This window comes from Paraburkholderia sp. BL25I1N1 (assembly GCF_003002025.1).
GTDB lineage: Bacteria > Pseudomonadota > Gammaproteobacteria > Burkholderiales > Burkholderiaceae > Paraburkholderia.
Genome location: NZ_PVZB01000026.1, coordinates 1 through 115,343, shown reverse-complemented (window position 1 = coordinate 115,343; position 115,343 = coordinate 1). Strand labels below are relative to the sequence as shown.

The 115,343-nt window shown below is 62.8% G+C and carries 93 protein-coding genes, 1 tRNA gene, 1 pseudogene and 1 riboswitch (1 of these 96 running past the window's edge); of the genes and pseudogenes, 62 read left to right on the top strand and 33 right to left on the bottom strand.

Features of this window, described 5'->3' with window-relative positions:
* A protein-coding gene (locus B0G73_RS31420; RefSeq protein ID WP_106285037.1) for an ABC transporter substrate-binding protein crosses the window boundary here: on the top strand, positions 1 to 102 show its 3' portion. It extends 942 nt beyond the left edge of the window; 102 of the gene's 1,044 nt are visible here — the last part of the coding sequence; its start codon lies beyond the left edge, outside the window; its stop codon occupies positions 100 to 102.
* A gap of 174 nt (positions 103 to 276) precedes the next feature.
* On the opposite strand, the gene B0G73_RS31415 is transcribed toward B0G73_RS31420, so the two are convergent.
* Positions 277 to 1,122, bottom strand: a complete 846-nt coding sequence (locus tag B0G73_RS31415) for a 23S rRNA (adenine(2030)-N(6))-methyltransferase RlmJ (protein ID WP_106285049.1) — start codon at positions 1,120 to 1,122, stop codon at positions 277 to 279.
* A gap of 218 nt (positions 1,123 to 1,340) precedes the next feature.
* Positions 1,341 to 2,312: an aldo/keto reductase gene (locus tag B0G73_RS31410; protein ID WP_106285036.1), complete on the bottom strand. Its 972-nt coding sequence runs from the start codon at positions 2,310 to 2,312 to the stop codon at positions 1,341 to 1,343.
* A 222-nt stretch (positions 2,313 to 2,534) separates the two neighbouring features.
* Here B0G73_RS31410 and B0G73_RS31405 point away from each other — a divergent pair, with 222 nt between their 5' ends.
* Positions 2,535 to 3,332, top strand: a complete 798-nt coding sequence (locus B0G73_RS31405) for a 3-hydroxybutyrate dehydrogenase (protein ID WP_106285035.1) — start codon at positions 2,535 to 2,537, stop codon at positions 3,330 to 3,332.
* A gap of 10 nt (positions 3,333 to 3,342) precedes the next feature.
* The gene (locus B0G73_RS31400) at positions 3,343 to 4,581 is read left to right on the top strand and encodes a patatin-like phospholipase family protein (RefSeq protein WP_106285034.1); all 1,239 of its coding nucleotides are present in this window, start codon (positions 3,343 to 3,345) and stop codon (positions 4,579 to 4,581) included.
* A 216-nt stretch (positions 4,582 to 4,797) separates the two neighbouring features.
* Here B0G73_RS31400 and B0G73_RS31395 read toward each other — a convergent pair whose 3' ends face one another.
* Positions 4,798 to 5,997: an amino acid aminotransferase gene (locus B0G73_RS31395; RefSeq protein ID WP_106285033.1), complete on the bottom strand. Its 1,200-nt coding sequence runs from the start codon at positions 5,995 to 5,997 to the stop codon at positions 4,798 to 4,800.
* A gap of 457 nt (positions 5,998 to 6,454) precedes the next feature.
* On the opposite strand from B0G73_RS31395, the gene uvrB reads away from it, so the two are divergent.
* The 5 genes from uvrB (at position 6,455) to B0G73_RS31370 (ending at position 12,250) form a co-directional block, all read left to right on the top strand.
* A complete protein-coding gene (gene uvrB, locus B0G73_RS31390; RefSeq protein WP_106285032.1) occupies positions 6,455 to 8,548 on the top strand; it encodes an excinuclease ABC subunit UvrB in 2,094 nt (697 codons plus the stop codon).
* Between the two features lie 333 nt (positions 8,549 to 8,881).
* Positions 8,882 to 9,430, top strand: a complete 549-nt coding sequence (locus B0G73_RS31385) for an iron transporter (RefSeq protein WP_106285031.1) — start codon at positions 8,882 to 8,884, stop codon at positions 9,428 to 9,430.
* 163 nt (positions 9,431 to 9,593) lie between these two features.
* Positions 9,594 to 9,926, top strand: coding sequence for a cupredoxin domain-containing protein (locus tag B0G73_RS31380; RefSeq protein WP_106285048.1), 333 nt, complete (start codon positions 9,594 to 9,596; stop codon positions 9,924 to 9,926).
* Positions 9,927 to 10,001: 75 nt separating this feature from the next.
* Positions 10,002 to 10,847: an FTR1 family protein gene (locus B0G73_RS31375; RefSeq protein WP_106285030.1), complete on the top strand. Its 846-nt coding sequence runs from the start codon at positions 10,002 to 10,004 to the stop codon at positions 10,845 to 10,847.
* A complete protein-coding gene (locus tag B0G73_RS31370; RefSeq protein WP_106285029.1) occupies positions 10,844 to 12,250 on the top strand; it encodes a 4Fe-4S binding protein in 1,407 nt (468 codons plus the stop codon). Before B0G73_RS31375 ends, B0G73_RS31370 begins: the two co-directional genes overlap by 4 nt.
* Before the next feature lie 292 nt (positions 12,251 to 12,542).
* On the opposite strand, the gene hemP is transcribed toward B0G73_RS31370, so the two are convergent.
* From hemP to B0G73_RS31350, 4 genes are all read right to left on the bottom strand, one after another.
* The gene (gene hemP / locus B0G73_RS31365) at positions 12,543 to 12,806 is read right to left on the bottom strand and encodes a hemin uptake protein HemP (protein WP_106285028.1); all 264 of its coding nucleotides are present in this window, start codon (positions 12,804 to 12,806) and stop codon (positions 12,543 to 12,545) included.
* 193 nt (positions 12,807 to 12,999) lie between these two features.
* A complete protein-coding gene (locus tag B0G73_RS31360; RefSeq protein WP_106285027.1) occupies positions 13,000 to 13,482 on the bottom strand; it encodes an SRPBCC family protein in 483 nt (160 codons plus the stop codon).
* A gap of 24 nt (positions 13,483 to 13,506) precedes the next feature.
* Positions 13,507 to 13,905, bottom strand: coding sequence for an OsmC family protein (locus B0G73_RS31355; RefSeq protein ID WP_012432434.1), 399 nt, complete (start codon positions 13,903 to 13,905; stop codon positions 13,507 to 13,509).
* 138 nt (positions 13,906 to 14,043) lie between these two features.
* The gene (locus tag B0G73_RS31350) at positions 14,044 to 14,922 is read right to left on the bottom strand and encodes a pirin family protein (RefSeq protein WP_106285026.1); all 879 of its coding nucleotides are present in this window, start codon (positions 14,920 to 14,922) and stop codon (positions 14,044 to 14,046) included.
* Between the two features lie 122 nt (positions 14,923 to 15,044).
* Here B0G73_RS31350 and B0G73_RS31345 point away from each other — a divergent pair, with 122 nt between their 5' ends.
* Positions 15,045 to 16,034, top strand: a complete 990-nt coding sequence (locus B0G73_RS31345; protein WP_106285025.1) for a LysR family transcriptional regulator — start codon at positions 15,045 to 15,047, stop codon at positions 16,032 to 16,034.
* A 353-nt stretch (positions 16,035 to 16,387) separates the two neighbouring features.
* On the opposite strand, the gene B0G73_RS31340 is transcribed toward B0G73_RS31345, so the two are convergent.
* The 9 genes from B0G73_RS31340 to B0G73_RS31300 all read right to left on the bottom strand — a co-directional run bounded on the left by B0G73_RS31340 (position 16,388) and on the right by B0G73_RS31300 (position 24,157).
* On the bottom strand, positions 16,388 to 16,807 hold the full coding sequence (locus tag B0G73_RS31340) for a biopolymer transporter ExbD (protein WP_106285024.1): 420 nt from the start codon (positions 16,805 to 16,807) through the stop codon (positions 16,388 to 16,390).
* Between the two features lie 16 nt (positions 16,808 to 16,823).
* Positions 16,824 to 17,555 carry a MotA/TolQ/ExbB proton channel family protein gene (locus B0G73_RS31335; RefSeq protein ID WP_106285023.1) on the bottom strand — a complete coding sequence of 244 codons (732 nt, stop codon included), beginning with the start codon at positions 17,553 to 17,555 and terminating at the stop codon, positions 16,824 to 16,826.
* A gap of 27 nt (positions 17,556 to 17,582) precedes the next feature.
* A complete protein-coding gene (locus tag B0G73_RS31330; protein ID WP_106285022.1) occupies positions 17,583 to 18,317 on the bottom strand; it encodes an energy transducer TonB in 735 nt (244 codons plus the stop codon).
* Between the two features lie 258 nt (positions 18,318 to 18,575).
* A complete protein-coding gene (locus B0G73_RS31325; protein ID WP_012432441.1) occupies positions 18,576 to 18,812 on the bottom strand; it encodes a bacterioferritin-associated ferredoxin in 237 nt (78 codons plus the stop codon).
* Positions 18,813 to 19,026: 214 nt separating this feature from the next.
* A complete protein-coding gene (gene murI / locus B0G73_RS31320; RefSeq protein WP_106285021.1) occupies positions 19,027 to 19,914 on the bottom strand; it encodes a glutamate racemase in 888 nt (295 codons plus the stop codon).
* Between the two features lie 143 nt (positions 19,915 to 20,057).
* Positions 20,058 to 20,537, bottom strand: a complete 480-nt coding sequence (gene bfr, locus B0G73_RS31315; RefSeq protein ID WP_106285020.1) for a bacterioferritin — start codon at positions 20,535 to 20,537, stop codon at positions 20,058 to 20,060.
* Positions 20,538 to 20,726: 189 nt separating this feature from the next.
* Entirely contained in the window at positions 20,727 to 22,250 is a 1,524-nt protein-coding gene (locus B0G73_RS31310; protein ID WP_106285019.1) for a fumarate hydratase, read from the bottom strand.
* Positions 22,251 to 22,305: 55 nt separating this feature from the next.
* Positions 22,306 to 22,875, bottom strand: coding sequence for a TIGR00645 family protein (locus B0G73_RS31305; RefSeq protein WP_219907300.1), 570 nt, complete (start codon positions 22,873 to 22,875; stop codon positions 22,306 to 22,308).
* A 388-nt stretch (positions 22,876 to 23,263) separates the two neighbouring features.
* The gene (locus tag B0G73_RS31300; RefSeq protein WP_106285017.1) at positions 23,264 to 24,157 is read right to left on the bottom strand and encodes a DMT family transporter; all 894 of its coding nucleotides are present in this window, start codon (positions 24,155 to 24,157) and stop codon (positions 23,264 to 23,266) included.
* 502 nt (positions 24,158 to 24,659) lie between these two features.
* On the opposite strand from B0G73_RS31300, the gene acs reads away from it, so the two are divergent.
* From acs to B0G73_RS31270, 6 genes are all read left to right on the top strand, one after another.
* On the top strand, positions 24,660 to 26,642 hold the full coding sequence (acs, locus tag B0G73_RS31295) for an acetate--CoA ligase (RefSeq protein WP_106285047.1): 1,983 nt from the start codon (positions 24,660 to 24,662) through the stop codon (positions 26,640 to 26,642).
* A 147-nt stretch (positions 26,643 to 26,789) separates the two neighbouring features.
* A complete protein-coding gene (locus tag B0G73_RS31290; RefSeq protein ID WP_106285016.1) occupies positions 26,790 to 27,170 on the top strand; it encodes a DUF4212 domain-containing protein in 381 nt (126 codons plus the stop codon).
* Between the two features lie 4 nt (positions 27,171 to 27,174).
* Entirely contained in the window at positions 27,175 to 29,193 is a 2,019-nt protein-coding gene (locus tag B0G73_RS31285) for a sodium:solute symporter family protein (RefSeq protein ID WP_106285015.1), read from the top strand.
* 60 nt (positions 29,194 to 29,253) lie between these two features.
* A tRNA-Ser gene (locus tag B0G73_RS31280) sits at positions 29,254 to 29,344 on the top strand.
* A 112-nt stretch (positions 29,345 to 29,456) separates the two neighbouring features.
* Positions 29,457 to 30,590: an acyltransferase gene (locus B0G73_RS31275; protein ID WP_106285014.1), complete on the top strand. Its 1,134-nt coding sequence runs from the start codon at positions 29,457 to 29,459 to the stop codon at positions 30,588 to 30,590.
* Positions 30,591 to 30,711: 121 nt separating this feature from the next.
* Positions 30,712 to 31,974, top strand: a complete 1,263-nt coding sequence (locus tag B0G73_RS31270; protein WP_106285013.1) for an MFS transporter — start codon at positions 30,712 to 30,714, stop codon at positions 31,972 to 31,974.
* A gap of 18 nt (positions 31,975 to 31,992) precedes the next feature.
* On the opposite strand, the gene B0G73_RS31265 is transcribed toward B0G73_RS31270, so the two are convergent.
* Positions 31,993 to 32,904, bottom strand: coding sequence for a DMT family transporter (locus tag B0G73_RS31265; RefSeq protein ID WP_106285012.1), 912 nt, complete (start codon positions 32,902 to 32,904; stop codon positions 31,993 to 31,995).
* Between the two features lie 124 nt (positions 32,905 to 33,028).
* Here B0G73_RS31265 and B0G73_RS31260 point away from each other — a divergent pair, with 124 nt between their 5' ends.
* Entirely contained in the window at positions 33,029 to 33,958 is a 930-nt protein-coding gene (locus tag B0G73_RS31260; protein ID WP_106285011.1) for a LysR family transcriptional regulator, read from the top strand.
* A 93-nt stretch (positions 33,959 to 34,051) separates the two neighbouring features.
* Positions 34,052 to 35,143 (top strand): asparaginase, encoded by a 1,092-nt coding sequence (locus B0G73_RS31255; protein ID WP_106285010.1) that lies wholly within the window; start codon positions 34,052 to 34,054, stop codon positions 35,141 to 35,143.
* A 272-nt stretch (positions 35,144 to 35,415) separates the two neighbouring features.
* Here the strand turns inward: B0G73_RS31255 and B0G73_RS31245 are convergent, their stop codons facing one another.
* Positions 35,416 to 36,393, bottom strand: a complete 978-nt coding sequence (locus tag B0G73_RS31245; RefSeq protein ID WP_106285009.1) for a chemotaxis protein — start codon at positions 36,391 to 36,393, stop codon at positions 35,416 to 35,418.
* Between the two features lie 412 nt (positions 36,394 to 36,805).
* Here B0G73_RS31245 and B0G73_RS31240 point away from each other — a divergent pair, with 412 nt between their 5' ends.
* The 3 genes from B0G73_RS31240 (at position 36,806) to B0G73_RS31230 (ending at position 40,404) form a co-directional block, all read left to right on the top strand.
* On the top strand, positions 36,806 to 37,375 hold the full coding sequence (locus tag B0G73_RS31240) for a DUF4142 domain-containing protein (RefSeq protein ID WP_106285008.1): 570 nt from the start codon (positions 36,806 to 36,808) through the stop codon (positions 37,373 to 37,375).
* 169 nt (positions 37,376 to 37,544) lie between these two features.
* Positions 37,545 to 39,269 (top strand): tetratricopeptide repeat protein, encoded by a 1,725-nt coding sequence (locus B0G73_RS31235; protein ID WP_106285007.1) that lies wholly within the window; start codon positions 37,545 to 37,547, stop codon positions 39,267 to 39,269.
* Between the two features lie 109 nt (positions 39,270 to 39,378).
* Positions 39,379 to 40,404, top strand: coding sequence for an aldo/keto reductase (locus B0G73_RS31230; RefSeq protein WP_106285006.1), 1,026 nt, complete (start codon positions 39,379 to 39,381; stop codon positions 40,402 to 40,404).
* Here the strand turns inward: B0G73_RS31230 and B0G73_RS31225 are convergent.
* Together B0G73_RS31225 and B0G73_RS31220 are read right to left on the bottom strand one after the other, a co-directional pair.
* A complete protein-coding gene (locus tag B0G73_RS31225; RefSeq protein ID WP_106285005.1) occupies positions 40,365 to 40,592 on the bottom strand; it encodes a hypothetical protein in 228 nt (75 codons plus the stop codon). The genes B0G73_RS31230 and B0G73_RS31225 overlap by 40 nt on opposite strands.
* A 69-nt stretch (positions 40,593 to 40,661) precedes the next feature.
* Positions 40,662 to 41,399, bottom strand: a complete 738-nt coding sequence (locus B0G73_RS31220) for an SDR family oxidoreductase (RefSeq protein ID WP_374957042.1) — start codon at positions 41,397 to 41,399, stop codon at positions 40,662 to 40,664.
* Between the two features lie 167 nt (positions 41,400 to 41,566).
* On the opposite strand from B0G73_RS31220, the gene B0G73_RS31215 reads away from it, so the two are divergent.
* A complete protein-coding gene (locus tag B0G73_RS31215) occupies positions 41,567 to 42,478 on the top strand; it encodes a LysR family transcriptional regulator (protein ID WP_106285003.1) in 912 nt (303 codons plus the stop codon).
* Here B0G73_RS31215 and B0G73_RS31210 read toward each other — a convergent pair.
* A complete protein-coding gene (locus tag B0G73_RS31210) occupies positions 42,391 to 43,458 on the bottom strand; it encodes a glutathione S-transferase family protein (RefSeq protein WP_258194021.1) in 1,068 nt (355 codons plus the stop codon). The two genes, B0G73_RS31215 and B0G73_RS31210, sit on opposite strands and share 88 nt — an antisense overlap.
* Before the next feature lie 229 nt (positions 43,459 to 43,687).
* Between B0G73_RS31210 and B0G73_RS31205 the strand changes: the two genes are divergently transcribed.
* The 22 genes from B0G73_RS31205 to rfbC all read left to right on the top strand — a co-directional run bounded on the left by B0G73_RS31205 (position 43,688) and on the right by rfbC (position 77,415).
* Positions 43,688 to 44,611, top strand: a complete 924-nt coding sequence (locus B0G73_RS31205; RefSeq protein ID WP_106285002.1) for a LysR family transcriptional regulator — start codon at positions 43,688 to 43,690, stop codon at positions 44,609 to 44,611.
* 126 nt (positions 44,612 to 44,737) lie between these two features.
* A complete protein-coding gene (locus tag B0G73_RS31200; protein WP_106285001.1) occupies positions 44,738 to 45,055 on the top strand; it encodes a single-stranded DNA-binding protein in 318 nt (105 codons plus the stop codon).
* Between the two features lie 235 nt (positions 45,056 to 45,290).
* Entirely contained in the window at positions 45,291 to 46,847 is a 1,557-nt protein-coding gene (locus tag B0G73_RS31190) for an amino acid racemase (protein WP_106285000.1), read from the top strand.
* A 265-nt stretch (positions 46,848 to 47,112) separates the two neighbouring features.
* Positions 47,113 to 53,046 carry an excinuclease ABC subunit UvrA gene (gene uvrA, locus B0G73_RS31185; protein ID WP_106284999.1) on the top strand — a complete coding sequence of 1,978 codons (5,934 nt, stop codon included), beginning with the start codon at positions 47,113 to 47,115 and terminating at the stop codon, positions 53,044 to 53,046.
* Between the two features lie 1,039 nt (positions 53,047 to 54,085).
* The gene (locus B0G73_RS31180; protein WP_106284998.1) at positions 54,086 to 54,754 is read left to right on the top strand and encodes an energy transducer TonB; all 669 of its coding nucleotides are present in this window, start codon (positions 54,086 to 54,088) and stop codon (positions 54,752 to 54,754) included.
* A 76-nt stretch (positions 54,755 to 54,830) separates the two neighbouring features.
* Positions 54,831 to 55,736, top strand: coding sequence for a MotA/TolQ/ExbB proton channel family protein (locus B0G73_RS31175; protein WP_106284997.1), 906 nt, complete (start codon positions 54,831 to 54,833; stop codon positions 55,734 to 55,736).
* A gap of 12 nt (positions 55,737 to 55,748) precedes the next feature.
* Positions 55,749 to 56,171: a biopolymer transporter ExbD gene (locus tag B0G73_RS31170; protein ID WP_012432473.1), complete on the top strand. Its 423-nt coding sequence runs from the start codon at positions 55,749 to 55,751 to the stop codon at positions 56,169 to 56,171.
* Positions 56,172 to 56,318: 147 nt separating this feature from the next.
* Positions 56,319 to 56,747 carry a biopolymer transporter ExbD gene (locus tag B0G73_RS31165; protein ID WP_011487696.1) on the top strand — a complete coding sequence of 143 codons (429 nt, stop codon included), beginning with the start codon at positions 56,319 to 56,321 and terminating at the stop codon, positions 56,745 to 56,747.
* 9 nt (positions 56,748 to 56,756) lie between these two features.
* Positions 56,757 to 57,941 (top strand): lipopolysaccharide assembly protein LapB, encoded by a 1,185-nt coding sequence (locus B0G73_RS31160; RefSeq protein ID WP_106284996.1) that lies wholly within the window; start codon positions 56,757 to 56,759, stop codon positions 57,939 to 57,941.
* Between the two features lie 297 nt (positions 57,942 to 58,238).
* Positions 58,239 to 58,814 (top strand): helix-turn-helix domain-containing protein, encoded by a 576-nt coding sequence (locus B0G73_RS31155; protein ID WP_012432476.1) that lies wholly within the window; start codon positions 58,239 to 58,241, stop codon positions 58,812 to 58,814.
* A 303-nt stretch (positions 58,815 to 59,117) separates the two neighbouring features.
* Positions 59,118 to 61,862: a TonB-dependent siderophore receptor gene (locus B0G73_RS31150; RefSeq protein ID WP_106284995.1), complete on the top strand. Its 2,745-nt coding sequence runs from the start codon at positions 59,118 to 59,120 to the stop codon at positions 61,860 to 61,862.
* Between the two features lie 291 nt (positions 61,863 to 62,153).
* A complete protein-coding gene (locus B0G73_RS31145) occupies positions 62,154 to 64,082 on the top strand; it encodes an extracellular solute-binding protein (protein WP_106284994.1) in 1,929 nt (642 codons plus the stop codon).
* An 8-nt stretch (positions 64,083 to 64,090) separates the two neighbouring features.
* The gene (locus B0G73_RS31140; RefSeq protein ID WP_106284993.1) at positions 64,091 to 65,143 is read left to right on the top strand and encodes a microcin C ABC transporter permease YejB; all 1,053 of its coding nucleotides are present in this window, start codon (positions 64,091 to 64,093) and stop codon (positions 65,141 to 65,143) included.
* The gene (locus B0G73_RS31135) at positions 65,097 to 66,212 is read left to right on the top strand and encodes an ABC transporter permease (protein WP_106284992.1); all 1,116 of its coding nucleotides are present in this window, start codon (positions 65,097 to 65,099) and stop codon (positions 66,210 to 66,212) included. The genes B0G73_RS31140 and B0G73_RS31135 overlap by 47 nt, the downstream gene beginning before the upstream one ends.
* Positions 66,209 to 67,876: an ABC transporter ATP-binding protein gene (locus tag B0G73_RS31130; protein WP_106284991.1), complete on the top strand. Its 1,668-nt coding sequence runs from the start codon at positions 66,209 to 66,211 to the stop codon at positions 67,874 to 67,876. The genes B0G73_RS31135 and B0G73_RS31130 overlap by 4 nt, the downstream gene beginning before the upstream one ends.
* Positions 67,869 to 69,305: a TldD/PmbA family protein gene (locus tag B0G73_RS31125; protein ID WP_106284990.1), complete on the top strand. Its 1,437-nt coding sequence runs from the start codon at positions 67,869 to 67,871 to the stop codon at positions 69,303 to 69,305. The genes B0G73_RS31130 and B0G73_RS31125 overlap by 8 nt, the downstream gene beginning before the upstream one ends.
* Positions 69,305 to 70,666, top strand: a complete 1,362-nt coding sequence (locus tag B0G73_RS31120) for a TldD/PmbA family protein (protein WP_106284989.1) — start codon at positions 69,305 to 69,307, stop codon at positions 70,664 to 70,666. Before B0G73_RS31125 ends, B0G73_RS31120 begins: the two co-directional genes overlap by 1 nt.
* Before the next feature lie 4 nt (positions 70,667 to 70,670).
* Positions 70,671 to 71,252 (top strand): GNAT family N-acetyltransferase, encoded by a 582-nt coding sequence (locus B0G73_RS31115; RefSeq protein ID WP_106284988.1) that lies wholly within the window; start codon positions 70,671 to 70,673, stop codon positions 71,250 to 71,252.
* Between the two features lie 4 nt (positions 71,253 to 71,256).
* Positions 71,257 to 71,805, top strand: coding sequence for a GNAT family N-acetyltransferase (locus B0G73_RS31110; RefSeq protein WP_106284987.1), 549 nt, complete (start codon positions 71,257 to 71,259; stop codon positions 71,803 to 71,805).
* Between the two features lie 13 nt (positions 71,806 to 71,818).
* Positions 71,819 to 75,031 carry a multidrug efflux RND transporter permease subunit gene (locus tag B0G73_RS31105; RefSeq protein WP_106284986.1) on the top strand — a complete coding sequence of 1,071 codons (3,213 nt, stop codon included), beginning with the start codon at positions 71,819 to 71,821 and terminating at the stop codon, positions 75,029 to 75,031.
* Between the two features lie 726 nt (positions 75,032 to 75,757).
* The gene (locus B0G73_RS31100) at positions 75,758 to 76,753 is read left to right on the top strand and encodes a GlxA family transcriptional regulator (RefSeq protein ID WP_106284985.1); all 996 of its coding nucleotides are present in this window, start codon (positions 75,758 to 75,760) and stop codon (positions 76,751 to 76,753) included.
* Positions 76,754 to 76,863: 110 nt separating this feature from the next.
* The gene (gene rfbC, locus B0G73_RS31095; RefSeq protein WP_106284984.1) at positions 76,864 to 77,415 is read left to right on the top strand and encodes a dTDP-4-dehydrorhamnose 3,5-epimerase; all 552 of its coding nucleotides are present in this window, start codon (positions 76,864 to 76,866) and stop codon (positions 77,413 to 77,415) included.
* Positions 77,416 to 77,468: 53 nt separating this feature from the next.
* Here rfbC and B0G73_RS31090 read toward each other — a convergent pair whose 3' ends face one another.
* Entirely contained in the window at positions 77,469 to 78,359 is an 891-nt protein-coding gene (locus tag B0G73_RS31090) for a DMT family transporter (protein WP_106284983.1), read from the bottom strand.
* A gap of 106 nt (positions 78,360 to 78,465) precedes the next feature.
* Between B0G73_RS31090 and B0G73_RS31085 the strand changes: the two genes are divergently transcribed.
* Entirely contained in the window at positions 78,466 to 79,371 is a 906-nt protein-coding gene (locus tag B0G73_RS31085; protein ID WP_106284982.1) for a LysR substrate-binding domain-containing protein, read from the top strand.
* A 104-nt stretch (positions 79,372 to 79,475) separates the two neighbouring features.
* Positions 79,476 to 80,105: a GNAT family N-acetyltransferase gene (locus B0G73_RS31080; protein ID WP_106285046.1), complete on the top strand. Its 630-nt coding sequence runs from the start codon at positions 79,476 to 79,478 to the stop codon at positions 80,103 to 80,105.
* Positions 80,106 to 80,315: 210 nt separating this feature from the next.
* Here B0G73_RS31080 and B0G73_RS31075 read toward each other — a convergent pair whose 3' ends face one another.
* Positions 80,316 to 80,477, bottom strand: coding sequence for a DUF1328 domain-containing protein (locus tag B0G73_RS31075; protein ID WP_007182451.1), 162 nt, complete (start codon positions 80,475 to 80,477; stop codon positions 80,316 to 80,318).
* Positions 80,478 to 80,882: 405 nt separating this feature from the next.
* Positions 80,883 to 81,755: a spherulation-specific family 4 protein gene (locus B0G73_RS31070; protein ID WP_106284981.1), complete on the bottom strand. Its 873-nt coding sequence runs from the start codon at positions 81,753 to 81,755 to the stop codon at positions 80,883 to 80,885.
* A 54-nt stretch (positions 81,756 to 81,809) separates the two neighbouring features.
* Positions 81,810 to 81,889: riboswitch (cyclic di-GMP riboswitch) on the bottom strand.
* Between the two features lie 638 nt (positions 81,890 to 82,527).
* Here B0G73_RS31070 and B0G73_RS31065 point away from each other — a divergent pair.
* The 10 genes from B0G73_RS31065 (at position 82,528) to B0G73_RS31020 (ending at position 97,278) form a co-directional block, all read left to right on the top strand.
* The gene (locus tag B0G73_RS31065; RefSeq protein ID WP_106284980.1) at positions 82,528 to 85,329 is read left to right on the top strand and encodes a sugar ABC transporter; all 2,802 of its coding nucleotides are present in this window, start codon (positions 82,528 to 82,530) and stop codon (positions 85,327 to 85,329) included.
* Positions 85,319 to 89,314, top strand: coding sequence for a tetratricopeptide repeat protein (locus tag B0G73_RS31060; RefSeq protein ID WP_106284979.1), 3,996 nt, complete (start codon positions 85,319 to 85,321; stop codon positions 89,312 to 89,314). Before B0G73_RS31065 ends, B0G73_RS31060 begins: the two co-directional genes overlap by 11 nt.
* Positions 89,315 to 89,351: 37 nt before the next feature.
* On the top strand, positions 89,352 to 89,903 hold the full coding sequence (locus B0G73_RS31055) for a penicillin-binding protein activator LpoB (protein ID WP_106284978.1): 552 nt from the start codon (positions 89,352 to 89,354) through the stop codon (positions 89,901 to 89,903).
* A gap of 90 nt (positions 89,904 to 89,993) precedes the next feature.
* Entirely contained in the window at positions 89,994 to 91,421 is a 1,428-nt protein-coding gene (locus B0G73_RS31050) for a PelD GGDEF domain-containing protein (RefSeq protein WP_106285045.1), read from the top strand.
* Positions 91,414 to 92,424 (top strand): hypothetical protein, encoded by a 1,011-nt coding sequence (locus B0G73_RS31045; RefSeq protein ID WP_106284977.1) that lies wholly within the window; start codon positions 91,414 to 91,416, stop codon positions 92,422 to 92,424. Before B0G73_RS31050 ends, B0G73_RS31045 begins: the two co-directional genes overlap by 8 nt.
* Positions 92,421 to 94,073 carry a GT4 family glycosyltransferase PelF gene (pelF, locus tag B0G73_RS31040; RefSeq protein WP_106284976.1) on the top strand — a complete coding sequence of 551 codons (1,653 nt, stop codon included), beginning with the start codon at positions 92,421 to 92,423 and terminating at the stop codon, positions 94,071 to 94,073. Before B0G73_RS31045 ends, pelF begins: the two co-directional genes overlap by 4 nt.
* Positions 94,073 to 95,446: an exopolysaccharide Pel transporter PelG gene (gene pelG / locus B0G73_RS31035; protein WP_106284975.1), complete on the top strand. Its 1,374-nt coding sequence runs from the start codon at positions 94,073 to 94,075 to the stop codon at positions 95,444 to 95,446. The genes pelF and pelG overlap by 1 nt, the downstream gene beginning before the upstream one ends.
* Before the next feature lie 84 nt (positions 95,447 to 95,530).
* Complete coding sequence (locus tag B0G73_RS31030) at positions 95,531 to 96,460, top strand: endo alpha-1,4 polygalactosaminidase (RefSeq protein ID WP_106284974.1); 930 nt, start codon at positions 95,531 to 95,533, stop codon at positions 96,458 to 96,460.
* Positions 96,461 to 96,709: 249 nt separating this feature from the next.
* On the top strand, positions 96,710 to 97,060 hold the full coding sequence (locus tag B0G73_RS31025; protein WP_106284973.1) for a hypothetical protein: 351 nt from the start codon (positions 96,710 to 96,712) through the stop codon (positions 97,058 to 97,060).
* On the top strand, positions 97,060 to 97,278 hold the full coding sequence (locus B0G73_RS31020) for a hypothetical protein (RefSeq protein ID WP_106284972.1): 219 nt from the start codon (positions 97,060 to 97,062) through the stop codon (positions 97,276 to 97,278). The genes B0G73_RS31025 and B0G73_RS31020 overlap by 1 nt, the downstream gene beginning before the upstream one ends.
* A gap of 263 nt (positions 97,279 to 97,541) precedes the next feature.
* Here the strand turns inward: B0G73_RS31020 and B0G73_RS31015 are convergent, their stop codons facing one another.
* Positions 97,542 to 98,159, bottom strand: a complete 618-nt coding sequence (locus B0G73_RS31015) for a LysE/ArgO family amino acid transporter (RefSeq protein WP_106284971.1) — start codon at positions 98,157 to 98,159, stop codon at positions 97,542 to 97,544.
* A gap of 97 nt (positions 98,160 to 98,256) precedes the next feature.
* Between B0G73_RS31015 and B0G73_RS31010 the strand changes: the two genes are divergently transcribed.
* A complete protein-coding gene (locus tag B0G73_RS31010; protein ID WP_106284970.1) occupies positions 98,257 to 99,150 on the top strand; it encodes a LysR family transcriptional regulator ArgP in 894 nt (297 codons plus the stop codon).
* Positions 99,151 to 99,185: 35 nt separating this feature from the next.
* On the opposite strand, the gene B0G73_RS31005 is transcribed toward B0G73_RS31010, so the two are convergent.
* The 5 genes and pseudogenes from B0G73_RS31005 to B0G73_RS30985 all read right to left on the bottom strand — a co-directional run bounded on the left by B0G73_RS31005 (position 99,186) and on the right by B0G73_RS30985 (position 104,228).
* On the bottom strand, positions 99,186 to 99,812 hold the full coding sequence (locus B0G73_RS31005) for a carbonic anhydrase (RefSeq protein WP_106284969.1): 627 nt from the start codon (positions 99,810 to 99,812) through the stop codon (positions 99,186 to 99,188).
* Between the two features lie 188 nt (positions 99,813 to 100,000).
* Positions 100,001 to 101,416, bottom strand: a complete 1,416-nt coding sequence (locus B0G73_RS31000; protein WP_106284968.1) for a heavy metal sensor histidine kinase — start codon at positions 101,414 to 101,416, stop codon at positions 100,001 to 100,003.
* The gene (gene irlR / locus B0G73_RS30995) at positions 101,413 to 102,096 is read right to left on the bottom strand and encodes a heavy metal response regulator transcription factor IrlR (protein ID WP_106284967.1); all 684 of its coding nucleotides are present in this window, start codon (positions 102,094 to 102,096) and stop codon (positions 101,413 to 101,415) included. Before irlR ends, B0G73_RS31000 begins: the two co-directional genes overlap by 4 nt.
* 21 nt (positions 102,097 to 102,117) lie before the next feature.
* Positions 102,118 to 102,471 carry a hypothetical protein gene (locus B0G73_RS30990; RefSeq protein ID WP_258194016.1) on the bottom strand — a complete coding sequence of 118 codons (354 nt, stop codon included), beginning with the start codon at positions 102,469 to 102,471 and terminating at the stop codon, positions 102,118 to 102,120.
* Between the two features lie 428 nt (positions 102,472 to 102,899).
* Positions 102,900 to 104,228, bottom strand: a pseudogene (locus tag B0G73_RS30985) (NAD(P)/FAD-dependent oxidoreductase).
* 244 nt (positions 104,229 to 104,472) lie between these two features.
* On the opposite strand from B0G73_RS30985, the gene B0G73_RS30980 reads away from it, so the two are divergent.
* From B0G73_RS30980 to B0G73_RS30970, 3 genes are all read left to right on the top strand, one after another.
* On the top strand, positions 104,473 to 105,453 hold the full coding sequence (locus B0G73_RS30980) for a LysR family transcriptional regulator (RefSeq protein WP_106284965.1): 981 nt from the start codon (positions 104,473 to 104,475) through the stop codon (positions 105,451 to 105,453).
* 280 nt (positions 105,454 to 105,733) lie between these two features.
* Complete coding sequence (locus B0G73_RS30975; RefSeq protein WP_106284964.1) at positions 105,734 to 107,320, top strand: cytosine permease; 1,587 nt, start codon at positions 105,734 to 105,736, stop codon at positions 107,318 to 107,320.
* 68 nt (positions 107,321 to 107,388) lie between these two features.
* Positions 107,389 to 108,780 (top strand): FAD-binding oxidoreductase, encoded by a 1,392-nt coding sequence (locus B0G73_RS30970; protein ID WP_106284963.1) that lies wholly within the window; start codon positions 107,389 to 107,391, stop codon positions 108,778 to 108,780.
* A 113-nt stretch (positions 108,781 to 108,893) separates the two neighbouring features.
* On the opposite strand, the gene B0G73_RS30965 is transcribed toward B0G73_RS30970, so the two are convergent.
* Entirely contained in the window at positions 108,894 to 109,265 is a 372-nt protein-coding gene (locus tag B0G73_RS30965) for a cupin domain-containing protein (RefSeq protein WP_012432544.1), read from the bottom strand.
* A 211-nt stretch (positions 109,266 to 109,476) separates the two neighbouring features.
* On the opposite strand from B0G73_RS30965, the gene B0G73_RS30960 reads away from it, so the two are divergent.
* A complete protein-coding gene (locus B0G73_RS30960) occupies positions 109,477 to 110,913 on the top strand; it encodes an aldehyde dehydrogenase family protein (protein ID WP_106284962.1) in 1,437 nt (478 codons plus the stop codon).
* Between the two features lie 23 nt (positions 110,914 to 110,936).
* Here B0G73_RS30960 and B0G73_RS30955 read toward each other — a convergent pair whose 3' ends face one another.
* Entirely contained in the window at positions 110,937 to 111,887 is a 951-nt protein-coding gene (locus B0G73_RS30955; RefSeq protein ID WP_106284961.1) for a LysR substrate-binding domain-containing protein, read from the bottom strand.
* 118 nt (positions 111,888 to 112,005) lie between these two features.
* On the opposite strand from B0G73_RS30955, the gene B0G73_RS30950 reads away from it, so the two are divergent.
* Together B0G73_RS30950 and B0G73_RS30945 are read left to right on the top strand one after the other, a co-directional pair.
* Positions 112,006 to 113,178 (top strand): M20 aminoacylase family protein, encoded by a 1,173-nt coding sequence (locus tag B0G73_RS30950; RefSeq protein ID WP_106284960.1) that lies wholly within the window; start codon positions 112,006 to 112,008, stop codon positions 113,176 to 113,178.
* Positions 113,179 to 113,245: 67 nt separating this feature from the next.
* Positions 113,246 to 114,607, top strand: a complete 1,362-nt coding sequence (locus B0G73_RS30945) for an MFS transporter (protein WP_106284959.1) — start codon at positions 113,246 to 113,248, stop codon at positions 114,605 to 114,607.
* A gap of 383 nt (positions 114,608 to 114,990) precedes the next feature.
* On the opposite strand, the gene B0G73_RS30940 is transcribed toward B0G73_RS30945, so the two are convergent.
* Positions 114,991 to 115,343 (bottom strand): transposase (locus B0G73_RS30940; RefSeq protein WP_146144249.1); only part of this gene is annotated, 353 nt, incomplete at its 5' end.

The following is a 115,343-nucleotide window of genomic DNA, read 5'->3' as shown; positions in this document are numbered from 1 at the left end:
GCATTGTCCTCGTTCGATAACCGGCTCGATCCGAAAAAGATCGACCTGAACGCGACATATACCAACGACTTCGCCCGCAAGGCCGCGGCCCAGCTCAAGTAGTCGGCGTCTCGGGCTGACTGAGCAACCGAACCGGCCGCGCGCGTCGTGCGCACGTGGCGGGCGAAAACAACGGTAGCCCAGCTCGGCGAACTGCGTACGGCTCAGTGGCCGCAAAAACGTGAAGGCTGCACAAATCTCGCGGCCAACAAAATCTCGCAGCCCACAACACGAAACTCAGTCGCCGCGATACTCCACCTTAAACTGCGCAGCCTCATCTTCGCCAAGCGCCTTGACGAGCCAGGGCATCTGGTCCTTCAGCGTTTTTGCCAGCGTATACGGCGGGTTCAAAATGAACATGCCGCTGCCGAAGAGCCCAAAACCATCCTCTGGCGGATTGCTGACAGTCAGGCTCACGTGCAGCCAGTTCTTATCCTGCAGTTTCTTCAACTGATCGGGGAAGCGCTGCGACTCCGGGCGCCTCACCTGCGGATACCAGACGGCGTACGTGCCGGTCGGAAAACGCTTCAGGCTTTCTTCGACGCAGCGCAGCGTGCGAATGTAGTCACGCTTGTCCTCATACGACGGATCGAGCAGCACCAACGCGCGACGCGGAGCCGGCGGCAGCAAGGCAAGAATGCCGTCGAAGCCGTCGCCCGCATACAGCATCGCGCGACGGCCCGCGTCGCGGAAATTGTGGCGCAGCACGTCGATTTCGGTGGTGTGCAGTTCGAACAGGCGCATGCGGTCCTGTTCGCGCATCTGCCGCCACGCGATATACGGCGAGCCGGGATAGAAGCGCAGTTGGCCGTCCGGATTGAGCGCGCCCACTTCGTCGACATAATCCGCGAACATCGGCGGCAGGTCGTCGCGTCCCCACAGTTTGCCGATGCCGGTCCGGAACTCGCCGGTCTTGGTCGAGTAACCTTCCTTCAGCGAATAGACGCCGGCGCCCGCATGCGTGTCTATATACCAGTAGGACTTGTCCTTCTGGCCGAGGTAGCGCAGGAGCTGCAACACGACGGCGTGTTTCAGAACGTCGGCGTGATTGCCTGCATGAAAGGCGTGGCGGTAGCTGAGCATGATGAGGAGACGCTGAAAGAGGGCATGCCGCTCCAGGGCGGATTCGGCGATGCGGATGCAATGCGGCTGCACAATGGGCATACGGCGCCGGTGTGCAGCGCGGTCGCGTATTGTACGCGACGCCGCGTTGCGCACCGTGCATTGCAGCGGGTTGCACGCGTGACGCGACCATGGCCGCGAGGCTGCCACGGCCATGTTACGCGCTCACGCGAGTCCGGTCAGTCGTGCGCGTCGCCGATAATTTCCTCGACTCGCGTTTTGATCTCCGGCGTGATCCGCTCAGCCACCTCGGCGGACTTCATGTTCTCGCCGATCTGTTCCACCCGCGATGCCCCCGTGATCACCGTGCTGACACTCGGGTTCTTCAGAATCCAGCCGATCGCAAGCTGGCCGATCGTGCAGCTCAACTCGTCCGCCACTTTGCCGAGCTTGCCGACCACGTTGTTCTTGCCCGCGTCGGTGACCTGCGTGCGCAGCCAGTCGTAGCCCTGCAATTGCGCGCGGCTGTCGGCTGGCACGCCATCACGGTATTTGCCGGTCAGCAAGCCGGATGCAAGCGGGCTCCAGGTGGTCAGGCCGAGGCCGATATCCTCGTAAAGCCGCTTGTATTCCTGCTCGACGCGGTTGCGATGGAACAGGTTGTACTGCGGCTGCTCCATGACCGGCTTATGCAGATGATGCCGCTCCGCGATGTCGTAAGCGGCGCGGATTTCATCGGCGCTCCATTCGGACGTGCCCCAGTACAGCGCTTTGCCACGGGTGATCATGTCGCTCATGGCCCAGACGGTTTCCTCCACCGGCGTGTTCGGGTCCGGACGATGACAGAACACGAGATCGACATAGTCGAGTTGCAGCCGTTTGAGCGACGCGTCGATTGCGTTCAGCAGATACTTGCGGTTCAGCGTGTGGTACTGGTTCGGCGCTTCCGCGAGTCCCCAGAAGAATTTCGTCGACACCACGTAGCTCACGCGCGGCCACGCCAGTTCCTTGAGCGCCTGGCCCATGATTTCTTCGGATTTGCCGCCGGCGTACACCTCGGCGTTGTCGAAGAAGTTGACTCCCGCGTCGCGCGCGGCCGCGAGCGATTCGCGCGCCGCGTGGGTGTCCACCTGATTGCCGTACGTGACCCACGAGCCGATGGACAGCTCGCTGACCTGCAGGCCGGAACGGCCCAGACGTCGATAATTCATGCATGCCTCCTTGTTGGTGATGCCACCGGAATCCCGCCGAAAACGTCCAGTTTAAAGAGATACGTTTCGACGTGCTTTTAACCGGTGGAGTTCACACGGTTCATGCACAATAGCAGCGTTGGCCGCAGTGCAGCATTCAGCCGAACGGCCTATGCCGTTTGGCTGACTTCACGCCGCCCGCGGCCCGTGGTCTCATTGTCATCAACTGCATGGAGGTTCTGGATGTCGTCAACGAACACGAATCTGAGTGGCAAAGTCGCCGTGGTTACCGGCGCCGCAAGCGGCATCGGCAAGCAGATTGCGCTAACTCTTTCCGCAGCAGGCGCGGCTGTCGCGATCGCCGACCTGAATCAGGACGGCGCGAACGCCGTCGCTGAGGAAATCAAAAAGGGCGGCGGCAAGGCAATCGGCGTGGCGATGGACGTCACGAACGAAGACGCCGTCAATCAGGGCATCGACAAAGTGGCCGCGGAACTTGGCTCGGTCGATATTCTTATTTCCAACGCCGGCATTCAGATTGTCAATCCGATCGAAAACTACTCGTTTTCGGATTGGAAGAAGATGCAGGCGATCCACGTGGACGGCGCGTTCCTGACCACCAAGGCGGCGCTCAAGCACATGTACAAGGACGATCGCGGCGGCATTGTGATCTACATGGGCTCGGTCCATTCGCACGAAGCGTCACCGCTCAAATCGGCTTATGTCACGGCCAAGCATGCACTGCTGGGCCTCTCGCGCGTGCTCGCCAAAGAAGGCGCCAAGCACAACGTGCGCTCGCATGTGGTGTGTCCGGGTTTCGTGCGCACGCCGCTCGTCGACAAGCAGATTCCCGAACAGGCCAAAGAACTGGGCATTAGCGAGGAAGACGTGATCAAGCGCGTCATGCTGGGCGGCACGGTCGACGGTGTCTTCACCACGGTGGAAGACGTCGCGCAAACGGTGCTGTTCCTGTCCACGTTCCCGACGGCGGCGCTGACCGGCCAGTCCTTTATTGTGAGCCACGGCTGGTACATGCAATAAGGAGGTGCCTATGGCGCAACGCAATCTCAAGCGGGCGCGCGTCGGCGCGCCCGGCGACGGGGAAGGCGAGGGCGCCGGTCCGGCGCCCTCCGCGCATCCCGGCCGGCATCTCCATTTACCCAAGTACGAAACCGTCGCCTTGATGCTGCAAGGGGGCGGCGCATTGGGCGCCTATCAGGCGGGTGTTTTTCAGGGACTTTACGAAGCGGGGATCGAGCCGAACTGGCTGGCGGGCATTTCGATCGGCGCGTTGAATACGGCGGTCATCGCCGGCAATCCGCCCGAAAAGCGGGTTGAACGGCTGCTGCAATTCTGGGAAACGATTTGCCAGCCCGCCTTCGGGCCGCCGTTGCCTGCGTTTATCGAGCACGCGCTCTTCAATTCCAGCGACGCCATACGCAAGGCCTTTACGGCAACGCAGGCCGTGGGCGCCATCGTCGAAGGGCAGAAGGGCTTTTTCGTGCCGCGCTTTCCGCCGCCGTTGCCCACGGTGTCCGGGCCGCCGCAATTGGCCAGCTATTACGACACCACGCCGTTGAAGGCCACGCTCGAAGCGTTCTGCGATTTCGACCGGATCAATTCGAAAGAAATGCGCGTCTCGGTGGGGGCGGTCAATTGCGGCACGGGGAATTTCGCGTACTTCGATAACACCCATACAACGCTGAGGCCCGAGCATTTCATGGCGTCAGGCGCGTTGCCGCCCGGCTTCGCGGCGGTCGAGATCGACGGTCAGTACTACTGGGACGGCGGCTTGATGTCGAACACACCGCTTTATGAGGTGATCCAGTCCACGCCGCGTCGCGACACGCTCGCCTTTCAGGTCGATCTCTGGAGCGCGATCGGACCGGTGCCGGACAACATCACCGACGTCCAAGGGCGCATGAAAGACATTCAGTATTCGAGCCGCACGCGTCTCGTGACCGATATGCTGCAGCGGTCGCAGCGTTTCCGGCACGTGTTGCGCGAAGTGCTGGATCGCGTGCCGTCCGATCAGCGTGACGATCCGTGGTGCAAGTTAGCCGAGGATCTGTCGTGTTCGAAGCGCTACAACGTGGTCCATTTGATCTACCGGCACAAGGAATACGAAGGGCACTACAAGGACTTTCAGTTCGGCTTGTCGACGATGCGCGAACATTGGCAAAGCGGTTTGGAAGACATCCGCCATTCGCTCGCGCAACCCGAGTGGCTCGACATGCCGGATAACGACGCGGGCTTTGTCACGCACGATATCCATCGGGATGCGCGCTGAAGGAGCCACGAGCCCGAGCGCCGCGTGACCGAAGCGCGGCGCGGCAATTGTGGCAGTCCTTGCGGTATCGAAAGCGGCTCTGTTCCAGCAACAAGCAGCAGGCACGTTGCAAACTGCAATCGGGCCACAAATAGAAACGGCGCCCTGAAAAGGGCGCCGTTTTCGCAATCATTCGCAGCAGAGCGCGTGCAACGAATGCCCGCGCCCGCCAGCACCTTACTTCAACACGTGAGCGACCGCATTGGCCACCACGTCGAGGTTGCGCGTATTGAGCGCAGCCACGCAGATGCGACCCGTGCTCACGGCGTAGATGCCGAACTCTTCGCGCAGACGGTCCACTTGCGGCGCCGTCAGACCCGAGTACGAGAACATGCCGCGCTGCGCGTTCACGAAGCTGAAATCGCGATCCACTCCGCTAGCCTTCAGGCGTTCAACCAGACCGTTACGCATGGCGCGAATACGGTCACGCATTTCAGCCAGTTCGGTTTCCCACGTGGCGCGCAGTTCCGGCGAGGCCAGCACGGCCGCGACCACCGAGCCGCCATGCGTTGGCGGGTTCGAGTAGTTCGTGCGGATCACGCGCTTGAGTTGCGACAACACGCGAGCCGCTTCATCCTTGCTTGCCGTGATGACCGACAGCGCGCCGACGCGCTCGCCGTACAGCGAGAACGACTTCGAGAACGACGACGACACGAACACGTTCAGTTCCGACGCAGCGAAGAGACGCACGGCTGCAGCGTCTGCTTCGATGTTGTCGCCGAAACCTTGGTAAGCGATGTCGAGGAACGGCACCAGGTTGCGCGCCTTGACCACTTCGACAATCTGCTTCCATTGCTCGACGCTCAGGTCCACGCCGGTCGGGTTGTGGCAGCACGCGTGCAGCACGACAACGGTGCCCGCTGCGTAGCTGTTCAGCGCGCTCAACATGGCGTCGAAATTCACGCCGTGGGTGTGCGCGTCGTAGTACGGATACGACACGACTTCGAAGCCTGCGCTTTCGAACAGCGCACGGTGGTTTTCCCAGCTCGGATCGCTGATCGCGACCTTCGCGTTCGGGTTCAGGCGCTTCAGGAAATCCGCGCCGATCTTCAGCGCGCCCGTGCCGCCCAACGCCTGCGCCGTCACGACGCGGCCGGCTGCGATCAGCGGCGAGTCGTTGCCGAGCAGCAGTTTCTGCACGGCGGCATCGTAAGCGGCAATGCCTTCGATCGGCAGATACCCGCGCGGCAGCGCAGCTTCGACGCGAGCCTTTTCGGCGTCGCGCACAGCGCGCAGCAGCGGAATCTTGCCTTCTTCGTTGAAGTACACGCCGACGCCAAGGTTGACCTTGGTGGTGCGCGCATCGGCGTTGAAGGCTTCGTTCAGGCCCAGAATCGGGTCGCGGGGAGCAAGTTCGACGGCGGAGAACAGAGACATGATGGGTGGGCAGCAGTAGTGAGAAGAGGGCGGCTTCGATCGCGGACGGCCAAGCCAGCGGCGTCCGGCGCAAAACGCGGACACGCCGTGGGCGGTGGCGACCGGGCGCAGCTTCGCATTGTAACGAATTCGCGACCGTTTTTCGGACGGCAACGCCGCTCGTAGGGAATTTTTTGCTTGAAAAACAGGCACTCCGGCGCCACTTGGCAACAACGGGGCTCTCCGCCAAGCCGCCGCGAGAAAGCAGGAAAGCGGCCCGCAGCCGGCGAAATCAAGGCTTGTGGCGGCGGTCCCGTCGCCGTGAGCCAATGCCGTGCGACTGCGCCCAAAGGGCCACAGCATTGCGTCCGCATCTGCCCCGCGCGACTCCCCAAAACCCTACGCAGACGCGCTCGATCTTCGATTCCCGCAACCCGTTAGAATAGTTCTTTGCCCCCAAGGCCCGGTACCGCCCCCCATGTCCGAACAACATCTGACTGAAGCCGACGAAACGCTGGACGAATCCAAATTCGTCCGGTTCGAAGGCTCGCCGTTCCAGCTCTACCAACCGTATCCGCCCGCCGGCGATCAGCCCACGGCGATCGACACGCTCGTCGAAGGCGTCGAAGATGGCCTCTCGTTCCAGACGCTGCTCGGTGTCACCGGTTCCGGCAAGACCTTCACGATGGCCAATACGATCGCGCGGCTCGGCCGCCCGGCCATCGTGTTCGCGCCGAACAAGACGCTCGCCGCGCAGCTTTATTCGGAGTTCCGCGAGTTCTTTCCGCGCAATGCGGTCGAGTACTTCGTCTCGTACTACGACTATTACCAGCCGGAAGCGTACGTGCCGCAGCGCGATCTGTTCATCGAGAAGGACTCGTCGATCAACGAGCACATCGAGCAGATGCGGCTGTCGGCCACCAAGAGTCTGATGGAGCGGCGCGACGTGGTGATCGTCGGCACGGTCTCGGCGATTTACGGTATCGGCAACCCGTCTGAATATCACAAGATGATTCTGACGCTGCGCACCGGCGACAAGCTCGGCCAGCGCGACATCATCGCGCGGCTGATCGCCATGCAGTACAACCGCAACGAGGCCGACTTCCAGCGCGGCTCGTTCCGCGTGCGCGGCGACACGATCGATATCTTCCCGGCGGAGCATGCCGAGATGGCGGTGCGCATCGAGTTGTTCGACGATGAAATCGAAACCCTGCAACTATTCGATCCGCTCACGGGCCGCGTGCGTCAGAAGATTCCGCGCTTCACGGTGTATCCGTCGTCGCACTATGTGACGCCGCGCGATACCGTGGTGCGCGCGGTCGAAACGATCAAGGCCGAACTGCGCGAGCGGCTCGAATTCTTCTATAGCGGCGGAAAGCTGGTTGAAGCGCAGCGGCTCGAGCAGCGTACGCGCTTCGACCTGGAAATGCTGCAGGAACTTGGCTTCTGCAAGGGCATCGAGAACTACTCGCGGCACTTCTCCGGCGCGGCGCCGGGCGAGCCGCCGCCTACGCTGGTCGACTATCTGCCCTCGGACGCGCTCATGCTGCTCGACGAGTCGCACGTGCTGATCGGCCAGCTGAACGGCATGTACAACGGCGACCGCGCGCGCAAGGAAAATCTGGTCGACTACGGTTTCCGCCTGCCGTCGGCGCTCGACAACCGCCCGCTCAAGTTCAACGAGTTCGAACGCAAGATGCGTCAGGTGGTGTTCGTGTCGGCCACGCCGGCTGACTACGAGCAGAAGACAGCAGGTCAGGTGGCCGAGCAACTGGTGCGACCGACCGGCCTCGTCGATCCGGAAATCGAGGTGCGCCCGGCGCGCAGCCAGGTCGACGACGTGCTCGGCGAGATCAACGAGCGCGTCAAGGTGGGTGACCGCGTGCTGGTCACGGTGCTGACCAAGCGCATGGCCGAACAGTTGACCGAGTTTCTGGCCGACCACGGCGTCAAGGTGCGCTACCTGCATAGCGACATCGACACCGTGGAGCGGGTGGAAATCATCCGCGACCTGCGTCTGGGCACCTTCGACGTGCTCGTCGGGATCAACCTGTTGCGCGAAGGGCTGGATATTCCGGAAGTGTCGCTCGTCGCGATTCTCGACGCGGACAAGGAAGGCTTTCTGCGCGCCGAGCGCTCGCTGATCCAGACCATCGGCCGGGCGGCGCGGAACGTGAACGGCAAGGCGATTCTCTACGGAGACAAGATCACGGACTCGATGCGCCGCGCCATCGACGAAACCGAACGGCGGCGCAACAAGCAGATTGCCTTCAACCTGGAGAACGGCATTACGCCGCGCGGGGTGGTCAAGCGTATTCGCGACATTATCGACGGCGTGTACAACGTCGACGACGCCCGCGCCGAACTGAAGGAGCAGCAGGCGCGCGCTAAATTCGAGGACATGTCCGAGAAGCAGCTTGCCAAGGAACTCAAGCGTCTCGAAAAGCAGATGATGGAGCACGCCAAGAACCTTGAGTTCGAGAAGGCCGCGCAGACCCGCGACCAGCTCGCGTTGCTGCGCCAGCGCGTGTTCGGCGCGAACGTCGGCGATCACGTGTCGGGCGTCGATTAAGTCGTCCGCGCGCCTAGGGCGCGGCAATGCGCCGCGCCCGGTCGATCCATGCCGGGCACTCGCCCGCCATCGCCTCACTTCCTCCCACCGCTTCCTTAAGTCTGCCTTAAGACCCTGCTGCCACAAGGCTTGCAGCGCGCTCTCATTTGTTCTCCCTCGCGATCAATGATAAACTCGACCAATATTGAGAATGGTTCGCATTAACGTTCGTAACGGCCAGCCCGCCGGCGAGCGATCGGGGCGCTCACGCGCCGCAGCCGCTGCATCGCAAGGCGTGCGCGACGCACTGTTCCAATGGGTTCGATTCCAGTCTGATAAAAACAAGGAGTTTCAATGCGGATTTCTTCATTTGTGCGTGGCGGGGCGGCAGCGGTGGCCGCGGTCGCGGCTTTCTCGGCAGCGGCGGCGGAATATCCCATCGGCAAGCAGCAGATTCACGGCGGCATGGAAATCAACGCGGTCTATCTGCAGCCGATCACGATGGAACCCGAAGGCATGATGCGCAAAGCCTCGGATTCGGACATCCACCTCGAAGCTGACATTCACGCGGTCAAGAACAATCCGAACGGTTTCGCGGAAGGCGACTGGATGCCGTATCTGCAAGTGCACTATGAACTGACGAAGGCCGGTTCGACTCAGACGCAGAAGGGCGACCTGATGGCGATGGTCGCCAACGACGGCCCGCACTACGGCGACAACGTCAAGCTGCAAGGCCCGGGCAAGTACCACCTGAAGATGATCGTCGAAGCGCCGATGCAAACGGGCCATATGGCGTTCGGCCGCCACGTCGACAAGGAAACCGGCGTGGGTCCGTGGTTCAAGCCGATCACCCTCGAATACGACTTCGCCTATGCCGGCATCGGCAAGAAGGGCGGCTACTGATCGCCGCGCATCATCGCGCGCGAGCATGCTTTGCCGCGTGGCCGCGCGTGCGCGGGTGATCAACGAGTGATCAATGAGTGACCGAACGAGGCTGAACGAACCAGTGCAGCAGACGGCGCGTCGGCGGTCGACCGCCAACGCGCTGCGTTTTCCGGAAGGGCTAATGAGAATCAACCGAAAGATCGCGACCTTCGCCGCCACGATTTTGCTGGCAAGCGCGGCCCATGCAGCCGACCTGCCGACCTTCAAGCTGGAAATGAACGACGGCAAGCTGAACCCGGCCCGCATCGAAGTGCCGGCGGGGCAGCGTATCAAGATCGAAGTGCGCAACACGGGCAAAGGCGCGGCCGAATTCGAAAGCGTGCAGTTGCGTAAAGAAAAGGTGTTGGCGCCGGGCGCGGATTCGTTCGTCGTGATCGCGCCGCTCGAACCGGGCGAATACAAGTTTTTCGACGACTTTCACCAGCAGGCACAGGGCGTCATCGTCGCGAAGTAAGAGCTTGGGAGGCGAGTGCAGGCCGTAAACGGCCGGTCGTTCGCACAAGCAGTAGAAGGGCAGAGGGAGAGCTTGATGGGTCAGATTCTATTCATCGTGTGGCGGGAAAGTGTCGAGGCGTTGCTGGTCGTCGGCATTCTGTACGCTTGGCTGAAAAATGGCGACGACGATGCGCGCCGGGGTTTGCCGTACCTGTGGGGCGGCGTGGCGGCCGGTTTGATTGCGGCGGTAGCGCTCGGCGCCGCGCTGGTCGGTTTCACCGAAGTGCTCTCCGGCGACGCGCAGGATTATTTCCAGACCGCGATGGTGCTGGTCGCCTGCGTGCTGATCGTGCAGATGGTGCTGTGGATGAAGCAGCACGGCCGCACGCTCAAGCGCGACATGGAACAGTCGCTGCAGAAGAGCCAGCGCGATTCGAACTGGTGGGGTGTCGCGTTGCTGGTGGCCCTGGCGATCGCGCGTGAAGGCAGCGAGACGGTGATCTTTCTGTACGGACTCGGCTTCGGCCAGTCGGGTCACGTGGACGCCAGCCAGATGCTCGCGGTCGTGATCGGCCTGGTGCTCGCGTTCCTGACCTTCTACGCACTGCAACTGGGCGGCAAGATCTTCTCGTGGCGGCTCTTTTTCCGCATCACGGAAATCATGCTGCTGTTCCTCGGCGCGGGTCTGTTTCAGACCGGTGTGGACAAGCTGATCGACAAGGAAATCCTGCCGACCATCGTCGACCAGATGTGGAATTCGTCGGCGATCCTCGACGATTCGAGCACCTTCGGTTCGCTGGTCGCCACGCTGACCGGCTATCGCGCTCACCCGGCGTTGATGAATCTGATCGCCTATGCGGTGTACTGGGGCGTGGTTTATCTGCTGCTACGCCGGGCGAATCGCAAGCCGGCACGGCAAACCGCCGGGCGCGCGGCATGAGCACGGTCATGACCCGTCCGGGCCGCCTCGCGGCGGCCGGGCAGTGGATGCAGCGTCATGATGCCGCGATTCGCGGCATTCAGTGGGTCGTGGTGGCGGTGTATGCGTTTCTGATTCTGGTGCCGGCAGTGATGCCGCTGCCGGACGACACGGCGCACTTGTGGAACAACCTGACGCTCGCCGCGCAGTTCGTGTTCTGGGGCATCTGGTGGCCGTTCGTGTTGCTCTCGATGGTCATGCTCGGCCGCGTCTGGTGCGGCGTGCTGTGCCCCGAAGGCGCGCTCGCCGAATTCGCCAGCAAGTACGGGCGAGGCTGGGCGATCCCACGCTGGATGCGCTGGGGCGGCTGGCCGTTCGTCGCGTTCGGCATCACCACCATCTACGGACAGATGGTGAGCGTCTACCAGTATCCGAAAGCCGTGCTGCTGGTGTTAGGCGGCTCGACCTTCGCGGCGATGATCATCGGCTTGCTCTACGGGCGTGAGAAGCGCGTCTGGTGCAAGTATCTCTGCCCCGTCAACGGGGTTTTTTCGCTTCTGGCGCGGCTTGCGCCGTTCCACTACAAAGTCGATGAAGAGGCATGGCGCCGTTCGTACAAGAACGGTGAGCATGGGCATCGCGTGATTCCGATCAATTGCGCGCCGCTCGTGCCCTTGCGCAACATGAAGGGCGCATCGGATTGCCATATGTGCGGCCGTTGCAGCGGCCACCGCGACGCGATTGCGTTGACGTGGCGCGCGCCGTCGTCGGAAGTGGTGCAGTTGGGCGACAAGCAGGCCAACCCGTGGGACACCGCGTTGATCCTGTACGGCCTGCTCGGCATCGCGATCGGCGCGTTCCACTGGACCGCGTCGCGCTGGTTCGTCGATCTGAAGATTTTCCTCGCGAACTGGCTGGTCGATCACGACATCACATGGCCGCTCGACACCAACGCGCCGTGGTTCCTGTTCACGCATTACCCCGAACAGAACGACGTCTTCTCGTGGCTCGACGGCACCATGCTGATCGGCTACATCCTCGCCACGGCGCTGGTGTACGGCACCGCGCTGCTAGTGCTGCTGATGGGCGCGACGCGCATGCTGGGGCGCTTCGATGGCGTGCGTCTGCATCATTTGACGCAAGGACTGATTCCGATTGCCGGCGCGGGCGTGTTTCTCGGCCTGTCCGCGACCACGCTGTCGCTGCTGCGCGCGGAGCATCTGTCGTTGTGGTGGGCGTCGGATATGCGTATCGCGATTCTGGCGATTGCCAACCTGTGGAGCGCATGGCTCGCCTGGCTCGTGACGCGCCGCTACAGCGAGCGTTTCGTTCAACGCGGCCTCGCGATGGTGTGGTTCGCCGCGGCACTCGCCGTGGTCGACAGCGCCTGGTGGCTGATGTTCTGGGGCTGGGCTTCCAAGTAACTCATTCGACGCATTTATGCGCTTGCAGTAGTCCGCGCCTGACCAAACAAAAAGCCGTGGAGATGAAATTCATCCCACGGCTTTTTCATTTTCCGCATGATCGACGCACGTTCAAGCGTGTCGCCGTATCGAGTGAGAACCAAAAAAAAGCGGCCTGGCTTGCTGCGACGGCTGGCTTGGTGTCTGCACGAAGGGGTCTAGTTCTCACGTGCAAGCCGTCGTGGCTGGCTACTGCCCAACACCTCTCTGGGAGGTGGTCCCCACAATACCCGGTACTAACTGCTATTCGTTCCTACTTCGTCAGGATCAGCTTGCCTAAGCGCGTTGCCCGCAGCTGGTAGGTCTCGCCGTTATGGACGATGCTGACGTGGCTATTTCCTTGCAGCAACGTGTCGCTGTGAACGACCCGCTGCGACGTCTCGCCCGAACCGTTGGTGCGATCCGACGCGCCGGGCTTCTGGCCGGTCACCGTTGCCGTCGACGTTTTCGGACGGCTGGTCAGCGCGGCAGCCGGGCGGCGCAGGCTGAGCGTGGAAGGGCGCGTGAGATCGGTCATTCGTTTTAGCTGTTAGTCGATTCGATGGACTAATTCTAAATGATAACTATTCCTATTTACAAGAAAGAGAAATTGATCGAATTTGAATTTCGATAGTCAGAGAGGCTTTAAGGCGGAACAGAATCGGGAAAACGACCGCCCGGTCGTTGGGCGGTCTTGCGCTCGCTGGCGGGCAGGGCTGCCCGCGCGATGCTCAATGCAACGTGCCGGGCTCCTGCTTCGCCTGCACGTATTGACGAATCAGCCGAACGGTATCGATATCGTTCTCGCGATACGCCGACTTCACGATCTCCTGCGTCTGATGCGCATCCGGATCGGTCGATTCGGGCAGCGTGGTCGCATATTCGAAGCGCAGGAACAACTGCAGCTCGTCCGGTTGCTCGATGGTCATGGTGAGCGAGCCGCCCACGTAGTCGGCCGTCGGCAGAATGTCGTAGCGCACGCTCTGGCTTTCCTCGAGCGTGACGCGGTCGCGCACCGTGGCCTGGCCGTAGTGCAATTCCCGTTCGAGTACGTTGCCTTCGCGCGAAAGAATCGTGCAACTGTCGAGCCCCATCACGAACAACTGCGGCTGTTCGGCGCGCAGCACGAGACCTTCCCACAATTGCGCGCGGGTCATCGATTCGACAAACGGATTCAACGGGTCGTTGATCTGGATAAGGTGTTCGAAATTCAAAACGACAGCTTCCTATGAAAGCGTTTAAGCGACGGCGAGCCCCGAACGGATCGTGATCGAATGCGTGAGGATCTTGTGAACCGGGCACTGATTGGCTATTTGCAAAAGCCGTTCCCGCTGCTCGTCGGACAGATCGCCTTCGAGCACGATCTTACGGTCGATGGTCGTGCCCGCGTCGCCGGTTTCGAGCGAGAGCGTCACGCGCACGTCGGCGAGCGGCCAGTCCTTGCGCTGGGCGTACATTTTCAGCGTAATCGACGTGCACGCGCCGAGGCTCGACAGCAGCAGCGACACGGGCGTCGGCCCGCGATCACCGCCGCCGAGCGACTCGGGTTCGTCGGCCAGCCATGTGTGCTTGCCGTCGTCGAAAAGAACCTGGAAATTCGTCGAGCCGATGTGGGCGGTGACGGTGGACTCTGCCATGCGCGCTCCTGAACAGGGACGGAAATTGCCGCGCGCCACGGCCCGTTATCAGTGAACGGCGTGGCGCGCGGCCTGAATTGCTATTGTGAACGAATTTACCGGCCTTCGCGCCTTAGCTGCGAAGCGCCCGCTGGCGATTCAATGCGTGATCGCGCCCATCCGCCCAGCCTGGTAGTCGACGACGGCCTGGCGGATCTCGTCTTCCGTATTCATCACGAACGGTCCGTAGCGCACCACGGGCTCCTTGAGCGGCACGCCGCCTAGCAGCAGCACCTCGAGCGGCTCCGCGCCGGCCGTGAGCGTCACCGAGTCGCCATCGTTCTGAAACACGACCATTTTCTGCGCGTCGATTTCCTGACGCGCTTCGCCTTCGCCGTAAAAGCCCTTACCGGACAGGCTGTATGCAAACACGCGATAGTCGTCCGGCACAGGCTGCTGGATCGTCGTTCCAGGTTGCAGCGAGAAATGCTGGTACAGGATCGGCGTACGCGTTTCGATTGCTGCTTTAACGCCGAGCGCTTCGCCGGCGATCACCTTGACGCGCACCTTGCCGTCCGCAGAGGTCGCCACGGGAATGCTCGCTGACGGCATTTCCTGGTAGCGCGGCGCGATCATCTTGTCGCGGCGCGGCAGATTCACCCAGAGCTGCAGGCCGTGCACGCGTCCGCCCGTGCGCACGAACGACGGGTCCGGCATCTCGCTGTGCACGACGCCCGCGCCCGCGGTCATCCATTGCACGTCGCCGGCGTGCAGGGTGCCGGAGTGGCCGGCCGAATCCTTGTGGCCGAACTGGCCTTCGAGCACATACGTGACCGTTTCGAAGCCGCGATGCGGATGGTCCGGAGCGCCTTTTGCCTCGCCCGGCGCGTAGTCGATTGGACCCATTTCGTCGAGCAGCAGGAACGGATCGAAGTCCATCAACAGGCGGGTCGGAAACGGGCGGTGGACGATAAAGCCGCCACCCTCGGTCGTGCGAACGGCCGGAAACGTACGTTCGATCGTGCGGGTCGTGCTCATCAAAGTCACCTCAAAAAATCGGGAATAGCGTTATTTTTGAAACATGGAGCTATTATAGGGACCGTTTTCGGGGGTGCCAGCCGTCCTCACGCAATGGATTGTTCTATTACTGGAACGATGAGATGAAGATCGATTCACACAATCTGAATGACCTGATGTATTTTTCGCAGGTCGTCGAACACGGCGGTTTTTCCGCCGCCGAACGCGTGCTGGGAATTTCCAAGTCGCGCCTGTCGCGCCGGCTGACCGAACTTGAGGCGTCGCTCGGCGTGCGGCTGCTGCAGCGATCCACCCGCAAGCTGGCGTTGACCGAAGCCGGTCAACTGTTCTACCAGCATTGTCAGGCGATGCTGAGCGAGGCGCAGGCGGCCGTCAACGTCGTCCAGCAACTGCGCTCGTCGCCGCGCGGCACGGTGCGCGTCAGCGTGCCGGTCACGGTTTCGCAGACCATCCTGTCGCAGATCCTGCCCGAATTCATGCATCGCTACCCGGAAGTGCGCGTGGTGATGCGCGTGACGAACCGCGTGGTCGATCTGTTCGAGGATTCGATCGACGTCGCGCTGCGCGTGCGCTCCGATCCGCCCGAAAATGCCAACATCGTCGTGCGGCCGCTGTGGCGCACGGAACAGATGCTGGTCGGCGCGCCGAGCCTGTTGCAACAGAATGCGCCGCCGTTGCTGCCGGCCGACCTGAACGGTTTCGAAACGCTCGACGTGCCGACCGGCGACGGACGCCACGTCTACAACCTGATCGCGCCCGACGGCACGCGTCACGCGCACGAACATGAGCCGCGCCTCGTGACCGCCGATCTGATGACGATTCGTGAAGCGGTGCTCGCCGGCGTCGGTATCGCGGCGTTGCCGGAGATGATGTACGGCGCTGCGCTGCGAGCCGGGCAATTGTCGCCGGTGATGCCGGGCTGGACCTTTCCGACGCCGCAGTTGTACGCCGTATTCGTGTCGCGCCAGGGAATGGTGCCGGCTGTGCGCGCCTTTGTCGATTATCTGGTCGAGATGCTCGATCCCGACGAGGGTAAGCACATCATGGGCGAGTGTCCGGCGCGCGAGGAAAAGGTCGTTCCTGCGCAGCCGATACTCGCGATCGCGTCATAGCAGTTCTCACGGACGGTGGCATCGCTTTTAGCATTTAAGCGTGGCCTGTCATGAGTACTTTCAATGGCTGTTTGCTTGATTGCGCGGGCTCGCGGGCATATAGTGAAATCCCTTCGCTAAGGAGTCTCTTATGCGGAAACTCATGGCCGCTATGATAGCCGGCCTGATAGGGCTGACCGCGCTGTCCGTGTCGATCACGGCTGTCGCATGCGGTGATTCGAGTAGCTATCAATCTTCGACCGATGGCAAATGATCCCGCCGCCCGAAGGCGCCGAGTGCGCACAAAAAAGGCCTTCATCTGACGATGAAGGCCTTTTACTTTTTGGCCCTTGTTTCAAGGGCTTTTCACCGCATTACCTGCTTTTCGGCTGGGTCACGAAGCCGATCTTGGTGAGGCCGCCGGCCTGTGCGGCCGCCATCACTTGCGCCACTTTCTCGTACGCGACCTTGCGGTCCGCGTCCAGATGCAGCTCGGGTTGCGGGTTCGCTTGCGCGGCTTCCGCAATCTTCGCGTTCAGCGCGGCTTCGTCGACCTTCTTGTCGTCCCACGTGACGTTGCCGTCCGCGTCGACTGTGACCGTGACTTGCGCGGGCTTGGTGTCTTCCTTCTGACTGCTTGCGTGCGGCAGATCGATTTTCACCGCGTGACGGATCACCGGAATTGTCACCATGAAGACGATCAGGAGAACCAACATCACGTCGACGAGCGGCGTCATGTTGATTTCGTTCATCAGGCCGTCGTCATCGTCGCCGGCGAAGGGGCTCATTGCCATCGGAGTGCCTCGTCGATCAGTTCGTGCGTGCGGCCAGACGCAGGCCGTCGCCGCGCTTGGACGACGACAGGCGCGCGCCCGTCACGAAGAATGCATGCAGGCCATGCGCAAAGCGGCTCAGTTTGGCGACCACGGCCTTGTTGGCGCGCGTCAGTGCGTTGTAGCCGAGCACCGCCGGAATCGCGACGAACAGGCCGAACGCGGTCATGATCAACGCTTCGCCGACCGGACCCGCGACCTGATCGATCGACGACTGACCGCTCGCGCCGATGGCCAGCAGCGCGTGATAGATGCCCCACACCGTGCCGAACAGACCGACGAACGGCGCCGTGCTGCCGATCGACGCGAGAATCGCGAGACCGCTCTGCATGCGCGCGACGCTTTCGTCCATCGTGTCTTTCAGGCAGCGCGTGACCCAGTCCGACACGTCCATGCGGTCATGCAGATGCGGCTGCGTCTGATGATGATGATCGGCCGCTTCCTGGCCCGACAGCGCCAGCGCGAGGAACGGATTGTCCTGCGGCGTCGACGAGCCGGCGCCGAGCTTCTTCACGCCGTCGGCGAGATCGTCCGAATGCCAGAACGCCTGTTCGGCATTCTTCGTGAGGCGGTTCAGGCGCATCACATTCCAGCCTTTGATGACGATCACGCTCCACGACATCACCGACATGATCAACAGCGCGAGCGCGATGCCGCGCGTCACGAAATCCCCTTGCGCCCAGACGTGCGCCAGTCCGTAGTTTTGCATTGCAATTCCTTTTTTTTAAAAGCTGCCTCAATCGTTCAGATTGAAGTCGTAACGCTGGGTGGTCGGGACCCGTACTGGCTGCCCGTTCTCAAGATAGGGTTGGCAGGCGCTCGCGCGCACCGCGTCGAGCGCGGCGTCGTCGAGGCGGCTAAAACCGCTGCTCTTTTTCAGAGCGACGTTTTCGAACTTGCCGGTCACGCCGACCACGAGACTCACGATCACCGCGCCAGTCTCGCCGCGGCGCCTGGACAGCGCCGGGTAATCAGGCTTGACGATATTGCACGTGAGGTGCGATATGTCTTTGGGCGCGCTGACCTCCATCGTCTGACGGCCGATCGCCGGAGCAGCAGGCGCGGGCGGCGCAACCGGTGCGGCAGGCGCGGGTGGCGTCGGATCGGGCGCGGCGACGGGCGTGGGTGACGGCGCGGCGGCCACCGGTAGAGGCGTGGCCGTCGGTTTGGGCGTGGGAGTCGGTTTCGGCTGAACCCTCGGCTTGGTACGAACCGGTGGCGTCGGCGTGGGCGGCGGCGCGATCGACTGAATCGCGACCGGCGCGGCAACCGGCGCCGGCGGCAGCAACTGCGCGGTCATGACGCGCGACTCGAGCGCCGGCTGCACGGGGTCATGACGCAAGGTCATCACCACGGCAAGCAGCGCGACGTGAATCGCTGCAACCACGGCGGTTGCGGTCAGGACGCGGGAGTTCAGTCGGGTAGACGAAGCCGGCACGGCGCCGGCTGAAACGATAGGCGAGGCCGGCATGTTAACGTGGCGGCGCGCTGTCGATGCAGCGCGTCAGACAGGACATCGTCATGTTCGAAAAATCAGCAGCGAAATGAACAAAGTAGTCACGAAACCAATCAGCAATTCCATCTCGAACTCCTGTGACGGGTGAGCGGGTAGCTGGCTGGTACGAATACTGGCTTGCTGACGGCAGTGGGATAACGCTGGAACAGCGAGAACGACGTTGGGCGCGAGAGGCGCCCGAGGCACGGAGCGAGCCGCGCCTTAAGGGCTGGCTTAGGCCGCTTTGCGTTCGTAAAACGTCAGCGGTACAGCTTGCGGGTGATGCTCGAAACCACAGCGGCTCGCACAGACGCCGCTTTTCATCATGACGTCGCGCACGGAATCGGCGCACTTGCCACAGCAGGATGCGACGCCGAGCTCGAACTGGAGCTCGTCGAACGAATCCATGCCTTCCTCGATCGAAGCACGGATCTTTCGGTCAGAAACAGACTTGCAGACACAGACAATCATGGCGGGCGTCATAGCTAACGTTAATGCGAATTATTATCATTTTGTTTGGGCCGTTTGGCAAGCGTCCTGCGTGATTTTTTGTAACAAAACCAGACTCTTAGAAGGGTTTCGTCTATGGAGCGGTGGCGCGCGTAGTTGGCGGACGGCGCGGGAAATGGCCTCAAAAGCCGCCGAAAAACCGCTCAGTGCCTGAAAAAACGCGCTTGGGCGGCAGTTATGCGGCTTGGGAGTCCGGCGCTGCCGTGCGGCGCGAGGGAATCGACACCTGTTCGACCGTGGCGTCGATATGCAGCAGGGTAGCGGCCAATTGCTGCTGATGTGTGCCGTCGCCCGTGGAAAAAAAGCGGGGCAGAACGGCGGCCGCACTTTGCGGCGCCGCGCGCAAACCATGCTGGTCGAGCACGCGTTCGAGCTGCCGCGCAATGGCGACGCTCGTGTCGATCAGCATCAGCCGATCGCCGACGATATCGCGAATCGCCGCGTCGAGAAACGGGTAGTGCGTGCAGCCGAGCACCAGCGTATCCGCGCCCGCGTCGAGCATGGGCTGCAAGTAGCCGCGCAGCAGCTCACGTAACTCGGTGGAGCCGATGTCGCAGCGTTCCACGGCCTGCACGAGCCCATGACCCGGCTGGCAGAGAAAGCGGCAATCCGCGGCATAGCGTTCGAGCAGCGCCTGAAAGCGGGCGCTGCGCAGCGTCACTTGTGTGGCGAGCACGCCGGCCACACGGGTTCTGGATTGCAGCGCCGCGGGTTTGACACCGGGTTCGACGCCGACCAAAGGAATAGGCAGCTTTTCGCGAACCATCGCGATGGACTGCGCGGTAGCCGTATTGCAGGCGACCACCAGCGCCTTCGCGCCTTGCTTGACGAGCCATTCGCCGATGGCGAGCGTGCGGTCGGCGATGAAGTCGTCGTCGCGCTCGCCGTAGGGGGCGTAGAGCGAGTCGGCGGCATACAGGATCGCCTCGTCAGGCAGTTGCGCCCGGACCGACCGCAACACCGACAAACCGCCCAGCCCCGAATCGAAAATGCCGACCGGTGCGCGCGATCCGGCGCCAGACGTGAACGTTCCTGTATTCGCGGAGGAGGGTTCTGCGGGCATAGACGGAGAGGACGCGTGCGGCACAGCGCTCAAGGGAGACTCGGAAAAACGGCAAGGTGCGCAAGTATATCGCCCGCGCGGCGTGGGTCATCGCAAATAAGCGGAGCCATGAACGGCGCGCGGGCGGATGCGGCTTGGAACGATCAGGACTCGACCGAGCCCATTGCCGTTTGCTGGTAGTTCTGGATGCCGACCTTGTCGATCAGGTCGATTTGCGTTTCGAGCCAGTCGATATGTTCTTCGGTGTCGTCGAGAATCTTCGTGAAGATTTCACGCGAGATGAAATCGCGCACCGATTCGCAATACGCGATCGCTTCTTTACAGGTGCTCTGCGAAATCTGTTCGAGCTTCAAATCGCATTCGAGGATTTCTTTCGTTTCCTCACCGATCAGCAATTTGTGCAGGTCTTGCAGATTCGGCAGACCGTCGAGCATGAAAATGCGTTCGATGAGCCAGTCGGCGTGCTTCATTTCACCGATCGATTCGTCGTATTCGTGCTTGCCGAGTTTCTCGAGACCCCAGTGCTTATACATCCGCGCATGCAGGAAGTACTGATTGATGGCGGTCAGTTCGTTCTTCAACTGCGAGTTGAGATATTCGATGACCTTCTTGTCGCCTTGCATGGTGTGTCCTTATAGGGGCTTTGAATTTCCCAGAACAATAAACGGCGAAACGCAAAAAGCCAAGGCAAAAAATCAGATTTTCGCCTGATTTCAGAGGGTTTTTCGCGTGATGCGTACCGTTCTCATTTCATCATAAAAAAGCCGGGGTTTGAGGCCCCGGCTTTGAATTATTCAGCGGATGTCAATAGTTCAAACCGTCGCGACCGGAATCTTGCCGATCTTTGCTTGCCATTCCTTCGGCCCGGTTTGATGAACGGAAGTGCCGTTCGAATCGACGGCCACCGTCACCGGCATGTCCTGCACGTCGAACTCATAGATCGCTTCCATGCCGAGGTCTTCGAACGCGAGAACCTTCGCGCTGCGAATCGCCTTCGACACGAGGTACGCCGCGCCACCCACCGCCATCAGATACGCGGCTTTGTGCTTCTTGATCGCCTCGATGGCGACCGGGCCGCGTTCCGCCTTGCCGATCATCGAGATCAGGCCGGTTTGCGACAGCATCGTCTCGGTGAACTTGTCCATGCGCGTTGCCGTGGTCGGGCCTGCGGGACCGACGGCTTCGTCGCGCACCGGGTCGACTGGGCCGACGTAGTAAATCACGCGGTTCGTGAAGTCGACCGGCAGCTTCTCACCCTTCGCGAGCATGTCGGCGATGCGCTTGTGAGCCGCGTCGCGGCCGGTCAGCATCTTGCCCGACAGCAGCAGCGTCTGGCCGGGCGTCCACGCAGCCACTTCTTCCGGCGTCAGCGTGTTCAGATCGACGCGCTTGCTCTTCTCGGTGTCCGGTTCCCACTGCACCTTCGGCCATGCGTCGAGCGACGGCGCTTCGAGCTTGGCCACGCCCGAACCATCCAGCGTGAAGTGCGCGTGACGCGTAGCCGCGCAGTTCGGGATGATCGCGACCGGCTTGGACGCGGCGTGCGTCGGCGCGGCCATGATCTTCACGTCGAGTACGGTGGCGAGGCCGCCGAGACCTTGCGCGCCGATCCCGAGCGCGTTGACCTTCTCGTGCAGTTCAACACGCAGCTCTTCGATCCAGTCCTTCGGGCCGCGTGCGATCACGTCCTGAATGTCGATCGGATCCATCAGCGATTCTTTCGCCATCACCATCGCTTTCTCAGCGGTGCCGCCGATGCCGATGCCGAGCATGCCCGGCGGGCACCAGCCCGCGCCCATGGTCGGCACGGTCTTGAGAATCCAGTCGACGATCGAATCCGACGGATTCAGCATCGCGAACTTCGACTTGTTTTCCGAGCCGCCGCCCTTGGCCGCGACCTGCACGTCGACCGTATTGCCCGGCACGATTTCGTAGTGGATTACGGCCGGCGTGTTGTCTTTCGTGTTCTTGCGGCCACCTTCCGGCGGGCTCACGATCGACGCGCGCAGCACGTTGTCCGGGTTCAGGTAACCGCGGCGCACGCCTTCGTTGATCATGTCGGTGACGCCCATCGTCGCGCCGTCCCAACGCACGTCCATGCCGACCTTCACGAACACCGTGACGATGCCGGTGTCCTGGCAGATCGGGCGCTTGCCTTCGGCGCACATGCGGCTGTTGGTGAGAATCTGCGCGATGGCGTCTTTCGCGGCGGGGCTCTGTTCGAGCTCGTAGGCGCGGCCGAGTGCCTGGATGTAGTCGAGCGGATGGTAATAGCTGATGTACTGAAGTGCATCAGCAATGCTCTGAATCAGATCTTCCTGTTTGATGACGGTCATGGCTAGCTCAGTGGGGACGGTGGCGCTTGTTGTCGGACTCGCCGGGCAGGGCGGGTCAGTCGCGCGCCTTCAGGGGAGTGGAACCTTTAGCGGAGCCCACGGCGTGCAAGACGGCGGGCTCTTCGAAATGCTTTGGATGCGTGTGCGTGGTGAGGCGGTCGACCAGCGCCATCACGAGCGCCGAGACGAGGAACGCGACGTGGATGATCACCTGCCACATGATCGTATGCGTCGAATTCTGGTCCGGGCTGATGAAGGTCTTCAGCAGATGGATGGACGAAATGCTGATCAGCGCCATCGACAATTTGACTTTGAGGACACCGGCGTTCACGTGATCGAGCCATTCCGGTTCGTCCGGATGACCCTCGACGCCGAGGCGCGACACGAACGTTTCATATCCCCCGATGATCACCATGATCAGCAGGTTCGAGATCATGACCACGTCGATCAGGCCGAGCACGACCAGCATGATGTTGGTTTCGTCGAGCGTCATGGAAGCCGTGACGAGATGCCAGACTTCCTTGAGGAACAGCACGACGTAGACGGCCTGGGCCACGATCAGGCCCAGATAGAGCGGCAACTGCAGCCAGCGGCTCATGAAGATGATGGAAGGGATCGGGCGCATCGGGCGGCGCTGATGGGCGAAGTCGGATCGCGGAGCGGTCATGGGCAAGAGTCAGACGAAACGCAGGTGACGGAACATGGACTAAATGCGCGGACTATATGCACCGGCGCGGCATGCACGGTACGCGGCACATACATGACAAACACGCGGCCTATACGCGGTCTATACGCGGCCTGTGCGCGGCGGACCAGGCGCGCAAACCCCGGAGTGGACGGCGCGACCCGCGGCCGGAGAAGACCGGAGAAGCTCGCATCAGGCGCGCTATTGTACAGCGCCGGGTGAATTTGCTGCGTTGCGGCGGGCAGGATGGCGGCGCTGCGACAGGCGGCGCGCTTGACCCAGTACCTTGCGAACGGCGGCCAGCGGCTGGCGGCCCGCCCTTAAACGGTCAGGACGCCACGGGCGGCACCCGTCTGACCTTCAGGCTCGCCAGCCCGATCCCCGTGACCACGCAGGCGAGCGCGATGCCGTGCGCGAAGGTAGGCCGCTCGCCGAGAAACGCGATGCCGTAGATCGCGGCCGCCACGGGCAGCACGGCGCTGAACACGCCCGCGAGACTGCCCGGCACATGACGGATGCCCTTCATCCACAGCCAGAACGAAAAGATGCTCGCCGACAGTCCGTACCACAGCACCAGCGTCCAGACGCTGAGCGGCACGGCGCGATAGTCGAAGTCGAGCAGCGCGCTCGCGCCGAGCGGCAGCATCAGCAGAAGGCCGAAGAGATGCGTGTACGCGCAGATGTCGATCGGTGCGAGCGTTTGCGTGAGACGTCGTGACAGAATGATGTAAAGCGATTCGCAGCACACCGCGCCGAGCACCATCAGGTTGCCCGCGAACGACGTTTCGCCGCCCGAACTCCGATCCACGTGCGCGAGATTGATGACAACCACGCCGACGATCGCCAGTGCGATCGACGCAAGTGCCCGACCGTTCGGCCGCTCTTTGAGGATGAGCCAGGAAAGCAGCGCGACCACTGCGGGGATCGTGCTCATGATGACGCCGGCCGCGAGCGCGCTCGTGCGTTGCACGCCGCCGAGCATCAGCAGCGTAAACCCGAAGGTGCCGAACAGGGCCTGCAGGAACAGGTTGAACCACTCGTCACGCTTCACGCGGCGCAGTCTGGACACGCGCAGAAGCGGCCACAGCACGACTATCGCGATCACGAAGCGCAGCAGCGCGAACAGAGGGACGGGGAGGAACTCGACGATCGATTTACCGATTCCGACATTGCTGCCGACCAGCAGCATCGAGGTGATGAGAAGCAGGGAGTAACGATTCAAGCTGGAATCCGGACGGCTAGTTCAGTTAGCATTGTAAGAGGCCGTGCGAGCCAGCGTAAAGGCGCGCCACAGGTATGCGAGGTTCGCACGGCGTCACGGCAGGCGGCGTGTTCGGTCCGCGCTGGGTCTTTGCGCGGGCTCGGATACATGATCGTCGTGGAACGCGTAGCATGCGTTGCTTCGCGCTGCATTCATCATTCGACGCTGGAGTCACAGGAGCGGCGTTAGGGTTTTCGCTGGCTATCCGGTGCGTTGCGCGTAAGTGGCCGGTAAGTTGCAGCGCTTATGTTTGAGCATGAGGGCGGAACGTCGTCTGACATGCATTCATGCTGCGGTGCCGCATGAGTGTTACATGCAGACGGACGCGCCGTGGCGCAATGATCGGCGATCGGCGCGCGAGGGTTGGAGACAGCGCCGCTCGCTGCGGCGTCAACATGACAGAGGGCGCGCCAGAGGCGCGCCGGCACAGGTTTTACGTTTCATCTTCACCAAGGGGTTGTCGATGTCTGCGATTGAATCGGTTCTTCACGAACGCCGTGTTTTCCCTCCCTCCGCTGAAGCAGCGGCAGGTGCCGCGATCTCCGGCATGGACGCGTACCGCGCGTTGGCCGCCGAGGCGGAACGCGATTACGAAGGTTTCTGGGGACGCCTCGCTCGCGAGACGCTAAGCTGGAACACGCCCTTCACCAAAGTGCTCGACGAATCGAACGCGCCGTTCTACACGTGGTTCGAGGACGGCCAGATCAACGCGTCGTATAACAGCATCGACCGTCACGTCGAGGCCGGCAACGGCGAGCGCGTCGCGATCATTTTCGAAGCCGACGACGGCACCGTTACCAACGTCACGTATCAGGATCTGCTGCAGCGTGTATCGCGCTTCGCGAACGCGCTGAAGAAGCGCGGCGTGAAGAAGGGCGACCGCGTGGTGATCTATATGCCGATGTCGATCGAAGGCATCGTCGCGATGCAGGCATGCGCGCGGATCGGCGCGACGCATTCGGTGGTGTTCGGCGGCTTCTCGTCGAAGTCGCTCAACGAACGGCTGGTCGACGTGGGCGCGGTCGCGCTCGTCACCTCCGACGAACAGATGCGCGGCGGCAAAGCCTTGCCGCTGAAGAACATCGCCGACGAAGCGCTGGCAATGGGCGGTTGCGAAGCAGTCACGAGCGTGATCGTCTATCAGCGCACCGGCGGCAAGGTCGCATGGAACGAAGGCCGCGATCTGTGGATGCACGAACTCGCGCAGGCCGAATCGGATCAATGCGCGCCCGAATGGGTCGGCGCCGAGCATCCGTTGTTCATCCTGTACACGTCCGGTTCGACGGGCAAGCCGAAGGGCGTGCAGCACAGCACCGGCGGTTATCTGCTGTGGGCCGCGCAGACGCTGAAGTGGACCTTCGACTGGAAGGCGTCCGATGTCTTCTGGTGTACCGCCGACATCGGCTGGATCACCGGCCATAGCTACATCACGTATGGTCCGTTGACGCTCGGCGGCACGCAGGTCGTGTTCGAAGGCGTGCCCACGTATCCGAACGCCGGCCGCTTCTGGGACATGATCGCGAGGCACAAGGTCTCGCTGTTCTATACGGCGCCGACCGCGATCCGCTCGCTGATCAAGGCCGCGGACGCCGACGAGAAAGTGCATCCGAAGAGCTACGACCTGTCCACGTTGCGCATCATCGGCACGGTTGGCGAGCCGATCAACCCGGAAGCGTGGATCTGGTATTACGAGAACGTCGGCGGCAGCCGTTGCCCGATCGTCGATACGTGGTGGCAAACCGAAACCGGCGGCCACATGATCACGCCGCTGCCGGGCGCGACACCCCTGGTGCCGGGTTCATGCACCTTGCCGCTGCCGGGCATCATGGCCGCGGTCGTCGACGAAACCGGCCAGGACGTGCCGAACGGGCAGGGCGGAATTCTGGTGGTGAAGCGTCCGTGGCCGTCCATGTTGCGTAACGTGTGGGGCGATCCGGACCGCTACAAGAAGAGCTACTTCCCCGAGGAACTCGGCGGCAAGCTGTACCTTGCGGGCGACGGCGCGGTACGTGACAAGGACACGGGCTATTTCACGATCATGGGCCGTATCGACGACGTGCTCAACGTGTCGGGCCACCGGCTCGGCACGATGGAGATCGAGTCGGCGCTGGTGTCGAACCCGCTCGTCGCGGAAGCCGCTGTGGTGGGGCGCCCGGATGCGACGACGGGGGAAGCCGTGTGCGCGTTCGTCGTGCTGAAGCGCGCGCGTCCGGAAGGCGAGGAAGCGGTGAAGCTCGCCAACGAACTGCGCAACTGGGTTGGCAAGGAGATCGGTCCGATCGCCAAGCCGAAGGACATCCGCTTCGGCGAGAACCTGCCGAAGACGCGTTCGGGCAAGATCATGCGCCGCCTGCTGCGCTCGCTCGCGAAGGGCGAGGAAATCACGCAAGACGTATCGACGCTGGAGAACCCGGCGATTCTCGATCAACTCGGCGAGTCGCTTTAAGCTTGCACGGGTCTGTGTGAAGGGCAAGGGTTTGTCGACGGCATACCCTTGGTCCCACGCAGATTGCTGGTCATGAAGCCATGTTGTTGAAGCCACTGGGCGGACAATCCCGATTGCCTGGCCGGTGGCTTTTTGATACATAGGCGCATGGCCGCGCCGCATCACTCCTCTCACGCCACGCTCAATCCCTTGCCCGAACCGCCCGCGGTCTCGGCAGCGATGGCGCGCGCGCATCAAAAGTATTGGCGCTTCAACCTCGCATTGATCGCGACGTTGATGACCTTGGGCTTCATCGTGTCGTTCGTGTTGCCGCTGATGGCACCCGCTCTCGCGCAGGTGCGGGTCGGCGGCTTCAGGTTGCCGTTCTACTTCGGCGCGCAGGGTGCGATCCTGATCTATCTCGCGCTCATCGTCGTGTATATCGTGCTGATGCAGCGCGCCGACCGCCAGTTGAAACGCGCCTTTGACGCGGACGCCGGCGCTAGCGCCAGCGTCGGCACCGACGTTTCCGTCGCGCGCGGAAACTGAGCCGATGAAGCTCACGAACCGGCTGATCAGCTCCTACGCCCTTTACACGCTCGGCTTCCTGCTTTTCATCTATGTGATGTGGCGCATCGAGCGCACCACCGGCCCCGGCGTGTGGATCGGCTATGTGTTCCTGTTCGTGCCGATCGCGGTGTATGCGGTAATCGGCCTGCTGTCGCGCACGTCCGATCTGGTCGAATACTACGTGGCGGGGCGGCGCGTGCCGTCCGCCTTCAACGGCATGGCGACAGCGGCCGACTGGCTTTCAGCGGCCTCGTTCATCGGCCTCGCCGGGTCGATCTATGCGACCGGATATGACGGTCTCGCGTATCTGATGGGTTGGACCGGCGGCTATTGTCTCGTCGCGTTCCTGCTCGCGCCGTATGTGCGCAAGCTCGCGCGCTACACGATTCCCGATTTTCTCGGCACGCGTTTTTCGAGCAACGCCGTGCGCGGCCTTGCCGCGCTGGCGGCGATTCTGTGTTCGTTCGTTTATCTGGTTGCGCAGATCCAGGGCGTCGGACTGATTGCGACGCGCTTTATCGGCGTGGATTTCGCCGTCGGCATCTTCTGCGGACTGGCGGGCATTCTGGTGTGTTCGTTTCTTGGCGGCATGCGCGCCGTGACGTGGACGCAGGTCGCGCAGTACATCATCCTGATCGCGGCGATCCTGATTCCCGTGTCGATGATCGCGCACAAGGACGGCCTCGGCTGGGTGCCGCAATTCAACTACGGCCGCTTGATGGAGCGTGTCGAAGGCCTCGAAAAGCAGGTGCGCGACGCGCCGCTCGAGCAAACCGTGCGCGACGATTATCGCCGCCGTGCCGCGTTGATGCAGATGCGGCTCGACACCTTGCCGCAATCGTTCGTCGACGAGAAACTGCGTCTCACGCAGGAAGTCGCCGATCTACGCCGCCATAACGGCCCGCTGCGCGAGATCAAGGAGCGCGAGCGGTCGCTCGAACAGTTTCCACGCGATGCCGCCGCCGCGCAGATCGTCTGGACCCAGCGACGCGATGAAATGCTGATGCGCGCGGCCGCACCGGTGCCGATGCATGAGCCGTTCCCCGCCGTGAGTGATGAAGACCGGCGCATTCACGAGCGCAATTTTCTTTCGCTGCTGCTGTGCCTGTCGCTCGGCACGGCGAGCTTGCCGCATATTCTGACGCGCTATAACACGACGACCTCGGTGGCCTCGGCGCGACGCTCCGTCGGATGGACGCTGTTCTTCGTCGCGCTGTTCTATCTGACGGTGCCGGTGTTGGCGGTGCTGATCAAGTACGAGATATTGACCAACCTGGTCGGCCATCACTTCTCCGATTTGCCGCAGTGGCTCATGCAATGGCGCAAGGTGGAGCCGAGCCTGATCAGTCTTGCCGATACGAACGGCGACGGCATCGTGCGCTGGAGCGAGATTCAGATGCAGCCTGACATGGTCGTGCTTGCCGCGCCGGAGATTGCGGGGCTGCCGTATGTGATGTCGGGGCTGATCGCGGCGGGCGCGCTGGCCGCGGCGCTTTCCACCGCGGACGGTTTGCTGCTGACCATCGCCAATGCCTTGTCGCACGATGTGTACTACCACATGGTGGATCCGAATGCGTCGAGTCAGCGGCGCGTGACGATCTCGAAGATTCTGTTGCTGGGAGTGGCGCTGTTCGCGTCGTACGTGGCGTCGCTGAATACGGGGAACATTCTGTTTCTGGTGGGCGCGGCGTTTTCGCTGGCGGCTTCGAGTCTGTTTCCGGTGCTGGTGCTCGGCGTGTTCTGGAAGCGCACCACGCGGCTCGGCGCGGTGGCGGGCATGGTGGCGGGGTTGGTGGTGTGCATCTATTACATTGTCTCCACGTATCCGTTCTTCACGCAGATGACGGGTTTCGCCGGCGCGCGGTGGTTCGGGATCGAGCCGATCAGCTCCGGCGTATTCGGCGTGCCGGCGGGGTTTCTGGTGGCGATCGGCGTGAGTCTGATCGACCGGAAACCGGACGCTTACACGCGGGCGCTGGTGGACTATATCCGGCATCCTTAGGCCGGTTCGCGCATGGGTATGGCGCGGCGCGCGAAGTTTGCTATAATTCGGCTCCCCGCCGGAGAGATGGATGAGCGGTTTAAGTCGCACGCCTGGAAAGCGTGTATAGGTTAATAACCTATCCGGGGTTCGAATCCCCGTCTCTCCGCCAGGACCGAATGATAAGCCGTTGAATCCCCAAGGATTCAACGGCTTTTTGTTTTCTCGCCAGCCTTGCTGGCATCTCGCCGCCGCAAACATTCTGTAATCTGTAGAATGCGCGGATGGAGACACATAGCATCCGAGACGCAAGCTCTTTGCGCTACGTGACCGGCCTCGATGGACTCCGAGCCATCTCGATGATGCTGGTCGTTCTATTCCATTACACGAGCTATTTTTCCAGCGGCCTCTCAGAGTTGGGTGGCGCATGGTCCGGCATCGTGCGTACCGCGTCGACCGGCTGGATAGGCGTGGACGTGTTTTTCGTGATCTCGGGCTTTCTCATCACCACGACGCTACTAAAGCGGCCCGTCAATTCAGTCGCGTCCTACGCAAAATTCATCCAACGCCGGGCCGTCCGGTTGCTGCCGGCCTACGTCGCGAGCCTGCTGATATTCACGCTTGTCGCGTTGCTGATCGACCCGCATAGCAAGGTGCTGAAAAACGAGTACCTGCTATGGACATTCACGGCCAGTATTCAGTCGCTGTTCGGCGATCGAGTCGCGCTGGCCGATCAACATTTCACCATGGCGCATTTCTGGACGCTGGCCGTGGAATGGCATTTCTATATCGTCTTCCCGATTCTCGTCGCCCGTTTCCATTCGTACTTTCGCCCGGCCTTGGCGCTCCTGCTGGTGGCGATATCGTTCAGAGTGGTGTGCCATTTTGCCGGGATTTCCGACAACGGCATCTATACTTTCACGCTTTGCCGGATCGACTCGATTGCAGTAGGCTGCCTGCTGGCGCTCGTGCCTTCCCACCTTCGTTCCAGGCAGTCCACAGCGGCAGGCGCACTCGGTGCGGCGATGTTCGTGGCGATCTGGATTGCGTTGGCATGTTCAGATGTCCCGTTCAAAACCCTGGCGTGGCTTCAGACGTTCGGATATACGCTGCTAGCCGTGTCAGTCGCATTGATGATTTACCGGGTTATCCATTCCTCTCCGCGTTCGCCGATCGTGCGTGTACTGGAATTCAAGCCGCTTGCCTCAATAGGGCGCGCGAGCTATAGCCTGTACATCTGGCACGTGCCTTTTTATCCCGCCATTGCGCTGCTGGCGCAACGCAATTTCGCGGACATCCGGGTTGCGTATCTGGTCGCGATAGCGGCCGGCGTCGTGGTGACGGCGGCGCTCGGCGGCCTCTCGTATCTGTTTGTCGAATCCCGATTCACCCGGGCGCGTCCGCCGGTTCTCGCATGAAGGCGCCGAGCCGTTTTGTCGCTGCTGGCGACGCGTGCCGCGCGAGGCCGTAAACCAAAACAAATCATCTTGCTCTAAACTGGCGGCCGTCCAAGCCCGCCCAGTCAACAGCACGAACGCCATGCCTCCAGCGCCCGCCGAACCGCCCGGCTCCTCATCCGTTAGTTTGCCGAAACACCCCGCCTTTCAACGTTTCTGGTGCACTCGCATCCTCTCGTCGCTGTCGTTCCAGATGCTCGCGGTGGCGATGGGTTGGCACATTTACGCGCTCACGCATAGCGCCTTCGCACTCGGCCTCGTCGGCCTCGCGCAATTTCTGCCGATGTTCGTGCTGACGCTCGTCGTCGGCCAGGTCGCCGACCGTTACGACCGCCGCCGTATCGCGGCCATCTGCCAAAGCCTCGAAAGCGTCGCTGCGTTGTTATTCGCTGTCGGCACCTTCGGCGGCTGGATCAGCGCACCCATGATTTATGTGCTGGCCGCATGCGTCGGCGCGGCGCGCGCCTTCGAATCGCCAGCGGTCGCTTCGCTGTTGCCGGGCGTCGTGCCGCGCGGGCAGTTGCCCAAAGCGACGGCATGGGCCACTTCGGCGAATCAGACCGCGCAGATCGCGGGCCCGGCGTTGGGCGGTCTGCTCTACGGCATCGGCCCCGGCGCGGCCTATCTCGCCTGTACGCTGTCATTCGCGGCTGCGGCCGCAGCCGTGTCGGGCATCTCGCTACAGGCGAAGCCGGCAAACCGCGCGCCCGTCACGCTTGAATCGGTGTTCTCGGGCATTGCCTTCATTCGCCGCGAACCGGTGATTCTCGGCGCGTTGTCGCTCGATCTGTTCGCCGTGCTGTTCGGCGGTGCGACCGCGCTGTTGCCGATCTTCGCGCGCGATATCCTGCACACGGGGCCGCTCGGACTCGGCCTGTTGCGTTCGGGCACCGCCATCGGCGCACTCGCGGGCACTATCTGGCTCGCGCATTTCCCGCTGCGCAACCGGCCGGGCGCGGCGATGTTCGGCGGCGTGATCGCGTTCGGCGCGGCCACGGTCGTATTCGGTCTATCGCATCAATTTCTCGCGTCGCTCGTCGCGCTGATGGTGCTCGGCGCCTCCGACACCATCAGCGTGGTCGTGCGTCTGTCGCTCGTGCAGCTGCGCACACCGGAAGAAATGCTCGGACGCGTCAGCGCGGTCAACTCGCTTTTCATCGGGACGTCGAATCAATTGGGCGAATTTGAATCCGGCGTGACGGCGGGGTGGTGGGGCGCGCAACCGGCCGTGCTGGTGGGCGGCGTGGCGACCATCGCGGTCGCCTTGCTCTGGATGCGCTTCTTCCCGGAACTCAGACGCACGCGCTCGCTGGAGCGCGAAGAGGATCTGGCGCCGAGCCGTTGACCGACGCAGCACCCTGCTTCAGGCCTGCGCTGCGCTCACGCGCAGCGCGGTCCATCGCACCGTCGCCAGAATCGATGCCGCGACGATCAATGCCCCGCCGACCCACGCGGTCACCGAAATTCGCTCGCCCAACCAGATGCAGGCAAACAATGCCCCGAACGCCGGTTCGCTGCCCATCAGCAGCGAGACGCGCGTCGGGCTGCTGCGCTTGATCGCGAAGTTCTGCGCGAAGAACGCGAACAGCGTGCACGCGATCACCAGATAGCCGACATAGCCCCAGAACGCCGCATGATCCGCAATCGAAGGCACGGGTTGCCACTGCTGCGGCGCGAACAGCCAGGCGGCCGCGGCGCTGCCGAATGCCACCACGCCAGACTGAACCGCTGTCACCGACAGCGGCGGCAGCGCCGAATCGCGCATCACGCGTTTGGTCACACACACCGTCAACGCGCGCAGCAGCGCGGCAAGCAGAATCAGCGCGTCGCCGGGATTGAGGCTCAGTTCACCGTCGCCGGCGAGCAGCCATGCGCCCAGCAGCGAAAGCGCCACCGCCAGCCATTCGATGCGGCTCGGCCTGCGCTTGAGAAGCAACCATTCGACGAGCGGCGTCAACACCACGCACAAGCTGATCAGAAACGCGGCGTTGGCCGCGCGCGTCATCAGGATGCCGAAGGTTTCGCAGAGAAAGATGCCGAGCAGCAGCGCGCCGGCGACCAGCACGCCGCGCATCGTGCGGGCGTCGGCCGCGCGCAGGTGACGCAGGGCAGGCGACAGGATCACGAAAGTGATACCGAAGCGCAGCGCGAGCAAACCCAGCACCGGATAAAACACCAGTGCGCTTTTGACGACGCCGTAACTGGTGCCCCACACGACGGCGACGGCGAGCAGCATCAGATCGGACAACATGAGCAGGCGTTCTTGTTTCGACATGGACGACCTCGAGCTAATAAGGCTGTATTGTCGAACTTTGCGTCAAGAGTGATAATCGGGTCTCGGCGCACAGCATTTATGTCGAAAACGCATCAATTCATGACGCACTCAGGGACCCGGAACGATGACCCCAAGCGAGCTTTTCGCCTTGCTGCCGGACATGGCGGTTTTTGCGCGCGTCGTTGACGCCGGCAACTTCTCGGTGGCGGCGCGGCAACTCGGCAGCACGCCGTCCACGGTCAGCCGTCAGATCAAGCGGCTCGAAGACGCGCTGGCAAGCCGGTTGCTGGAGCGTTCCACGCGCACGGTGCGGGTGACGGAATCGGGCGCTCAGGTGGTGCGATTCTGTCGCGACATGGTGAGCGCCGCGTCGGGCGCGGTCGACGCCGCCGGGCAATTGGCGGGCAGGCCGCAAGGCAAGGTGAGCGTGAGCGCGCCGACCCAGTTCGCGAGGTCGGTGATCCACCCGCTGATTGCCGGCTTCTTGCGCGCTTACGACGAAGTGGATCTGCAACTCCTGTTCACCGATCACGACGTCGACCCGCTCGCCGACGATGTCGATCTGGTGATCCGCCTGACCGAGCATCCACCGCAGGGACTCGCGGGGCGCCGGTTGGGCGCGGTGCGCTGGCTGCTGGTGGCGACGCCGGCGTATTTGCGTGAGCGCGGCGCACCGGCGCAGCCACGCGATCTGCAGAAGCACGCCTGCATTTACCTCGGCGAGACCGCCGACGACAACCGCTGGCGCTTTCGTCGCGGCACGGAGACACAGAGCGTCGACGTGAAGGGTCGCTACATCGCCAATCATGCCGGCGCGCGACTCGAAGCCGCGCTGCAGGATTTCGGCATAGCGTGTGTACCGGAATTTGCAGCCGTTGAATCGCTGCAGAGCGGCGAACTCGTGCAGGTGCTGCCCGACTGGAATCTCGAAGCGCGCGCCTACGTCGGTTCGGTGTGGCTGCTGTATCCACCGAATCGTTTCTTGCCGCCGAAGGTGAGGGCATTGATCGACTACCTCGTCGAGCATCTTCACGACACGCTCGATACCGCATGAGAACCACCGGGCGCGAGACGAAAGTGGAATCGCCCGCGCACTTCATGATTCAATGCAGTCCCAGTGATTCGATCGATGACGAGGAGAACCAGCATGAGCACGCGCGAAACCGGGCCGATTGCGGCGACTGTTTACCGTGGCGCTTCGATTGAGAACACGCATGTGGCGCACGTCGCGGTGGTCGACGCGAGCGGCCGCCTATTGGCGTCGTTTGGCGATCCGTCACGCGTAACGCTGGCGCGTTCCGCGGCGAAGCCCGCACAAGCGCTGGCGGTGTTGGAGACCGGCGCACTGGAGCGTTTCGGTTTCGACGAAGCCGACCTTGCGCTGATGTGCGGCTCGCACAGTAGCGAAGCGCGCCACATCGAACGCACGCGCCAGATGCTGGCCAAGGCGCAGGCGAGCGAAGCCGATTTGCGCTGCGGCGGCCATCCGCCGTTATCCGACGCCGTCTACATCGACTGGCTCAAACGCGACTTCAAACCGGGCGGCGTATGCAGCAACTGCTCCGGCAAACACGCGGGCATGCTTGCCGGCGCGCAATCGATCGGCGCATCGATGGAGGGTTATGAGCGGCCCGATCACCCGATGCAGGTGCGCGTAAAACACACGGTCGCGGACGTCTGCGATTTACCCGACGAAGCGGTGCAATGGGCGACAGACGGCTGCAATCTACCGACACCGGCTTTTCCGCTCGACCGCCTTGCACGCCTGTTTGCGAAACTGGCCGCCGCACAAGACGACGTATCGTCGAACGCACAGTCCGTCACAGCGCGCACGACGGCGCTCGCCCGAATCTACCGCGCGATGACAACGTATCCCGAATGGGTAGCGGGCGAGGGCCGTTTCTGCACGCAGCTGATGCGGGCTTTTGACGGCGCGCTGGTCGGCAAGGTTGGCGCGGACGGCAGCTACGCGATAGGCGTCCGTACATCGGAGCAGACAAAGAAGGCGGGGGCGCAAGGCGCGTTGGGCCTCGCGATAAAAATCGAGGATGGTAACGTCGGCATACTGTACGCGCTAGTCGCGGAAGTACTCGCGTTACTGGACATCGGAACGCTGGAGCAACGAGCGAAACTCGCGGCGTTCCACGCCCCGAAGATGTTGAACACAATGGGCATCCAAACGAGCCGAATAGCGTACTCGGTCGCACTCACCCGCGCACCGAACGCCGCCGCTCGCTGAACGACCGCAACGGCGCGCGCAGCGCCGCCGGAAGAATGACGCCCTTGTCACTGAGGCGGAATGTGCGAGAGCACAGATTCCAGATGCACCACTACCGCGGCTGCGCGGGGGACCCGCTTATGGGCTGGCGGTGTAAAGCCGCTTTCTTTGCCTACTTTCTTTGCGGCAGGCAAAGAAAGTAGGTGCCGCCCCGCACAGGGGCAACGCCAATAGACCACAAAGAACTCAAGGAAAGGCCAACAAAACTTAGGAAAACAGACAAAAAACCCCACTCAAGCAGCAACCCCACAACCCACAACCCCAACCGCATTCCGAATAGCATTCGCCAACTCCGCCGCAGCAAACTTCGCCACATACCCATTAGCCCCAGCATTCTTCACATGCGCCTCATTAGCAGCGCCAGTAAGAGAAGAATGAATAATGACCGGAATATCCCGCATCCGCTCATCAGCCTTGATCTGCCGCGTGAGCATAAACCCATCCATCTCAGGCATCTCAAGATCCGTCAAAACAAGCGCAATGCTATCCTTGACACGAGTCCCATTAGCCTGCGCCTCACGCGCAACCTGCTGCAGGGTATTCCAAGCCTCTTCTCCGGTCTTGGTCATCACATAATCCGCGCCGATAGCACTCAAAGCCTGCTCAATAAGCTTCCGGGCAAACCCGGAATCATCCGCGGCAAGAATCTTCGCCCCGCGCGGAATCCCCAACGCATCACCAACCGAAGTCGGATCCACACTAGGATGCTGTGACGGAAACACATCCCGCAAAACCTGCTCCACATCGATCACTTGCGCCAACCGCGAATCGCCGGTATTCCCATCGATCCGCGCAATGCTGGTAACCAGATTGCCCCCAGCCGCACCTTCGGCGGACAACACCTGATTCCACTCCAGCCGCACAATATCGTCGACCTCTTCAACCGCAAACGCCTGGGTCGATCGCGCAAACTCCGTCACCAGCAAAATATTCAGCCCGCGCGTGGGCTCGCACCCCATCAGCCGCGGCAAGTCGATTACGGGAATGATCTGGCCGCGAATATCCACCGCGCCCATCACGAACGGCGACGAGCCGGCGATCGGCGTAACCGTGGGCATCGTCGAGATTTCCCGCACCTTGAAGACGTTGATGCCATAAAGCTCGTGCGCGTCGCTGCCGGGCACCGAGCCCAGGCGGTACAGCAACAACTCGAACTTGTTGGAACTCGTCAGATTGCTGCGTTCATCGTTCGCGCGGTTTTCTACTGCCATCGAATCTCTCCAGGATTGCGGTGCGTGTGATGCGCCATCCAACCGTGTCGTTCGATGCTGGCGCGCGCCCTACCTTTCTGTTATCGGCGCGGCGGACGGAAAGTTCAGCGATTCGGCACGGTTTTCCTTACATCCTCTGGTTAACACGCAACCGATATCGAGGACGCGAGGCGGCACGAACACATTGGCCGCAATACAGGCCTGTCAAGGCATTGATATGAAGGTTACCTGCCGTTACAGAAGCGACAGCGTCGTATCACATGCCGCACGGCGCGCCTCATAGAATTCACAGCGATTAAAGCGTGGCGCCGTCAGCGGCCCGCAAGCTGACTGCAAGGAAAGCACGTAGTCGGCCCGACGCCTGAGGCGCACACGCATCGCCGTCGTTTCGCTTCCACCCCAAGGAGAACGTATGATCCGCTTGCCTCTCGCCACTATCACCAGCGCCTGCATGGCTGGACTGCTCGTCGTCGCCGGCGCGGCCAACGCTCAAACAACGCCTGCGGCACCGGCGGCCGCTGCGGCAGACGCCGGCCGTCTGCATGCCGCCGACCAGACGTTCATCGCGGACGGCACCAAGGCCATCGCGACGCAACGCGACGCCGCGCGCATCGCGACCTCGCGCTCTACCGACCGCGACGTCAAGGCCTTCGCGGAGCGCGTCTCGACTGACAACGCGAAAATCTCCGACGCACTGCGCGCGGCAAGCCCACGCGGCGTCGACGTGCCGAAGAACGATCCCGACGCAGCTGTGCTCGCGAGCATCAACAATCTGCGTGGCGCCGATTTCGACAAGGCGTATATCGAACAGGTCGCGCTCGCCGGCGAACAGAAAGCGCTGTCAGCATTCCAGGCGGAAATCGCGTCGGGCCGCGACGAGCAGTTGAAGGATGCGGCGAAGAAGGCATTGCCGACGATCCAGGAACACTACGCCATGGCGCAGGATCTCGCCAAGCGTAAGCACCTGCCGACCGCGCAGTAAGCGGTTGAACGCGCGTCACGTTGCGGCGTGACGCGCGGCCGTCCGGATGCGTGGTTTTCGGCGATAATCGGCTTCGCTCTTTCGAGTCCGCTGCGCGCCTGGTCTTGCGCGGCGCCCGCAACCCGAAAGCTCCCTCGATTTTCACGCGCATTCGATCGAAGCTCTCCGCATGAGCAAGCCCGCCAATCTGCCGCAACAGCTGGACCATATGCTTCGGCAAGCCGTCGCGCTTCAGCAGAACGGCGCGTTTGCCGAGGCCGAAGAACTCTACCGCGAGATTCTCGAACTCAAGCCCCGTCATTTCGACGCGCTGCAATTGCTCGGCGCGTTGGCGCTGCAAGCGGGCCGCCTGCAAGAGGGTGTCGACTTGCTCAGAAAAGCGCTTGCCATCAATGCGAAACAGGCGCCGCTTCATTCGAATCTCGCCTATGCGTTGAACGCCTTGCAGCGTTTCGACGAAGCCCTCGCCAGCGCCGATCGCGCACTGGCTTTACAGCCGCAATTCCCCGACGCCCTGAATAACCGCGGCAACGCGCAAGCCGGCTTAAATCGTCCGCTCGATGCGCTCGGCAGTTTCGATCGCGCGATTGCACTGACGCCGGATTTCGCGCAGGCCTGGAACAATCGCGCGTGCGTGCTGCGCGATCTCGGCCGTCCCGCCGATGCGCTCGCAAGCTGCGATCACGCGCTCGCGCTGCAACCGAATTATCCCGACGCGTGGAGCAATCGCGGCAATGCGTTCAGCGACCTGAATCAGCCGGAGGAAGCGGAACGCTGCTACCGTCGCGCGCTGGAATTGTCGCCGGTATTCGCCGATGCCTGGAACAACCTCGGCCTCACGCAGATCGATCTCAACCAGCACGCGCTCGCGCTCGTGAGTTACGAACGCGCACTGGCCGTGAATCCTGATGCTGCGGAAACGCATTGGAACGAAGCACTGTGCCTGCTGCAAATGGGACAGTTCGAAGCCGGCTGGCAGAAGTATGAATGGCGCTGGGAGCGCAGCCGCATCAAGGCAAGCCGGCGCAGTTTTGCGCAGCCGCTGTGGCTCGGCGATTTTTCGATCGACGGCAAGACGATTCTGTTGCACGCCGAGCAGGGTCTCGGCGACACGCTGCAGTTCTGCCGCTATGCCGCGCAGGTGTCGAAACTCGGCGCGAAGGTCGTGCTCGAAGTGCCGCGCGAGTTGATGCGTCTCATGGCCACGCTCGACGGCGTGGACCAGTTGATCGAAGCCGGCCAAACGCTGCCGTCGTTCGATTGTCACTGCCCGCTGCTGAGTTTGCCGCTCGCCTTCAGGACCGGCCTCGACAGCATTCCATCGGCAACGCCCTATCTTTTCGCAGACGTCGTGGCAGCTCGCCAATGGCGCGACCGCCTTCACGCGCAAGCAGACACGCGCCTCAAAGTCGGACTCGTGTGGGCCGGCGGAAACCGTCCGCATGTCGCGGAACTGCGCAAGAACGATGCGCGCCGTTCGATCGCTTTCGCGCAACTCACGCCGCTTCTCGACGTGCCGAACGTGCAGTTCTTCAGCCTGCAAAAAGGGCTGGCGGCGCGGCAACTCGACAGCGCCGCGCGGGGCGAACATGTGCTCGATTACACGGAAGAACTCGACGACTTCGCGGACACCGCGGCATTGGTGGCGAACCTCGATCTGGTGATTTCCGTGGACACGTCCACCGCGCATCTGGCTGGCGCACTCGACAAACCGGTCTGGATTCTGAACCGCTTCGACACCTGCTGGCGGTGGATGCTGGAGCGTACCGATACGCCGTGGTATCCGCGTGCCCGCCTGTTCAGACAGCCGGCGCTCGGCGATTGGGACAGTGTGATGCAGGCCGCGCGTGATGCGCTGAACGCATGGGCAGCGGGCGCGGCGCATTCACGATAAAGACCCCGTTCGCACCCGCCACGATCCCGGCGCGCCGGCCGACGCGATTGCTCTGACGCGCGTAGACTGAACGTCCGTTTATCGACGGCTAAGCCATGGGGAGTCATCAATGGAATACAGACATCTGGGTGCGTCCGGTTTCAAGGTGCCGGTGCTGAGTTTCGGCACGGGCACGTTCGGCGGCAAGGGCGAATTCTTTCAGGCGTGGGGCGCGACCGACGTCGCCGAAGCGCGGCGTCTGCTCGACATCTGCTTCGATGCCGGCGTCACCATGTTCGACACCGCGGACATCTATTCGACCGGCGCGTCCGAGTCGGTGCTCGGCGAGGCGCTCAAGGGCAAGCGCGACAAGGCGATCATCTCGACCAAGGCGACCTTCCGTTTCGACGACGGCCCGAACAGCGTCGGCTCGTCGCGTTTCCATCTGATCCGGGCCGTGGACTCGGCGCTCAAGCGCCTGCAGACTGATTACATCGATCTGTTCCAGTTGCACGGCTTCGACGCCAGAACGCCGATCGCCGAAGTTATGTCCACATTCGACGATCTGGTGCGCGCGGGCAAGATCCGCTACACCGGTGTGTCGAATTTTTCCGGCTGGCATCTGATGAAATCACAGGACGTGGCGGATCGCTACGGCTATCCGCGCTATGTCGCGAATCAGACCTACTATTCGCTGGTTGGCCGCGATTACGAGTGGGAGTTGATGCCGCTCGGCGTCGATCAAGGCGTGGGCGCGGTGGTGTGGAGTCCGCTCGGCTGGGGGCGTCTCACCGGCAAGATCAAGCGTGGCCAGCCGCTGCCCGATTCGAGCCGCCTGCATAAAACCGCCGGCATGGGACCGCCGGTGCCGGACGAATATCTGTTCCGCGTGCTCGATGCGATCGATGAGATCGCGGCGGAAACCGGCAAGACCGTGCCGCAGATTGCGCTGAACTGGCTGCTGCAGCGGCCGACAGTGTCGACCGTGCTGATCGGTGCGCGCAACGAGGAACAGTTGCGGCAGAACCTCGGCGCGGTGGGCTGGAATCTGACGCCCGAGCAGGTGGCGAAGCTCGACGAGGCGAGCGCCGTGCGTCCCGCTTATCCATACTGGCATCAGGAAGGATTCGTGGAGCGCAATCCGAAGGCGGTGTAAGCGGGCCTTCGCCCGAAGGCACGCTGGCTGAACATGCCGAGTTCGAGCGGATGCAACTGGATGCCCTGCGCTTTCGCGAACTCGCGCATCGTCGCGTAGACGATATGTCCGGTTTCGGTCAGCGACTGTGCGCTGAGGTTGCCGACACCCGTAGCGGCGCCCGTCACGAAGATGATCTGCTTCTGCATTTTTCTTCTCCGATCGATGAGAGTGGGGCGGCTCGTCGGAGCACGCCCAGACAAAACGTATCGAGCGCGTCAGGCAATGCCGCCGTTGGCGCGCAGAATCTGGCCGTTGACCCAGCCCGCGTCCGGGCCGGCGAGGAACGCCACCACCGACGCGATGTCGTCCGGCTGGCCGAGGCGTTGCAGCGGCGGCATCTTCGCGAAGGTCTGAATCTGTTCTTCGGTCTTGCCGTCGAGAAACAGCGACGTCGCGATCGGACCCGGCGCCACGGCATTGACGGTGATGTCGCGGCCGCGCAGCTCCTTGGCGAACACATGCGTGAATGCCTCGACGGCTGCCTTCGTCGCGTTGTAGATCGCATAGCCCGGCATGTTGAGCGCCAGCGTGGTGCTCGAAAAATTGACGATACGGCCGCCGTCGTTCAGGCGCACCGCAGCTTCGCGCAAGGTGTTGAAGGTGCCGCGCACGTTGATGTCGAAGGTCTGGTCGAAGAGCGCGTCGCTGGTGTCGGCGAGCGGCACGGTCTTGAGCACGCCCGCGTTGTTGACCAGCACATCCACCTTGCCGAGCTGCTGTTCAGTGAGTTCGAACAGGCGGCGCACGTCGTCGGCGTTCGATACGTCGGCCTTCACCGCGATGGCTTTGGTGCCCGCCGCCGTGAGTTCGGCGACGAGCCGATCGGCTTCGGCCGAACTGGATGCGTAATTGACCGCAACGGCGAAACCGTCCTTGGCCAGACGTTGAGCAACTGCTGCGCCGATGCCGCGCGATGCGCCGGTGACGATTGCAACCCGAGCGTTGTTGAGCATGTTCACGATTCGCTTCCTTGAGTCCGATGAGTGGGTGAGATAAATCATGGACGTTTTCGTCGCATGGATAATCAGGTTAAACTGGGTATCACCATTCCATTTACTTTAACAATAGGCGCGTCGGCCGTCCGACCGGCGCCACACGCAGGCAACAACAGGCAGCGACCATGGATCGTTTCGAGGAAATGCGGGTTTTCATCCGGATCGCCGAGCGGCAAAGCTTCACGCGCGCCTCGGACGATCTGCAGATCCCGCGCGCCACCGTCACCAACCTGATGAAGCGCATGGAGCAGCGGCTCGGCGCGCGGCTGCTCGAACGCACTACGCGCACGGTGCGTCTCACGCACGACGGCGAGGCGTACTACCGCCGCTGCGTGCGTCTCATTGCCGACATGGAAGAGGCCGAGGGCTCGTTTTCGAACCTCGCGCCGAAGGGATTGTTGCGGGTGAATTTGCAGGGCACGCTGGCGCGGCATTTCGTGGTGCCTGCGCTGCCGGCGTTTCTCGCGCGCTTTCCGGGCATCGAACTGAGCATCGGCGAAGACGACCGGCTCGTCGATCTGGTGCGGGAAGGCGTGGACTGCGTGTTGCGCGCGGGCAATCTGCAGGATTCGTCGATGGTGGGGCGCCGCGTCGCGCAACTGGCGCAAGTGACGGTCGCGAGTCCGGCGTATCTCGCCGCGTTTGGCGAGCCGGCCGAGCCCTCGGCGCTGTCCACGCATCGGGCGGTCAACTACGTGTCGAGTGCGACCGGCAAGGCCGTGCCGCTCGAATTCAGCGTGGCGGGCCGCGAGGTGGCGATGGTCCTGCCGTCGGCGGTATCGGTGAGCGGCACCGAGCTCTACACCGGCTCGGCGCTCGCCGGGCTCGGCATCGTGCAGGTGCCGCAATACCGGGTGGCGGCCGAACTGGCGGCGGGGCGGCTGAAAATCATCCTTGCGGACTTTCCGCCGCCGCCCATGCCGGTGTCCGTGCTGTATCCGCAGAACCGTCAGTTGTCGTCGCGGGTGAGGGTGTTCGCGCAGTGGCTGCGCGATATTTTCGAAGCGGCTGCGGCGACGTCGGGCGGCGCGCTGTGAAGGCGCTCGCTTAGGCGGCCGTGCGGCGCGGAGAAATCCTGAACCGGGCCGAGCGGCACGATGCCGGTCGGGTTGATGCCGCGATGGCTCTCGTAATAATGCTGTTTGATATGCGCGAAATCGACCGTCTGCGCAATGCCGGGCAACTGGTAGATGTCGCGCGTGTAGGCGGACAGATTCGGGTAATCGGCGATGCGGCGCAGATTGCACTTGAAGTGGCCGACATACACGGCGTCGAAGCGGATGAGTGTCGTGAACAGCCGGATATCGGCTTCGGTGAGTTGCGCGCCAGTCAGATAGCGCTGTGTCGCGAGTTGCGCTTCGAGCCAGTCGAGCGTTTCGAACAGCGGCGTGACGGCTTCTTCGTAGGCTTGCTGCGTGGTGGAAAAGCCTGCCTTGTAGACGCCATTGTTCAGCGTGTCGTAAACGCGCGCGTTGATCGCGTCGATTTGCGGACGCAACGGCGCCGGATAAAAATCGCCGGGCTTCGCGCCGATGCCGTCGAACGCCGAATTCAGCATGCGAATGATTTCCGACGATTCGTTGCTGACGATCGTGGCCCGTTGCTTGTCCCACAGGATCGGCACCGTGACGCGGCCGCTGTAGTGAGGATCGGCAGCGGTATAGACCTGGTGGAGCAGCTTTGCGTGATTGACGCTGTCGAGCACGACGCCGGGGCCGTCCGCGAAGGTCCAGCCGTTCTCCAGCATCAGCCAGTGCACGACCGAGACGTCGATCATTGCTTCGAGGCCCTTGAGCGCCCGCATGATCAAGGTGCGATGCGCCCACGGGCAGGCGAGGCTCACGTACAAGTGGTAGCGTCCCGCTTGCGCTTCGAAGCCGCCGCTGCCGCTCGGACCCGGCGAGCCGTCGGCGGTGACCCAGTTGCGGAACGCCGCGTCCTTGCGCACGAAACGGCCTCCGGTCGAGTGGGTGTCGTACCAGCGGTCCTGCCATTTCCCGTCCACCAAAAGTCCCATGTCGCTGCTCCTTGTGCGTGCGCGTCGGCGTGCTACGACCGTGCGCAATGAATGTTCCAGACGCGGCGCCGGCGGCGTTTGCAGTGACTCGTCGGCGGCTCGTGCGGCTTTTCCGAAAGCTTACGCGGACTGTATTTGCCGCCGACACTGCCGTCATATCACCATAGTGGACTGGCATCGACGCTTTGCCGTACCATCATTTCGTCGAACTCGTTCGAAGGAATGGAACATGTTGTCGGAAGACGAACTGGCTTTGCTCGACGCGATTCGCGAGACCGGCAGCCTGTCGCGCGCGGCGGCGCGCCTCGGCAAGGCGCCGTCCACGGTCTCGCACGCCGCCCGGCAACTGGAGACGCGCTTCGACGCGCTGCTGTTCGACCGGCGCCGCTACCGCTTGCAACTCACGCCCGCCGGCCAGCTTCTCGCGGATGAAGCCGCGCGTCTGATGCTCGACATGTCGCGCATGACGCAGCGCGTGAAGCAGATCGCGAGCGGCTGGGAAGACCGTCTCTGGATCGTCACGGACGAGATCATCGAATTCGAACTACTGATGCCGGTGGTGCGCACATTCGATGCGCTGAACTCCGGCGTCAAGCTGCGCTTTACGCACGAAGTCTTGAGCGGCACCTGGGAGGCGCTGCGCGACGGCCGCGCGGATCTGATCGTGGGCGCAACCAATGAGCCGCCGGCGATTCCCGGCCTGCGCTGGTTCGAACTCGGCGTGATGGAATGGGTGTTCGCGGTGTCGCCGCGCCATCCGTTAGCGGCCGTCGAGGGACCGCTCGGCCGTGAGCGAATCCTCGAACATCGCGCGGTGGTGGTGGCGGATTCATCGCGTGCGACGGCGGGGCGTGCTTATGGTTTGATCGGCGGACAGGCGTCGCTGGCCGTGCCGTCGATGCGCGCAAAAATCCTCGCGCAGCGCGACGGCCTGGGCGTGGGCTGGTTGCCGCGTCAGCGCGTCGCGTCGCTATTGAAGCAGGGCGATCTGATCGAAAAGGCCACGGCCGATCCGCGCGAACCGAACGTGCTGTACGTTGCGTGGCGCGGCGATCATGAAGGGCGCGCATTGCAGTGGTGGCTCGAACAGTTGCGGCAACCGCGGCTGGCGAAGCGCCTCGTGCGCGGTGTCGATATGACGATCGGCGCCTGACGCTCACGCCGTTGGTTCGCGCCGGAGCGGCGTTTTTATGCAGCCACAGCCGCGTCTCGTGGGATCATACGCGCCGTGCTGGGCGATTCTGCTTTCCGCACGGTACGCAACAAGAGGAGCAGGGCGATGATCGATGGACTGGTGGGCGGGCGGTTGTACGGCGAGGCGCAGATTCGCACGGGGCAGAACGGCAGGCGTTTCGTGACCTGCAAGGTGCGCGCGGCCACCAACGACGGCGACACGATTTTCGTCAACGTAATCGCTTTCGACGACGACGTGCAAACCGCGCTGCTCGCGTTGAGCGACGCGGACAGTGTGGCGCTGAGCGGCACCTTGACGCCGAAAGTCTGGACCGACAAGAACGGGCTCGTCAAACCGGCCGTGGACATGGTCGCCCACAAGCTGCTGACGGCTTACGAAGGCCGCCGCGAAGCGGATGAATGAGCGCTGCCCGGCGGCTTGCCGCCGGCGCCCCTGAGATACTCGACGAAGCGGTCCGCCACAGGTTCCGCGTCGCCGCTCCCACGCACTGCGCGATGATCAGATCGGGAACACGAGGTAATTCGTCGGTCGTGGTTAACCCCACGTCATAGTCCGCCCACATAATGTCATCCTCAACCGCGCAAAAGCCGCCTACCATCAAGGCGGGCGGCAAAAAAAACGTCGGGGGGAAGTCATCATGAATCGCTATCGTTCGCTGGGCGTAGTGACGGGCGCGGCGCAGTTCGCCAGCGCCGATGTTCTGTGCCGCTTGACCGCAGCCTGGGACCGGCCAGGCGCGGCGCGGCCCTACGATCTGATTCTCGAGCAGCGGTCCTGGCATGGGCCGGCCTGGCAGAGCGAAGCTAACGCCCAGTTCAAGATTCACGTGTTCGACACCATGCGCGCGTTTGAAAAGCGCGGCGTCGAGGCAATCGTGCTGCCGTGTTTCCTGAGCCATACCTTCATTGATGAACTCTCGGCGAACGTCGCCGTGCCGGTCGCAAACATCATGACGGCGCTGTCGGCGCACGTGCGCCAGGCGTTTCCGTCGGTGCGGCGGATCGGGGTGCTGACTTCGGACGCCATCCGCAATAACGGTCTTTTCGAGCGTTATTTCGACGCCACGCGGTTCGACGTGCTGCATCCACGCAACGAGGCGGGCGTCGATTGCGTGACGAACGCCGTCTATGGCGATGAAGGCATCCGCAACGGCCGTCTCCATGGACGCCCGGTCGAGTTGCTGCACGCGGCGTGCGCGGACCTCATCGCACAGGGCGCGGAAATCATCCTGCCGGGCCTTGCTGAAATCGCGCTGGTCGCGCGCGCGCTCGGCCGACTCGACGTGCCGCTCATCGACGCCAATCTCGTCTACGCGCGCTACGTCGCGGCAGCGCAGTTTTCGCAGCACGAGCGGCGCTTCAAGGTGGGCGTGCTGGGCGGCGTCGGGCCGGCGGCGACGGTCGACTTTCTGGGCAAGCTGGTGCGCAATACACCCGCCGCGTGCGATCAGGACCACATCAAGATCATGGTCGAGCAGAATCCGCAGATTCCGGATCGCACCGCCGCGCTGCTCGGTAACGGGGACGACCCGACGCTCGCACTGTATGCCGCCTGCAAGACGCTCGAGGACGGTGGCGCGGATCTCATCGCGATTCCGTGCAATACGGCGCATGCGTTCGTCGAGCGGATCCAGCCGTCGCTCAGTATTCCGATTGTAAATATGCTGACCTGTACCGTGGATTATCTGCACGAGAGCTTTCCGGGGCTGCGTGAAATCGGCGTGCTCGCCACTTCAGGGACGCTGGCGAGCCGCGTCTATGAACGGTCGCTTGAAGCGCGGGGGCTCGTGCAGGTTGCGCCCGGCGAGGCGGCGCAGGCGCGGCTGATGAATGCCGTCTATGGGCCGAAAGGCGCGAAGGCGGGCTTCACGTCGGGCGAGTGTTGCGACGATCTCGCCGCTGCCGTCGACGATCTGGTTGCGCAAGGCGTGCGGGTGATCGTGCTGGGCTGTACCGAGTTGCCGCTGTTGCTGCGCGATGCGACGCTGGCATGCGCGGGTGGCCTGGTCGTCAGGCTGGTCGATCCGACCGAGGTGCTGGCCAGGCGGTGCGTGGCGTATGCGCTTGGGGAAAGCGGTGCGCTGGATTCGACGCCGCCGGCTGCGATGCCGTCAGTGGGCCGATCCGCGCGGAAAGCGTTTGCCGTCAGCCGCGACGCGCTCGTCGCGACCTCTCGCAGGCTCGCAAAAGCCTAGCGCGACAGCGGCCCTCACTCCCACGCCGCTTCGAGCGGCTCTAAACCCTTCTCGTCCCGATCGGCACAACGCTTGCTGCCCTGCTCAGCGGCGCGCGTTTTTCGCCGCCGGCCACCGCCTGACGCGCCTCCGAAGCACCGCCCTGCTGCGTCATGGAAAACTGTATAAATATACAGTATAGTATCCCGTTGCGAGCAGGGCTTCGGCGTGCGTCTCCGCCGGCCAGCCGCACCGAACTTGCGCGGTCGCGAGGCGTCCGTGAGAGGTGGTCCACTCATTCAGACGGTCGGAAAAATTGGCATCTAACGGCAAACACGGCACAAACGGCACTATCAGGATTCGCGGCGCACGCCAGCACAATCTCAAGAACGTCGACCTCGACGTACGAACCGGCGAAATGACGGTCGTCACCGGCCCGTCCGGTTCCGGCAAGTCGAGCCTCGTGTTCGACACGCTGTATGCGGAAGGGCAACGGCGCTACGTCGAAACATTCAGCGCTTACGCCCGGCAGTTTCTCGACCGTATGGACCGGCCGCAAGTCGATCGTGTCGACGGCGTGCCGCCGGCCATCGCGATCGACCAGACCAATCCGGTGCGCAGTTCGCGTTCCACCGTCGGCACCATGACGGAGCTCAACGATCACCTGAAGCTGCTCTACGCACGTGCCGCTGAACTGTTCGACCGCAAGACGGCTCATCAGGTGCGTCACGACACGCCGGAAACGATCTACGCGGAGTTGCTCGAACGCACGGCGGAGAATGAACCGAGACTCGTGGTCACGTTCCCGGTCGAGTTGCCGGAATCCGCATCGGAGCAGGAAGTCGAGCAATGGCTATCGGCCAGCGGCTACACGCGCGTGCAGGCGCAGCGCGAAGTCGATTCGCCTACCGGCAAGCGCAAGCTGCTCGACGTGGTGGCCGACCGCTTCCGGCTTCGTTCGGTGGATAAGCAGCGGGTGGTCGAGGCAATCGAGGCCTCGCTCAAGCGCGGCGGCGGGCGCGTCAATATTTATGTGCTGCCGGCCTCGTCGGAAGGGCCGGAAAGTCAGGAAACCGAACCGAAAATCTGGCGTTTCTCCACCGGCTTGCACAGTCCGGAAAGCGATCTGCGCTACGCCGACCCGCAGCCCGCGCTGTTCTCGTTCAACTCGGCGTACGGCGCGTGTGAAGTCTGCCGCGGCTTCGGGCGCGTAATCGGCGTCGACCTCGGGCTGGTGATTCCGGACGCGCGCAAGACGCTGCGCGACGGCGCGATCAAGCCCATGCAAACACCCGCGTGGAAGGAGTGCCAGGACGATCTGATGCGCTACGCGGCGAAAGCCGATATCCGTCGCGGCACGCCGTGGGGCGAGTTGACGGACGCCGAGCGCGACTGGGTCATCAACGGCTCGCCGGACTGGAACGGCAAATGGCAAAGCCACTGGTACGGCGTCAAACGCTTTTTCGAGTATCTCGAATCGAAAGCGTACAAGATGCATATTCGCGTGCTGCTGTCCAAGTACCGCAGCTATACGCCGTGCGAAACCTGCGGCGGCGCGCGCCTGAAAACGGAATCGCTGTTGTGGCGCCTCGGCAGCAAGGCGAACGCGGACGAGGTGCTGCCGCCCGGCAAGCGTTTCCTGCCGCGCGGCGTCGACTGGACGCGCGGGCAACTTGAAGCGTTGCCCGGTCTGACCGTGCACGATCTGATGCTGATGCCGATCGAGCGCATCCGGCGCTTCTTCGACGAAATCAGCTTGCCGAGCGCCTTGCTCGACGACGCACTCAAACTGCTGCTCGCCGAAGTGCGCACGCGCCTCAAATATCTGTGCGACGTGGGCCTCGGTTATCTGACGCTCGACCGGCAAAGTCGCACTTTGTCGGGCGGCGAGGTGCAGCGGATCAACCTGACCACGGCGCTCGGCACCTCGCTCACCAAGACGCTGTTCGTGCTCGACGAACCGAGTATCGGCTTGCATCCGCGCGATCTGAACCGCATCGTCGAGGCCATGCACCGGTTGCGCGATGCGGGCAATACGCTGGTGGTGGTCGAACACGATCCCTCCGTGATGCTCGCGGCGGATCGTCTGATCGACATGGGTCCGGGGCCGGGCGAGCGCGGCGGCTCGATCATTTACGACGGCGTGCCCGAGGCGATCCGTTCGTCAGGCACGCTCACTGGCGAGTACCTCGGCGGCCGGCGGCATGTGGCCGACGCGGCGCACTGGTCGCAGCGGCCGGTGGATGCCGCCACGCCGCGCATCGTGCTCGAAGGCGCGACCGAACACAATCTGCGCGATGTCACGGTGGAAATTCCATTGGAGCGGCTCGTCTGCGTGACGGGCGTGTCGGGTTCCGGTAAATCCACGCTGCTGCAAGACGTGCTGTATCCGGCCATGGCGCGGCACTTCGGGCTCGCCACGGAATCGCCCGGCGCTTTCAGAAGCCTGAGCGGCGCCGATCAGGTCACCGACGTCGTGTTCGTCGATCAGTCACCGATCGGCAAGACGGCGCGCTCGAATCCGGCGAGTTACGTCGGCGCGTTCGACGAAATCCGCAAACTGTTCGCCAAGGCGCCGCTCGCACAGCAGCGCGGCTACGGCCCTGGCATGTTCAGTTTCAATTCGGGCGAAGGCCGCTGCCCGACCTGCGGCGGCTCGGGTTTCGAACATATCGAAATGCAGTTTTTGAGCGACGTGTACCTGCGCTGCCCCGATTGTGACGGGCGCCGTTATCGCGCTGAACTGCTCGAAGTGAAGATCGAACGTGGCGAACCGGCGCGCGCGCTGAGCATTGCCGACGTGCTGGAATTGACGGTGAGCGAAGCCACCGCGTACTTCGCTAAAGACACCGAAGTATTGCGTGTGCTGCAACCGATCGTCGACGTGGGCCTCGAATATGTGAAGCTCGGCCAGCCGGTGCCCACGCTGTCAGGGGGCGAAGCGCAGCGGCTCAAGCTCGCCGGTTTTCTCGCGGAATCGGCCCAGGCGCGGACCGCGCGCAGCGCGAAGCAAGCGGTCGCGAAACGTTTGTTCATGTTCGACGAACCGACCACCGGCCTGCATTTCGACGACATTGCCAAGCTGATGCAGGCGTTCGGCAAGCTGCTCGCGAGCGGTCATTCGCTGATCGTGATCGAACACAATCTCGACGTGATCCGCGCGGCCGACTGGCTGATCGATCTCGGTCCCGAAGGCGGCGACGGCGGCGGGCGCGTGCTGTGCGCGGGCACGCCGGAAGACGTCAAAACATGTCCGGAGTCGCATACCGGCGAAGCGCTGCTGCAATACGACCGCGCCATGGGCGCGGCGGCCGAACCGGCGTCGCAAGGCATTCCGCTGCAAAAAGCGCTGAGCGCCGCGCGCGCGCGCCGGGCGATCGAAGGCGAGGACGTGGTGCGCATCGTCAACGCGCGCGAGCACAATCTGAAATCGCTGGACGTGGACATTCCGCACGGCAAATTCAACGTGATTACCGGCGTGTCCGGCTCGGGCAAGTCCACGCTCGCCTTCGACATTCTGTTCCACGAAGGGCAGCGCCGTTACCTCGAATCGCTGAACGCCTACGCGCGTTCCATCGTGCAGCCGGCCGGGCGTCCCGAGGTCGACGCCGTGTACGGCATTCCGCCGACCGTCGCGATCGAACAGCGGCTCTCGCGTGGCGGCCGCAAGAGTACCGTGGCGACCACGTCCGAGGTGTGGCACTTCCTGCGTCTGCTGTATGTGAAGCTCGGGCTGCAGCATTGCATTCACGACGGTACGCCGGTCACGTCGCAGAGCGTCGAATCGATCGCGGCGCAGTTGCTGCGCGATCACAAGGGGCAGCATGTCGGTTTCCTTGCGCCGCTGGTCGTGAATCGCAAGGGCGTCTACACGGATCTGGCGAAGTGGGCAAAAGCGCGCGGCAATACTCATCTGCGCGTGGATGGCGAGTTCGTGCCGGTGGACCCGTGGCCGAAACTCGACCGTTTCCGCGAACATACGATCGAGTTGCCGGTGGCCGACCTCGTCGTGTCGCCGGACAATGAAACCGAACTGCGTCGGGCGCTCGACCAGACGTTGGAAGTCGGCAAGGGCGTGATGCATCTGCTGGCGCCGTTGGACGGGTTGCACGACGCGATCAGCGGTGGCCGCGCCACGGCGAAACTCGGCGCGGTGAAGGTGCTGTCCACCAAGCGCGCGTGTCCGACGTGCGGCACGAGTTATCCGGAACTCGATCCGCGCATGTTCTCGTACAACAGCAAGCATGGCTGGTGTACGACCTGCGTCGGCACGGGCCTGGCCCTCACGCGCGAACAACGCGCGGTGTACGACGATACGATCGTCGTCGAAGACAATCGTGGCCGCGAACAAAGCCTGCCGTCGGAAGAGCAGGAGCCCGAAGGGCTTGTCGACGAACCGTGTCCGGATTGCGCCGGTACGCGTTTGAACCCCACCGCGCGCGCGGTCACGTTCGGCGCGCGGGCGATTGTCGATGTCGCGCAGTGGACCGTGTCCGACACGCGCGCCTGGATCGACACGCTGGAAATGACCGGTCGCGATGCGGAAATCGCGCGTGACGTGGTGAGCGAAATCGGCAGCCGTCTGCAGTTTCTCGAAGAAGTGGGCCTCGGCTATCTGAGTCTCGATCGCGCGGCGCCGAGCCTGTCGGGCGGCGAAGCGCAGCGCATCCGGCTTGCCGCGCAGCTCGGCAGCAACCTGCAAGGCGTCTGCTATGTGCTAGACGAACCGACCATCGGTCTGCACCCGCGTGACAACCAGATTCTGCTGAACGCTTTACGCAAGCTCGGTGACAAGGGCAATACGCTGGTGGTCGTCGAGCACGACGAGGATACGATCCGCCGTGCCGATCACATCATCGACATCGGGCCGGGCGCCGGCAAACGCGGCGGCACGCTGGTCGCGCAGGGCAGCGTGGCGGATCTGTCGGCGCAGCCCGATTCGCTGACCGGACAGTTTCTTGCACAACCGATCGTGCATCCGCTGCAGCCGCGTCGCGAAGTGGTCGCGCCGGGCAAGCGCGCGGCCGCGGTGCCGGAGAACTGGCTGACCGTGCATGGCGGCAAGCTGCATAACCTGCGCAACGTTACGGTCGGCATTCCTTTGTCGCGACTCGTCGCGGTCACTGGCGTCAGCGGTTCCGGCAAGTCCACGCTCGCGCGCGACGTGCTGATGACCAACCTGCTGGATGCAGTCGGACGTTCGGTGTTGTCATCGCCGGCCACGCGGCGCGCGCGCGCCGCGGCCGAAGAAAAACCGGCAACGAACCGGCGCTCCAGCGTGCTGGCGCGCACGGCGCCGCGCGCGCCGCTAAACGTGACGCATGCATGGCAAGGCTGCGATTCGATCACCGGCTGGGAAACCATCGACCGTGTACTCGAGGTCGATCAAACGCCGATCGGCAAGACGCCGCGTTCGTGTCCGGCCACCTACATCGGCGTGTGGGATGCGATCCGCAAGCTGTTCGCCGGCACGCTCGAAGCGCGCGCGCGTGGCTACACGGCCTCGCGTTTCTCGTTCAATACCGGCGAAGGCAGTTGCCCGGCTTGTGAGGGGCAGGGCGTGCGCACCATCGGCATGAGCTTCCTGCCCGACGTGAAAGTGCCCTGCGATGTGTGTCACGGGCAGCGCTTCAATCCGGAGACGCTCGCGGTCACGTGGCGCGGCAAGAATATCGGCGACGTACTGACCATGGAGATCGACGAAGCCGTCGAATTCTTTGCGCCCATCACGAACATTGCTCATCCATTGCAGTTGATGAAAGACGTCGGGCTCGGCTATCTCACGCTGGGTCAACCGTCCCCCACGTTGTCCGGCGGCGAGGCGCAACGGATCAAGCTCGTCACCGAATTGAGCAAGGTGCGCGACGACATCACGCGGCGCGGGCAGAAGCCGCCGCATACCTTGTATGTGCTGGACGAACCGACCGTGGGCCTGCATATGGCCGACGTCGCCAAGCTGATTCGCGTGCTGCATCGTCTCGCGGACGGCGGCCATAGCGTTGTCGTCATCGAGCACGATCTGGATGTGATCGCCGAGGCGGACTGGATCATCGACCTCGGTCCGGAAGGCGGCGTAGGCGGCGGCTCGATCGTCGCTGCTACGGATCCCGAAGGCTTGTCGCGCATTGCGGCGAGTCACACGGGCGCCGCGTTGCGGCCGGTTCTCGCGCGATCGCGTGACAACAACACCGTCGCGGCGGGAGAGGGCACGAACGGCTAATGCAGCAGAGCGGCGCGATCGAGGGCGCGCCGCTCCTGCCTGCTCGTTTATTTGTTTGTTGAACCCGCGGGAGTTTGCCGACGCGTGATTCATGTCGCTCTGGCGAGGCCATTCGGTCCGCGCGGAATTGCTCTGTTTGTGACGTTCACGTCGCACCGACATCGCTTGTCCCCGCCATCCTTCGCTTTGTCGGCTTAATGTAATTTATTGGAATTGTTTTGTAATTAAATTCAACGCGTAATTGGGATGCGTATAAAGAGTGTCGTAAATACCGCTAAAAATATTTTTAAAGACTTCTTTCCTTCTGCTATCGTCTCGCCGTCGGCGGCGGTCATAGCCCGGCGCCCGATTACCACGACAACGTCATGCCCGCCCTCCACGCAAATCACGCTGCGAGGGCGTCTAAACGCCTGCCCAGTGGGACCTCCGCATTCCCTTTTAGACGTGCGTCCGGTAGTTTTTCGTGCATCGATGCACGCCGGAAGTGCAGTAAATTCCCAATTGTCGGGCAGAAACATCCGAATGCTTATCTGCTCCACAGACGCTTATTCTTTTAAAGCGGCGCGAATTTGGCATGAGTTAGAGTTAGCGCTCTAAACTAAGTATGCCGTCATCAAAAAAAGTTTGACCGTACATTTTTTGTCCTGCTATTGTTGCCTCCCATGAAACGCGTGTGACGTTTGCGCAAAAAGTTCCAGGCGCTACGAGTTATAGAGATAAGGTTCTCTCCAGCGTTCATGCAAGGCAGAAGCGAACGGCTCAAATTTAATCTATTAGTAGTTCTACTTAGATCGGTTATTCGGCTCACATGACGCACGACCGCCGTCTTCTAGAGGCGCGTCCGTGTCGTCGGATCGGAGCCGGGTAGTGTCACGTCCGTTTTGGACTCCGAATCAAATGCCGCTGGTTGCCAGATGGTTGAAGTGAATGCTGTTTGCGGCAGGTAAGCGCACTGCAGTTACAGAAATGGACGGTTCACGCCGGAGGAGTAAAGGTGGGTACGAAAGTCGAAGGGCATTTTCCGGCAGCAGCGGCCCGTATGGAGAGGCCAGGGCGCCCGCGCGAGTTTGGGCGCAAGCAGCAAAACCCAGTACGCCGCTTTGGCGGCATTGCAGTTGTTCTGCTTTTGCACATCGTGCTGATTTATGCGCTGATCAACGGCCTCGCCACCAAGGTCGTGCAGGTTATTCAGCATCCGATCGAAACGAAAATCATCGAACCGGTGAAGCCGCCGCCTCCGCCGCCGTTGCCCACGGTGCAATTGCCGCCGCCGAAGTTCGCGCCGCCGCCGCCGCCATTCGTGCCGCCGCCGGAAGTGCAGGTGCAGACGCCGCCGCAGCAGCCGACTATTACGCATCAGGCCGCACCGGTCGTGTCGGCGCCCGCGGTGGCCCCGCCCGCACCGCCGGCGCCGCCCGCGCCGACGAAGCCTGTGAGCACCGAAGTCGGAGTGGTGTGTCCGAACTCGGATCAGATCCGTTCGTCGATCCGCTACCCGAAGGAAGCGCAGGAAAACAACGTGACGGGTGATGTTGTTGTTGAATTCGTCGTCGACCCGCAGGGCCATATTACGAATGAACGCGTTGCCAAATCCTCGGACGACTCCTCACTGGATCGTGCCGCATTCAACGCAGTCAAGCAGTTCACGTGCGTTTCCCAAGGCCAGGCTGTCCGTGTGCAAGTTCCGTTCTCGTTTAACCTGAACTGAATTCACAGGCTGTTCGGTACCGGTAGCGATTTATCAGTCTTAGTTTAGAAGTTGTACTAATGAACTTGGAGCAGGCATGAAGAAGCGTACTCTCGCCGCACTGGCGGCAAGCATGTTGATCGCCGTGACCACGGTGGATTTCGTTGCACCGCAGATGGCCCACGCGCAGGCCAGCGACGCCACGGCGTCGGCTGCCGCGGCACCGGCCACCGCCACGCCGCAAACCGCCAGCGCGGCCGCCGACGAAGCAGTGCCGCCGCCGGCACCGGCTACATCTGAAACGGTCAGCAACCCTTACGGGCTCAGCGCCCTCTGGAATAACGGCGACTTCGTCGCCCGCTTCGTGCTGATTCTGCTGGTGCTCATGTCGATGGGCAGCTGGTACATCATGATCACCAAGTTCGTCGAACAGTTCCGCGCGAACCGCCGCGCGAAGAGCGCGGACGAGCAGTTGTGGAGCGCGCCGTCGCTGGTGGAAGGCGCAAAGCTGCTCGACGAAACATCGCCGTTCCGCTTCATCGCCGAAACGGCTATCGAAGCGGGCGAGCATCACGAAGAAGCATTGCTTGAGGCTGTGGACCGCAACACGTGGATCGATACCTCGGTCGAGCGTGCGATCACCAATGTGTCGAACCGGCTGCAAGACGGTTTGGCGTTCCTTGGCACGGTGGGTTCGACGGCGCCGTTCGTTGGCCTGTTCGGTACGGTGTGGGGGATCTATCACGCGCTGACGGCCATCGGCATTGCAGGCCAGGCGTCGATCGACAAGGTCGCGGGTCCGGTGGGCGAGGCGCTGATCATGACGGCGATCGGTCTTGCGGTGGCAGTGCCCGCGGTGCTCGGCTACAACTTCCTGGTTCGTCGCAACAAATCGGTGATGGAGCGTGTCCGTGCATTCGGCGCGCAACTGCATACCGTGTTGCTGGCCGGCAGCCGTCGCCCGGCGCGTGCTACGGCTCGCGAAGCGTCGCTGGTTCAATAAGCGGAGTCCGTCATGGCAATGAGCGTTGGGCAGGACGACAACGACGAGGTCATCTCCAGTATCAACACCACGCCGCTCGTCGACGTGATGCTGGTTCTGCTGATCATCTTTCTGATCACGATTCCGGTCGTGACGCATACGGTGCCGGTGCAATTGCCGAAAGAGACGATTCAGCCGCTGCAGACCACGCCGAAGAGTATCGTCATCGCGGTGAATCGTGACGGCGACTTCTTCTGGAACGAAAAGCAGGTCGATGCCCCGACGCTGCTGGCGCGTCTGAAGACCGTGTCGGTCATGACACCGCAACCGGAAGTGCACGTTCGCGGCGACCAGAGCGCGCGTTATGAGTTCATCGGCCGGGTCATCACCGAGTGCGAGCGCGCCGGTATCGCGAAGGTTTCGTTTATCACTGAGCCACCCGCACGCGGCGGCTGATTTTGCGATCGACCGCTGTGCATGGGACCAGAGTAAGCGCTAAAGCGCCAACTCTGGCCGACAGCTAAAGCGCCAAGTCCGGTCAACCGCTGTGCATGGGATCAGACTAAGCGCTAAAGCGCCAAGTCTGATCGACAGGAGCCAAAAATGGGAATGAACGTATCGTCGGGCGGCGGCAGCGAACCGGATGTGATGGTCGACATCAACACCACGCCGCTAATCGACGTGATGCTGGTGTTGCTGATCATGCTGATCATCACGATCCCGATTCAGACGCACGCCATCAAGATGAATCTGCCGGTCGGCAATCCACCGCCGCCGATCACGCAGCCTGAAGTGGTACAGATCGATATCGACTTCGACGGCACCACGACCTGGAACGGCCAGCCGGTGCCGAATCGCGCCGCGCTCGAATCCAGGCTTGCGCAAGTGGCCGCCGAACCGGTTCAAGCCGAGATCCATCTGCGGCCGAACAAGCTGGTGCCGTACAAAGATGTCGCGGAAGTCATGGCGTCCGCGCAACGGCTCGGCGCGACCAAGATCGGCCTGATCGGCAATGAGCAGTACATGCAATAGGGAAGGGCAATGCAAACGATTCACCACCGCTTCAAGCGCGCCGTCATCGCGGCCGCTCTCGCGCTGCCGCTCGCCGCTCATGCCGCCGACACCTTGCGGCCGGACGTGGCGAAGCCGCTGAATGCCGCGCAGGATCTGTATCGCGCGCACAAGTACAAGGACGCGCTGACAAAGATCGATCAGGCGGCGGCCGTGCCCGGCAAGACGCCGTACGAAAGCACCATGATCGAGCAGATGCGTGGCGCGGCCGCGGCGGCGGCGGGCGAAACCGGCGTGGCTGCTCAGGCCTACGAAACGTTGCTGGGTTCCGGCAAGCTGAGCGGCGCGGACGAACAGCGCACGACGGCGGCATTGGCGGGCATCTACTTCCAGCAGAAGAACTATGCGCAGGCGGCGAAAGTCGCGCAGCGCTATCTGAAGACCGGCGGCAGCGATCCGGACATGCGCACGCTGCTGGTTCAGTCTTACTACCTGTCGAACGATTGCGCGAGCGTGGTGAGCCTGCTCAAGCCCGGCATCGATGCACAGGTGCGTGCGGGTCGCGCGCCCGACGAATCGCAACTGCAATTGCTCGGCACGTGTGCGCAACGCGTGAAGGACGATGCCACGTACCGCAGCACGCTCGAGAAGCTGGTTGCCTATCATCCGAAGCAGTCTTACTGGGACGATCTGTTCTCGGCGATTCGCAACAAGCCGGGCTATTCGTCGAAGCTCGATATCGACACGTATCGCCTGCGTCGCGCTACCGGATCGCTCTCGACCGCCGACGACTATATGGAAATGACCCAACTGGCGATCGTGGCGGGCACCACCGCGGAAGGCAAGCAGATCATCGATCAGGGCTTTGCGTCGGGCGTTTTGGGACGTGACGCGCAAGCGGACCGCGAAAAACGTCTGCAGGCGCTCGCGGCCAAACGCGCGCAAGCGCCCGCCGATCCGGCAAACCCCGTTGCCCCCGTCGATGTGGGTTTCAACCAGGTTTTCGCGGGGCAGGCGAAGCAGGGTCTGGCGGCGATGGATGCCGCGATCGCCAAGGGTGGACTCGACCATCCGGACCAGGCGCAGCTGCATCTCGGCGAGGCGTACTACATCGCGGGCGACAAGGCTCGCGCGGTGCAAACCTTCCGTGCGGTGAAAGGCACCGATGGTTCAGCCGACCTCGCACGTTTGTGGGTTCTGGTGGCGTCGAAATAAGAGCACCCCACTCCCGTCAGGTTCTCTCAGATGAGGCGCGTCCCCTCGCGGTGGACGCGAGGGAGTGCGCGCGTTCCAATTAACGTGGGCTCGTCTTCGACGTCGATGTGTGGTTGCAGCCGCAACTATCAAAAGGATTGTTGGGGGCGGGCAAGTCTTCTGGATAACAAATTGATGCGGTTATCCATGGCGGACTGTCAGCAGGGCTATCAGGGACGTTTTAGGGAGAACGTTGCGCTCGACGAAACATAATTTGTATATATCAAACTATTTTTGACTACGGGATTCTGTCTTGCTATGGTCTTGCCACTCAATAACAAGGCACATGTTGCAATCTCTATAGGAAGCAAAATCCGCGCGCTGCGCCAACGGCTCAGTCGCACGCTGGATGAAGTGGCAACGACCGCGGGTATTTCCAAGCCCTTTTTATCGCAGGTGGAACGGGGTCATGCAACACCTTCGATCACGTCGCTAGTCGGTATTGCGCGAGCTTTGGGTGTCACGGTGCAGTACTTCGTCGACACGCCGACCGAAGACAAGTCGGTGCGTAGAGGAAGCGAGCTGAAGTACTTCGGATTTGACGGAACCGCCAATCTGTTTGGAAGGCTGACGAACCTGTCGGTCGGCGGCAAGCTGGAAGTGATCCTCGTCAGGATGCCGGTGGGGCAGAACCCGTCGGAAGTCACAACGCATGCCGGTGAAGAATTCTTGTATGTGATGAGCGGCCAGATCTCGCTCACGCTGGAAGGCACGACGTTCGTATTGCAGGCAGGCGACACCGCGCATTACGAGTCTACCGTGCCGCACTCCTGGTCCAATACCGCGCGTGAAGAAGCGGTGGTCGTGTGGGTCGGGACGCCGAGATTGTTTTAGTGCCGCAGGCCGTGCTTTAGAAAAAAGCAGTCACTCGATATTTGTAAGCATTACTTAGGTGTGTGCCCGCGATTTGGGATGCCGGACCGACGCATGGCGGAACCCACTCGCGTGGCAGTAGATATGTAATCGATTGGAAAGCGCTGCGCATTCCGATTGCAATAAATTAGTAGTCCGACGCTGACTTATTTGAAGTTGCTTTAACGGAACGCGGCGCAAGATCGCCGTATATCGAGTAGAGCGGTTCACGAGACCACTCTTCACATACTGCTGTGGCCTTACTGACGAGCGAGAAGGGGAAAAATGAAACAAAGGGCATTGGCGCTGGCCATTAGAAGAATAGTCTGGGCTGAACTGGCGTTGTCGGCCGCAATCGCCGTACCGGCGTTTGCGCAAAGCCAGCCGGCGACCACCGGCACCGCGGCAGGCGCGACGACGACGGAAAGCACCCCGGCAACGGGCACGGCCGCCACACCGTCTGCGGACAACACCACCGCGACGCCGGCGGGCAAAGGGGTCCAGCAACTCAAGAAATTCGAAGTGACCGGGTCGCTGATCCGCACGGCGGACAAGGTCGGCAACACGGAAGTTCAGACCATCACGACCAAGGAAATCCAGCAAAGCGGCTATACGACCGTGGCCGACTTCCTGCGCGGCACGTCCGCGAATTCGGGGAGCAGTTGGGGTCAAACGACAATGAACAGCTCCGCGCAAGGCGGCGGCGGTATTGCATTGCGCGGTCTGAGCGAGAAGTACACCCTGGTGCTGGTGGACGGGCAACGGGTAGCGAATTACGGCAAGGCGGTGAACTTCACCGACACGTTCTTCGACGTGAATTCGATCCCGCTCAACATGATCGACCACATCGACATCGTGAAGACCGGTGCGGTCTCGGTGTATGGTTCGGATGCCATTGCGGGCGTGGTCAACATCATCACCAAGAAAGACTTCCAGGGCTTGCAGATCGATGGCCAGCTCGGCAAGGCGCAGCATCCGGGCGACGCGCAGGGCAACTTCAGTGTGCTCGGCGGTATCGGCGACCTGAATGGCGACCGCTTCAACGTGACAGCCGCCGCGAGCTATTACCGCGACACCGGCTCGTCGCTCGGCGATCGCGACATGACCGCGGGTCAAGACTTCAGCCAGTTCCCGGGTGGTCTCGCGGGTCCGCTCGGTCCGAACCAGCAGTCGTACTGGACCACGGCCGACGGCACCAACATGGCGCTCAATCCCTGTCCTCCGGGCAGCGTGTCGGCGAACGGCGCATCCACGTGTAAATCGAATCCGGCCAGCACCACCTCGCTCGTGCCAGCGATCACGCGCCTGAACGCGAAAGTGCGCGGCACGTTCAAGATCAATGACGATATGCAGGCTTACGCCGATTTGTGGGTGAGCCGCAACGAAACCGTGCAGAACGAAGGTCCGGCCGTGCTGAGCAGCCAGACCAACGCGTTCAACCCGGCCACCGGCTCCGCGTTGCCGATCTCGCGCACGGTCTCGGGCACCAATCCGTACAACCCGTTCGGCGTGCCCACGCTGATCAACTATACGTTCCCGAATACCGTCTCGGCGGATACGGTGTCGACGTTCTGGCGTGCATCGACCGGCGTGAAGGGCTCGTTCACCACCCCGAAATTCGGCGATTGGGATTGGTCCGCGGATTACGGCCATTCGCAGAGCACGGTGGACACGACCTATGGCAACGTGCTGAATGTTGCAGGCCTCGAGAACATTCTGCAGAACGGCGTATTCAACTTTTCGAACCCGTCGGCCACGCCGAACGGTTTGAACGGCGTCTTCCAGAACGACTATGAGCAGGCGATCTCGAAGCTCGACAGCGTCACGGCGAAGACCTCGACGACCAATCTGTTCACGCTGCCGGGCGGTCCGGTCGGTGTCGGTTTCGGTACGGAATTCCGTCACGAAAGCAACATCATCAACTCGCGTACGTATAGCGCGCTCGGCGTTACGGCGCCGGCCAACGTGCAAACGGTCGACGGTGAGCGCAATGTGGCCGCCGTCTACTATCAGGTGGATATTCCGATCGTCCACAACCTGACGTTCACGCAGGCGGGCCGCTACGACCACTACAGCGATTTCGGCGGTGCGTTCTCGCCGAGCTTCGCGTTGCGCTTCCAGCCGGTGCGGGCACTCACGGCTTTCGCATCGTATAGCCGCGGCTTCCGCGCGCCGACGCTGGTCGAAAACTCGCAGGCAACCTATCTGGCTCACCAGAACCTGGTGGACCCGAACGACCCGAGCGGCACGCCGACCAAGCACTTCACGACGGAACAGGTCAACGGCAATCCGGCGCTGCAGCCTGAGCGCACCAAGAACTACAACATCGGCTTCCAGCTTTCGCCGGACTCGTCGACGGATATCGGTGCGGCGTTCTACAAGATCCACATTGACGGTGTGATCGGCACGGACGATCCGAACGCGGTGATGGATGCGAACAACCCGTCGAACGTGATCCGCAATCCGGACGGCACGGTGGCCTACATCAAGGAACAGTTCGTCAACCTGGGTTCGCTCGACACCGACGGTTTCGACATGAACTTCCGCAAGTCGGTGGGCACGAAGTACGGCACGTTCACGCTGGCAGGCGACTGGGCCTATGTGTGGCACTTCAAGCTGAATAGCCCGGGTGCGCCGACGCAGGACTTTGCCGGCAACAACCTCGCGCTGTTGCAACCGTTCGGTGCGTCCAATCCGCGCTGGAAGGGTAATACCAGCCTCTCCTGGGATTACCGCAAGCTGACCACCACGCTGACGTGGCAGTACACCGGCCCGTACACCAACGCGGTGGCGTCCGAGTTCGGCGACGGCGGCACGCTGTCGGTGGCGTCGTACAGCCAGTTCAACCTGATGGCCACGTATCGCGGCTTCAAGAACTGGACGATCTACGGCGGCATCAACAACATCTTCGATCGCAAGCCGCCGTTCGACGTGGAGTGGCAGGCCACCCCGGATATCACGGGCTACGACCAGTCGCTTTACACTAACATCGGCCGCTTCTTCCAGGTCGGCGCGTCGTACCGCTTCTGAAATCCTCGATGTTTGTGATGCACCCGCAGTCTGTCCAACCGGTTGGCCGCTCCGGCTTCCATTGTTGGTGCCGGAGCGGCGCAAATTTGTTAGCGATGTACTGAGGCGTGCCCGCGTGCACAATGCTCGTTCAGAACCACGGCGAGCGGTGGCGAGCGGCAACGAGCTAGCGCGCAGAGCAGCGCTAGCGGGGGAAAGCTACGAGAGCGAAGGCGTCATGCCGGCACTCTTGCCGATTCGATTTACCGCGCGCCGGCCTGAAGCCGGCGCGCGTTCTTACGCATTCCGAAGATGAGACTTGTGAAGTTTCACTGGTCGCGCGCTGTTCGAACTGCAGCGGCCGCGATGCGCCTGCCTGGCACTGCCGCTCGAATCGCGCTGTGCGCAGGGGCGTGTCTGGCATTGGGCGCGGTCTGCGCGCAGGCGCGGCCCTCGATTGCGCAGTATGACGAACCCAAATATCCCGCCGGCTTCACGCACTTCGACTACGCGGATCCCACGGCGCCGAGCGACGGCAAGCTCAGCTTCCAGAACTTCGACGAACTGCAGAGCTACGATTCGCTGAATCCGTTTCTCGTGCGCGGTGCGCCCGCGCCGGACATTCAGCATCTGATGTTCGATACGCTGATGCAGCGCAGTTGGGACGAGCTCGCCTCCGAGTACCCGCTGATCGCCGACGATGTCGAGGTCGCGCCGGACCTGGGTTCGGCCACCTTCCACATCAATCCCGCCGCGCGCTTTTCGAACGGCGATCCGATCACCGCGGCCGATGTCAAATACTCGTTTGACACATTGACGAGCCCAAAGGCCTCGCCGCTCTTCAATGCGCAGTTCTCGGTCATCAAAAGCGCGACCGTGATCGACAAAAACACGATTCGCTTCGAATTCAAGCACGCCGAACGCGACGCAGCGCTGATCGCCGGCGATTTACCGATCTTCTCGCCGAAGTGGGGCATGCGCGCGGACGGCACACGTCTACCGTTCGACCAGATCGCGAACGAGCCGCCGATCGCGAGCGGCCCGTATCTGATCGAGTCGCGCAAGAACGACAAGCAGATTACCTATCGACGCAACCCCGATTACTGGGCCGCGAATCTGCCGTCGCGGCGCGGCATGTTCCGCTTCGCGAGCATCACCTTCAAACTGTATCGCGACCATTACACGCAACTGGAGGCGTTCAAGGCCGGCGACACCGACGTGCTTGTCGAATACAGCGCAACGCAATGGGCGCGCAAGTACGTCGGCAAGAACTTCGACAACGGACTACTGAAGAAAGGCGAATTCGCCGACGGCCCCGCGCAAATGCAGGGCTTGCTGATGAACCTGCGCAAGCCGATGTTTCAGGACCCGCGCGTGCGTCACGCGCTGACGATGGCATTCGACTACGACTGGATGAACCGCATGATGTTCTACGGTCAATACCGGCGCACCAGCAGCTATTTTGCGGCGAGTCCGTTCGGTGCGACCGGCATGCCCGGCCCGAAGGAACTGGCCTTGCTTGAGCCGTTGAGGGCCGACGTGCCGCCGGAAGTATTCGGCCCCATGCTCAAGCAGCCCACGACGATCGCGCCAGATTCCTTGCGCGGCAACTTGCGCGTGGCGCGCGATCTGCTGGCGCAAGCGGGCTGGCACTATCGCGACGGCGCCTTGCGCGACGCCAACGGCACGCCGATGACGATCGAGATCATGGACGATCAGCCCGGTATGGATCGCCTGATCCTGCCGTATATGCAGGCGCTCGGCATGCTCGGCATCCAGGCGCATATGCGCGAGATCGACAGCGCGCTGTATCAGAAGAGGCTGGATAACTTCGAGTACGACATGACCACGTTCATCTATCCGCCGGTGACGATTCCCGGCGCGGAATTGACGCGCCGTTTCGGCAGCGCGGCGGCGTCGGAAGTCGGCTCGGAAAACTATCCGGGCGTCCGCTCCAAAGCGGTCGACTCGCTGATTCATTCGGCGCTCTCCGCCGACAATCTCGACGACCTCGAAGCGGCAACCCGTGCACTCGACCGCGTGCTGATCTATTCGTTCTACATCGTGCCGGAGTATTACGCGCCGGGAGCGCGGATCGGCTACAAGTCGACGCTCGGTCATCCGGACAAAGTGCCGACGACGTATGTATACGAAGACTGGGTGATCGACTACTGGTACAGGAAAACGCCGGCCGCCCAGACCGCATCTTCCACCGCGGCTACGGCCGCTACGGCTCACTGAGGCACAGCATGCTTGCCTACATTCTCAGACGCTTGTTGTTGATGGTGCCGACCCTGCTCGGCGTGGTCACGCTGACTTTTGTCGTCACGCAGTTCGTGCCGGGTGGGCCGGTCGAACAGGTGATGACGCAACTCCGCCACGGCGCTGGCCGTGGCGGAGAGGCGGGGGCGGGCGGCGGCGGTTATCACGGCAGCCAGGGCGTCGATCCGCAGCAGATCGAGCAGATCAAGAAACAGTTCGGCTTCGACAAGCCGCCGCTCGAACGCTATCTGCTGATGCTCAAGCACTACGCAACGTTCGATCTTGGCCAGTCCTACTATCAGCACGACAGCGTGTGGGACGTGATCAAATCGAAGCTGCCCGTGTCGATCACGCTCGGCTTATGGACGGTGCTGCTCACGTATCTGATATCCGTGCCGTTGGGGATCGCGAAAGCGGTGCGCAACGGCTCGCGCTTCGATACCGTCACGAGCGTGCTGGTGCTCACCGGCTATGCGATTCCCGGCTTCGTGCTCGGCGTGCTGTTATTGATGTTATTCGGCGGCGGCACGTTCTGGCAGGTGTTTCCGATGCGCGGTCTTACCTCGGACAACTTCAACGATCTCAGCGCGTTCGGCAAACTGCTCGACTATCTGTGGCACATCGTGTTGCCGGTCACGGCTTCGGTCGTCGGCAACTTCGCGATCGTCACCATTCTGACCAAGAACACGTTTCTGGAGGAAATCGGCCGGCAATATGTGCTGACCGCGCGCGCCAAGGGCGCACCGGAGCGCGACGTGCTGTGGAAACACGTGCTGCGCAATGCGGCGATTCCGCTGCTCACCGGTTTGCCGGCGGCCTTCGTCGGCGCGTTTCTGAACGGCAATCTGCTGATCGAAACTTTGTTCTCGCTCGACGGCATGGGCCAACTGTCGTACGACTCCGTGATTCGCCGTGACTATCCGGTCGTGCTCGGTTCGCTGTTTCTGTTCACGCTGATTGCCCTCGTAACCAAACTCATTGCTGACGTCTGCTATGTCCTCGTCGACCCCCGCATCCAATTCAACCGCCTGGACCGCTGACGCGGCCGGCGCGGCGCACGCGGCGTCGCCGTCTCCGTGGCGGCGTACGTGGCTGCGCTTCAGGCGGCAGCGTCTCGGTTACTGGAGCCTCGTGATTTTCGTGTCGCTGTTCGCCATCAGCCTGCTCGGCGAGGTGTTGTCCAACGACCGTCCGCTGCTCGTCCGTTACGACGGGCACTATTACTTCCCGATCGTGAAGGACTATCCGGAGACGCTGTTTGGCGGCGACTTTCCGGCGCGTGCCAATTACCTCGATCCGTATATCCGCTCGCGGCTCGAATCGAATGGCAACTTTGCGATCTATCCGCCGAATCATTTCCACTACGACACGATCGACTATTTCGCCGCGCATCCGTATCCGGCGCCGCCCACCGCGAGCAACTGGCTCGGCACGGATCAGTTCGGGCGCGACGTGCTGGCGCGGCTGCTGTACGGCTTCCGCTTGTCGGTGCTGATGGCGCTGGCGCTCACGGTTTCCGGGGTCGTGGTCGGCGTGCTGACTGGCGCGGTGCAGGGCTTTTACGGCGGACGCACCGATCTGATCGGTCAGCGCCTGATCGAAATCTGGAGTTCGATGCCCGACCTGTACCTGTTGATCATCTTCGCGTCGATCTTCGAGCCCACGTTGTGGCTGCTCTTCATTTTGCTGTCGATGTTCGGCTGGCTGGTCCTGTCCGATTACGTGCGCGCCGAATTCCTGCGCAACCGTTCGCTCGATTACGTGAAGGCGGCACGTACCATGGGTCTCAGCAACTGGCAGATCATGTGGCGTCATGTTCTGCCGAATAGTTTGACGCCGGTGATTACCTTCCTGCCGTTCCGCATGAGCGCCGCGATTCTCTCGCTGACCAGCCTCGACTTTCTTGGCCTCGGCGTGCCGCCGCCGACACCTAGCCTCGGTGAACTGCTGCAGGAAGGCAAGAACAATCTCGACGCATGGTGGATCTCGATGTCGGCGTTTGCCGCGCTGGTGATCACGTTGCTGTTGCTGACCTTCATGGGCGACGCATTGCGCAATGCGCTCGACACGCGTTCGCGCGGTTCTGCTTTCGGCGGAGGTCCGCGATGACCGCCGCTCAGGCGCCGATCGCTCGGCCGTTGCTGGAAATCGATCGTTTCTCCGTGCGTTTCGGCGACAAGGTCGCGGTGCATGAACTCAGTCTCTCCATCGCCCGCGGCGAGCGCGTGGCGCTGGTCGGCGAATCGGGCTCGGGCAAGAGCGTCACCGCACTGTCCATTCTGCGGCTCGTCGAGCATGCCGAATTGAGCGGCCGCATGTTGCTCGATGGTGAAGATCTGCTGCAAAAAACCGAACAACAGATGCGCGGTCTGCGTGGCGCCGACGTCGCAATGGTCTTTCAGGAACCGATGACGGCGCTCAATCCGCTCTTCACGATCGGCAAGCAGATCGCCGAGAGCCTGCGTCTGCATGAAGGTCTGAGGCCGAATGCGGCGCGCGAGCGCGGCATCGAGTTGCTCAGGCGCACGGGCATTCCCGAACCGGAGCGGCGCATCGACAGCTTTCCGCATCAGTTGTCGGGCGGTCAGCGGCAGCGCGCGATGATCGCCATGGCGCTCGCGTGCCGTCCGCGTTTGCTGCTCGCCGACGAACCGACCACCGCGCTCGACGTCACGGTGCGTCAGCAGATTGTCGATTTGCTGATTTCGTTGCAGGAACAGGAAGCGGCCGAACGCGGCATGGCCGTGCTGTTGATTACGCACGACCTGAATCTGGTGAAACGTTTTGCGCAGCGCGTCGCGGTGATGGAAAAGGGCGTGCTGGTCGAAACCAATACGACCGACGCGCTATTCGCGAGCCCGCAACATCCGTATACGCGGCGGCTGCTCGACAGCGATCCGCAACGCGCGGTCGAGCCGGTCGAGGCGGGCGCGCGCCGGCTGCTCGAAGTGCAAGGACTGGCCGTCGATTACCGCACGTCGGCGAAAGGCTGGCGGTCCATGTTCGGGCGCTCCACGTTCCGCGCGGTGCACGATGTCGACCTGAGCGTGCGGCGCGGCGAAACGCTCGGCATTGTCGGTGAATCTGGGTCGGGGAAATCGACCTTGGCCGCGACTGTCCTCGGCCTGCAACAGCCAGCCGCCGGCCATATTCATATCGACGGTTTGCCGCTGTCCACGCTCAAGACGGCGAACTCGCGCCGCGCGCTGTATTCGCGTATGCAAGTCGTGTTTCAGGACCCGTTCGGCTCGCTGTCGCCACGCATGACGGTGGAGCAGATCATCGGCGAGGGTTTGGCCGTGCATAAGCCGGAAGTGGATGCGAAGGCGCGGCGCGCGCGCGTCGGCAGCCTGCTCGAAGAAGTCGGCATGCCGGCCGACGCGATGCTGCGCTATCCGCACGAATTCTCCGGCGGCCAGCGTCAACGTATTGCGATTGCGCGCGCACTGGCCGTCCAACCGGAATTGATCGTGCTCGATGAGCCGACCAGCGCGCTCGACGTGTCGATCCAGAAACAGGTGCTGAATCTGCTGACAAATCTGCAGAAAAAGTACAAGCTAAGCTATCTGTTCATTACGCACGATCTGGCGGTGATGCGAGCCATGGCGCATCGCGTGATCGTAATGAAGTCCGGACGCATTGTGGAGGCGGGCGACACACTCGATGTGTTGCATGCGCCGTCGCATCCTTATACCCAGTCGCTGCTCGCCTCGTCGCTCAATGTGCCGGAGCCCGGCACGGCCGCGACTCATACGGGACCTGCCAATGATTGACGAACGTTGGGCGCAAGCCGCCCAAACGCTGAAGAGCCGCGCGGCGTTCTGGTCGCTGCGCATTGTGGACGAACAGGTCGACGACCACGAGATTCGCAACGACATCGCGCAGCCGCTGCGCACCGTGCGCGATCGCGGCGCGATGCTGATCGCGTGGGTGGGCGCGGGGGCGGGTTATGCCGCGACTGCGAATCTCTCGGCGGCCGGTTTGCAGGCCGCGCTCGATTTAGCCACCGCGCGCGCCGAGGCGAGCGCGTCCTTGTCGCTGATCGACCATCGGGAAGTCGCGCGACCCGCGGCGAGCGGCCAGTACGTGTCGCCGAATGCGCAACGCGCATTGCCGAGCCGTGCCGAATGGCTCGAGCTTCTCGGCGCGGAATGCGCGGGCGCGAACCTCGATGCAAAAATCGTCGAACGTGTGGCGGCAGTGCAGATCACGCACACCGATCAACTCTACATCACCGGCGACGGTGTTCGCATCGACCAGCAGTTCCGTTTCGTGATGCCGCAATTGAGTGTCGCCGCGCACGCGAACGGCGATACGCAAGTGCGCACGCTGGGCGGCAACTACGGCACGCTCGGACAGGGCGGCATGGAAGTGCTGACGCGTTTCGGCTTCGAAGGCTCGGGCGCGCGCGTCGCAAACGAAGCGCTGCAATTGCTGGCCGCGCCGAATTGCCCATCGGGCAAGCGCGATCTGTTGCTGATGCCCGACCAGATGATGCTGCAGATTCACGAATCGATCGGCCATCCGCTCGAACTGGATCGCATTCTCGGCGATGAACGCAACTTCGCGGGCTGGAGCTTCGTCAAGCAGGACATGTTCGGTTCGTATCGCTACGGCTCGGAACTGCTGAACGTCACCTTCGATCCGTCGCTGCGCGAAGAAGCCGCAGCCTACGCATTCGACGACGACGGCACCGAAGCGCACAAGCAATATCTGATTCGCGACGGCGTGCTGGAACGTCCGCTCGGCGGCGCGTTGTCGCAACAGCGCGCACGCATGCCGGGCGTCGCGAACTCGCGTGCTTCGAACTGGAACCGGCCACCCATCGATCGCATGGCGAATCTGAATATCGAGCCGGGCGAGAGTTCGCTGGAGGCGATGATCGGCAATATCGAACACGGCATTCTGATGCGCACCAACACGTCCTGGTCGATCGACGACCATCGCAACAAATTCCAGTTCGGCTGCGAGTTTGGCCAGTTGATCGAAAACGGCAAGCTCACGCAGGTCGTCAAACAGCCGAATTACCGCGGTATTTCCGCGAATTTCTGGCGCAGCCTGAGTGCGGTGGGCGACGCGAGCACGCGCGAGGTGTATGGCACGTCCATGTGCGGCAAGGGCGAGCCGGCGCAGATCATTCGCGTCGGCCATGCGTCGCCGGCTTGCGTGTTCAGCAACATCGACGTGTTCGGAGGCGCATGATGAGCCAGTTCATCTCTTCGCGCGCCGCCACGTCGGTGGATTGGGAGCGGCATTTCACTTTGCTCGCCGATGCGATAGAGCGTCTGCAGCAGGGCGGCGAAACCACGCTCAGTTCATTTGCCGGCGAGCAGTCCGACTTCATCCGTTTCAATTCGGGCAAAGTGCGGCAGACCGGCAGCGTGTCGCAAGGCAAGCTGACCTTGCGTCTGATCGACGGCGCGCGTCAGGCCTATTCCACGCTGACCGTATGCGGCGATCTGCAGCAGGATCTCGATGAAGTGAGCGCCGCCCTCGCCACCTTGCGCGAAGGTCTGCGCGGTGCGGCGGACGATCCGCATCTACTGTTCGACACGTCGAAATGGCAGCGCACCACGCAGCGCTCCGGCAAGCTGCCGAACCCTGACGGGCTTGCGCACATCGTCGCGGAATGCGCGCGAGGGCTCGACTTCGTGGGCTTCTATGCGGGCGGCACCATCGTGCGCGGTTTCGCATCGACGAACGGCAGCCGCGGCTGGTATGAAGTGGATAACTTCAATTTCAGCTGGTCGCTGTACGACCCGAGCGGCCGCGCGATCAAAACCACCTACGCCGGCGACGACTGGAGCGATGCCGTGTTCGCGGGCAAAGTGGAGCAGGCCGCGACACGTCTTGCCGTTCTGGCGCGCACGCCGCGCACATTGGCGCCGGGACGTTACCGTTCCTATCTGGCGCCCGCCGCGCTCGCGGAACTGCTCGGCGTCACCGCGTGGAGCGGCTTTTCCGCTCGCGCTCAGGCGAGTTCGCGCAGCGAGTTGTACAAGCTGCATGTGGGAGAAGTCGTAGTCGACCCGCGCGTGACGATCAGCGAAGATCTCAGTCTCGGCATCACGCCAGGATTCAATGACGACGGTTACCTGCGTGACAGCGTCCCGTTGATCGAGGCCGGCCGCAGCGCCGAACGCCTGACCAACGCACGCAGCGCACGCGAATACGGTTTGACGCCGAACGGCGCGTTGGCCAGCGAATCACCGGCCGCGCTCTCGATGCAAGCGGGCGACTTGCAGGAAGAAGAGGTGCTCGCAAAGATCGACACGGGTCTCTACATCGGCAACCTCTGGTACGTGAACTTCTCGGACCGCATGAATTGCCGCCTCACCGGCATGACGCGCTTCGCGACGTTCTGGGTCGAGAACGGAGAAATCGTCGCGCCGCTGGAAGCCATGCGTTTCGACGACAGTCTGTACCGCTTGCTCGGCAGCGAACTCGAACAACTCGGCGCGCAAGCCGAACTGCTATTGAGCGATTCGACATGGGGCGAGCGCGCCACGGGCGGCATGCAATTGCCGGGCATTCTGGTGAGGTCATTCGAATTGACGTTATAAGCCTATGGATCAACACGAAAAAACAAAATCAAAACCTGAGAGCTTGCCCGAGGGCCTGACGCTGCGCGCTTTGCGCGTGGCCGACGCGGAACAGTTTCACGCCATGCTGCAATTGCCCGTGGCGATGAACGGCAATCCGCAGGTGCCGTTTCGGACCGTTGCCAGCACACGCGAGCACCTGGAAAAATTCGAGGCCCCTGGCATCGCGATCGCGGCGACGGTCGGCGACACGCTGGTCGGTCAGGCCAGCCTCAGTCCTTTCAAGGGACGCCGCGCGCATGCCGCCTCGCTCGGTATTGGCGTGCACGACGCGTGGCAGCGGCGCGGCATCGGTCATGCGCTGATGGCGGAGCTGCTCGATCTGGCCGACAACTGGCTCGGCCTGCGCCGCGTCGAGTTGCATGTCTACACCGATAACCACGCGGCACTCGCGCTATACCGCAAGTTCGGCTTCGAGATCGAAGCGCATCAGCGCGGTGCCATATTGCGTCGCGGCGTACTGATCGACTGTTACTTCATGGCGCGGCTGCGCGAACCGGCGCCGTGGATGTCGCCGCCTTCTGTCGCCCATCTCGCAGCGGAATAAAACCATGAACGAAACAAGGTTGCCGGACGACGCCGCACATTACAAATGTATTATGGTGCGCGCATTCGAATCGTCGGACATGGATGCGTTCGCCGAGATCATGAGCTTGCCTGGCGTGCGGCGCGGCACGCTGTCGGTCGGCTATCGCAGTCCTGAACAACTCGCGGCGTGGCACGAGCGGAGCCTCAAAGGCGGCGTGAACGTGTGCGCGGTTATCGACGGACGCGTGGTCGGCCACGCGGGCCTGGAGGTCCACCGGTCGAGCCGCGCGCACTGCGCGCATTTAGGCGTCGCCGTGCACGACGCGTATCATGGCCGCGGTGTCGGCACCGCGCTTTTGCAAGGCTTGATCGACTGCGCGGATGCGTCGCTCGGTTTGCGCCGCATCGACCTCACGGTGTTTGCCGACAACGCGCCGGCCATCGCGTTGTATCGCAAGTTCGGCTTTGTCGAAGAAGGCCGCTCGCGCGGTTTCGCCATGCGTGACGGTGTGCTGGCGGACGCGCTGCATATGGCCCGCCTCGTCGACGCACCGCGCCTCCAGACAATCTGAACGGATTCATTGAGTGCCATTTTTCTTCATCGACCGCCCGGTCTTCGCATGGATCGTCGCGCTCGCCATTGTCGTGGCGGGCGCGCTAGCTATTCCGCAACTGCCGGTGGCGCAGTATCCGCGCCTTGCGCCGCCGCGCATCGTGATATCCGCCATGTATCCGGGGGCGTCGACTGAAGTCGTGGACGAGAGCGTCGGCAGCATCATCGAGGAGAGTCTCGATGGCGCCGACAATATGCTGTACTACCAAACGACCAGCGACAACCTGGGCGAACTCGAAATCGACGCGACCTTCGCGCCCGGCACCAATCCGGATCTCGCGCTGGTCGACATCCAGAACCGGCTCAAGCAGGTCGAGCCGCGTTTGCCGCAGCAGGTGGTGCAGCAGGGCATCAGCGTGTTCAAGGCGGCCAACACGTTCCTGATGCTGGTCGCGCTGAGTTCCACCGACGGCACGCGCGACTCCGTGCAATTGAGCGACTATCTGAGCCGCTACGTGTTGCGCGAGTTGAAGCGCGCGCCCGGCGTGGGCTCAGCCCAACTCTGGGACGCCGACGAAGCGCTGCGCATCTGGCTCGATCCGATGAAGCTGCGCGAATACGGCCTCGGCGCCGCCGAAGTCAACGCCGCCATCGCCGCACAGAACGCGACCGTGACGGCGGGCACGCTCGGCGACGCGCCGTTCGTGCCGGGCCAGCAATTGACCGCCTCGGTGAGCGTGAAAGGCCAGTTGATCTCGCCGGCCGAATTCGGCCAGATCGTGCTGAAGGCGCGGCCGGACGGCTCGGCTGTGCGTTTGCGCGACGTCGCGCGCGTCGAACTCGGGCGTGACAACTACTCGTACTATTCGCGCCTGAATGGCAAGGCTGCTGCAACGGTCGGGATTCAACTCGGGCCGCGCGGCAACGCGCTCGAAACGTCGAACGCGATTCGCGCGCGGCTTGCCGAACTGGCGAAAGGCTTGCCTTCGGGCGTCGCCGTCGAAATCCCGTTCGACAACGCGCACTTCGTGAAGATCGCCATTCACGAGGTGCTCGTCACGCTCGCGGAAGCGGTCGTGCTGGTGTTCTTCGTGATGTGGCTGTTCCTGCGCGATCTGCGCTATACGCTGGTGCCGACCGTCGTGATTCCGGTCACGCTGATGGGCGCGTTTCTCGCCATGTATGCGTGCGGTCTGTCGATCAACGTGTTCACGATGTTTGGCCTCGTGCTCGCCATCGGCATTCTCGTCGACGACGCGATCGTGGTGGTGGAGAGCGTGCATCGCGTGATGGAAGAAGAGGGCTTGCCGCCCCGCGAGGCCACGCGCAAAGCCATGTCGCAGATCGGCGGCGCGATTGTCGGCGTGACGGCGGTGTTGACGGCGGTGTTCGTGCCGATGGCGTTCTTTCCCGGCGGCGTCGGCGGAATCTACCGGCAATTCGCGGTGGCGATGATCGCGTCGATGCTGGTGTCGTCGTTCATGGCCTTGTCATTGACGCCCGCGTTGTGCGCGAATCTGCTGAGGGCGCACACGCAATCGGTGCGTCAACGCGACGCGCGCCGCGGCATTCGCGGTTTCGCGGCGCGCGCGGCGAGCCGTTTCACGTCCGGCTTCGATCGCGCCGCGCGTGGTTATCGCGGGTTGACCGCGCGCACGTTGCGCCGTATCGGCCCCATGTTGGCCATCTACGCGGTGCTGGTCGGCGTGTGCGGCGTGCTCTACTGGCAGATGCCGGGCGGTTTCCTGCCAAGCGAAGACGAAGGCCAGTTGCAGGTCATGATTCAATTGCCCGCCGGCGCCACCCAGGCGCGCACGCTGGCCGTGGTGCAACGCGCGGAAACGATTCTCCATGCCGAGCCCGCAATCGCGAACGTCACGAGTGTGATCGGCTGGAGCTTTTCGGGCAGTGGTCAGAACGTGGCGATGGGATTCGTCGAACTCAAGGACTGGGGCAAGCGCGATATCGATGCGCTGGCCCTGCGCGACCGGCTCAATGCAAAGTTCGACCAGATTCTGGACGGTAGCGTCGAGGCTCAATTGCCGCCTTCGGTGCCGGGACTCGGGCATTCGGACGGGTTCGTGTTCCGCCTCGAGGATCGCGGCGGCGTGGGGCTCGACGCGCTGAAGGCCGCGCGCGAGCAACTGTTCACGCAGGCCAAGGCGAGTCCGGTGCTGGCCTCGGTGCACTCCGAGGATCTGCCTGACGCGCCGCGCGTCGAGCTTATCGTCGATCGCGCGAAGGCGTACGCGCTCGGCGTGTCGTTCGACCGCATCGCGGACGTGCTGGGCAGCACCTTCGGCTCGACCTATATCGACGATTTCCCGGCCGGCGGCCGCATGCGCCGCGTCATGATCGCCGCCGACGCCGCCGCGCGCATGACCGAAGAGGATTTGCTCGCGCTCGCCGTGCCCAACTCGACGGGCGGCATGGTGCCGCTCTCGGCTATCGCAACGCGTCAGTGGACGATCGGCCCGGTGATGCTGACGCGCTACAACGGCTACCCGTCGCTCGACGTGAGCGGCCACGCGGCGCCCGGCTACAGTTCCGGCGCGGCCATGGCGGAGCTGGAGCGGCTTGCGGGTTCCCTCCCGGTCGGCGTGAGCTATGACTGGGTCGATGCGGCGCGCGAGGAAACCGCGGCCGCGAGACTCACGCCGCTGTTGATCGGCCTGTCGTTGCTGGCGGTGTTCATGGCGCTGGCCGCGCTCTACGAAAGCTGGACGATTCCGCTTGCCGTGCTGATGGTCGTGCCGCTTGGCGTGATCGGCGCGGTTGCGGCGGTGCTGTTGCGTGGCATGCCTAACGATGTGTACTTCAAGGTCGGCATGATCACGGTGATCGGCCTCGCGGCGAAGAACGCGATTCTGATCGTGCAATTCGCCCGCGATCTGTACCAGGGCGGCATGCCGTTGACGCGTGCGGTGACCGAGGCCGCGGGCGCCCGGTTCCGGCCGATCGTGATGACCTCGGCGGCGTTTCTGCTGGGCGTCGTGCCGCTCGTGGTGTCGAGCGGCGCGGGTGCCGAAAGCCGCCGCTCGATCGGCACGGGCGTCTTCGGCGGCGTGCTGGCTGCCACGCTGTTCGGGCTGGTGTTCGCGCCGGTCGCGTTCCATGCGGTCGCTTCGCTCACGCACGGACGGCGGCGGCTGGCGGCACTGCATCGCAGGCGCGCCGAGCGGCAGGGCCGCCGTGCCGCGACCGCGATCGAACGCGAGTCGCTCGACGAGTCGCCGACGGCCTGAGCGTTCGGATAGCTGCATCGTGACCGGCGTGCTGCGCTGGCCGGCGCCGTCAGGCGCCGGCCGCGCAACTTCAAACGCGCCCGATTCTTCGGGCGCGACAAGCCTTCAATCCTCCGATGTTTATAGTTATTGTGCGCTGCAAGCACGAATTGTCATACGTATAAAACCGCCAATGTTTCAATATAGAAACATTTTCGGACGTTCGAAAAACGCGTTTAGAAACGATTAATAGCGATCGATTCGTTAAATGCAGGCCGATTGCACCCGGTGGCCAATAAATTCCCGATTTGCGAATAAAACGGCTATTGAATGGTCATTATTTGCGAGGTTTGTATTTCAAGTTTGAAACACTTTTGGATGCCGCTTTGCCATACGTGGGTCATAATCAGGATGCGTTGCGGCGCCCCGCCACGCGCTCCGTCAGTGCCTGGAAAGCCTTGCTGGCAACGGTTTGGCGGCGAGCTGCCGGGAGCGCCTGGTGTGCGCGGCTGCGGCGCACACTCATCCCGCCCTTGTCATATCAAACGCGAGATAACGGTTTTCTTCATACATTCTATTTCTCGACAGTAATTTGTTTTTCAAATTTACTATAGCGATCCATTCCGCTACCATCACGCTTAATCCGTTAAGCGGCCAGCTGCGATTTCCGCTGGCAATAATCATTCCGTCATAACGGCGGCTAACGGCGATCGGGGTCCACAATGTACGACAGTTTGGGGAAATATCATGCCGCACATGCACCTTGATACTGCGAGGATCACCTGGTTACATACGCCGACGCTGAACGTGCGTAGTGCGACGCGGCGCATCGGCGTGTTGCTGTTCGACGGCTTCTGGCTGCTCGGCCCAGGCACGGTGGTGGAGATGTTCCAGACGGCGAACGAACTCTCAGGTTCGCGCGCCGGTGAAGAGCAGCCTTACGAAGTGCAATTCCTTTCCATGGACGGCGGCAGCGTCGCCAGTTCTTCTTCCGCGCGCATCTGGACGGACCGTATCGACGCGCGCTTCGCCAGCGGTTTCGACGTGCTGTTCATCGCAGGCGGCTACGGCGCGCATGTGGCCGCGCGCGACGAGCGGGTGCTCGGCTGGCTGCGCGCGGTGCAATCGCGCACGCGTGCGATCGAAACGATCGGCGAAGGACGGCTCGTGCTGGAAGCGGCCGGCCCGACGGATAGCGACGGACCGCAGGTGAACCGCTATCTCAGCAGTGTCACGGGCGAGTCCGCGCTCAACGCGTCCAATGACCGTAACGACTGTGCCCGCAGCGCGCTCATGTTTATCAAACGCGATCTCGGTGCGGAGCTCGCCCGCAGCGTCGCGGACCGCGTGATGCCCGGCATGGCTGCCACCTGGGTGCCGCTACCGGCGGAGGGCGGCACGCTCAGCGTGGCCGAGAAGATCCGCGCGGCGGCGCGCTGGATGGAGGCCAATTGCGACCGTCCGGTTTCGGTGGCCGACGCCGCGCAGGTCGCGGCGATGAGCGAGCGCAATTTCCTGCGGCGTTTCAAGCATGAAATGCAGGTCACGCCGTCGGACTATCTGCTGCAGGTTCGCCTGCGCATTGCCTGCAATTTCCTCACCGAGACAGAATTGCCTGTCGACAAGATCGCGCGGCGCAGCGGTACGGGCAACGGCGATCGTCTCGCGAAGATTTTCCGCAAGCGCATGGCGCTATCTCCAACCGAATATCGCGCGCGCAGCCGCGTGGCGAGCGAGGCGTAACATCATGCAGGCGCCCGAGCCGGCGGCGGGGCGCCTTACGACACGTGGACGCGTTCTCCGTCGTGGCGGCAGCGTTTTCGCCGGTCAGGCTTCTTACGAGCACAGCGGCAATGGGCAACAAGGTGATCGCAACGACATTGCCGGAGGTGAAACTCATCGAGCCCGAGGTGTTTTGCGACGAGTTCGGCTTCTGCTTCGAGAGCTTTAGCGCGGACGAGTTTACCGACGACGTCTCGCAAGCTTTTCAATGGGTGCAGGACCGGCATTCGCGCGCGGTGCGTGGCGTGTTGCGGGGCTTGCACTACCAGGTGCAACGCCCTCAGGGCCGGCTCATGCGGGTCGTGGTGGGCGAAGTGTTCGCCGTCGCTGTCGACGTGCGGCTCAATTCGCCGAATTTCGGCAAGTGGTGCGGGGAGTATCTGAGCGCGTCCAATTACCGGCAAATCTGGGTGCCGCCCGGCTTCGCGCACGGTTTCGTGGTGCTGTCCAATACCGCCGAGTGTTTGTGGAAGACCACGGAATACTGGTTTCCCGAACTGGAGCGCTGCATTCTGTGGCGCGATCCCGACATCGGCATCGAGTGGCCGATCGATTTCGAGCCGACCCTTGGCGCGAAGGATGCTGCGGGCCGGCGTCTTTACGAAGCGGAAAACATCGCCTGAGCCAGGCGCACGGTCTTGCGCGCGCCGAGGTGCGCGCGCCGTGCCGCGGATTTTCAGCGCGCCACCATCACGGCGCCGACGCTTGCGGTCACCACCAGCAGCGTGCCCATGATCTGCAGAATCCCCATCGGCTGATGCAGTACGACGAAGCCGGCCAATGCGCCGATCGCCGGCTCGACGCTCATCAGGATGCCGAATGAAGCGGCCGGCATGTGCCGCAACGCCACCATTTCCAGCGCGTACGGCAGCAGCGGGACCAGCAGCGCGAGGCCCGCTGTCGCCATGACCTGGGCCGCTGCCACGTGCAGACCGCTTTGCGCCAATCCGAATGGCGTGGCCACGAGCGCCGCAGCGATCAGCGACACGGACAGTCCTTCGAGTCCCGCGAACAGGGTGCCGGTCTTCTTCATCAACACGATATAGCTGCCCCAGCCGAGCGCCGCGCCGCAAGCGAGCAGCACGCCGAGCGGTTCGCCGATCCAGCCCGCGCGATCGCGCGAGAGCAGGATCACGCCGACGATTGCAAGCGCGGGCCAGAGCAGTGCGCGCGCGCGACGCACGGCGAAGGTCGCGACGGCGAGCGGCCCAAGAAAGTCGATCGCGACAGCGAGCCCTAACGGAATGCGCTGAAGCGCCGCGAAAAAGCACAGCGTCATGCCTGCCATCGCGGCGCCGAGCACGCCGGCGGCGGTCCAATGCGCGCGCGAGTAACTCAGCAAGCGCGGACGCACCAGCAAGGCGAGCACCAATGCGGCCCAGCACAGGCGCAGCCAGGTGGTGCTGAGCGAACCGTACGTCGCCATCGTCGGCGCGGAAAGTGCGGCGCCGAACTGCACGCACGACATCGACAGCACGCACAGCAGGGCCGCGCCGGCCGCGCTGCGGGATGGTTTCACGCTAGTTTGCGCGGGATTCAATGCGGATTGGAGAGTGGTGTCCTGCATGGTTGTCGGCGAGTTGGCGTTCGTTCGGGGTTCGTCACTGCTATCTTATCGGTGCTCGCGGTATTAAGATAAGTTGATATTTCTTATGCCGACTTCAAGAACCTTTATGACCCGAGATCTCGACAGCAGCCTGCTGCGCGCCTTTGTCACCGTGGCGGAGACGGGCGCGGTGGGCGTGGCGGCGACGCGCCTCGCGCGCACCCAGGCCGCGGTGAGCATGCAACTGCGCCGGCTCGAAGACGAACTCGGGCAGCGCTTGCTCGACCGCTCGCCGCGTGGCGTGCAACTCACCGAAGCGGGACATCTGCTGTTGCCCTATGCCCACACGATACTCGGCGCGGGCGCCGACGCGCGCCGCGCGTTGAGCGCGGGGCAGGTGTCCGGCACCGTGCGGCTCGGCATGCTGGAGGACATTGCGGTCGGCCGATTGCCGCGGGCGTTGCGGCGCTTTTCGATTGCTTATCCGCAAGTGGCGTTGGAGATCGTCGTCGACAGCAGTGCGGCGCTGTCGAACCGGCTCGCGGATGGCAGCCTCGATGTAGTGGTCGGCGATCCGGCGCTGGTCGACGCGGCGCCGCATCTCACGTGGAAGCAGCCGCTCTTCTGGGTCGGCGCGCGCGGCTTCAATCGCGACGCGCAGGCGGCGTTGCCGGTGGTGGCGTTCGGCGACGCGTGCCTGTGGCAACAGCAGGTATTGACGGCGTTGCGGCGCGCGGGGATCGCGTGGCGCATCGTGTGCACGAGCACGAGTCTGCCGGCCGTGCAATCCGCGGTTGAAGCGGGGCTCGGTGTGTCCGTGCTGCTCGACGGCAACATTCGCTCGGAGTCCATGCGCGTACTCGGCCAGGCCGATGGTTTGCCCGACGCGCCCACCGCGGACTTCGGTCTCTTCATGCGCGAGGTTTCCGGCGCGCAGGCGGCCGCCGTGCAAACCTTGCAAACGTTCCTCTGCGAGGAATTGCATCTCGGTCTGCGCGAAGGCGAACCGCAGCTTGCGCCGGCTTTTGGCTAATACGTCCGCAGCGGCTCTCATGTGAGTTTTTACGACATTTTTTCTTGAGACGCACCCACGCGAAATCTACACTTCGGGCATCTTGATACCGCGAGGTGCTCAACGTGAAGCGACGTGCAGCGAAGCAACAATCCGTTCGTATCGACTACGTGTATCACGGTGTGGGCCGCGTCGAATTGCGCCGCTTCGATCCGGCGCGCGATTCGTTCGTCGCATTGACGGCGCTGTTGCATCGGGCCTTCACACCGCTCGGCGCGATCGGCCTCAATTGCACGTGCGTGGATCAGACCGTCGAGACGACACGCCTGCGCGCAACGCGCGGCGATTGCTATGTGGCGGTGTGCGACGGGCGCATCGTCGGCACGATGACCCTCTACGCGACAGATCGTGGATCGGCGTGCGAGCTATACCGGCGCGACGGTATCGCGAGCGTGCGCCAGTTCGCGGTCGAGCCCGCGTGGCAGGCGCGCGGTATCGGTACGTTGCTGATTGCCTTCGCCGATCATTGGGCCGCGACGCGCGGTTATGCGGAGCTTGCACTCGATACGCCGCAACCGGCCGCGCATCTGATTGCGTTTTATCGTGGGCAGGGGTTTCGCATCGCCGATTTCGTACGCTTCGATGGCAAGAATTACGACAGTGCGATCTTGAGCAAGCCGTCGGTGGCGACGCGTACGCTCGCTAACTGGTCGCATCGGTTGAGTGCGCGTACGCCGATTGCGCGCGCGGCGTGAAGACAAGGAAGGTCCAACGAAGCGATAAAGAAAACGAAGAAGTGGTGCAGTGCAATGCGTGGGTGAAAACGTCTGGATGCAGGGCTAGCCTGAAGTGAGAACCCCGGCGCGGTCAGCAACAATTGCAATACGGTACGGCAAGTATTGCAACGGAGTGCCGGTTTGCGCGCCGGGGCAAGTGTGATTCAACCTAGACAGTCGACGCGTTCATCAGCGTCGCATCACGCCCATCAGCAAGGTAACGAGGAAGATCACCACGAAGATGAAGAACAGGACCTTGGCGATTTCAGTCGCGCCTGCGGCAATGCCGCCAAAGCCGAATACCGCGGCGATGATCGCGATGATGAAGAAGATTGCAGCGTATCGAAGCATGGGGCCTCCCACCGATGGATTGCTGGATTAAATGGAAAACGGCGACTCGTTGTGGGCACTGCGTGCTTTGACGGGTTATTTGCCGGCGAGCGGAATAGAGCAATAGGTGTGCCCAGACCGAACGCAGCGGAGGGGAGGCCGTGCGCATGGTGGCGGCAGCGTCGCGTTTCTGCCCGGTCGCGTGATGCACGGCGTCAAGACCGATCTGTCGCGGCGGCCGAGATAACCCGATCAGGTGGAAAGCGATCCGCTATACCGCGAGTACGTTTCGCGGTTGTCGAAAGGGAGGGTGTGTTCTGGTCACGATCGCGATCACGACGCGGCGGCTGCGTCGTTCACGAACTGCCGCGGCCGGCCACGCCGGCCGCTGCAAACGTCATGTCGACTTCGATATAAGTCAGCTCATCAACGCGCGGCGGCGCCCGTGACTTCATCGTTCCAGTAGGGCGGTAGTGCCTTATACGGATTGCCGCCGGAGAGCGACGTGACATATACGCCGCCCGCGCCATGAGTCTTCGCGTATTGCACAACACCCGGCAACTGGGCAGCGGTCGCGCCGTACACCATGTGCACGAAGCGGCTCTTCGGATAGGCGGCCTGCCAGCTCATCGGCTGATATTTCGCGTAACTCTTCGCGGTACTTTCGAATACGACGAACTGGTCTGCCGTCGGCAAGCTCGCGTAAAGCTCGGGAATGTTGGTGCCCGGATTGGCCGTCACGGCGTAGGTGGCGTTCAAGCCTTTGATGTAGTTGTAGATCGACTGATAGAACTGGATGTGCGACATCTGGCTGTCGGACGTCATCTCGTCGATGAAGAAGCCGTCCACCTTATACATCGCCACGTAGGCGTTGATGTCGGTCACGACCGCGGAAAGCGAGCGCTTGCCGTACGAGGTGGAGATATAGCCCAGCACCTTGCCGCCGGCGGCGCGAAGCTTGGCGGCGGCCGCCGCGTAGTTGGGATCTTCCTTGGCGCCAGGGCCGCTGTTGGGATTCAGGATGGCCGTGGTCGGCACCTTGCGCGCCGAGGTCACGAGACTGTTCCAGTTCGCGACGCTGCTGGTGGCATTGAAGTAGGAAGGTACGACGAGACTGGTGGTTGTCGTGGTCGTCGTGGTGGCCGCGAAGGCGGTGCCGCTAAGGCATCCCACAACTAGCAGGCCCGCGATCAGTCCGGCCCGTTTCAGACTTCTACCTGGGCGGCCCACAAGACGGATTGCTTCCGCCGATTCCGAAGCCACAAACGCAACTGCACCCATTCCCCGATTGTCCAGCATGTAGCCTCCTGACGCGGTGTGGTCACCGCTGTCGATTGGCCCGCCGTGGATACGGCGGGCAACTGGCAAACTCCCGCGAGGGAGTCCCTGTAGTTTTGCGTCGCCGGATCGCTCCGGGTTTGCCCAAACTGCGCTTACGGCATCCCCTGAATTTTCTTTAGGGGGCCGATTTATTTATTCGCAGCATTCGAATCGAATGCCCGTGAAGGATATCGGAAAATTAATTTCTGTCTATGCTTTTCGGTACTTATTGCTGGGTGCGGTGTCGACCCGAGGTAGTGAGCAGTCGAATGCGCGTGTTAGACGGGCCTTAAAAAGATTTGGGCGATTTGAAAAGTACCGCGGCGCAGGTTTGTAATTTAATGATCGGAAGAATTACCGCCGATGCGCCTGATCGAACCCTCTGCGGCGATTTTCCAACACGTTGCCGATTCGCTTGACGAATTAAATTCAGGCAGCGCCGTCATTACTATCCGGCTCGCAGAGGCGCGCAATCGTTTGCCTTTGAATTCAAGCGGATGCATTTGCCTTTATTTAACTGTCTGGATTCACGCAATGGCATAAGCGAGCTTGAGACACCCCATGTCATGTGATATCTTCCACCGCCTTACCAGTAAACAAACAAAAAGTCGGTATCGCATCCGCCGCAACGCTACTTTTGCGCGATGTAAATAATGCCGACGGGCCGGCTAGAAAATCCGCAAGCGGAAACTTTCTCCCCATAGGGAGAACGCCGCTCGCGTTCAGACTGAACGGGGAAAAGATTTTGGCGATGAAGAAGCGGACCCGGGCATGCGCCGGCGGGGACTCTTGCGGGGTTGTCGAACGTGCGGGCGAGAGATTTCTTACGCGAACCTTGATTGCGGTAGTGCTTGGCGCGGCCGGTATTGCACCGCTCGCGGCACACGCGGTGACTCAAGCAGCGACGCAGGCTGAAGCCGCACCGTTGCAGTCCGCTGCGTCGGCGGCTCACTCCGCCGCGTCTCAACCCAACCTCGCTTTCTTCTATGCAGCCAATCCGCCTGCCGGCGAATTGCAAGCATTCGACGCCGTCGTGGTCGACCCCGCCACGGGTTTCGAACCGGCGGCTCATCCGCTGGCGCACACCATATGGATCGCGCGCACTAGCGGCGCCGAGTCCGCCGGTTCAGCCGAGGCGTTCCTCTCCAGTCAGATCGAGCCGTTGTGGCAGCGCGGCTATCGTGGCTTCCTGCTCGACACGCCCGTGGCTGTGGCCGCAGCCGGCCGCATTCATCAAGCTCATCCGGACGCGCGCCTCGTAGCGGCTGGCGCCGACGTCATGCGCAATGCGCTGCCGGTGGCGAAGTCGCTTTACGCGGTAGTCGGCGATTCGCTGGTGCGCGGTATCAACGACAGCGGCCAGCTTCTGGAAATCCCCGAAGCGTTGCGCGCACAACGCATTGCGGATGCACACGCGTTCACGCAACAAAGCGGTGTGCCGGTGGTGTCCGTCGAATATTGCGCGCGCAACGACCGCGAATGCGCCCGCGAGACCGCCGCGCGCGTCGTGTCGGCCGGCATGCTGCCTTACGTGACGAGCACGGCACGCGACGTGGTCGGCATCGGCAAGATCGAGGTCCTGCCGCGCAAGATTCTCGTCGTGCAGGACCGCGATACCAAAGATCCGCTCGACCTGAGCGCCGGCGTGCGCGATCTGGCCACGCCGCTCAACTATATGGGTTACGACGTCGAGTACGCCGACTTCTCGTCGCGTCTGCCCGACGCCATTACGCCGGACCGTTACGCCGGTGTCGTCGCGTGGATCCAGCGCGGCGCGGTGCCGGATCCCGAGGCATGGCAGCGCTGGGTCGCGGCTCGCATGGCGGATCACGTGCCTGTCGCCTTCCTCGGCGCGTTCGGCTTCGACGCGGCCGGTTCGGCAGGCGCGGCGCTCGATCTGCAAGCCGTGGGCGGCACGCTGGCCGCGCCGGTCACGGTGGTCAGGAGCGACCCGATGGTCGGCTTCGAAATCAGCCCGAAGCCCGAGCCGCGCGATCTGCAAGGCGTGCGCGTGGGCTCGCGCAGCCAGTCGTTGCTGCGTGTTTCGGCCAACGGCGTGCTGGTCGATCAGGTCGCGCTCACACCGTGGGGTGGCTACGCACTCAGTCCGTACACGGTGGCTTCGCTCGACAGCATCGAGCAGGAACGCTGGGCGATCCAGCCTATGGCGTTCATGAAAGCGGCACTGCATTTGCAGGACATGCCGTCGCCGAGCGTCACGACTGAAAACGGCCGGCGTCTGCTCATGTCCCATGTGGACGGCGACGGTTTCGCCTCGCGCGCCGAATTCCCCGGCCCCGACTATTCCGGCGAAGCGCTATACCAGCAGATCTTCACCCGCTATCAGGTGCCGATGACGCTCTCGGTGATCGAAGGCGAAGTGGGTCCCAAAGGGCTGCATCCGGATATCTCGCCGCGTCTCGAAGAGATCGCACGCAAGATGTTCGCGCTGCCGAACGTCGAGATCGGCACGCACACGTACTCGCATCCGTTCCAGTGGGAGCAGGTGGACAGCAAGACCGGCGCACAGGTGGATCGCGGAGGCGGCGACGCGGCGTTCTCGCTGAACATTCCGGGGTATCACTTCAATATCGACCGCGAGATCACCGGTTCGATCGACTACATCAACACGCGCCTGGCGCCGCCCGGAAAGAAGACCGTGCTGTTGCAATGGTCGGGCGACTGCCGTCCGCCGGGTTTCGTCGTGCGCAAGGTGTACGAAGCCGGGGTCTACAACTTCAACGGCGGCGACACGGTCATCACCCGATCAGCCAATAGCTGGACCAATATCGCGCCGATCGGCGTGGACAAGGGGCCGGGCGCTTATCAGGTGTATGCGCCGAATCAGGACGAGAACGTTTATACGAACGACTGGCAGGGGCCGTTCTATGGCTTCACGCGCGTGCTCGAAACTTTTTCGATGACCGACAAGCCGCTGCGCTTCAAGCCGATCGACATCTACTACCACATGTATAGCGGCACCAAAGTGGCCTCGCTGCGCGCGCTCGACCAGATTTTTTCGACGGTGCTCAAGCAGCCGGTCATGCCGGTCTACGTGAGCGAGTACATCCGCAAGGTGCTCGACTGGCACACGTTCGCGGTGGCGAAAGAAGTGGGTGCGCAAGCCGGCGAGTGGCTCGTGCGCGGTAATGGCGAGGTGCGCGAATTGCACTGGCCGCAAGCAACGAAACCGGTGCTGGCCGACGCATCGGGCGTGACCGGTTTTGCAACGGGCCCCGACGGCACCTATGTCCATATCGACGGCGGCAGCGCCCGCTTTGCGATCGGCGCTGTCGCGAACGCGGCGCCGTATATCGGCGAAGCCAACGGCTTCGTGCGCAATTTCCAGCGCACGGCACAGGGCATGCGTTTCGAGTTCGCCGGTCACTACCAGCCATTCGTCAAGCTGGCCAACGCGCAGCAGTGCAAGGTCAGCGTCGACAGGCAGGCTGTCGCCACGCGTCGTGAAGGCGAACTCCTGCGTTTCGATACGCGGGCTGACATCGGACCCAAGTTGAACTATCAGTCGATCGAGGTCGCTTGTGGTCGATAATCGCCCTCGCATCGCGCCCACTTGGCTCGTCCTGCTGCTCGCGGGCGTCGTGTTGATCACGCTCTATCTCGTGCATCCGCGCGGCGGTCTGCGCAGCCGGATGACGTCGACCGACGCGCCGAGCGATCTGAGCATCGCGTATCTGGAAGCATGGCTGCGCGTGCAGCCTGGCAACCCGGAAATCCTCTCGGTGCTCGGCACGCAGTACGTGCGTCTGGGTCGCAACGAGGAGGCGCGCCGTATCGCTGCCCGCATGGAGGCGATTCCGGACGATCACCTGCGCCGCGCGGCGCAGTTGCTGCGCCTGACCGTCGACACGCGCGAGACGTTCGCGCTGCCCGCCAACGATCCGGGCCGCGAGGCCGCGCTCGGCCGTTTGCGCACGCAGCTCACGAATGCGGCTGCGCTGACGTGGTCGAATGCCGATCTGCAGATGCTGGCTGAAGCAGCCGCTTCGGTGAATGCGCAACAGCTTGCCGGGCAGCTCTACGCTCGCCTCGCTGCGCAGGATCCGGCGCAGCAAACGCGCTGGAACCGCGAAGTCGTGCGCTTTGCCATGTATGGCGGCGACTATCGCGGCGCGGCGAACGGCTGGTTCCGTTTGCAAGCCAGCGCGGCGACGTTCGATGCGAGACGTCAGTGCTTTATCGAAGGCATCAAGGCCTTGCAGTCGGGCAGTCTGCTCGATGACGCGCTTGCTGCCGCCGATCAACACGGTGCCGAATTCAGGCACGATCACGACACGCTCGTGGTGCTGCTGAATCTGGCGCGCGCGGCGCATCGTCCGGATCTCGTGGACCGTTACGCGAAGGCGCTGGCCGGCTACGCGCAGGCTCAGCCTGAAGAGGACGGCGCGCTGCGGCTCGTCGACTTTATCCGCGAGCGTGCAAGTGAAGAGGGCACGCAGGGGCAGTACGCCTATATGGATGGTCCGCAAGTTCGGGCCGGTTTTGCCATGCGCGCGAGTACCCATGGTTCGCGCGCGGTGCATGCTGTGCGCGTCGCGGCGTCCATCGCCGCGTCGGCGTCGGCGAAACCCGCTGCTGCGGCGCCCGCCGCAACGGCATCAGGCGCCGCGGCTGCGCCGGCTGCCGCGTCGAACTCCGCCGCTTCCAACGACGTGCCGGGCCTCCTCTATCAGTCGTTCCTCGAATCGAGCGATCTGCCCAACGCTCAGCGCGTGGCGGCGGAGCAGGTCAGCAAGAACCCAGGTTCGCCGGTCTGGACCAGGCGCCTCGCTCAGGTCGCCGAATGGAATCACGCGTCGCCGCTCGCCTTGCAGATGTGGCTCGCTTACGCTCAAGCCACGCACGACCCCGAAGGCTGGAAAAACGTGATGCGCCTCGCGCCGATGCTCAACGACGACAACGCCTATCTGGCCGCGTTGATCCAGGCATCGAATGCTTCGCCCGGCGACCTGAAGCTGCTCGACTCCGTAGTCGCAGCTTACGAACGCCTCGGCCGTCCTGACGACGCGCTGGCATTCCTGCGCGGCCGTCAACGCAATTCGCCGGCTGAAGCGATCGACGCGCGTCTGGGTCAGCTCGCCGAGCGCTCGGGTCACGACGACGAAGCGCTGGCTTACTACCGCAAGCTGAACCAGCTTTATCCGTCGAACACGCAATACGCGCTGCGCACGGCGAGCCTTCTGTATCGTCACGGCGACTACAAGGGCGCGCTCGACACGCTGCTCGCCGCGCGCCGCGGCGCCAAGGACGACGACGTGCTGTTCTGGCGCAACGCCGCGCAGCTCGCGCGCCTGCTGCAGCGTGACGACATCGCGAACGACGCCTACAGGCATTTGCTGGCAAGCGGCCAGGCGGCGCCTGAGGATCTGAGCGCGATGACGTACTTCTACGACGCCTATCCGGTCGACGCGGCGCGTACGTCCGAGCTGCAGTTCCGTCGCGATCACTCGCAGCGCGCGTTGCAGAGCGCGATTCACTATTACACCGATGCCGGGCAATACGACCGCGTCGATGCTTTGCTAAAGAGCCTGACGCCCGAACAATTGGCGGCTGGCGAAGCCGACCCGGCATTCCTGCGCGTGCGGGCCGAATACTATCGCGAGATCGATCGTCCGTTCGACGCGCTGCACGATTTGCAGCACGCTGTGTCGCTGCCCGGCGCGACGCTCGACTTGCGCGCCGCACTGCTCTGGACGCTGGTGGACTACGGCAGCGAAGCGCAATTGCGCGAGGCAGTCGCCGAATGGCGCGATGCGCCCGCGCAGGCGCCCGTTTTGTGGGGGCCGCTCGCCGCCGCGCAGATGCGTTTGAACCGGCCGCAAGCGGCGCTCAAGTATCTGCGCCTGCAGTCGGCGTCGATGTCGCGCGATCCGTTGTGGCAACTCGCCTACGCCGAAGCGCAGGAAATGGCAGGGCGCAGCGATCTCGCCTGGTCGATCCGCCGCAACGTCTGGCGTCAGATGCAGCAGGAGGAGGCCGAGGTTCGCGCCAACAGTGCGCAAGGTCAGATCGTGCTGCGCACGCGCGCCTCGCAGGGCGGCGAAGTGCGTGAGCAGATGCTCGGCCGCCGCGTCACGCTCGCGTCGATCTTCGAAAACGCGGACGTGTCGAAGGCTTTCCTGATCGATCTGCTCGCGAGCGACGCGGGCCGCAACGACAACACCGAAGCCCGCCGCACATTGCTCGGCGACGCGGCCGGCCTGCCGCCCGCGCAGCCCGTGAAGACGCAAGCGGCGGCGAAGTCGCCGGATCAGGCGCAATTGACTTCGTCGGTGGCGCGCGACGTGGCGCTCGCCTGGGCGATGTCGCATGAAGCGAGTCCGCTGGCGAAGCGCTGGCTGGCTCGCCAGTACGCCGACGTGCTGATGCAGCCTTCGGAACAGTTGATCGCGATCGCACTCGCTGAAAACGACAAGCCCGCGATGGAGCGTCTGCTCGACCAGCAAGGCGCACGCTTGCCGCTCTACAACCGTATCGATGCTTCGATCGCGGTGGATCGTCCGGGCGCGGCGGAAAACCTCGCGTTTCAGGGCCTGGAAGGCGCGCCCTACGATTCGGAGTTGCACAGCCGCCTGCAGCAAACCGCGCTGACCTGGCCACAATCGCTCGACGCGACCGTGACGAGCTTCGTCGAACATCCGCTCGACTATGTCGAGCAGACGTTGGCGGGCAGCATCAAGGTCGCCGACCTCTACATGGTCGGCGTGAACGGTGTCCAACGCTTTCAGCACTCGACGGATGAGTCGCAACTGACCAACGTGCCGTCGGTGGATCGTTCGGTGGAGTTTCACGCGCGCCGTCAAACGTACGACACCGCCTTCATGGTGACCGCCGGCCGCCGCGAAGCGCTCGACAGTTTTTATAGCGTGTCGGTGGGCGCGGTGTGGGGCAGGAACTCGCCGCTGTCGATCGCGCTGAAAGCGGGCCGCAATCAGACGGCACGTGAATCGCAGGCACTACTGGTCGGCGGCATGAAGGACAACGTGGTCGGCACGATCACGTATCGCGTGACGCAGAGTCTGTATGCGACGGGCACGGTCGAAGCCGATCGTTTCTATAGCCAGGCGCGCAACTACCTCGGCAGCGGCGTGCTCTCGACGGGTGAGATCGGTTATCGGATCCGCACGAACTATCCGGACTTTACGGTACGTCTGATCGGCACGCATGGCGACTACGGTGCGAGCGGCTCCGCCGACGGTCTGATTTCGCGGCTGATTCCGGCGAGCGCCGGGCCGGTCGATGCATCGACCTTCGTCCCGCAGACGTACTCGCAATACGGGGCGTTCTTCGGTTTCGGCAACGATCTGATCGACCAGTACACGCGCGCATGGCGGCCGTTTCTCGACGTCGGCGTGCTGCACGACTCGTTCCAGGGTTGGGGGCCGTCGATCAGTCTGGGCCTCGCGGGCACCGTGTTCGGCGGCGATCACGCGGCACTCTTTTTCTCGCATCAGCGCGTCTCGCGTCTCGGCACGCCGGTGACCCAGATCGGCGCGCGCTATAGCTGGTTTTATTGAACCGGATTTCGCATAGTTATCCCAAGGAGAAGTCTTCATGTACGGCATTAAACGATTGGCTCGTACGAGCGCCTGGTGTGTCGCGGCAGCCGCGCTGGCCCTGATGGTGAGCGCCTGCGGCGCGGTACGCCAGACCTCGGGCCCCGCGCTCGCACGCGGCGACAAGGTGGCGGTGGTGTCGATCGCCAACTACACTGAAACGCCGGATGCCGGTCACAGCGCCGAGTCGATCGCGGCCAACACGCTGCGCGCGGGCGGGATCGCCGATGTGCGCATCGCGCCGGCCGATTCGAACCGCAACTCGCTGTTCGACACCACGCAGCGCGCCGACAGCGACAAGGCCCTCGAATGGGCGCGTTCGCAGAACGCCCGCTATGTGCTGTCGGGCGCGGTCGAAGAATGGCGCTACAAAACAGGCGTGGACGGCGAGCCGGTGGTCGGCGTCACGTTCGAACTGATCGACGTGTCGAACGGCGCCGTGGTGTGGAGCGCGACGGGCGCGCGTACGGGCTGGAGCCGTTCGGGTCTGTCGAGCGTGGCGACCTCGCTGATCGCCAAGGTTCTGTCGCCGTTGCAAGCGCGTCAGTAAAAGCATCGATAAGCATATCCCCAAGGTTGCCTGTTTGCGCCCGAAGTGCGGGCCGCCAGCCGCAATCCGACATGTGAAAAGGAAATGGCCGTGAATACCGCAGCCGTGGAAAACAACCCAGGCGCCTCGAAGCCGCGCCATGCGCATCCGTTCGGCAATCTCGGACGCGTGCGCCGCTTTCTGGCGCCCGCGGTGGCGCGGCCGTTCGCGATCGTGGAGACCGTCGTGCTCGTGCTGGCCGTATTGGCCGTGGCCCGCTGGCTTCATCCTGAAGACCCGCTGTTGCTGCACAATGGTTTTCCGTGGCTGTGGCTGGCGCCGCTGCTCGTGGCCTTGCGCTACGGCAGCCTGCTCGGCCTGCTGAGCGGAGCGTTGATGCTCGGCGCATGGGCGCTCTTTTATCCGCACGGCGGCCCGTTCCCCACGCTGTATTTCGCGGGCGGTTTGATCCAGACGATTCTCGCGGGGCACTTCGGCGATACGTGGGGCAGCCGCGCCGAGCGCGCGTCCTCGCTGAACGATTACCTGAACGACCGTCTCGTCGCGTTGACCAACAGTCACTATCTGATGCGGCTCTCGCACGAGCGGCTCGAAAAGGATTTGCTGTCGCGTCCGACCACGTTGCGCGATTCGATTACCGAGCTGCGCCGTCTGTCGGTCGCTACCGATACGGCACTCGCCGTGCCGGCCGCGGGCAAGGAAAACGATCCGCCGGGCGGCAATCCGCTCAGCGGCGCGAGCGGTCTGCTCGAATTTGTCGCGCAAGCCTGCCAGATCGAAGTCGCGGCGTTGTATCCGGTGCATCACGGCAAGCTCGGCGCGCAGGCCATCGCGCGGATCGGCGACCCGTTCGAACTCGCCGTGCACGACGAACTCGTCACGCATGCGTTGAACACGCTGAGCGTCGCGCATCTGAAGAACGAAGACACGGTAGTGCCGGTCAGCCAGTACCTGGTGTGCGCGCCGCTCGTATCGGCGGACGGTGAACTGCGCGCGCTGCTCGTCGTCAAGCGCATGCCGTTCCTGTCGCTTAACTTCGACAACCTGCAATTGCTGCTGGTGTTGCTCGGCTATTACGCGGACGGCGTCGAGCATTCCGCATTTGTACAGCGCATTCTCGACCGCGTGCCGAACTGCCCGTATGAATTCGCACTCGACCTGAGCCGCCTCACGCGTCTTCAGCAGAAGGCGGGCGTGGCGTCGTCGCTCGTCGCGCTTGCGTTTCCGCGCGATGAAGAGGGCGACTCGCTGTTCGAGCACGTCATGCGCCGCCGCCGTTCACTCGACGTGATGTGGCCGGTGCAGACCGCGAAGCAGTCGGTGCTGGTGAATCTGATGCCGGCCACCGACACGACCGGCATCGACGGTTATCTCGCGCGGATCGAAGCCAGCCTGACGGCCCAGTTCAACACCGACCTGGAACGCGCACGCGTCGGCGTTCATACGCTCCACCTCGAAGGCGACGAGCCGGGCGCGGCGCTGATGCGCCTTCTCAAACGAAGCGGCCTCGATGTCTAAGACCCTTTCTCTCATCGTCGGCGCGCTCGCGGCCGTGGTGGCCGTGATCGTGCAATATCTGGCGATCGCGAGCCTGCTGCAACCGGCCGGCGCGCTCGATCCGCTGCTGCGCTTTTTCGCGTTGCAAGCGTCGGCGGGACTCGCGGAGGCGGTCGCGTTCCGCTCGTGGCTGCCGTCGAATTACCGCGAGCCGCGCGGCGTTACGTTGCTGTTCCTGTGGCTCGCCTGCACTGTCGTGCCGCTGTTCGGCGGCCTCGTGGTGCTGATCAGTTGCGTGTGGGCGGCGCTCTTTCCGGGCAGCAAGGAAAGCGATCAACTCGCCGATGTGCCGCGCCCGGAATTCGTCACTTACCTGGTGTCGCGCGTGTCGCACGGCGGCGGCGCGCGTCTGCAGGCGCGCCTCGCCAACACGCAGGTGTCGCCCACCGACCGGCTGTCCGCGCTGGTGGCGATCCAGAACATGCCGACTCGCACCACGGGCACGTTGCTGCGCGAGTTGCTTGCCGATCCGCTCGAAGACATTCGCCTGATCGCTTACGGCACGCTGGATCACGCCGAAAACGAGATCATGCAGAAGATCTTCCGCACCAGCAAAGCGCTCGAAGCGGCCGATAACGACGCCGAGCGCCGCGCGCTCAACCGCCTGCTCGCCGAGTTGTACTTCGAACTCGTGTATCAGAACCTGGTGCAAGGCGCGGTTTACCGCCATACGTTGCAACAGGCCGACCGCTACGCGCAAGCGGCGCTCGAAACCGATCCGGGCGATGCCGCGCTGTGGCTGATTCGCGGCCGTCTCGCGCTGGCGAACGGCTTGCCCAATGCCGCGCATGAATATATTGGCCAGGCGCTCGCACTCGGTTTCCCGCGCGAACGGCTGGTGCCGTGGCTTGCGGAAGCCGACTTCCTGCGCGGCGACTACGCTCGCGTCAAGCAGCTTCTCGCATCGCTGGGCAATGCGGCCGCGTTGCCCACACTCAAACCGGTTGTGAAGTACTGGTCATGATGAAAGAACTCCCGATCCGCCGTGCCGCCGATGCCGATGTCTGCCTGCTGCTCGAAGGCACGTTCCCGTTCGTGCGTGGCGGCGTGTCGAGCTGGGTCAATGAAATGATCCGCTCCTACCCGGAGACCCGCTTCGCGATTGTGTTCATCGGCAGCCGGGAACAGGACTACAACGGCGCCGCGTATGCGCTGCCGGACAACGTGGTGCATATCGAAACGCACTTCCTGTACGAGCAGGTCGTGGCGGATTTTCAGCCGCGCGCCGTCGCCGGCGACACCGCGGCGTTCGCGCGCTCGCAGAGACTGCACGACGCCTTGCGCGATCCGCGCGGCGGGCTGGATGTCGGCGCTCTGATGGCGAGCATGATTCCGATGCTCGGGGCGAATGGCGCGCTGAACGAAGAGCAGTTCCTGTCGAGCCGCGCGGCCTGGGACACGATCGTCGATCAATATCAGAAGTACTGTACCGATCCGTCGTTCACCGATTACTTCTGGACCGTGCGCATCATGCACAAGCCGCTGTGGCAGCTCGCGCGCGTCGCGGAGAAGCTGTTGCCGGCGAAGGTCTATCACACGGTATCGACGGGATACGGCGGCTTTCTCGGCGCATTGATGCATTACCGCACGGGCCGTCCGCTGCTGATCTCCGAGCACGGCATTTACACGAAAGAGCGCAAGATCGACCTGCTGCAGAGCCAGTGGATTCGCGACAACCGCGGCGTGTTCGAACGCGATATTTCTCGCGTCAGCTATTTCCGCGAACTGTGGGTGCGTTTCTTCGAAGCGATCGGCAAGCTCGCGTACGACGCCGCTGACGATATCGTCGCGCTGTACGAAGCGAACCGCCAGCGCCAGATCACGGACGGTGCGCGCGCCGAGCGCACGCAATGCATTCCGAACGGCATCGACGTCGACGCGCTCGCGCCGCTGATAGCCGAACGCAAGCCGCGCTCGCACCGCGTGGTCGCGTTGATCGGCCGCGTGGTGCCGATCAAGGACATCAAGACTTTCATTCGCGCGATCTTCATTGCGTCGCGCGCCATGCCGGATCTCGAAGGCTGGATCATCGGGCCGGAAGAGGAGGATCCCGCTTACGCGCTCGAATGCCGCGCGCTCGTGGAGAGTCTCGGCTTGAGCCGCAATGTGAAATTCCTCGGCTTCCAGCGCATCGACGACATGATGCCGCAGATCGACGTGATCGCACTGACCTCGATCAGCGAGGCGCTGCCGTTGGTGGTGCTGGAAGGTTTCGCGGCCGGCGTGCCGGCCATCACGACGGACGTGGGCTCGTGCCGTCAACTGATCGAAGGCGCGGACGAGGAAGATCGCGCGCTCGGCTCGGCGGGCATGGTGGTTCAACTCGCCGATCCGGCGGCGTTCGCGCAAGCCGTGCTGGCGCTGCTCGCCGACGAAACCCGCTGGCAGGCCGCGCAACAGGCCGGCCTCGCGCGCGTGCGACGCTATTACACCAGGAAGCAGATGATCGACAGCTATCGCACGCTGTATGAGCGTCTCGCCGCCATGCCGGATCGCGAGCGCAACTATACGGCCGCCGATGCGGCGCGCTGCCCGATGCATCACGGCACCCAATCAAAGGCGGAGCCGCACCCGAGTTCGGCGCAGCCCGTTCAATCGCAGGAGACACGCTGATGGCGGGTATCGGCTTCGAATTACGCAAGATCATGCGCCGCGACACGCTGGTGGGCGTGGCGCGCGCTTACGCCTACGCGGGCCTGATCAGTTCGGGACCGTTGATCCTGTCGATCTTCGGCATCCTTATCATCGGGCTGATTAGTCTGACCTCGGTGATTCCGAGTTTCGCGATCGTGCAGTTTCAGGTGTCGGTCACATATCTGATCGCGCTCAGCCTGATTCTGACCGGGCCGCTGCAACTGTCGTTCACGCGCTTCATCTCCGACCGGCTGTTCGAAAAGCGCGACGACCTCGTGCTGTCGAACTATAACGGCGTGGTGCTGGTGTCGTCGGTACTGGCGAGCGTGGTTGCGCTGGTCGCGATGCTGGTGGGCTTTCGCGAGGAGCCGCTGATCTACCGTTTGCTGATGATTACGGGCTTCGTGGTGGTCAGCAATATCTGGATCGCCGTGATCTTTCTGTCGAGCGTGAAGCAGTACCGGCAGATATTGATGGTGTTCGCAGTCGGCTATGCATGCGTGGTGTGCCTCGCGCTCGCGTTGAACGGCTATGGACTGGTCGGCCTGCTCGGCGGCTTCGTGGCGGGGCACATCGTGCTGCTCGCCGGTCTGTCGGGTCTGATTTACCGCAACTACCGCAGCGAGCGTTTCGTTTCGTTCGAAATGTTCGAGCGGCGCTTCGCCTATCCGAGCCTCGCGCTGGTCGGTCTGCTATTCAATATCGGCGTGTGGCTCGACAAGTTCATGTTCTGGTACGCGCCGGGCACGGGCGCGCACGTGATCGGACCGCTGAACGCGTCGGTGATTTACGACATTCCCATTTTTATCGCCTATGTGTGCGTGATGCCTGGCATGGCGACGTTCCTCGTACGCATCGAGGCGGATTTCGTCGAGTACTACGATGCCTTCTACGACGCCGTGCGCAGTGGCGCGACGCTGCGCCATATCAACGAAATGCGCGACATGATGGTGGGCAGCGTGCGGGCCGGCCTGTATGAAATTATCAAGGTGCAGGCGGTCGTGCTGCTGCTGATCATCGCCTTCGGTGAGCGCGTGCTCGGCTCGCTCGGCATTTCGCCGCTGTATATGCCGCTGCTTGTCGTCGACGTGGTGTCGGCGAGTCTGCAGGTGTTGCTGCTCGGTCTGCTCAACGTGTTCTTCTATCTCGACGGACGGCGTATGGTGCTGCGGCTCACGGGCGCATTCGTCGTGCTGAACGGACTCTTCACCGGTATCACGCTCAGGCTCGGGCCGGATTTCTACGGCTATGGATTTGCGCTGGCGTTGCTGGTCGTGGTGGTGGCAGCCGTGAAGGTGCTGGACCGCAAATTCATGTCATTGGAATACGAAACGTATATGTTGCGGGGTTGAAGGGCCATATATCGTTTCCGTGGCCGATCGACGGCATGACTGCGGAACAGGTCTTCTTGCCGTCGACGGCGTTGCCTGAATAACATGACAGGGGAACCGGATTTGTCCGAGCACGATCACGACCGACGTTTCAGCCTGCGTGCGCTGCTGCGTCATGTCAGCCGGTTCGCGCGCATGGCCGCGCTCGGCGCGCTGGCTTCGGTGGCGCACGCGCAGAGCGCGGCGCACGCGCCAGCGGGTCCGTCGGTAGCGCTGTACTACGGCACGAATCCGCCCGTCGAGGAACTGGCCGCATTCGATATCGTGGTGGTCGACCCCGACGCGCACTTCGATCCGCGCGCTCACGCGAGCGCGCATCCGGCGTGGTTCGCATATGTGAGCGTCGGCGAAGTGAACCCGCATCGCGCGTATTACCACGCCATGCCGCGGCAGTGGCTGCCGGGCGTCAACGAGGCATGGGCCTCCCATGTGATCGATCAGACGGCCGCGCAATGGCCGGCGTTTTTCGTCGATAAGGTGATCGCGCCGTTATGGAAAAAAGGCTATCGCGGCTTCTTCCTCGACACGCTCGACTCCTACCACCTGATCGCCAAAACCGATGCCACGCGCGCCGCGCAGGAAGCGGGGCTGGTGCGGGTCATCCGCGCGATCAAGAAGCGTTATCCCGACGCGAAGCTGATTTTCAACCGCGGCTTCGAGATCTTGCCGCAGGTCCATGATCTTGCCTGCATGGTGGCGTTCGAATCGCTGTACCGCGGTTGGGATGCCGGCAAGCAGCGTTACACGGAAGTGCCGCAAGCCGATCGCGACTGGCTGCTGATGCAGGCGGCAACGATCCGCGATCAATACCGGCTGCCGGTGCTGTCCATCGACTATTGCCCGCCCGCCGACGGCGCATGCGCAGCCGCCACCGCCGCACGGATTACGGAGGCCGGCTTCGTGCCTTACGTTACCGATGGCGGACTCGCGACCGTCGGCGTGGGTGCGGCCGGAACCGGCAACGCACGGCCGTGACAAGCGGATTGAATCAAGACGGCTTCTCTGCCTGCCACAGCCCACTCACAGTTTGCTAGTCGCTCGCAATCCAGTCGGCGGCTAGGTTCTCATCCTCAGTACGCATGGGCGTCATGCCCGGAGCGCAAACTGCTCTGCGACGATCGTTGGATTGCGCAAAAACCTGTATGGATGTACAGTATCCTGCATGGAATCTCGTCGCGCTGCTGCAACGGCGGCGGCGCGTGCGGCGGAGCATAGGGAGAGAACATGTTTCGATTTTTGGGCTTGGGCATCATGCTGTGCGTGGCGGCTTCAACGGCAATGGCCGGCGAGCACTATGTCGAGGTCTGGAACCCACCGGAAGCGCGAGTTGGCAAGCCGCATTGCGCAGTCGTTGCCCGTCGGCCTGTCGCGAGTCGGCACATCGTTCCCCACGCAATGAAAGCTCGCACGCGCACCGCGCCGGCGCCGGTTGGGAGACTCGTCGCGAAATCGGATCGGCGGGAAAGCGTGCCTGCACACGCACCGGACATGTCCGAGATTCCGCGGCAGATCACGCCCGAGGGTAATGTGCTGCGAGTCAGCTCTGGAGGTGTCACGCCTGAGGTGACACGTTAATGGAGTCCCAGACTTATCACGGCTACACCGTCTGGGGTCACGCCATCTTGCAGCAGGAGGACATTTTGCAGCCCGAGCGGTACGGCGCTAGCGGGACCATCACGCTCGCCGGCAAGCTGGTCGAAGCGTCGGGCATTCTCGCCTACTTCGATACCGAAGACGAAGCGCAACGCGCGGGTCTCGAATGGGCGCGTGCGTGGATCGACAGTCACGGGTAAGCAGCGCCGAATCCGATGCGCAGACTTCTGACTCGTTGAGCGCAACCACTGGCCGTGGTAAGGCGTTCATCGCACGCATGTGGAAAGCGTTTTTCGTAATCTCGAATGTTCAACGCGCGCCGCGGCTGCGTTGAAGGCGTCCGCGCTCGGCTGCGTCCAGGCGGGAACGCTATAGACGGTTCGCCGTGGCGCAGGGCGCTCCGTACTGTGGGGCGTGCTGTGTGCTCACCGACATCGTGCAACGACGACCGCGCCCACGCCGCTTACCGCAACTGTGTCACCGCGAGCAGGAGCACCATGCTGCCGATCGCGCCATCCAGCACGCGCCATGCCGTCGCCCGCTTGAAGAGCGGCGCGAGAGCGCGCGCACCGTAACCCAGACCGATAAACCAGATTCCGCTGACGGCCATCGCACCCAGCGCAAAGGCGACCCGCGCGCCTTCGGGCTCGCGTGCGCCGGCCGTGCCGATCAGCAGGAACGTGTCGAGGTACACGTGCGGATTGAGCCACGTGAACGCGAGCGTCATCAGAATGATCGGCACGGCGCGCTGCACGGGCGCCGCGCTCACGTTCTCGCCATCCAGCACCGCATGCTCCGGCCGCACCGCGCGTCGCAATGCATTGATCCCGAACCACGCCAGATAGGCGAGCCCGACGTACAGCATCGCGTGGACGAACAGGGGATAGCGCTCGACCAGCACCGATGCGCCGCCCACGCCCGCGCCGATCAGAATGAAGTCCGACAGCGCGCACAGCACGACGATTTTGCCAACATGCGAGCGCATGATGCCCTGACGCAGCACGAAGGCGTTCTGCGCGCCGATGGTCACGATCAGGGATGCGCACAAGGCGGCGCCGTGGGAAAAAGACAGCCAATTCATAATCGATCCAGTAGACGGGAGCCGCGAACGAAGCTAGTCTGCGGGTTTGCCGATCGTAAGAGAAGCTAATTCACTTAATGCCGATTAAGGAACGCTAATGCTCGACTATGCGTTGCTCGATGCGCTGGCCGCCGTGGTGCGCCACGGCTCGTTCGACCGTGCCGCCGGCGAACTGAATGTGACGCCGTCCGCGGTATCGCAGCGGGTCAAACTGTTGGAGGAGCGCGTGGGCAGCGTGCTGGTGAAGCGCGGCCAGCCCTGCGTCGCGACCACCTCGGGCGCGCTGCTGTGCCGCCACACCGAACGCGTGCAATTACTCGAAGCGGAACTGACCGGCCGGCTACCGGCGCTGCCCGGCGCGCTGGTTGAAGCGTGGCCGGCGCTGCGCATCGCCGTCAACGACGACAGCGTGGGCACCTGGTTCATCGACGCGGTCGCGCCATTTTGCGTCGAGCGGGAGATGCTGCTCGATCTGGTGATCGACGATCAGGACCACACCGCGCAGCGGATTCGCGACGGCAGCGTGCAGGGCGCGGTCACCACGCAAGCCGAGCCGGTGCAGGGTTGCCGCTCCACGCGTCTCGGCCGGATGCGTTATCTGGCGGTCTGTTCACCGGACTTTCTCGCGCGCCACTTTGCCGACGGCGTGACGCGCGAGAGCTTGCGGCGCACGCCCTGCGTCGATTTCAATCCGAAGGACCAGTTGCAAAAGCGCTTCATGCGCCGCATCACGCGCGCGGAAGTCGATCCGCCGTTGCACTGGATTCCGCACGTCGCCGGTTTCTTGCGTGCCTGTGTCACGGGCCTCGGCTGGGGCATGTGCCCGGAGCGCATGATCGCCTCGCATCTGGCCAGCGGCGAACTGGTGGAGATCGCGCCCGGCAAGCATATCGACGTCGATCTCTACTGGCAGAGCTGGCGTTTGTCGATCGGCTGGCTCGACGACTTCGGCGCGGTGCTGCGCAAGCGGGCGACCGAGTTTCTGGACTGACCTGCAGGGACGCCGACCGGTTGGCGCAGAGGCTATCAGCCCGCTGCGGCCTCGGCATTCGTGTCGTAGTTCGCGGGCCAGGGCGTGTCAGTCAATGTCTTCAAACGTCCTTCGTGCATGGAGAAGATCCAGCCGTGAATCCGCACCGGGCGCGGTGCGCGCTGAATCAGCGACATGGCTTGCAGCGCCTGCACTTGCGCCAGCACATTGAGCTCGGCGAGTCGATCCGCACGCGCCTCGAAGCTCGGCAGCTCGCGCAATTCGGCGGTGTGCAGCGCGCACAACCGGCGAATTCCTCCAATGCGGCGATTGACGTTCGGCAACTCGGGCGCGGGCGGTCGCAATGCCGCCTGCACGCCGCCACAGCAGTGATGCCCGCAGACGATCACATGTTCCACTTGCAGCACGGTGACTGCGTATTCGAGCACGCTCGACAGGCTCTCGTCGTTATCGGCGACGAGATTCGCGATGTTGCGATGTACGAAAATCTCGCCGGGCTTCGCCCGCGTAATGGCTTCCGGCACGCGGCTGTCGGAGCAGCCGATCCACAGCACATTCGGTTGCTGATTGCCGGCGAGGCGCCGGAAATAAGCGGGATCGCGGGTGATGATTTCGTCGGACCAGGCAAGGTTTTCGACGAGCATGTGTTTCGGAGATGTCATGAACGGGCTTCCGTTGATGCAACATTCGCATTGGGGAGTGCGCTTGTGCAATGTTTCATCGACCCCTCTGCGGGTTGATTGGGATGACTGATCAATATCGAACAGGCACGGACATTGTGCGGGACGCGGGATGAGACCGTAGTGATCACCGCATGATAGTTTTGTCATCGTGCGGGCGCGTGCTTCACCTAGCCGATCGGTGGATGCTTCGGAAAGCGCAGGCTGAAGGTAGTGCGCAAATGCGGTACGCTTTCCACGCTGCATTCGCCGTCATGTTCGTCCATGATCGACTTGACGATGGCGAGTCCGAGGCCGGTGCCGCTCGCCGAGTTATGCCGCGATGGATCGACCCGGTAGAAACGGTCGAAGATGCGCTCCAGATGCGGCGTCGCGATGCCGGCGCCGGTGTCCGATACCGATATGTGCGCATGGCGCCGGCGTTCCGCACACCGCACGTCGACAATGCTGCCGCGCGGCGCGTGGGTCAACGCGTTTGAAATCAGGTTGCTGAGCGCCCGCTGCACCATCAGCACATCGCCTTCGAAGCGCGCGTTGCCCGAGACGACGATCTCGACGCCGGCGTCGGCGGCCATGACTTCGTAATAGCCGGCAATGCGCAGCGCTTCGGCGCCTGCATCGACACACTGCAGCGTCAAGCGGTGGCGAACGCTGTCCGCGCGCGCGAGAAACAGCATGCTGTCGATCAGGCGCGCGAGGCGCTGGCATTCGTCCACGCTCGATTCGATCACGCTGCGATATTCGTCGGCGGAACGGGGTTGAGAGAGTGCCACTTGCGCTTCAGCCAGTAGATTGGTGAGCGGAGTGCGCATGTCGTGCGCAAGGTCGGACGAAAATTGCGTGAGACGCGTGAACGACTCATGCAGGCGCGCGAGCATCCGGTTGAACGCCCGGCTCAGTTCCTTTAGTTCGCCGGGCATCTCGTGTTCGGGCAAGGGCTCCGCAAGATGGCGGCTGGAGATCTGCTCGGCGCGCGCCGTCAAACGGGCCAGCGGCCGCAGTCCGAAACGCGCGATCGACCATGCAAGCAGCGCATTCACCAGCGTGCCCGTCACGATGACGACCAGAACGTTGAGCGCATAGGCGCGCAGTAGCGCGCGTTCGCCGCTCGCGTCGTATTGGACGACCACTCGCACCTGCGTGCCGGCGCCATCGCCGAGCGGCGCCATCGCCACCAGAAAGCGCAGCGGCAGATTTGCGATCGACACGCGTACCGGCGCGAGGTCGGTGCTGACGGTCATCGTCTGCGCATTCGGCCAGTAGCCGTTGGTGCGGATGAGCGGTGCGCTGTGCGCGTCGAATAGCGCGATATCGAGGTTCTGATGACCGTATAACTGGTTGTGCCACGTCTCGCGATCCGCGCTGACCGCCTGGATGCTGGGCATGGTGTGGAGACGCAATTGCAGCGCGGCGAGGGTCGTGGTCATCTCGCGAGCCGACGCCGCTTCGATACGCGTTTTCAGGCCGTGATACAGCAATACGCCATTGAATATGAGTAGCACTGAGGTCGAAAGCGCGAACAGGATCGACAGCCTCGCGCGCAAAGTCCGCGGCACGAGCAGCGCCGCGAGTAGACGTCGAATCATGGCTGCGCCGGGCCGCGCTCTTCCAATACGTAGCCCATGCCTCGCACGGTGTGGATCAGCTTGGGTTCATAGTTGTCGTCGACCTTTGCGCGCAGGCGGCGGATCGCGGCGTCGACGACATTGGTGTCGCTGTCGAAGTTCATGTCCCACACCTGGGAAGCGATCGTCGAACGCGGCAGGATTTCGCCCTGACGGCGCATCAGCAGCCATAGCAATGCGAATTCCTTGGCCGTGAGCAGAATCATGTCGCCGTGGCGCGTGGCCTTGCGGCGCGTCAGGTCGAGCACCAGGTTGGATACTTGCAGCGAGGCGGCGTCGCGGGTTTGGCCACGTCGCAGAATGGAGCGCACACGGGCCAGCAGTTCGGCGAAGTCGAACGGCTTGACGAGATAGTCGTCGCCGCCCATGTTGAGGCCGCGCACCTTGTCGTCCACCTCGTCGCGCGCGGTGAGCAGCAGGACGGAAGTCGAATGGGTGCGGCGCAGGTTTTTCAGCAACGTCCAGCCGTCCTGGCCGGGCAGCATGACGTCGAGCACGATCAGATCGTAGTCCTCCGTCAACGCCCGGTGCTGGCCGGTCACGCCGTCTTCCACCCAATCGACGATAAAGCCCGCTTCGGTCAGGCCTTTCCGAAGATACGTGCCGGTTTTGATTTCGTCCTCGACGATCAGGATGCGCATGATTTTTTTCAGTGCTGCCGGTCAGCGGCCGGCGCGAGTGGGCGCGCATGACACGGAGGCATTGGGTGCATCGAGCTCGTGATGCGCTGCGGCGGGCGGACCGGAGGGCCGCGGCATGGTGCGGGTCATCGTGGAAAATACCTCGAGCGAGAGCAGGCCTCGCTCGATGAACGGCTCCTGCGGACCCGCGGGCGGTCCATATGCCGAAGGACAGGCGGGGTCGCCGCCGTCGAACAGCCCGTCAGGTTGATTCCACCAGAACGCCAGCGAACTGAGTGCAATGACGAGCAGCGCGGCCCCGAGCGAGACCGGATGATCGATGCGCAGTCGCTCCCAGCGCCCGGGGACGTTTGCGCCGAAATGCGTGATGCGCATCGTCAGGCTTCGCATTCGTTGAAAGTGGCGCATACGGTTCACTTTGAGGACGGGACGCACCTATCGTACGGATACCTGATCGCTGCCAGCATGAGATAAACATGACAATTCCGTCATATATGTCGTGTGCATCTTTTGTTGCGGTGCGTGACACGCGTGACAGGATCGTCATGGCGCGATCGCGTTCAGCGAGTCGCTCCGACCTGGCATGAGGACTGGATCGAACGGAAACGGAGATTGGATTGTGCGGAATGCGAGGGAGTTGGCAGGCGTCGCCGATATGGCGCCGAAGACGTGAAGCGCGAGCGGGCGGTGGTGCGCGCGGTTCCGCGGCAGACGCGTTTCAGATGCGGTGGATTGAAGCAGGGAACGGCCGCTCACTTGCCGAACCGATCGCATCGGCCGGCGCGTGAGCAGGGATGTTTTATTTAGTGCAGACGAATCACCGGGTGCACGCGTCTGCGCAGCCAGTGGCTCGCCGAATCGAGCGCCATGCGCGCGAAGCCGGTCAGCGTCATCACGTGCCGCCGATAGATGAGCTTGTAGACCACGGTGGCCAGCCATCCGTCGACGAACACCGGCTGCGTCAGCAAGCTGCTGCTGAGGCTGCCAATAGTGCCTTCACGCCCGAAGCCGACCAGCGTGCCGGCGTCGCGGTACACGAACTCGGGCAGCGCTTTGCCCGCAATCCGGCACTTCAACGCACGCGCAAGAAACAGCGCCTGCTGATGCGCGACCTGCGCGCGCGGCGCGAGGAACGCGCCGGCGTCGTCGGCGGGACAGGCCGCGCAGTCGCCGAGGCCGAATACGTTTGCGTCGTTCGTGCACTGCAAGGTGCGATTCACCTGAATCTGCGCGTTGCGATTCACCGCGATGCCGTCCAGCGTGCGCAAGACAGGCGGTCCCGAGATGCCCGCCGTCCAGATCGCGATGTCGCTGGCGAGCGGAGCCCCGCCGTCGGTCAGCACGGCGTCGGCGCGCACTTCGGTGACGCGTGTTGCGCTCAGCACGTCCACGCCGAGAGTGGCGAGCATGCGCTGCGCGCGCGCTGAAATCGTTTCGGACAAAGCGGGCAGCACGCGCCCGCTGCTTTCGATCAAACGGATGCGGAAGTCGCGTACCGGATCGAGCGAGAAGGGCGTGTAGCGATTCAGCAGACGTACTGTGTCGCGCAACGCGGCGGCGAGTTCGACACCGGTTGCGCCCGCACCGATGATGTTGATCGACACCGGCGTGTCCGCCTGCGCGGTCCGCGCCCGGCGTGCGTGATTCGCACGCAGACAGGCATCGAGCAGCTTGCGGCGGAAAGCTTCCGCATGCGCGACCGATTCGAGCGGCAACGCATGTTAAGCGGCACCGGGCACGCCGAAATATTGCGTCACGCTGCCCATGGACAGCACCAGCGTGTCGAACGCGATCTGACGTGACGGCAGAATTTCGCGGCCGTCGGCGTCATGCAATGCACTCAGCGTGATATGCCGCTCCGCGCGATTGAGCTCGGTGAGTTCGCCCTGTTCGAATTCGAAGCCATGGCGTTGCGCCTGCACTGCATATTGCAGTTGATGGGTCGCGGGATCGAGTTGGCCTGAAGCGGCTTCGTGCAGCAGGGGCTTCCAGAAATGCGTGGGCCAGCGGTCGACCAGCACGATCTGCGCGAGACCCGCACGCCCGAGCGATTCGGACAGACGCGTGGCCAGCCCGAGCCCACCCACGCCACCGCCGACGATCACGACGCGATGCGCCGCCGTCTTGTCCATGCGTTGCGCGGACTGCGCGTGGTGCGCCCGTTGCGCCTGTTGCGCCCGTTGCGTTGTCGTGCCTGCCGGCTGATCGATTGCGGCCATGATCGCTATCCTCCTGAGGTTGTTCGTGCCGGGCCGGTGCTGGCGCCGCGTTGCGCGCGATTCCATACATTTCCCGGCTCATCTGTGAGGCCAGTATAGAATCGGCGGAAACCGCAGCACAATTTAATGTTTATACGGGACATATAGGTTTTCACTTATGTTAAAAGCCGCGACGTTTCGTCAGTTGAAGACCTTGCATACGATTGCGAAGCTCGGCAGCGTGTCACGCGCGGCCGAGGAATTGCGGCTCACGCAACCGGCTGTTTCGCTACAGGTGCGGCTGCTGGAAGAGGCGGCGGGCGCACCGCTCCTGCAGCGCGTGGGCCGTGGCGTGCAGCTGACCGCGGCCGGTGAGATCCTCGCCCGCTATGCGCTGGAGATCCTCGACCTGTGGAACGGCGCGGCTGACGATCTGGCCGCGTTGCACGGCGAGCAGGGCGGCACGCTGCGCATCGGCGCGATTACCACCGCCGAGTATCTGATCCCGCCGTTTCTGGTGCGATTCACCGAATCGCGTCCGCAAGTGAAAGTGCAGTTCAAGGTCGGCAATCGCGCCGACATCATCCGTATGCTGGCGACGCATGAAATCGATCTCGCGGTGATGGGTAGCGCGCCGCGCGAATTGCGCACGGCTGCGACCGCGTTCGCCAAACATCCAATGGCATTCGTCGCCTCGCCCTCGCATGCGCTGATGAAGAAAAAACGGTTGTCGCTCGATGATCTGCAAAGCGCGAATCTGTTCGTGCGGGAACGCGGTTCGGGCACGCGCTCGACCGTCGAGAATCTGTTTCGCCTTGCGGGCCTCAAGCTTCACATCGGCTCTGAGCTATCGAGCAATGAGGCGATCAAGCAGTTGGTCGAAGCGGGACTCGGTATCGCTTTCCTGTCGCTGCACGCCTGTTCGCTGGAGTTTCAGGCGGGCTTGCTCGCGCTGTTGCCCATGTCCGCCAATCCGATCGAACGCGACTGGTATGTGATGCACGTCTCGGACAAACGTCTGCCGCATGTGGCTGGGCTGTTCCGCGATTTTCTGATCGAGCACGGCATGTCGGGCGCGGTGCCGGTGCCGCTGCCTGCTGTGGCCGCCGCCAAAAAACGCCGCCAGGCGCGCCAGGTGGGCGGTGCGGACGCGACGTAGAGCCGGCAAAAAGGCGCGGGACTTCTCGCGATTCGCTTCGACGTTTGCGCTTCGTCAGCGCTGCGAGAAGTCCCTATACGGCCTTTCCGTTGCCCACGGAGCCTTACCGGACGGGACTTGTGACTTACATCGCCGGAGATCGAAGTAAAGGTTGGGCAGACGATATTTTTGCCCGCGCCGATTGTCTTTACAGTGGCGTCCAGACATTTGAGAAAAGTGGACGCCGCATCCCCGTGGCGAGCCATTGTGATTGACCTGGCCGTTACAGGAGTCGGAGACAATGAGCAGCAACAGCATCACTCAAGTCGAAACGTTCGGTTTCGAACGCATTCCGGATCGCTCGCGCTATGCGCGGCCGATCGATCTGTTCCGCTTGCTGTTCGGCGGGTGCAACACCTTTTCCACCTCCGTGCTCGGCAGCTTTCCGGTGCTGCTCGGTTTGTCGTTCAAGGCGGGGGTCTGGTCGATTGTGCTCGGCGTGCTGATCGGCTCATGCATTCTCGCGCCGATGAGCCTGTTCGGTCCGCGCAACGGCACCAGCGACCCGGTTTCGTCGGGCGCGCATTTCGGCATTCACGGGCGGATCGTCGGCTCGTTTCTGGCGGTGCTGACCGCAGTCGCGTTTTTCTCGCTGGCGGTGTGGAGTTCGGGCGATGCGCTCGTGGGCGGTGCGAATCATTTGCTCGGTTTGCCGGTCAACTGGATGACGCTGAGCTTCGCGTACGGTCTGTTCGCGGTGCTGGTGCTGACCGTATGCGTGTATGGCTTCGGTTTCATGCTGTGGGTCAACAAGATCGCGGTGTGGGCGGCAAGCATTCTCTTCGTGGTCGGTCTGTTCGCTTTCACCAAATCGTTCGATGGCGCATACGCCGGCAAGGTCGCGCTCGGCGCGGTGGGTTTCTGGCCTGCCTTCGTGAGCGCCGTGCTGGTCGCGATGAGCAATCCCGTATCGTTCGCCTGCACCCTCGGCGATTGGGCCCGCTATATTCCGGAGAACACGCCGAGAAAGCGCACGATCCTCGCGGTGATGCTCGCGCAACTGGCGACGTTCGTGCCGTTCTTCTTCGGTCTTGCCACGGCGACGATCATCGCCAGCAAGGCGCCGGATTTCATCGCGTCGAATAATTACGTGGGCGGTTTGCTGGCCATCTCGCCGAACTGGTTCTTCCTGCCGGTCTGCCTGATCGCAATCATCGGCGGCATGTCGACGGGCACGACCGCGCTGTATGGCACCGGCCTCGATATGTCGAGCATGTTTCCGAAATTCCTGAACCGCGTGCGCGCCACGTTGCTGATTGGCAGCCTCGCGATCGGCTTCATTTTCCTCGGCCGCTTCGCCTTCAATCTGGTCGAAAGCGTGTCGACGTTCTCGGTGCTGATCAATGTGTGCAGCTGCCCGTGGATGGTGATCATGATTATCGGCTTCGTCACGCGGCGCGGTTTCTATTTATCCGACGACTTGCAGGTGTTCAATCGCGGCGGCCGCGGCGGTCACTACTGGTTCTCGCACGGCTGGAACTGGCGCGCGATGGGCGCGTGGATTCCGAGCGCGGCGATCAGCCTGTGCTTCGTCAATCTGCCGGACCAGTTCGTCGGACCGCTTGGTCAGCTCGCCGGTGGTCTCGACATCAGCATGCCGGTTTCGCTGACGCTCGCCGCCGCACTGTATATCGCTTTGTCGCAGTGTTTTCCGGAACCGGACGGCGTGTATGGACCGCAAGGCCGACGTTGGCTACGTGGTGGTTCGCAGCACAATGTGACCGTGCATCCCGTGGTGCCGGCGACTAAGCTTAAGGTAGTCGAGCGGTCGCGGGCGCGTGCGGGACGCGAGCGTGAGGCAGAACTGGATACGCAGGACGCGGGTTGAAGCGCACGCCAATGTGCGCGGCTTCGCGCAGTACGAGCAATGGTATTTAATTTGAGTAGGCAAACAGCATGAGCGAGTCAGTAAAGCGCGCGTTTGAAGGGGTAAAACTGTTTCCGTTCTGGCTGGACAATCCGCGCGCGCCGGCTGTCGAACGGGAATTGATCGGTCCGACCATCGCCGATCTGGTTGTAGTGGGCGGCGGCTTCACCGGTCTGTGGGCCGCGATTCAGGCGAAAGAAGCCGACCCGTCGCTCGACGTCGTGCTGGTCGAGGCGGGCAAGGTGGCCTATGGCGCCTCGGGGCGCCCGGGCGGCATCATCTCGACTTCGGTGATGCACGGCCTGCCGAATGCGACGCGCGTCTTTCCGCAAGACCTGGATGTACTCGAAAAGCTCGGGCAGGAGAATCTCGACGGCTTCAAGGAATCGTTGACGCGCTACGGTATCGAGGCGGACGTCGAATGGAACGGCGAGATGACGGTCGCGGTCGATCCGGGCCACCTTGGTCATCTGAAGGGCGACTACGAGCTGCATGTCGCGCATGGACACGACGTGGTTTTGCTCGACAGCAAAAGCGCACGAGAACAACTCGATTCGCCGCTTTTTGCCGGGGCGATGTGGTCGCGTAATCGCAGCGGCACGATTCATCCGGCGAAGCTCGCATGGGGTTTGAAGGCCGCCGCGCTGAAGCTCGGCGTGCGTCTGCATGAACATTCGCCGATCACGCGTCTCGAAGATTGCGGCGCGAAGATGATCGTGCATACGCAGGCGGGCCGCATCGAAACGCCGCGCGTGCTGCTCGGCACGGGCACCGCGGACGTCGGCGTGACCGACATCAAGCGCCGTGTGATGCAGGTGCGCGATCACATCATCGCGACGGCGCCGTTGAGCGAAGAACAGATGGCGCGTATCGGCTGGAAGAACCGCCAGGGCATTTACGACACGCGTACGCAGCTTAATTACTTCCGGCTCACCAAGGACAACCGCATTATCTTCGGCGGACGGGTGAGTTATCACTTCGGCGGCAATCCGAACCCTGCGGAAGATCGCGACGAAAGCACCTATTACAAGCTGGCCGAAGCGTTCTATCGCACCTTCCCGCAACTCGACGATGTGCGCTTCACGCATGCGTGGGGCGGCCCGATCGATTACTGCTCGCGCGGCGCAGTGTTCGCGCGGCGCTATCACGGCGGCAAGAGCGTGTTCGTCGCCGGTTATACGGGCTTTGGCGTGGCGGGCAGCCGCTTCGGTGCGAAGATGGGCCTCGATATGCTGTGGAATCGCGAGACGATCATCACGTCGCTCGATATCTCGCGCAAAGGGCCGTCGTATATCCCGCCGGAACCCATGCGCTGGATCGCCGCGAAGATCACCTTCAACGCATTCGACGGCGCGGATGATCGCGGCGGCTGGCGTCGTCTGTGGATCAATTCGATCAAGGCGCTCGGTTTTCCGATGTAGTGCGAAGGCGTCCGCGCAGTGTGCGTGGACGCGGTTCTTTTCTCGGGCATAAAAAAACCGCATCTTGAAGGATGCGGTTTTCGATGAAGCAGCGGTGCAATGCAGTACTCGAATCAACCGCAGTACACGATGCTGTACTTCTTGGTCGCCACCGGCATATGCCACGTGCCCGAGAAGCCTTTGTGCAGGATGAAGGCGTCGCCGGCGGCATAGCGTTCGCTGCGGCCGTCGTCGCTGGTGATCACGACTTCGCCTTCGATCAGCACGCACACTTCGTGAATGGGCAGGTCGGCCAGCTTCAGCGTGCCCGCATCGCATTGCCATACGCCGGCGGACAACATGTTGGTGGCGTCGGAGTAAGCGTTGAGGGCGTGCGGTGCCTTGGCGCCGTCGAGAATGACGTCGGCCGGATCGTGCAGAGCCGGGTTCAGACCGGAAGCGCCTGGGCCTTTAGCGTCGATGCGGGTGAAAGTAATGTTGCTCATGTGTCTCTCCTGGTTGATTGGTTCGAAGTCGCACTCGTTGAGACGAGGCGAAAAATGGATTCGAAGCCGGAGTCTGAGCCAAAGCTGCGTAGCGATGAATTTCGATTTGAAGACATTCAGATTGAGCAGCGTCGATGTATAGCAGGCGATGCCGCCGCGGGTGCGATTTGCTCCGCGTCTGACCTGAAACTTTCATATAGAGGACAAGCCCATGCAACACGCCAAGCAGTTTTATATCGACGGTCAGTGGGTCGACCCGGTCGACCAGGCCGACGCGGCCACGCTCGATGTAATCGATCCGTCCACCGCTGCCGCGTTTGCGCAGATTTCGCTCGGCAGCGCGGCGGATGTCGATCGCGCCGTCGCCGCCGCGAAGCGCGCGTTTCCCGCCTACAGCGAAACGACGATCGCGCAACGCATCGACTTGCTGCAAGCGATCCTCGACGTCTATCGCAAGCGCTATGACGACATGGTGCATGCAATCAGCCGCGAGATGGGCGCACCGCTGCAGTACGCGAACGACGCGCAAGCCTGGACCGGCGTCGCGCATCTGGAAACGATGATCCGCACGCTCGATACCTTCGAGTTCGAGTACGTGAAGAGCGGCATTCTGATCCGCAAGGAAGCGGTCGGCGTGTGCGGGCTGATCACGCCGTGGAACTGGCCGGCCCTGCAGATCACCACCAAGGTCGCGCCCGCGCTCGCGGCCGGCTGCACGATGGTGCTCAAGCCTTCGGAATTGGCGCCGTTGTCGGCCATTATCTTCGCCGAGATTCTCGACGAAGCGGGCGTGCCGGCCGGTGTGTTCAACCTCGTGAACGGCGAAGGCCGCACCGTGGGCGAAGCAATGTCGTCGCATCCGGATATCGACATGATGTCGTTCACCGGATCGACGCGCGCGGGTGTGCAGGTCGCGAAGGCCGCGGCGGATACGGTCAAGCGCGTGCATCAGGAACTGGGCGGCAAATCGGCCAACCTGATTCTTGAAGACGCCGATCTGAAAGAAGCCGTGATGCGCGGCACGCGCGCCTGTTTCGACAACAGCGGCCAGTCGTGCGATGCGCCCACGCGGATGTTCGTGCCGCGTGCGCGCGAAGCCGAAGCACTCGCGTATGCGAAAGAAGCCGCGCAAGCATTGAACGTCGGTCCCGCGGATGCGAAGGGCACGGACCTCGGCCCCGTGATCAGCGAACAGCAGTTCGACAAGATCCAGCGGCTGATCGGCGTCGGCATCGAAGAGGGCGCGACGCTGGTCGCCGGCGGCGCGGGCCGCCCCGAAGGATTGAAGGACGGCTACTTCGTGCGGCCGACGGTATTCGGCAAGGTCACGCCCGACATGACGATCGCGCGCGAGGAAATCTTCGGGCCGGTGCTGTCGATCCTCGCCTACGACTCCGAAAATGAAGCGATCGCAATGGCCAACGACAGCCTTTACGGTCTCGCAGGCTACATTCAATCCGACTCGATCGAACACGCGCGTGCGGTGGCGAAGCGCCTGCGCACCGGCACGATCTATCTGAACTACGCGGACTACAACCCCGAGGCGCCGTTCGGCGGCTTCAAGCAATCGGGCAATGGCCGCGAGTACGGTGAGTTCGGTCTGGAGGACTTTCTGGAGATCAAGGGCGTGGTTGGTTACGAGGGTTGAATCTCTACCGCGCGGCGAAAAAACTAAAGCAGCAACTCGATCGAATGAAACAGCCGGCGCTGCTCGGGCTCTTGCGAGCGCGCCCCTTCGTCGATCACTTCACGCAGGCATTCGAGAAAGCACGCGGCCGCCGGACTCGTCGGCGCGCCGCGGCGTGAGGTGATGCTGACGATGGTTTCATCGACCGTCTCGCGCAGTGGCAGCGCCCACAACTGCTCCTTCGCGAGCGTCACTTCGACGAGCGGCCACGGAAAAATGCTGAGCATGTCCGTGTGCGCAAGCAAACCGAGTACGACCGCCAGCGAATGCGCGAGCAGAATGGTATGCGGCACTTGCATGCCGCGCTTGCGGAACACATTGTCCGAGATCGACTCGCGACTCGCCGGGTCCCAGTTCAATATCCACTCCGCGTCTTGCAGTTCGAGCAGCGTGCGGCAGCCGGCCTTGGGATGATCGCGCCGCGCGACCACGGCCGAATGCGTGGAAAACAGCGGTACGTTGTGAAACTCCGATTGCGGTGACGCGGGTGGCGGGCGGCCGATTGAAAAGTCCAGGCTGCCGTCGCGCAAACGCGGCTGAACGACCGCGAGCAAACCTTCGAAGAACTCCAGTTGCACTTCCGGCATGCGTTGCCGGAAGCGCTGCACTGCGGGCGGCAGAAACGTCAACGCGACCCATGGCGTGACGCCGATCGACAGCTTGCCGGCCGCTGCGCCGCGAAGTGCTTCGATCTCCGCTTGCGCCCGCTGCAGTTGCCCCAACACCAGACGCGCATGCACGACCAGCGCGCGACCGAACTCGGTAAACGCGACGCCGCTCGCGCTGCGTACCACCAGCGGCGCTTGCAGATCGGCTTCCAGTTCGCGCATCGCCTTGGTCACGGCGGCCGGCGACAGGTCGAGCGAACGGGCCGCGGCCCGGATACTTCCAGTATCGGCAATGGCCGCTAAGGTGCTGAGTTGATGAAGTTTCATCTGACGAGGCGGGCGGTGGGGTGGCAACCACGAGTTGCTGCCGCAACGATTCTACGCCTGCCACTGGAATTTCGGCATCGTTATGCTGGGTTCACGCTTTCAATGACGGAGACATGACGTGAACACCATGGCCATTCCGGCGGGCATCGCCGAACTCGAAGACGAAATGATCGCGCTGCGCCGCCGGATCCACGCGCATCCCGAGCTGGCTTACGAAGAGTTCGCCACCGGCGACCTGGTCGCCGAACGTCTGCAGGAGTGGGGCTACACCGTGCATCGCGGGCTGGGTCAGACAGGCGTTGTCGGTCAATTGAAAGTGGGCAATGGCACGCGCAAGCTTGGGCTGCGCGCCGACATGGACGCGTTGCCGATTCACGAAACCACCGGCCTGCCATACGCGAGCAAGCTGCCCGGCAAGATGCACGCGTGCGGACACGACGGCCACACGGCCATGCTGCTTGCCGCCGCCAAACATCTGGCGCAGGAAAGGTGCTTCGACGGTACGTTGAATCTGATTTTTCAGCCTGCCGAAGAGGGCTTGGCCGGCGCGAAGAAAATGCTCGAGGACGGCCTGTTCGACAAGTTTCCGTGCGACGCGGTGTTCGCGATGCACAACATGCCGGGCTATCCGACCGGCAAGTTCGGTTTCCTGCCGGGCTCGTTCATGGCTTCGTCGGATACGGTGATCATCAAGGTGACCGGGCGTGGCGGTCATGGCGCGGTGCCGCATAAGGCCGTCGATCCAGTGGTGGTGTGCGCGCAGATCGTGCTGGCGTTGCAGTCCATCGTGTCGCGCAATATCGCGCCGCTCGACATGGCGATCATCACCGTCGGCGCGATCCACGCGGGCGAAGCGCCGAACGTGATTCCAGAAACCGCCGAGATGCGCCTTTCCGTGCGCGCATTGAAACCCGAGGTTCGCGATTATCTGCAGGAACGCATCACGGCGATGGCTTGCGCTCAGGCGGCCGTGTTCGGCGCGCGTGCGGACGTGGACTATCAGCGTCGCTATCCGGTGCTCGTCAACGATGCGGCCATGACCGGGCTCGCGCGGCAAGTCGCGCTCGACTGGCTCGGCGACGACGGCCTGATTACCGACATGCAACCGCTCACCGGCAGCGAAGACTTTGCGTTCCTGCTCGAGCGTTGCCCAGGCAGCTACCTGATCATCGGCAATGGCGACGGCGAGGGCGGCTGTATGGTCCACAACCCTGGCTACGATTTCAACGACGCTTGCCTCGCCACCGGCGCCGCCTACTGGGTGAGGCTCGCGCAGACGTTTCTGGCCTGAGGCCGCAGCGTTTGCATAAGCGGGCAAAACCGCCGCGCATCAGCAGGAAGACATCAAGGAGACACAGATGGACTATTCCGCCGCACCGCAATCCGCCGGCACCGACGCGTTGAGCATGCAGAGCACGACGGCCGCGCAGCCTGTCGAACGTACGAGCCACGCCAAGGCGATTGCCGCGATCACGCTGGGCAACGGCCTCGAGTTTTTCGACTTCACGATATACAGCTTCTTCGCGACGATCATCGGCAAGCTGTATTTCCCGGTGGAAGGGCAACTCGCGCAACTGATGCTGGCGGTCGGCACGTTCGGCGTCGGTTTCATCATGCGGCCGGTGGGCGGTATCGTGCTTGGCGCGTATGCGGACCGCGCGGGCCGCAAGGCCGCGATGAGTCTCACGCTGTGGCTGATGACGCTCGGCTCCGCGATCATCGCGTTTGCGCCGACGTATGCGGCGATCGGGGTTGCCGCGCCGTTGCTCGTGATTCTCGCGCGGTTGATTCAGGGGTTTGCTTTGGGGGGTGAGGTCGGTGCGTCGACGTCGTTGCTGCTGGAGTATGGCAGCAATAAAACGCGTGGGTTCTACGGCAGTTGGCAGTTCGTGAGCCAAGGGTTGAACACGGTGTGCGGGTCGTTGTTGGGTGTCGCGTTGGCGGCGGCGCTATCGACCGCGGCGCTGGAGAGTTGGGGGTGGCGCGTGCCGTTTGTGATCGGCATGGCGATGGGGCCGATTGGGATCTATATCCGGCGGCATCTGAATGAGACGCTGCCTGGTGTGGAAGATGGCGCGGCGGGTTCGCAGCCAAGTTCACAGCCTGCCTCGCAGCCGGTGCGCAAGCTGTTTCGCGACCATTCGCGTGTGATCACCACGGGTGTGTTGACGACGATCGGTGGGACCGCGGCTAACTACATCGTGCTGTTTTATCTGTCGACCTACGCGATCAGGATTTTGCATTTGCCGATGTCGTCGGCGCTCTGGGCAGCGTGGACCGCTGCCGTGGTGACGGTGATCTGTTCGCCATTCGCCGGCGCGTTGTCCGATCGCGTTGGGCGCAAGCGTGTCTTGTGGATTTCGCGCGTGTTGCTGATTGTGGCGGTGTATCCGGCATTCATGATGATCAATGCTTCGCCTACGGTGCCGGTTCTGTTGTCCGTGGTCGCCGGATTGGCAGTGCTTGTTGCTTTTACCGCTGTGCCTAATATCGTTATGTTGCCGGAGATGTTTCCTCGCGAGATTCGTGCTACCGGGATGTCGATTGTCTATTGTCTCGGGGTTTCTATCTTTGGTGGGTTTGCGCAGTTTTTTGCTACGTGGTTGATCCAGGTTTCTGGCAGCAACCTCGCGCCGGCTTGGTATCTGATTGGGTGTGGGGTGGTTTCTTTGTTGCCGTTGCCGTTTATGCGGGAGACTGCGGGGCAGGATATTGGTTAGGTTTTTTGCCGGCGTGGCGGGTTGGGGTGAGTTCTCGCTGGTGTTGGCCTTTCCGTGCTTTGTTAGCGGTCTATTAGCGTTGCCCCTGTGCGGGGCGGCACTTACTTCTCTTTGCCGGCCGCAAAGAGAAGTAAGCAAGAGAAAGCGGCCCACACCGCTAATTCTTAAGCGGTCCCCCGCACAGATGCGGTAGTGGCACATCTGGAATCTGTGTTCTCGCACATTCCGCTTTCGTGACAAAGCGCTCATTCTTCCGGCGGCGCTGCGCGCGCCGTCGCGGTCGTTCAGTACCGTTGACGGCTTTGCGGTTGAGCGTCTCGTCGATACGTTGGCAGTTTTCTCGGAACCTGTCCGCATTTTTGTGTGCGAGGCGGTTAGCGGAGTTACCCGCGTGCGTTGGTAAAACGCTCGCCAAACAGAATGGCGAACTGGTTCATGGCGGAGGACCAGTCGAATGCCGCCCGTACAGACTTCGCCAGCACGTTGCGCAATGCCAGCCACAGTAGCTTGATGGCGGCCTCGTCGTTGGGGAAGTGACCGCGGGTCTTGATGATCTTGCGTAGTTGCATGTTCAGGCTCTCAATGGCATTCGTGGTGTAGACGACACGGCGTATGTCGGGCGGAAACACGAAGAACGGTGTGACGTTCTCCCACGCCCGTCGCCACGACTGCACGATGGTCGGATACTTCGCACCCCATGGCCCTTCGGCAAAGGCCTCCAGGGCCTGCTGCGCGG

Coding starts and splice junctions, on each gene's coding strand:
- B0G73_RS30970 (WP_106284963.1), top strand. CDS start 107,389: ATGAGCGAGTCAGTAAAGCGCGCGTTTGAAGGGGTAAAACTGTTTCCG.
- B0G73_RS31255 (WP_106285010.1), top strand. CDS start 34,052: ATGAGCACGCGCGAAACCGGGCCGATTGCGGCGACTGTTTACCGTGGC.
- B0G73_RS31230 (WP_106285006.1), top strand. CDS start 39,379: ATGGAATACAGACATCTGGGTGCGTCCGGTTTCAAGGTGCCGGTGCTG.
- B0G73_RS31415 (WP_106285049.1), bottom strand. CDS start 1,122: ATGCTCAGCTACCGCCACGCCTTTCATGCAGGCAATCACGCCGACGTT.
- B0G73_RS31205 (WP_106285002.1), top strand. CDS start 43,688: ATGTTGTCGGAAGACGAACTGGCTTTGCTCGACGCGATTCGCGAGACC.
- B0G73_RS31090 (WP_106284983.1), bottom strand. CDS start 78,359: ATGCAGGACACCACTCTCCAATCCGCATTGAATCCCGCGCAAACTAGC.
- B0G73_RS31200 (WP_106285001.1), top strand. CDS start 44,738: ATGATCGATGGACTGGTGGGCGGGCGGTTGTACGGCGAGGCGCAGATT.
- uvrB (WP_106285032.1), top strand. CDS start 6,455: ATGTCCGAACAACATCTGACTGAAGCCGACGAAACGCTGGACGAATCC.
- irlR (WP_106284967.1), bottom strand. CDS start 102,096: ATGCGCATCCTGATCGTCGAGGACGAAATCAAAACCGGCACGTATCTT.
- B0G73_RS31215 (WP_106285003.1), top strand. CDS start 41,567: ATGGATCGTTTCGAGGAAATGCGGGTTTTCATCCGGATCGCCGAGCGG.
- B0G73_RS31370 (WP_106285029.1), top strand. CDS start 10,844: ATGAGCACGGTCATGACCCGTCCGGGCCGCCTCGCGGCGGCCGGGCAG.
- B0G73_RS31355 (WP_012432434.1), bottom strand. CDS start 13,905: ATGGCAGAGTCCACCGTCACCGCCCACATCGGCTCGACGAATTTCCAG.
- B0G73_RS31170 (WP_012432473.1), top strand. CDS start 55,749: ATGGCAATGAGCGTTGGGCAGGACGACAACGACGAGGTCATCTCCAGT.
- B0G73_RS31140 (WP_106284993.1), top strand. CDS start 64,091: ATGCTTGCCTACATTCTCAGACGCTTGTTGTTGATGGTGCCGACCCTG.
- B0G73_RS31235 (WP_106285007.1), top strand. CDS start 37,545: ATGAGCAAGCCCGCCAATCTGCCGCAACAGCTGGACCATATGCTTCGG.
- B0G73_RS31175 (WP_106284997.1), top strand. CDS start 54,831: ATGAAGAAGCGTACTCTCGCCGCACTGGCGGCAAGCATGTTGATCGCC.
- B0G73_RS30945 (WP_106284959.1), top strand. CDS start 113,246: ATGGACTATTCCGCCGCACCGCAATCCGCCGGCACCGACGCGTTGAGC.
- B0G73_RS31135 (WP_106284992.1), top strand. CDS start 65,097: ATGTCCTCGTCGACCCCCGCATCCAATTCAACCGCCTGGACCGCTGAC.
- B0G73_RS31220 (WP_374957042.1), bottom strand. CDS start 41,399: ATGCTCAACAACGCTCGGGTTGCAATCGTCACCGGCGCATCGCGCGGC.
- B0G73_RS31375 (WP_106285030.1), top strand. CDS start 10,002: ATGGGTCAGATTCTATTCATCGTGTGGCGGGAAAGTGTCGAGGCGTTG.
- B0G73_RS31065 (WP_106284980.1), top strand. CDS start 82,528: ATGAAGAAGCGGACCCGGGCATGCGCCGGCGGGGACTCTTGCGGGGTT.
- B0G73_RS30990 (WP_258194016.1), bottom strand. CDS start 102,471: ATGCGCATCACGCATTTCGGCGCAAACGTCCCCGGGCGCTGGGAGCGA.
- B0G73_RS31305 (WP_219907300.1), bottom strand. CDS start 22,875: ATGCGCCCGATCCCTTCCATCATCTTCATGAGCCGCTGGCTGCAGTTG.
- B0G73_RS30965 (WP_012432544.1), bottom strand. CDS start 109,265: ATGAGCAACATTACTTTCACCCGCATCGACGCTAAAGGCCCAGGCGCT.
- B0G73_RS31130 (WP_106284991.1), top strand. CDS start 66,209: ATGACCGCCGCTCAGGCGCCGATCGCTCGGCCGTTGCTGGAAATCGAT.
- rfbC (WP_106284984.1), top strand. CDS start 76,864: ATGGGCAACAAGGTGATCGCAACGACATTGCCGGAGGTGAAACTCATC.
- B0G73_RS31190 (WP_106285000.1), top strand. CDS start 45,291: ATGAATCGCTATCGTTCGCTGGGCGTAGTGACGGGCGCGGCGCAGTTC.
- B0G73_RS31285 (WP_106285015.1), top strand. CDS start 27,175: ATGAAGCTCACGAACCGGCTGATCAGCTCCTACGCCCTTTACACGCTC.
- B0G73_RS31030 (WP_106284974.1), top strand. CDS start 95,531: ATGACAGGGGAACCGGATTTGTCCGAGCACGATCACGACCGACGTTTC.
- B0G73_RS31310 (WP_106285019.1), bottom strand. CDS start 22,250: ATGACCGTCATCAAACAGGAAGATCTGATTCAGAGCATTGCTGATGCA.
- B0G73_RS31055 (WP_106284978.1), top strand. CDS start 89,352: ATGTACGGCATTAAACGATTGGCTCGTACGAGCGCCTGGTGTGTCGCG.
- hemP (WP_106285028.1), bottom strand. CDS start 12,806: ATGACCGATCTCACGCGCCCTTCCACGCTCAGCCTGCGCCGCCCGGCT.
- B0G73_RS31325 (WP_012432441.1), bottom strand. CDS start 18,812: ATGATTGTCTGTGTCTGCAAGTCTGTTTCTGACCGAAAGATCCGTGCT.
- B0G73_RS31260 (WP_106285011.1), top strand. CDS start 33,029: ATGACCCCAAGCGAGCTTTTCGCCTTGCTGCCGGACATGGCGGTTTTT.
- B0G73_RS31020 (WP_106284972.1), top strand. CDS start 97,060: ATGGAGTCCCAGACTTATCACGGCTACACCGTCTGGGGTCACGCCATC.
- pelG (WP_106284975.1), top strand. CDS start 94,073: ATGGCGGGTATCGGCTTCGAATTACGCAAGATCATGCGCCGCGACACG.
- B0G73_RS31070 (WP_106284981.1), bottom strand. CDS start 81,755: ATGCTGGACAATCGGGGAATGGGTGCAGTTGCGTTTGTGGCTTCGGAA.
- murI (WP_106285021.1), bottom strand. CDS start 19,914: ATGCCCGCAGAACCCTCCTCCGCGAATACAGGAACGTTCACGTCTGGC.
- B0G73_RS31085 (WP_106284982.1), top strand. CDS start 78,466: ATGACCCGAGATCTCGACAGCAGCCTGCTGCGCGCCTTTGTCACCGTG.
- B0G73_RS31400 (WP_106285034.1), top strand. CDS start 3,343: ATGGCGCAACGCAATCTCAAGCGGGCGCGCGTCGGCGCGCCCGGCGAC.
- B0G73_RS31395 (WP_106285033.1), bottom strand. CDS start 5,997: ATGTCTCTGTTCTCCGCCGTCGAACTTGCTCCCCGCGACCCGATTCTG.
- B0G73_RS31000 (WP_106284968.1), bottom strand. CDS start 101,416: ATGATTCGACGTCTACTCGCGGCGCTGCTCGTGCCGCGGACTTTGCGC.
- B0G73_RS31025 (WP_106284973.1), top strand. CDS start 96,710: ATGTTTCGATTTTTGGGCTTGGGCATCATGCTGTGCGTGGCGGCTTCA.
- pelF (WP_106284976.1), top strand. CDS start 92,421: ATGATGAAAGAACTCCCGATCCGCCGTGCCGCCGATGCCGATGTCTGC.
- B0G73_RS31240 (WP_106285008.1), top strand. CDS start 36,806: ATGATCCGCTTGCCTCTCGCCACTATCACCAGCGCCTGCATGGCTGGA.
- B0G73_RS31010 (WP_106284970.1), top strand. CDS start 98,257: ATGCTCGACTATGCGTTGCTCGATGCGCTGGCCGCCGTGGTGCGCCAC.
- acs (WP_106285047.1), top strand. CDS start 24,660: ATGTCTGCGATTGAATCGGTTCTTCACGAACGCCGTGTTTTCCCTCCC.
- B0G73_RS31005 (WP_106284969.1), bottom strand. CDS start 99,812: ATGACATCTCCGAAACACATGCTCGTCGAAAACCTTGCCTGGTCCGAC.
- B0G73_RS31155 (WP_012432476.1), top strand. CDS start 58,239: ATGGTCTTGCCACTCAATAACAAGGCACATGTTGCAATCTCTATAGGA.
- B0G73_RS31265 (WP_106285012.1), bottom strand. CDS start 32,904: ATGTCGAAACAAGAACGCCTGCTCATGTTGTCCGATCTGATGCTGCTC.
- B0G73_RS31110 (WP_106284987.1), top strand. CDS start 71,257: ATGAACGAAACAAGGTTGCCGGACGACGCCGCACATTACAAATGTATT.
- B0G73_RS31225 (WP_106285005.1), bottom strand. CDS start 40,592: ATGCAGAAGCAGATCATCTTCGTGACGGGCGCCGCTACGGGTGTCGGC.
- B0G73_RS30955 (WP_106284961.1), bottom strand. CDS start 111,887: ATGAAACTTCATCAACTCAGCACCTTAGCGGCCATTGCCGATACTGGA.
- B0G73_RS31100 (WP_106284985.1), top strand. CDS start 75,758: ATGCCGCACATGCACCTTGATACTGCGAGGATCACCTGGTTACATACG.
- B0G73_RS31275 (WP_106285014.1), top strand. CDS start 29,457: ATGGAGACACATAGCATCCGAGACGCAAGCTCTTTGCGCTACGTGACC.
- B0G73_RS31180 (WP_106284998.1), top strand. CDS start 54,086: ATGGAGAGGCCAGGGCGCCCGCGCGAGTTTGGGCGCAAGCAGCAAAAC.
- B0G73_RS30960 (WP_106284962.1), top strand. CDS start 109,477: ATGCAACACGCCAAGCAGTTTTATATCGACGGTCAGTGGGTCGACCCG.
- B0G73_RS31385 (WP_106285031.1), top strand. CDS start 8,882: ATGCGGATTTCTTCATTTGTGCGTGGCGGGGCGGCAGCGGTGGCCGCG.
- B0G73_RS31290 (WP_106285016.1), top strand. CDS start 26,790: ATGGCCGCGCCGCATCACTCCTCTCACGCCACGCTCAATCCCTTGCCC.
- B0G73_RS31150 (WP_106284995.1), top strand. CDS start 59,118: ATGAAACAAAGGGCATTGGCGCTGGCCATTAGAAGAATAGTCTGGGCT.
- B0G73_RS31120 (WP_106284989.1), top strand. CDS start 69,305: ATGAGCCAGTTCATCTCTTCGCGCGCCGCCACGTCGGTGGATTGGGAG.
- B0G73_RS31345 (WP_106285025.1), top strand. CDS start 15,045: ATGAAGATCGATTCACACAATCTGAATGACCTGATGTATTTTTCGCAG.
- B0G73_RS31245 (WP_106285009.1), bottom strand. CDS start 36,393: ATGGCAGTAGAAAACCGCGCGAACGATGAACGCAGCAATCTGACGAGT.
- B0G73_RS30975 (WP_106284964.1), top strand. CDS start 105,734: ATGAGCAGCAACAGCATCACTCAAGTCGAAACGTTCGGTTTCGAACGC.
- B0G73_RS30980 (WP_106284965.1), top strand. CDS start 104,473: ATGTTAAAAGCCGCGACGTTTCGTCAGTTGAAGACCTTGCATACGATT.
- B0G73_RS31015 (WP_106284971.1), bottom strand. CDS start 98,159: ATGAATTGGCTGTCTTTTTCCCACGGCGCCGCCTTGTGCGCATCCCTG.
- B0G73_RS31350 (WP_106285026.1), bottom strand. CDS start 14,922: ATGAGCACGACCCGCACGATCGAACGTACGTTTCCGGCCGTTCGCACG.
- B0G73_RS31270 (WP_106285013.1), top strand. CDS start 30,712: ATGCCTCCAGCGCCCGCCGAACCGCCCGGCTCCTCATCCGTTAGTTTG.
- B0G73_RS31335 (WP_106285023.1), bottom strand. CDS start 17,555: ATGCAAAACTACGGACTGGCGCACGTCTGGGCGCAAGGGGATTTCGTG.
- B0G73_RS31330 (WP_106285022.1), bottom strand. CDS start 18,317: ATGCCGGCCTCGCCTATCGTTTCAGCCGGCGCCGTGCCGGCTTCGTCT.
- B0G73_RS31210 (WP_258194021.1), bottom strand. CDS start 43,458: ATGGGACTTTTGGTGGACGGGAAATGGCAGGACCGCTGGTACGACACC.
- B0G73_RS31160 (WP_106284996.1), top strand. CDS start 56,757: ATGCAAACGATTCACCACCGCTTCAAGCGCGCCGTCATCGCGGCCGCT.
- B0G73_RS31405 (WP_106285035.1), top strand. CDS start 2,535: ATGTCGTCAACGAACACGAATCTGAGTGGCAAAGTCGCCGTGGTTACC.
- B0G73_RS31125 (WP_106284990.1), top strand. CDS start 67,869: ATGATTGACGAACGTTGGGCGCAAGCCGCCCAAACGCTGAAGAGCCGC.
- B0G73_RS31380 (WP_106285048.1), top strand. CDS start 9,594: ATGAGAATCAACCGAAAGATCGCGACCTTCGCCGCCACGATTTTGCTG.
- B0G73_RS31165 (WP_011487696.1), top strand. CDS start 56,319: ATGGGAATGAACGTATCGTCGGGCGGCGGCAGCGAACCGGATGTGATG.
- B0G73_RS31075 (WP_007182451.1), bottom strand. CDS start 80,477: ATGCTTCGATACGCTGCAATCTTCTTCATCATCGCGATCATCGCCGCG.
- B0G73_RS31045 (WP_106284977.1), top strand. CDS start 91,414: ATGTCTAAGACCCTTTCTCTCATCGTCGGCGCGCTCGCGGCCGTGGTG.
- B0G73_RS31145 (WP_106284994.1), top strand. CDS start 62,154: ATGAGACTTGTGAAGTTTCACTGGTCGCGCGCTGTTCGAACTGCAGCG.
- B0G73_RS31410 (WP_106285036.1), bottom strand. CDS start 2,312: ATGAATTATCGACGTCTGGGCCGTTCCGGCCTGCAGGTCAGCGAGCTG.
- B0G73_RS31115 (WP_106284988.1), top strand. CDS start 70,671: ATGGATCAACACGAAAAAACAAAATCAAAACCTGAGAGCTTGCCCGAG.
- bfr (WP_106285020.1), bottom strand. CDS start 20,537: ATGCAAGGCGACAAGAAGGTCATCGAATATCTCAACTCGCAGTTGAAG.
- B0G73_RS31340 (WP_106285024.1), bottom strand. CDS start 16,807: ATGGCAATGAGCCCCTTCGCCGGCGACGATGACGACGGCCTGATGAAC.